The sequence below is a fragment of the Mycoplasma cottewii genome (genome assembly GCF_024918975.1).
In the GTDB taxonomy this organism is placed as follows: domain Bacteria; phylum Bacillota_I; class Bacilli_A; order Mycoplasmatales; family Mycoplasmataceae; genus Mycoplasma; species Mycoplasma cottewii.
In genome coordinates this window covers 865,072-980,414 of sequence record NZ_CP103424.1, presented here as the reverse complement: position 1 = coordinate 980,414, position 115,343 = coordinate 865,072, and the positions used below count along the sequence as shown (strand labels likewise).

113 protein-coding genes, 3 tRNA genes, 3 rRNA genes and 3 pseudogenes (2 of these 122 only partly in view) are annotated in these 115,343 nt (G+C 27.5%); 100 read left to right on the top strand and 22 right to left on the bottom strand.

From position 1 onward, the window contains the following. From ychF to NX779_RS04315, 6 genes are all read left to right on the top strand, one after another. Positions 1 to 492 carry the 3' end of a redox-regulated ATPase YchF gene (gene ychF, locus NX779_RS04340; protein WP_259430162.1) on the top strand. 603 nt of this gene lie to the left of the window's left edge, so 492 of the gene's 1,095 nt are visible here — the last part of the coding sequence; its start codon lies beyond the left edge, outside the window; the stop codon is at positions 490 to 492. Continuing rightward, on the top strand, positions 492 to 1,178 hold the full coding sequence (locus tag NX779_RS04335) for a YgjP family zinc-dependent metalloprotease (RefSeq protein ID WP_259430161.1): 687 nt from the start codon (positions 492 to 494) through the stop codon (positions 1,176 to 1,178). The genes ychF and NX779_RS04335 overlap by 1 nt, the downstream gene beginning before the upstream one ends. A 398-nt stretch (positions 1,179 to 1,576) precedes the next feature. Then, positions 1,577 to 2,752, top strand: coding sequence for a BspA family leucine-rich repeat surface protein (locus tag NX779_RS04330; protein ID WP_259430160.1), 1,176 nt, complete (start codon positions 1,577 to 1,579; stop codon positions 2,750 to 2,752). Positions 2,753 to 2,919: 167 nt separating this feature from the next. Then, complete coding sequence (locus NX779_RS04325) at positions 2,920 to 4,692, top strand: YfcC family protein (protein ID WP_310795087.1); 1,773 nt, start codon at positions 2,920 to 2,922, stop codon at positions 4,690 to 4,692. 88 nt (positions 4,693 to 4,780) lie between these two features. Further along, on the top strand, positions 4,781 to 5,521 hold the full coding sequence (locus NX779_RS04320; RefSeq protein WP_259430158.1) for a hypothetical protein: 741 nt from the start codon (positions 4,781 to 4,783) through the stop codon (positions 5,519 to 5,521). A 23-nt stretch (positions 5,522 to 5,544) separates the two neighbouring features. Beyond that, positions 5,545 to 6,561, top strand: coding sequence for a BspA family leucine-rich repeat surface protein (locus NX779_RS04315; RefSeq protein WP_259430157.1), 1,017 nt, complete (start codon positions 5,545 to 5,547; stop codon positions 6,559 to 6,561). Between the two features lie 251 nt (positions 6,562 to 6,812). On the opposite strand, the gene NX779_RS04310 is transcribed toward NX779_RS04315, so the two are convergent. Beyond that, positions 6,813 to 8,735, bottom strand: coding sequence for a type IA DNA topoisomerase (locus tag NX779_RS04310; protein WP_259430156.1), 1,923 nt, complete (start codon positions 8,733 to 8,735; stop codon positions 6,813 to 6,815). Positions 8,736 to 8,889: 154 nt separating this feature from the next. Here NX779_RS04310 and NX779_RS04305 point away from each other — a divergent pair, with 154 nt between their 5' ends. From NX779_RS04305 to NX779_RS04195, 23 genes and pseudogenes are all read left to right on the top strand, one after another. Next, positions 8,890 to 9,744, top strand: coding sequence for a hypothetical protein (locus tag NX779_RS04305; protein ID WP_259430155.1), 855 nt, complete (start codon positions 8,890 to 8,892; stop codon positions 9,742 to 9,744). A gap of 444 nt (positions 9,745 to 10,188) precedes the next feature. Then, the gene (gene gltX / locus NX779_RS04300) at positions 10,189 to 11,640 is read left to right on the top strand and encodes a glutamate--tRNA ligase (protein ID WP_259430154.1); all 1,452 of its coding nucleotides are present in this window, start codon (positions 10,189 to 10,191) and stop codon (positions 11,638 to 11,640) included. 9 nt (positions 11,641 to 11,649) lie between these two features. Further along, entirely contained in the window at positions 11,650 to 12,870 is a 1,221-nt protein-coding gene (locus tag NX779_RS04295; protein WP_259430153.1) for an HD domain-containing protein, read from the top strand. Positions 12,871 to 12,888: 18 nt separating this feature from the next. Then, the gene (gene rpoE / locus NX779_RS04290) at positions 12,889 to 13,320 is read left to right on the top strand and encodes a DNA-directed RNA polymerase subunit delta (RefSeq protein WP_259430152.1); all 432 of its coding nucleotides are present in this window, start codon (positions 12,889 to 12,891) and stop codon (positions 13,318 to 13,320) included. 83 nt (positions 13,321 to 13,403) lie between these two features. Next, positions 13,404 to 15,005, top strand: a complete 1,602-nt coding sequence (gene pyrG / locus NX779_RS04285) for a CTP synthase (protein ID WP_259430151.1) — start codon at positions 13,404 to 13,406, stop codon at positions 15,003 to 15,005. Between the two features lie 91 nt (positions 15,006 to 15,096). Beyond that, positions 15,097 to 15,954, top strand: coding sequence for an MFS transporter (locus tag NX779_RS04280; RefSeq protein WP_259430150.1), 858 nt, complete (start codon positions 15,097 to 15,099; stop codon positions 15,952 to 15,954). 107 nt (positions 15,955 to 16,061) lie between these two features. Further along, positions 16,062 to 16,952, top strand: a complete 891-nt coding sequence (gene fba / locus NX779_RS04275; RefSeq protein WP_259430149.1) for a class II fructose-1,6-bisphosphate aldolase — start codon at positions 16,062 to 16,064, stop codon at positions 16,950 to 16,952. A gap of 135 nt (positions 16,953 to 17,087) precedes the next feature. Then, positions 17,088 to 17,369 carry a 50S ribosomal protein L31 gene (gene rpmE, locus NX779_RS04270; RefSeq protein WP_310795079.1) on the top strand — a complete coding sequence of 94 codons (282 nt, stop codon included), beginning with the start codon at positions 17,088 to 17,090 and terminating at the stop codon, positions 17,367 to 17,369. Between the two features lie 99 nt (positions 17,370 to 17,468). Next, on the top strand, positions 17,469 to 19,346 hold the full coding sequence (locus NX779_RS04265; protein ID WP_259430148.1) for a regulator of G-protein signaling domain-containing protein: 1,878 nt from the start codon (positions 17,469 to 17,471) through the stop codon (positions 19,344 to 19,346). Position 19,347: 1 nt separating this feature from the next. After that, positions 19,348 to 20,292 (top strand): DHH family phosphoesterase, encoded by a 945-nt coding sequence (locus tag NX779_RS04260; RefSeq protein ID WP_259430147.1) that lies wholly within the window; start codon positions 19,348 to 19,350, stop codon positions 20,290 to 20,292. 4 nt (positions 20,293 to 20,296) lie between these two features. Further along, positions 20,297 to 20,923, top strand: a complete 627-nt coding sequence (locus NX779_RS04255) for a thymidine kinase (protein WP_259430146.1) — start codon at positions 20,297 to 20,299, stop codon at positions 20,921 to 20,923. Between the two features lie 3 nt (positions 20,924 to 20,926). Beyond that, positions 20,927 to 22,018 carry a peptide chain release factor 1 gene (gene prfA, locus NX779_RS04250; protein ID WP_259430145.1) on the top strand — a complete coding sequence of 364 codons (1,092 nt, stop codon included), beginning with the start codon at positions 20,927 to 20,929 and terminating at the stop codon, positions 22,016 to 22,018. Continuing rightward, positions 22,008 to 22,858 (top strand): annotated as a pseudogene (gene prmC, locus NX779_RS04245) (peptide chain release factor N(5)-glutamine methyltransferase). Before prfA ends, prmC begins: the two are co-directional and overlap by 11 nt. A gap of 12 nt (positions 22,859 to 22,870) precedes the next feature. After that, on the top strand, positions 22,871 to 24,400 hold the full coding sequence (locus NX779_RS04240) for a hypothetical protein (protein ID WP_259430143.1): 1,530 nt from the start codon (positions 22,871 to 22,873) through the stop codon (positions 24,398 to 24,400). Beyond that, a complete protein-coding gene (locus tag NX779_RS04235) occupies positions 24,375 to 24,875 on the top strand; it encodes an L-threonylcarbamoyladenylate synthase (RefSeq protein WP_259430142.1) in 501 nt (166 codons plus the stop codon). Before NX779_RS04240 ends, NX779_RS04235 begins: the two co-directional genes overlap by 26 nt. 163 nt (positions 24,876 to 25,038) lie before the next feature. Next, complete coding sequence (locus tag NX779_RS04230; protein ID WP_259430141.1) at positions 25,039 to 26,535, top strand: MFS transporter; 1,497 nt, start codon at positions 25,039 to 25,041, stop codon at positions 26,533 to 26,535. Between the two features lie 198 nt (positions 26,536 to 26,733). Beyond that, positions 26,734 to 27,648 (top strand): hypothetical protein, encoded by a 915-nt coding sequence (locus NX779_RS04225; protein WP_259430140.1) that lies wholly within the window; start codon positions 26,734 to 26,736, stop codon positions 27,646 to 27,648. Positions 27,649 to 27,696: 48 nt separating this feature from the next. Beyond that, positions 27,697 to 28,233: a hypothetical protein gene (locus NX779_RS04220; RefSeq protein WP_259430139.1), complete on the top strand. Its 537-nt coding sequence runs from the start codon at positions 27,697 to 27,699 to the stop codon at positions 28,231 to 28,233. Positions 28,234 to 28,276: 43 nt separating this feature from the next. Then, complete coding sequence (locus NX779_RS04215) at positions 28,277 to 28,426, top strand: hypothetical protein (protein ID WP_259430138.1); 150 nt, start codon at positions 28,277 to 28,279, stop codon at positions 28,424 to 28,426. Continuing rightward, positions 28,411 to 29,943: a cardiolipin synthase gene (cls, locus tag NX779_RS04210; protein WP_259430137.1), complete on the top strand. Its 1,533-nt coding sequence runs from the start codon at positions 28,411 to 28,413 to the stop codon at positions 29,941 to 29,943. Before NX779_RS04215 ends, cls begins: the two co-directional genes overlap by 16 nt. A 7-nt stretch (positions 29,944 to 29,950) precedes the next feature. Continuing rightward, positions 29,951 to 30,310: a hypothetical protein gene (locus NX779_RS04205; protein WP_259430136.1), complete on the top strand. Its 360-nt coding sequence runs from the start codon at positions 29,951 to 29,953 to the stop codon at positions 30,308 to 30,310. Between the two features lie 285 nt (positions 30,311 to 30,595). After that, positions 30,596 to 31,976 (top strand): annotated as a pseudogene (locus tag NX779_RS04200) (IS3 family transposase). A 246-nt stretch (positions 31,977 to 32,222) separates the two neighbouring features. Next, entirely contained in the window at positions 32,223 to 34,526 is a 2,304-nt protein-coding gene (locus NX779_RS04195) for a BspA family leucine-rich repeat surface protein (RefSeq protein WP_259430135.1), read from the top strand. Here the strand turns inward: NX779_RS04195 and NX779_RS04190 are convergent. From NX779_RS04190 to NX779_RS04140, 11 genes are read right to left on the bottom strand one after another with little or no spacing between them, the layout of a single operon-like run. Next, on the bottom strand, positions 34,504 to 34,716 hold the full coding sequence (locus NX779_RS04190) for a hypothetical protein (RefSeq protein WP_259430133.1): 213 nt from the start codon (positions 34,714 to 34,716) through the stop codon (positions 34,504 to 34,506). The genes NX779_RS04195 and NX779_RS04190 overlap by 23 nt on opposite strands. 8 nt (positions 34,717 to 34,724) lie before the next feature. Further along, the gene (locus tag NX779_RS04185; RefSeq protein ID WP_259430132.1) at positions 34,725 to 34,937 is read right to left on the bottom strand and encodes a hypothetical protein; all 213 of its coding nucleotides are present in this window, start codon (positions 34,935 to 34,937) and stop codon (positions 34,725 to 34,727) included. 8 nt (positions 34,938 to 34,945) lie between these two features. Next, positions 34,946 to 35,602, bottom strand: a complete 657-nt coding sequence (locus tag NX779_RS04180; RefSeq protein ID WP_259430134.1) for a hypothetical protein — start codon at positions 35,600 to 35,602, stop codon at positions 34,946 to 34,948. 8 nt (positions 35,603 to 35,610) lie between these two features. Next, positions 35,611 to 35,823: a hypothetical protein gene (locus NX779_RS04175; protein ID WP_259430133.1), complete on the bottom strand. Its 213-nt coding sequence runs from the start codon at positions 35,821 to 35,823 to the stop codon at positions 35,611 to 35,613. Between the two features lie 8 nt (positions 35,824 to 35,831). Next, complete coding sequence (locus NX779_RS04170; protein ID WP_259430132.1) at positions 35,832 to 36,044, bottom strand: hypothetical protein; 213 nt, start codon at positions 36,042 to 36,044, stop codon at positions 35,832 to 35,834. Between the two features lie 8 nt (positions 36,045 to 36,052). Beyond that, on the bottom strand, positions 36,053 to 36,265 hold the full coding sequence (locus NX779_RS04165; RefSeq protein ID WP_259430133.1) for a hypothetical protein: 213 nt from the start codon (positions 36,263 to 36,265) through the stop codon (positions 36,053 to 36,055). Positions 36,266 to 36,273: 8 nt separating this feature from the next. Next, the gene (locus NX779_RS04160; protein ID WP_259430133.1) at positions 36,274 to 36,486 is read right to left on the bottom strand and encodes a hypothetical protein; all 213 of its coding nucleotides are present in this window, start codon (positions 36,484 to 36,486) and stop codon (positions 36,274 to 36,276) included. Positions 36,487 to 36,494: 8 nt separating this feature from the next. Further along, complete coding sequence (locus tag NX779_RS04155) at positions 36,495 to 36,707, bottom strand: hypothetical protein (RefSeq protein WP_259430132.1); 213 nt, start codon at positions 36,705 to 36,707, stop codon at positions 36,495 to 36,497. 8 nt (positions 36,708 to 36,715) lie between these two features. Further along, complete coding sequence (locus NX779_RS04150; protein WP_259430133.1) at positions 36,716 to 36,928, bottom strand: hypothetical protein; 213 nt, start codon at positions 36,926 to 36,928, stop codon at positions 36,716 to 36,718. Positions 36,929 to 36,936: 8 nt separating this feature from the next. After that, the gene (locus NX779_RS04145) at positions 36,937 to 37,149 is read right to left on the bottom strand and encodes a hypothetical protein (RefSeq protein ID WP_259430132.1); all 213 of its coding nucleotides are present in this window, start codon (positions 37,147 to 37,149) and stop codon (positions 36,937 to 36,939) included. Between the two features lie 8 nt (positions 37,150 to 37,157). Beyond that, on the bottom strand, positions 37,158 to 38,240 hold the full coding sequence (locus NX779_RS04140) for a hypothetical protein (protein ID WP_259430131.1): 1,083 nt from the start codon (positions 38,238 to 38,240) through the stop codon (positions 37,158 to 37,160). A gap of 117 nt (positions 38,241 to 38,357) precedes the next feature. Between NX779_RS04140 and NX779_RS04135 the strand changes: the two genes are divergently transcribed. The 7 genes from NX779_RS04135 (at position 38,358) to NX779_RS04105 (ending at position 48,162) form a co-directional block, all read left to right on the top strand. Further along, a complete protein-coding gene (locus tag NX779_RS04135) occupies positions 38,358 to 41,858 on the top strand; it encodes a BspA family leucine-rich repeat surface protein (RefSeq protein ID WP_259430130.1) in 3,501 nt (1,166 codons plus the stop codon). 224 nt (positions 41,859 to 42,082) lie between these two features. Then, a complete protein-coding gene (locus NX779_RS04130) occupies positions 42,083 to 44,167 on the top strand; it encodes a PTS transporter subunit EIIC (RefSeq protein WP_445738810.1) in 2,085 nt (694 codons plus the stop codon). 111 nt (positions 44,168 to 44,278) lie between these two features. Continuing rightward, positions 44,279 to 45,403 (top strand): serine hydrolase domain-containing protein, encoded by a 1,125-nt coding sequence (locus tag NX779_RS04125; RefSeq protein WP_259430129.1) that lies wholly within the window; start codon positions 44,279 to 44,281, stop codon positions 45,401 to 45,403. Positions 45,404 to 45,428: 25 nt separating this feature from the next. Continuing rightward, positions 45,429 to 46,421, top strand: coding sequence for a hypothetical protein (locus NX779_RS04120; protein WP_259430128.1), 993 nt, complete (start codon positions 45,429 to 45,431; stop codon positions 46,419 to 46,421). 60 nt (positions 46,422 to 46,481) lie between these two features. Further along, positions 46,482 to 47,135, top strand: coding sequence for a phosphorylase family protein (locus tag NX779_RS04115; RefSeq protein WP_259430127.1), 654 nt, complete (start codon positions 46,482 to 46,484; stop codon positions 47,133 to 47,135). A gap of 110 nt (positions 47,136 to 47,245) precedes the next feature. Then, positions 47,246 to 47,815, top strand: coding sequence for a protein adenylyltransferase Fic (gene fic / locus NX779_RS04110; protein ID WP_259430126.1), 570 nt, complete (start codon positions 47,246 to 47,248; stop codon positions 47,813 to 47,815). A 110-nt stretch (positions 47,816 to 47,925) separates the two neighbouring features. Continuing rightward, complete coding sequence (locus NX779_RS04105; RefSeq protein ID WP_259430125.1) at positions 47,926 to 48,162, top strand: type II toxin-antitoxin system RelB/DinJ family antitoxin; 237 nt, start codon at positions 47,926 to 47,928, stop codon at positions 48,160 to 48,162. Between the two features lie 108 nt (positions 48,163 to 48,270). On the opposite strand, the gene NX779_RS04100 is transcribed toward NX779_RS04105, so the two are convergent. Then, positions 48,271 to 49,584, bottom strand: coding sequence for a thymidine phosphorylase (locus NX779_RS04100; RefSeq protein WP_259430124.1), 1,314 nt, complete (start codon positions 49,582 to 49,584; stop codon positions 48,271 to 48,273). Positions 49,585 to 49,841: 257 nt separating this feature from the next. Between NX779_RS04100 and NX779_RS04095 the strand changes: the two genes are divergently transcribed. Further along, positions 49,842 to 51,524, top strand: coding sequence for a phospho-sugar mutase (locus NX779_RS04095; protein WP_259430123.1), 1,683 nt, complete (start codon positions 49,842 to 49,844; stop codon positions 51,522 to 51,524). 8 nt (positions 51,525 to 51,532) lie between these two features. After that, on the top strand, positions 51,533 to 52,201 hold the full coding sequence (gene deoC, locus NX779_RS04090) for a deoxyribose-phosphate aldolase (protein WP_259430122.1): 669 nt from the start codon (positions 51,533 to 51,535) through the stop codon (positions 52,199 to 52,201). Between the two features lie 107 nt (positions 52,202 to 52,308). Here deoC and NX779_RS04085 read toward each other — a convergent pair whose 3' ends face one another. Continuing rightward, positions 52,309 to 53,229: an SAV1803-related protein gene (locus NX779_RS04085; RefSeq protein ID WP_259430121.1), complete on the bottom strand. Its 921-nt coding sequence runs from the start codon at positions 53,227 to 53,229 to the stop codon at positions 52,309 to 52,311. A 245-nt stretch (positions 53,230 to 53,474) separates the two neighbouring features. Here NX779_RS04085 and NX779_RS04080 point away from each other — a divergent pair, with 245 nt between their 5' ends. The 10 genes from NX779_RS04080 (at position 53,475) to NX779_RS04035 (ending at position 62,427) form a co-directional block, all read left to right on the top strand. Next, positions 53,475 to 53,819, top strand: coding sequence for a biotin/lipoyl attachment domain-containing protein (locus tag NX779_RS04080; protein WP_259430120.1), 345 nt, complete (start codon positions 53,475 to 53,477; stop codon positions 53,817 to 53,819). Positions 53,820 to 53,882: 63 nt separating this feature from the next. Continuing rightward, on the top strand, positions 53,883 to 54,920 hold the full coding sequence (gene lplA / locus NX779_RS04075) for a lipoate--protein ligase (protein ID WP_259430119.1): 1,038 nt from the start codon (positions 53,883 to 53,885) through the stop codon (positions 54,918 to 54,920). Between the two features lie 73 nt (positions 54,921 to 54,993). After that, complete coding sequence (locus tag NX779_RS04070; protein ID WP_259430118.1) at positions 54,994 to 55,764, top strand: alpha/beta fold hydrolase; 771 nt, start codon at positions 54,994 to 54,996, stop codon at positions 55,762 to 55,764. Positions 55,765 to 55,851: 87 nt separating this feature from the next. Then, positions 55,852 to 55,927, top strand: a tRNA-Lys gene (locus NX779_RS04065). Positions 55,928 to 55,933: 6 nt separating this feature from the next. Further along, positions 55,934 to 56,017: transfer RNA gene (locus NX779_RS04060), tRNA-Leu, on the top strand. Positions 56,018 to 56,350: 333 nt separating this feature from the next. Further along, positions 56,351 to 57,874, top strand: a 16S ribosomal RNA gene (locus tag NX779_RS04055). A 224-nt stretch (positions 57,875 to 58,098) separates the two neighbouring features. Then, a 23S ribosomal RNA gene (locus NX779_RS04050) occupies positions 58,099 to 61,006 on the top strand. Between the two features lie 67 nt (positions 61,007 to 61,073). Continuing rightward, positions 61,074 to 61,182, top strand: a 5S ribosomal RNA gene (rrf, locus tag NX779_RS04045). Together the 16S, 23S and 5S rRNA genes with 2 tRNA genes alongside form the textbook arrangement of a ribosomal RNA operon. Before the next feature lie 84 nt (positions 61,183 to 61,266). Next, positions 61,267 to 62,106 carry an HAD family hydrolase gene (locus NX779_RS04040; RefSeq protein WP_259430117.1) on the top strand — a complete coding sequence of 280 codons (840 nt, stop codon included), beginning with the start codon at positions 61,267 to 61,269 and terminating at the stop codon, positions 62,104 to 62,106. A gap of 12 nt (positions 62,107 to 62,118) precedes the next feature. Continuing rightward, on the top strand, positions 62,119 to 62,427 hold the full coding sequence (locus NX779_RS04035; RefSeq protein ID WP_259430116.1) for a thioredoxin family protein: 309 nt from the start codon (positions 62,119 to 62,121) through the stop codon (positions 62,425 to 62,427). A 30-nt stretch (positions 62,428 to 62,457) separates the two neighbouring features. Here NX779_RS04035 and NX779_RS04030 read toward each other — a convergent pair whose 3' ends face one another. Next, on the bottom strand, positions 62,458 to 62,661 hold the full coding sequence (locus NX779_RS04030; protein ID WP_259430115.1) for a cold-shock protein: 204 nt from the start codon (positions 62,659 to 62,661) through the stop codon (positions 62,458 to 62,460). A gap of 287 nt (positions 62,662 to 62,948) precedes the next feature. On the opposite strand from NX779_RS04030, the gene NX779_RS04025 reads away from it, so the two are divergent. Both NX779_RS04025 and NX779_RS04020 read left to right on the top strand, forming a co-directional pair. Beyond that, positions 62,949 to 64,118, top strand: a complete 1,170-nt coding sequence (locus NX779_RS04025) for an IS1634 family transposase (protein WP_259430114.1) — start codon at positions 62,949 to 62,951, stop codon at positions 64,116 to 64,118. Between the two features lie 272 nt (positions 64,119 to 64,390). Next, entirely contained in the window at positions 64,391 to 64,597 is a 207-nt protein-coding gene (locus NX779_RS04020) for a hypothetical protein (protein ID WP_259430113.1), read from the top strand. Positions 64,598 to 64,628: 31 nt separating this feature from the next. Here the strand turns inward: NX779_RS04020 and NX779_RS04015 are convergent, their stop codons facing one another. Both NX779_RS04015 and NX779_RS04010 read right to left on the bottom strand, forming a co-directional pair. Continuing rightward, positions 64,629 to 65,027: a RidA family protein gene (locus NX779_RS04015; protein WP_310795078.1), complete on the bottom strand. Its 399-nt coding sequence runs from the start codon at positions 65,025 to 65,027 to the stop codon at positions 64,629 to 64,631. A 12-nt stretch (positions 65,028 to 65,039) separates the two neighbouring features. Then, positions 65,040 to 66,266: a MalY/PatB family protein gene (locus NX779_RS04010; RefSeq protein WP_259430111.1), complete on the bottom strand. Its 1,227-nt coding sequence runs from the start codon at positions 66,264 to 66,266 to the stop codon at positions 65,040 to 65,042. 158 nt (positions 66,267 to 66,424) lie between these two features. On the opposite strand from NX779_RS04010, the gene NX779_RS04005 reads away from it, so the two are divergent. The 42 genes and pseudogenes from NX779_RS04005 (at position 66,425) to NX779_RS03800 (ending at position 100,004) form a co-directional block, all read left to right on the top strand. Further along, positions 66,425 to 67,273 carry a Cof-type HAD-IIB family hydrolase gene (locus NX779_RS04005; protein WP_259430110.1) on the top strand — a complete coding sequence of 283 codons (849 nt, stop codon included), beginning with the start codon at positions 66,425 to 66,427 and terminating at the stop codon, positions 67,271 to 67,273. 297 nt (positions 67,274 to 67,570) lie between these two features. Continuing rightward, a complete protein-coding gene (gene potA / locus NX779_RS04000) occupies positions 67,571 to 68,623 on the top strand; it encodes a spermidine/putrescine ABC transporter ATP-binding protein (protein ID WP_259430109.1) in 1,053 nt (350 codons plus the stop codon). A gap of 3 nt (positions 68,624 to 68,626) precedes the next feature. Beyond that, positions 68,627 to 69,622: a spermidine/putrescine ABC transporter permease gene (gene potB, locus NX779_RS03995; protein ID WP_259430108.1), complete on the top strand. Its 996-nt coding sequence runs from the start codon at positions 68,627 to 68,629 to the stop codon at positions 69,620 to 69,622. Next, positions 69,600 to 72,782, top strand: a complete 3,183-nt coding sequence (gene potCD, locus NX779_RS03990; protein ID WP_259430107.1) for a spermidine/putrescine ABC transporter permease/substrate-binding protein — start codon at positions 69,600 to 69,602, stop codon at positions 72,780 to 72,782. The genes potB and potCD overlap by 23 nt, the downstream gene beginning before the upstream one ends. Positions 72,783 to 72,981: 199 nt before the next feature. Beyond that, a pseudogene (locus tag NX779_RS03985) lies at positions 72,982 to 74,642 on the top strand (IS1634 family transposase). Between the two features lie 220 nt (positions 74,643 to 74,862). Continuing rightward, the gene (gene rpsJ, locus NX779_RS03980) at positions 74,863 to 75,171 is read left to right on the top strand and encodes a 30S ribosomal protein S10 (protein ID WP_042733529.1); all 309 of its coding nucleotides are present in this window, start codon (positions 74,863 to 74,865) and stop codon (positions 75,169 to 75,171) included. 79 nt (positions 75,172 to 75,250) lie between these two features. Then, entirely contained in the window at positions 75,251 to 75,937 is a 687-nt protein-coding gene (gene rplC, locus NX779_RS03975) for a 50S ribosomal protein L3 (RefSeq protein WP_259430106.1), read from the top strand. A 15-nt stretch (positions 75,938 to 75,952) separates the two neighbouring features. Further along, on the top strand, positions 75,953 to 76,579 hold the full coding sequence (rplD, locus tag NX779_RS03970) for a 50S ribosomal protein L4 (RefSeq protein WP_042733528.1): 627 nt from the start codon (positions 75,953 to 75,955) through the stop codon (positions 76,577 to 76,579). Then, complete coding sequence (gene rplW, locus NX779_RS03965) at positions 76,579 to 76,869, top strand: 50S ribosomal protein L23 (RefSeq protein ID WP_259430105.1); 291 nt, start codon at positions 76,579 to 76,581, stop codon at positions 76,867 to 76,869. Before rplD ends, rplW begins: the two co-directional genes overlap by 1 nt. Before the next feature lie 64 nt (positions 76,870 to 76,933). Further along, entirely contained in the window at positions 76,934 to 77,776 is an 843-nt protein-coding gene (gene rplB, locus NX779_RS03960) for a 50S ribosomal protein L2 (protein ID WP_004429021.1), read from the top strand. Positions 77,777 to 77,797: 21 nt separating this feature from the next. Next, positions 77,798 to 78,070: a 30S ribosomal protein S19 gene (rpsS, locus tag NX779_RS03955; RefSeq protein ID WP_259430104.1), complete on the top strand. Its 273-nt coding sequence runs from the start codon at positions 77,798 to 77,800 to the stop codon at positions 78,068 to 78,070. Between the two features lie 21 nt (positions 78,071 to 78,091). Then, positions 78,092 to 78,427, top strand: coding sequence for a 50S ribosomal protein L22 (gene rplV / locus NX779_RS03950; RefSeq protein WP_004429026.1), 336 nt, complete (start codon positions 78,092 to 78,094; stop codon positions 78,425 to 78,427). Positions 78,428 to 78,443: 16 nt separating this feature from the next. After that, positions 78,444 to 79,151, top strand: coding sequence for a 30S ribosomal protein S3 (rpsC, locus tag NX779_RS03945; protein ID WP_259430103.1), 708 nt, complete (start codon positions 78,444 to 78,446; stop codon positions 79,149 to 79,151). Between the two features lie 2 nt (positions 79,152 to 79,153). Then, positions 79,154 to 79,567: a 50S ribosomal protein L16 gene (gene rplP / locus NX779_RS03940; protein ID WP_050517886.1), complete on the top strand. Its 414-nt coding sequence runs from the start codon at positions 79,154 to 79,156 to the stop codon at positions 79,565 to 79,567. Next, complete coding sequence (rpmC, locus tag NX779_RS03935; protein WP_259430102.1) at positions 79,567 to 80,055, top strand: 50S ribosomal protein L29; 489 nt, start codon at positions 79,567 to 79,569, stop codon at positions 80,053 to 80,055. Before rplP ends, rpmC begins: the two co-directional genes overlap by 1 nt. Continuing rightward, positions 80,042 to 80,299, top strand: a complete 258-nt coding sequence (gene rpsQ, locus NX779_RS03930) for a 30S ribosomal protein S17 (RefSeq protein ID WP_004429033.1) — start codon at positions 80,042 to 80,044, stop codon at positions 80,297 to 80,299. Before rpmC ends, rpsQ begins: the two co-directional genes overlap by 14 nt. A 16-nt stretch (positions 80,300 to 80,315) precedes the next feature. Further along, the gene (rplN, locus tag NX779_RS03925) at positions 80,316 to 80,684 is read left to right on the top strand and encodes a 50S ribosomal protein L14 (RefSeq protein WP_004429034.1); all 369 of its coding nucleotides are present in this window, start codon (positions 80,316 to 80,318) and stop codon (positions 80,682 to 80,684) included. Between the two features lie 13 nt (positions 80,685 to 80,697). Continuing rightward, on the top strand, positions 80,698 to 81,024 hold the full coding sequence (gene rplX, locus NX779_RS03920; RefSeq protein ID WP_259430101.1) for a 50S ribosomal protein L24: 327 nt from the start codon (positions 80,698 to 80,700) through the stop codon (positions 81,022 to 81,024). Positions 81,025 to 81,045: 21 nt separating this feature from the next. Next, positions 81,046 to 81,588, top strand: a complete 543-nt coding sequence (gene rplE / locus NX779_RS03915) for a 50S ribosomal protein L5 (protein WP_259430100.1) — start codon at positions 81,046 to 81,048, stop codon at positions 81,586 to 81,588. Positions 81,589 to 81,607: 19 nt separating this feature from the next. Continuing rightward, a complete protein-coding gene (locus tag NX779_RS03910; protein WP_004429037.1) occupies positions 81,608 to 81,793 on the top strand; it encodes a type Z 30S ribosomal protein S14 in 186 nt (61 codons plus the stop codon). Positions 81,794 to 81,818: 25 nt separating this feature from the next. Beyond that, the gene (rpsH, locus tag NX779_RS03905; protein WP_004429038.1) at positions 81,819 to 82,208 is read left to right on the top strand and encodes a 30S ribosomal protein S8; all 390 of its coding nucleotides are present in this window, start codon (positions 81,819 to 81,821) and stop codon (positions 82,206 to 82,208) included. 16 nt (positions 82,209 to 82,224) lie between these two features. Beyond that, positions 82,225 to 82,767, top strand: a complete 543-nt coding sequence (gene rplF / locus NX779_RS03900) for a 50S ribosomal protein L6 (protein WP_259430099.1) — start codon at positions 82,225 to 82,227, stop codon at positions 82,765 to 82,767. 24 nt (positions 82,768 to 82,791) lie between these two features. Further along, on the top strand, positions 82,792 to 83,142 hold the full coding sequence (gene rplR, locus NX779_RS03895; protein WP_259430098.1) for a 50S ribosomal protein L18: 351 nt from the start codon (positions 82,792 to 82,794) through the stop codon (positions 83,140 to 83,142). A gap of 18 nt (positions 83,143 to 83,160) precedes the next feature. After that, on the top strand, positions 83,161 to 83,853 hold the full coding sequence (gene rpsE / locus NX779_RS03890; RefSeq protein WP_445738813.1) for a 30S ribosomal protein S5: 693 nt from the start codon (positions 83,161 to 83,163) through the stop codon (positions 83,851 to 83,853). 19 nt (positions 83,854 to 83,872) lie between these two features. Beyond that, a complete protein-coding gene (gene rplO, locus NX779_RS03885) occupies positions 83,873 to 84,310 on the top strand; it encodes a 50S ribosomal protein L15 (protein ID WP_004429053.1) in 438 nt (145 codons plus the stop codon). A gap of 2 nt (positions 84,311 to 84,312) precedes the next feature. Further along, positions 84,313 to 85,770, top strand: a complete 1,458-nt coding sequence (gene secY / locus NX779_RS03880) for a preprotein translocase subunit SecY (protein WP_259430097.1) — start codon at positions 84,313 to 84,315, stop codon at positions 85,768 to 85,770. 77 nt (positions 85,771 to 85,847) lie between these two features. Then, positions 85,848 to 86,252 (top strand): cytidine deaminase, encoded by a 405-nt coding sequence (cdd, locus tag NX779_RS03875; RefSeq protein WP_259430096.1) that lies wholly within the window; start codon positions 85,848 to 85,850, stop codon positions 86,250 to 86,252. Between the two features lie 101 nt (positions 86,253 to 86,353). Then, a complete protein-coding gene (locus NX779_RS03870) occupies positions 86,354 to 86,992 on the top strand; it encodes an adenylate kinase (protein ID WP_259430095.1) in 639 nt (212 codons plus the stop codon). A 1-nt stretch (position 86,993) separates the two neighbouring features. Continuing rightward, positions 86,994 to 87,743, top strand: a complete 750-nt coding sequence (map, locus tag NX779_RS03865; RefSeq protein ID WP_259430094.1) for a type I methionyl aminopeptidase — start codon at positions 86,994 to 86,996, stop codon at positions 87,741 to 87,743. Between the two features lie 13 nt (positions 87,744 to 87,756). Then, the gene (gene infA / locus NX779_RS03860) at positions 87,757 to 87,981 is read left to right on the top strand and encodes a translation initiation factor IF-1 (RefSeq protein ID WP_004429060.1); all 225 of its coding nucleotides are present in this window, start codon (positions 87,757 to 87,759) and stop codon (positions 87,979 to 87,981) included. An 88-nt stretch (positions 87,982 to 88,069) separates the two neighbouring features. Next, positions 88,070 to 88,183 (top strand): 50S ribosomal protein L36, encoded by a 114-nt coding sequence (rpmJ, locus tag NX779_RS03855; RefSeq protein ID WP_004429078.1) that lies wholly within the window; start codon positions 88,070 to 88,072, stop codon positions 88,181 to 88,183. A gap of 35 nt (positions 88,184 to 88,218) precedes the next feature. Further along, positions 88,219 to 88,584, top strand: a complete 366-nt coding sequence (rpsM, locus tag NX779_RS03850; RefSeq protein ID WP_259430093.1) for a 30S ribosomal protein S13 — start codon at positions 88,219 to 88,221, stop codon at positions 88,582 to 88,584. Positions 88,585 to 88,608: 24 nt separating this feature from the next. Beyond that, entirely contained in the window at positions 88,609 to 88,998 is a 390-nt protein-coding gene (gene rpsK / locus NX779_RS03845; protein ID WP_004429083.1) for a 30S ribosomal protein S11, read from the top strand. Positions 88,999 to 89,002: 4 nt separating this feature from the next. Continuing rightward, the gene (locus NX779_RS03840; RefSeq protein ID WP_259430092.1) at positions 89,003 to 89,953 is read left to right on the top strand and encodes a DNA-directed RNA polymerase subunit alpha; all 951 of its coding nucleotides are present in this window, start codon (positions 89,003 to 89,005) and stop codon (positions 89,951 to 89,953) included. A gap of 23 nt (positions 89,954 to 89,976) precedes the next feature. Beyond that, positions 89,977 to 90,336 carry a 50S ribosomal protein L17 gene (gene rplQ / locus NX779_RS03835; protein ID WP_259430091.1) on the top strand — a complete coding sequence of 120 codons (360 nt, stop codon included), beginning with the start codon at positions 89,977 to 89,979 and terminating at the stop codon, positions 90,334 to 90,336. A 232-nt stretch (positions 90,337 to 90,568) separates the two neighbouring features. Beyond that, positions 90,569 to 90,787 carry a DUF2188 domain-containing protein gene (locus tag NX779_RS03830; RefSeq protein WP_259430090.1) on the top strand — a complete coding sequence of 73 codons (219 nt, stop codon included), beginning with the start codon at positions 90,569 to 90,571 and terminating at the stop codon, positions 90,785 to 90,787. Positions 90,788 to 90,953: 166 nt separating this feature from the next. Then, positions 90,954 to 92,171 (top strand): energy-coupling factor transporter ATPase, encoded by a 1,218-nt coding sequence (locus NX779_RS03825; protein WP_259430089.1) that lies wholly within the window; start codon positions 90,954 to 90,956, stop codon positions 92,169 to 92,171. Further along, positions 92,159 to 93,082, top strand: a complete 924-nt coding sequence (locus NX779_RS03820; protein WP_259430088.1) for an energy-coupling factor transporter ATPase — start codon at positions 92,159 to 92,161, stop codon at positions 93,080 to 93,082. Before NX779_RS03825 ends, NX779_RS03820 begins: the two co-directional genes overlap by 13 nt. Before the next feature lies 1 nt (position 93,083). Further along, entirely contained in the window at positions 93,084 to 94,082 is a 999-nt protein-coding gene (locus tag NX779_RS03815; protein ID WP_259430087.1) for an energy-coupling factor transporter transmembrane component T family protein, read from the top strand. A 1-nt stretch (position 94,083) separates the two neighbouring features. Further along, positions 94,084 to 94,836, top strand: a complete 753-nt coding sequence (locus NX779_RS03810) for a tRNA pseudouridine synthase A (protein WP_259430086.1) — start codon at positions 94,084 to 94,086, stop codon at positions 94,834 to 94,836. Positions 94,837 to 95,052: 216 nt separating this feature from the next. Beyond that, positions 95,053 to 95,772 (top strand): hypothetical protein, encoded by a 720-nt coding sequence (locus NX779_RS03805; protein ID WP_259430085.1) that lies wholly within the window; start codon positions 95,053 to 95,055, stop codon positions 95,770 to 95,772. Positions 95,773 to 95,795: 23 nt separating this feature from the next. After that, a complete protein-coding gene (locus NX779_RS03800) occupies positions 95,796 to 100,004 on the top strand; it encodes an FtsX-like permease family protein (RefSeq protein WP_259430084.1) in 4,209 nt (1,402 codons plus the stop codon). 95 nt (positions 100,005 to 100,099) lie between these two features. Here the strand turns inward: NX779_RS03800 and NX779_RS03795 are convergent, their stop codons facing one another. Further along, positions 100,100 to 101,632: a hypothetical protein gene (locus tag NX779_RS03795; RefSeq protein WP_259430083.1), complete on the bottom strand. Its 1,533-nt coding sequence runs from the start codon at positions 101,630 to 101,632 to the stop codon at positions 100,100 to 100,102. 185 nt (positions 101,633 to 101,817) lie between these two features. Between NX779_RS03795 and rplM the strand changes: the two genes are divergently transcribed. The 3 genes from rplM (at position 101,818) to NX779_RS03780 (ending at position 103,029) form a co-directional block, all read left to right on the top strand. Beyond that, complete coding sequence (gene rplM / locus NX779_RS03790; RefSeq protein ID WP_004429103.1) at positions 101,818 to 102,273, top strand: 50S ribosomal protein L13; 456 nt, start codon at positions 101,818 to 101,820, stop codon at positions 102,271 to 102,273. Next, positions 102,270 to 102,668, top strand: a complete 399-nt coding sequence (gene rpsI, locus NX779_RS03785) for a 30S ribosomal protein S9 (protein WP_442412968.1) — start codon at positions 102,270 to 102,272, stop codon at positions 102,666 to 102,668. The genes rplM and rpsI overlap by 4 nt, the downstream gene beginning before the upstream one ends. 284 nt (positions 102,669 to 102,952) lie before the next feature. Beyond that, positions 102,953 to 103,029 (top strand) — tRNA-Ile (locus tag NX779_RS03780). Positions 103,030 to 103,413: 384 nt separating this feature from the next. Here NX779_RS03780 and NX779_RS03775 read toward each other — a convergent pair. The 3 genes from NX779_RS03775 to NX779_RS03765 form a co-directional block, all read right to left on the bottom strand. Continuing rightward, positions 103,414 to 103,830 (bottom strand): hypothetical protein, encoded by a 417-nt coding sequence (locus NX779_RS03775; RefSeq protein WP_259430082.1) that lies wholly within the window; start codon positions 103,828 to 103,830, stop codon positions 103,414 to 103,416. Positions 103,831 to 103,920: 90 nt separating this feature from the next. Next, entirely contained in the window at positions 103,921 to 104,217 is a 297-nt protein-coding gene (locus NX779_RS03770; protein WP_259430081.1) for a hypothetical protein, read from the bottom strand. A gap of 47 nt (positions 104,218 to 104,264) precedes the next feature. Then, entirely contained in the window at positions 104,265 to 104,723 is a 459-nt protein-coding gene (locus NX779_RS03765; protein ID WP_259430080.1) for a winged helix-turn-helix domain-containing protein, read from the bottom strand. Positions 104,724 to 104,886: 163 nt separating this feature from the next. On the opposite strand from NX779_RS03765, the gene NX779_RS03760 reads away from it, so the two are divergent. From NX779_RS03760 to pgmB, 4 genes are all read left to right on the top strand, one after another. Continuing rightward, on the top strand, positions 104,887 to 106,659 hold the full coding sequence (locus tag NX779_RS03760) for a glycoside hydrolase family 13 protein (protein WP_259430079.1): 1,773 nt from the start codon (positions 104,887 to 104,889) through the stop codon (positions 106,657 to 106,659). Positions 106,660 to 106,823: 164 nt separating this feature from the next. Further along, positions 106,824 to 108,602 carry a glycoside hydrolase family 13 protein gene (locus NX779_RS03755; RefSeq protein WP_259430078.1) on the top strand — a complete coding sequence of 593 codons (1,779 nt, stop codon included), beginning with the start codon at positions 106,824 to 106,826 and terminating at the stop codon, positions 108,600 to 108,602. Positions 108,603 to 108,736: 134 nt separating this feature from the next. Beyond that, positions 108,737 to 110,521 carry a glycoside hydrolase family 13 protein gene (locus tag NX779_RS03750; RefSeq protein ID WP_259430077.1) on the top strand — a complete coding sequence of 595 codons (1,785 nt, stop codon included), beginning with the start codon at positions 108,737 to 108,739 and terminating at the stop codon, positions 110,519 to 110,521. Continuing rightward, positions 110,511 to 111,146, top strand: a complete 636-nt coding sequence (pgmB, locus tag NX779_RS03745) for a beta-phosphoglucomutase (protein ID WP_259430076.1) — start codon at positions 110,511 to 110,513, stop codon at positions 111,144 to 111,146. The genes NX779_RS03750 and pgmB overlap by 11 nt, the downstream gene beginning before the upstream one ends. 63 nt (positions 111,147 to 111,209) lie before the next feature. On the opposite strand, the gene NX779_RS03740 is transcribed toward pgmB, so the two are convergent. Beyond that, positions 111,210 to 112,628: a transposase gene (locus NX779_RS03740; protein WP_259430075.1), complete on the bottom strand. Its 1,419-nt coding sequence runs from the start codon at positions 112,626 to 112,628 to the stop codon at positions 111,210 to 111,212. Between the two features lie 370 nt (positions 112,629 to 112,998). Here NX779_RS03740 and NX779_RS03735 point away from each other — a divergent pair, with 370 nt between their 5' ends. Beyond that, positions 112,999 to 115,343, top strand: the 5' portion of a protein-coding gene (locus NX779_RS03735; RefSeq protein WP_259430074.1) for an alpha-amylase family glycosyl hydrolase. It continues 106 nt past the right edge of the window; the window shows 2,345 of its 2,451 coding nt (coding positions 1-2,345); the start codon lies at positions 112,999 to 113,001; its stop codon lies off the right edge, out of view.

Sequence of the window (115,343 nt, the reverse complement as noted above, 5' to 3'; positions counted from 1 at the left end):
ATTATTTATGTATGTAACGTTAATGATGATGAGTTATTAGAAGATAATGACTATGTTAAACAAGTAAGAGAATTTGCCAAATCTTCTGATTCTAGAGTTGTTAAAATTTGCGCAAAAATTGAAGAAGATTTATCTGAAGCTTCAATTGAAGAAAAAGAAGAATTTTTAAAAGATTTAGGTGTAACTCAATCTGGATTAGATCAATTAATTCAAGCAGCTTATAACACTTTAGGACTACAAACTTATTTTACAGCTGGACCTCAAGAAGCAAGAAGTTGACAATTTAAAAAAGGTTGAAACGCTCCTAAATGTGCAGGAGTAATTCATACTGATTTTGAAAGAGGATTTATTAAAGCTGATATTTATTCAATAAATGATTTATTTGAATTAGGTAGTGAAAAAGCTGTTAAAGAAGCCGGAAAAATGAGACTAGAAGGAAAAACATATATCATGCAAGATGGTGATGTGTGCTTTTTCAAATTTAATGTGTAATGATAAAAGAAAAACACCAATTAAGTTATCAAAAAAACAACATAACTTATTATGTTGTTTATAAAAATCAAAAGAATATGATTTTAAAATTAACTAATAATCAAATTACAGTGAGTGCTCCTTTTAATACTCCAATTTATTTAATCGAACAATTTATCTACAAACATATTTCAAAACTAATTAAAGTACAAAATAACTATGAGTATTTAAGAGTTTATGATTTTTATAGTTCTAAACCTTGAATTAAAATATTTGAAAATCAAATTGAAATTGAACTTTTAAATGAAAATGTTCATTCTAAAATTATTAATAATAAAATCGTTATGAAAAATTATTTTGATAATCAAATACAGTTAGATAAAATCTATAATTTATTAGCTAAAGAATATAAAAATTGATTTATAAATAGAACGATTATGTGAGCTGAAAAAATGAATATTCAGTTCAATAATGTTTCAGTTAAAACTTTAAAATCAAAATGAGGTTATTGTAATACTAAATTAAAAAACATAGTTTATAACACTAAATTATTACATTTTACACCCGATATTATTGATTATGTAATTGTTCACGAATTAACTCATATTGTTCATCCGAACCATTCTAAAGATTTTTGAAGATTTCTAAGTTTATATATTCCTGATTATAAAGAATTACAACAAAAACTAAATTCTAAAGGAGTTTAATGTGTCTAAAAGACACATTTTTATTTATTAAAGTTTATATATATTGTATTGCATGATTTTAAAAAGAGAAAAAGTTTTATAATAATTGTAAACAGAGGTGAAGCACATATGAAAAAAAGAACTAAATTAATTACAATTACTAGCTTATTAGCTCTTGCGGGGGGGGTACAACTGTAGGGGCTATAGCAGTTGTTAATCAAAATAAAAACAATAAGACCAATAAAATAGATATCAGTAATATACAAAATTTAAATCTAAAACTTAAAGGACTTGAAGATAAAAACCCAGATACTATCATAGATGCTTTTTAAAAAACAATAATATTAAAGATCTTAAAAGAGGATCTTCAAGTAAACGTAAACAATGATAAAGCAACTATCAAAGTTGTTAAATCTGAGATGTATACTGGTCATGTTGAAGTAAAAGTTTTAACAATAAAAGAAAATATACAAATAGTACATTCGATTTGAAATGAAGCATTCTTTGGAAAATTACTTCGTCCTATTTATTATAAAAATTTGATTAAAGAATTAAATAAAAGATTAAGACAAAAAGATGCAGATGAAGTTTCGTTTGAGTTTACATCTTTTTTAGACACAACCATTGGAAATGAAGAGGATCTTGATGTCATATATAAAAATGAAAAAATCAATCTTCAATTTGGTGAATTTATGCCACTATCAAAAGAACCTACATATAATGAAGATGAAACTATCTGTTTAGATATGGGATGAAACACTACCATTTTAGAAGATGGATTTAAAAAAGATTATATTATTAGCCCACATCCTATGAAAGAAACTGTAAAAGAAGTTCCAAAAGAATTTGCATGATTCATTAATGGTTTAAACGAAGTTTTTAAAGGAAATAAAAATAAAGAAATTAAAGGTATCGAAAATTGAGATACTTCAAATTTCGACTATTTCCGTCTTGTTTTCCAAGATGCAACAAATTTTGATCAGGAATTAAATAATTGAGACACATCAAATGCAAAAACTTTATTTGGTATGTTTTATAATGCATCATCTTTTAATAAACCTTTAAATCACTGAAACGTTTCTAAAGTAGAAGACATTACAGCCTTGTTTTTCGGTGCTAAAAGTTTTGATCAGGATTTAGATAATTGAGATACGTCAAATGTTTCAAATATGATTGCAGCATTTCATAGTGCAGAATCATTTAATGGAAATATAATAAATTGAAATCTAAATAAAGTTATAGCACTTGATGGAATGTTTGAAAATGCTATAAACTTTAATCAAGATATTTCAACAAAAGAAATAAGAAAACCAGATGGTACTAAATATAATGCTTGAGATACTTCAAATGTAAGTCAAATGAATGCTGTATTTTCAAATGCAAAATCTTTCAATCATAACGTATCTAACTGAAATGTTGATAAAGTCAATGAAGCATATAATGAGCCTGAAGAAGGAGTCGTGACACTTCATACATTCCTTAAATTTGCAACAGGAAGTCAACTAACTGTTGATAAAATACCTACTTTTAAAAAACCGGAACTTGCATTTGCGGTTATAGATTCTAATGAAGAACCTGAAGAAAATAATAATTAAATTTAAGATATGAATTTATTCATATCTTTTTTATTTACTATATTTGTGGTTTATTTATAGTAGATTTTCTTTAATTAAGTTCATATAAATTAAAAAAATTAGTATAATTAAAAAATATAAAATGTATCAGTTCTAGAAAGGAGAAAAAGATGAATAATCAAACTGAGATGCATTGTTCTGCACAAAATGGGGATTTTAATCAAAAGAAAAATAAAAAAAGACGTCATTTAAAAATGATCTCATCTTTTAGTATTTTACTTTTAATAATGGGTATTTTAATGTTATCGTCTTGAATATTACATTGAGCTGGTGTTAAAACAGAAGTTAACAATAATATCGCTTTTAATGATTGAAAAAATCACAATGTTTTAAAACCTATATATGAATTATGAGATAAAGAACATCCTGGAGTTGTTCCAGGTAACACTCAAACTTGATTTGAATTTCTTGAAACAAATTTAGGTCAAGGATGAACAAAAGAAATAAGTGGTTGAGTTAATAAAGCTAACGGCTCTGAATACTTAATAGGATTTAATGGAGTAGCAAATTTTACAGGAAAAGCTTTAATTTCTCCAATTGGTATAGCTGATTGATTCTATGCACCAATTAAAGGATTTATAGATAAAACTGATGTTATTATTTTCGTTTTATGTATTGGAGCATTTATATTTATATTAGTTCAAACAAAAGCGTTAGAAGGTTTTTCACAAGCTATTGTTACTAAATTAAAAGGAAAAGAAGTTTGAGCGATAGTTCCTTTAATGACATTCTTTTCAATATTTGGTTCAGTTGAAGGAATGGCCGAAGAATCATTAGGATTTTACATGATATGTATTCCTTTAATGCTTATGGCTGGTTTTGATGTGTTTACTGGTGTTTTAATCATTATGATTGGAGCAGGAGTTGGAGTATTAGCTTCTACAGTTAATCCATTCTTAGTACCAGTTGTTATTGATGCTATTAATAGTCAATTACCTGAAAATGCAGACAAAATGACTGTAGGTAATGGTTTAGTATGACGTATTTTATGTTGATTTATTTTTACTTCGTTTGTAATAGTGTTTACTATGATGTATGCAATAAGAGTTAAAAATAATCCATCTAGATCAGTTACTTTTTCAACTTTACACGGTGATAAAGAATTCTTCTTAGGAAGTACAGTTGAAACAATAAAATTAGATTGAAGAAAGAAAACTTCATTAATTTTATTTGCAATAACTTTTATCATTATGATTGTTTATTTAATAGGTTGAGACAAAATATTTAATACAACAGTAATGGAAGATCAAGCTAATTGATTAAGAAGACATTTACCTTATTTAGCTTCAACAATTCCAGGATGAGGAAATGCAACTGATTTATCAGTTGCTGCGATGATTTTCTTGTTAGCTTCTATTGTTTTAGGATTTGTTAACTGAATGGGTGAAACTAAATTTATTGATACTTGATTTAAAGGAGCTTGCGATATTTTATCAGTATCATTAATTATTGGAACAGCCGCTGGAATTGGAGTTATATTATCCGAAACAAATCTTCAATCATTATTTGTTTCAGGAATTAGTAGTTCTATTGGTGGAATAGAAAATAGCATTTTAAAATCATTAGTGTTATTTATAATATTTATTCCTTTATCATTTTTAATTCCTTCAACAACAGGATTTGCTACTGCAATATTCCCATTATTAACTAAATCATTATTAGATAAACAAGGAGTTCAATTAGATCCACACGCTAGTGTTGGAGCAATTACTGCATTTCAATTTGCATCAGGATTAGTTAATTTAATTACTCCTACAAGTGGAGTTGTTATGGGTGCTGTTGCAATTTCAAGAATGAGTTATACAAGATATCTAAAAGGTATTATGCCAATAATTGGATGTCTATTTGTAATGAGTATTATATTAATATGTATTGGTGGAGTTATGCCGTTTGCTGTATAGAAAAAATGTTGTAAGATGGAGAGTTTTTATTTTTTTAGAATTAAAATCAATTCAACAATGAATATACCTTTAAAAAGGAGTGAAAATAGTGAAATTATCAAAGAAACTTATCTATATAATAGCAGGAACAACTGTTGTGTCCACTGCTGCAGTTGGTGCTGGAATTGGTATATGGCATAACAAATCTAAAAAAATTGATTTATCTACAGTAATTAAAGAACTTAACTTAGGAGAAATTGATAAATCCGATAAAATTCATGATGTTTTATTAAACTTAATAAAAGAAAAAAATCCTGATCTTGATCTTGATAAGATAGAATTAGATAATATTCAACAAGATAAAGTTACCGTTAGACCTAAAGTTGGTGATAATACTTATAAAGGACATGTCGATATTGTTTTTTCTATCATTGATCAGGAAGAAAAAATTATCAATAAAATAAAACACATTTGAGATTATGAGTTTAAAGATAGATTTATTGATGTTAAAGAGGTTTTACCTAACTTGGCTAATGAAGAAACAATAAGTGAAGAGTTAAAATTAACGAATGATATATTATTGAAATCTGTAATCAGAAGATTAAAGATGCATAATGTAAGTATTTCAATATTTAAAGGTGATGAGAATTTAGACAATGAAACTTGAAGTAAATATATAATTACACATAAAGATAAAATTTTTAAAATTAAATATAAAGATCAAATAATTGAGTTGCCTTTTGGAAAATTTAATGATTTTCAAACAAAATTTAAAGATAATTCATTTGAAGAAGTTACCGAAATTGGTTATGTTGTTTCTCCTAGAAATGGTTTATTTACCGCATTTTAGCAAATAATGAATTGTTTAAATATATGGAAGATAATGGACTGAAAACAAGACCATTGAAAAAGGTGCCAAAAAATTTACCACACAGAATAGAAAGTTTAGATGCTTCTTTTGCATTTTGCGTAGGTGATGAAATAGAAGATCTTGCTTACTGAGACACTTCAAACATTATTAGTATGGCAGCTACTTTTGCATTTTCTAAATTTAACACAGATATTTCAACAAAAGAAGTTAATGTTGGAAATAATAAATACATTGCTTGAGATGTTTCAAATGTAACTGATATGAGTTATATGTTTCATGAATCATTAAATTTTGATAAAGATATATCTAATTGAAATACTTCTAAGGTAACAGATATGAAATGGATGTTTGGTTCAATGTGAAGTGACGGTTCTCCATTTAATCAAGATATTTCAACAAAAGAAGTTGATGTCGGTAGTAAGAAATATGTTGCTTGAGATGTTTCAAAAGTAACTGATATGAGTCATATGTTTTCTAAAGCTAGCCAATTTAACCAAAATATAGGTAACTGAAACACTTCAAATGTAACTGATATGAGTCATATGTTTTATACTTCTATTTTTAGTAAAGTTGGTTCTTATTTTAATCAAGATATTTCAACAAAAGAAGTTAATGTTGGAAATAATAAATACATTGCTTGAGATACCTCTAATGTAACCAAAATGAGTAGTATGTTTTATAAATGCAATAGGTTTGATAAAAACATAGGTAACTGAAACACTTCAAAAGTAACTGATATGAGTCATATGTTTTCAGGTTCTAAAGAAGGTTTTTTATCTGTAGAACTTTCTACAATTTTTAATCAAGATATTTCAACAAAAGAAGTTAATGTTGGAAATAATAAATACATTGCTTGAGATGTTTCAAATGTTGAAAATATGAACAATATGCTTTATAAATCTGAGTTTTTTGATCAAGATATATCTAATTGAAATGTTGATAATTGCTCTAGCTTCAATGATTTTATTGAACGAGACAACGATGTAGATTGAAATAAAATTCCAAAGAAATTTTGATAATAAAAATGCTATTTTTTGTTTATATATTAAACTTCAGAATCAATAAATGATCCATCTAATAAAAAATCTCTCAACCTATGTACAATACACCTTTTTGATCATATTTAGGTATTGAATTATCAAAAGTTATAATTATTTTTTTAAATGAGTCATCTATATTATATAAAGAGCGAGCTTCTTGTTCTTTTTTCTTGTGCTAGCATTTGATATGCAGATTTCTTCTTACAACATTTTTATTTTCTTAAAAAAGATTAGTTTTCATCGTTGTTTTTATCATCTTTTGGAGCAGGAACATATTCTTTTCAAGTTCCATCAGGTTGTTCATATTCTCTATATCCACAACCTGTAGTAGTGAAATTAGAACATCCTCTTCCTCTATTAAATTTAGATTTGATATATACTAAATTAGCTTCTTTACATCTTGGACATAAAATATCAGTTTGAGCTTGAGAAACATCTTCTTTTACTTTTTTATCTAATGCATGATAAATATCTTTCAATCAACTAACATAGTTAAATGATCCTTCACTAATTTTATCTAATTTATATTCCATATCAGCAGTATAGTTTAGGTTGAAAAAGTCTTGATATTGATTGTATAAAAATTGATTTGCTTCATAACCTTTATCAGTAACTACTATAGGTTTTGATTTAGGATATTCTACGTATTGACGATCTTTTAATTTAGTTAAAATTGGGTTATATGTTGAAGGTCTTCCTATTCCTAAGTTTTTCAATTCTTTAATTAAACTTGCTTGGTTAAACATTTTAGGTGGATTAGTTTTTGAATCTTCAACTTTAATGTAATCTTTTGAAATGTTTAGTTCAAATCCTTGTTTAAATTCAAAACTTGGTTTTTGATTTGAAATTTCTTCAATTTCGTCATCTTCAGTTATTTCAACGTTTTCATCACTTGATGAGTGTTTAATTGCTTGATAACCTAGATCTAAAACCTCTTGTCATGATTGTTTGAATTCATAACCTTCATTTTTAAATGTTCATCTATGATTAAATCCGCTAGGACCTTTCATTAATGACTTAATAGAGTTTCATCAAATTAAACTATAAACTCTTTGTTGAGTTTTATCTTCAATTTCTAAAATTGCTTTTTCAGGAGTCATTGAAATATCAGTTGGTCTAATTGATTCGTGAGCTTCTTGACTGTTTAGATCTTTTTTACCTACAATATGTTCTTTAAATAAATTCTCTGAATAATTTTTAGAAATATATTCTTTAGCATCTTTGATAAATTGATCTGAATATTTTACTGAATCTGTACGAATATAAGTAATATAACCTGATTCATACAATTTTTGAGCAGCTACTGTAATTTGACCAGCACTTAATTTCAATTTACTAAATCCATCTTGTAATAATCCTGCAGTTGAGTAAGGTTTAAAACTTCTAGTTTCAAAAGCTGTAGATTTATAATCGCTACATTTATAAACTTCAGATAATTGATCGATAATTTCTTTTGATTGATTTTCACTTATATAGTAAGTTTTTTCAGTGTTTACAGTTTTATTATTTTTGTCTTTTGTTAAATTTAAATTAATATTATTTTTATTATCAATTACAAAAATCTTTTTATATAGAACTTCTTTAAATTGTTTTATGATTTCATCACGTGTAGTTAAAATGTTTAATGCTGGAGTTTGAACACGTCCTGCACTCATTAAACCAGTTGATTTTTGTAATGATTTTGAAACAAGATAACCGATAATTTTATCTAGCATTTGTCTTGCAAATTGAGCTTGAACTAGATTCATATCAATATCTCTTAAATTATTGAAAGCTTCAATAACTGCATCTTTTGTAATTTCGTTAAATGTGGCACGTTTAATTTCTTTTTTCTTATTATCAAACAAACTAGCTAAGTGTCAAGCAATAGCTTCTCCTTCTCGATCTGGATCGGAAGCTAAAACTATTAAATCAGCATTTTTACCTTCTTTTTTAATTTGACTAACTATTTTTGCTCTTGTTTTTTCAACTGTAAATTGAGGTTGCATTGTTTCTAGATCAATTCCTAATCCTCATGTTCCTTTATCAGCGATTTTTGAAATATGCCCACCACTAGCTAGAACTGTATATTCATTTTCTTTAAAACCTTCTTCTAAATAGTGCTTAATTTTTTCAATTTTTGATGGTGACTCTAGTAAAACTAATACTTTCATTTTCATACTCCTTATCATTAAAGTATTTTATAACAAATATTTTATATTTTTTCTATTAATTATGCATCATGTGCAATTTAGGTCTTTTATTTTTTTTTTTTTTTTGCAATAGAATAAAAAATGGACTATTTTATTTAGAAAGGAAAATTTATAAATGAATACAAATCAAGATAACAAAAATCTGATTTTAGGTGGAGCTATACTTTCGTTAATTACTGGATTTACAGCATTTGTTTTTTGAACTATTAATTTATTAGGATTTAGTACACTTTTCTGATGATTTTCAGATAATAGACTTAAAATTTTACTATTTCTAACTTGAACATTAAACATTTCATCATTAGTACTTTCAATTTTATGTTTAATACCATCGACAAGTTCTAAAAAAGGATTAGTTATAACAGCAGGTATCTTTAATTTAATATTCGGAACAATTATTGGTGGAATTTTATTATTAATTGGTGCAAACAGTATCAATGCTAATAACAATACGAATAAATTAGATTCAAATAATCAAGAAAATATTCAACCAGTTAATGTACAAGTTGAAAATAAACCTGTAAAAAAAGTTGAGCAAGTAAAAGAAATTCAAGTTAATAATACAAAAATAAATGAATTTAATCTTTCATTTAAGAAATGTAAAATGCTTAACTATAAAGCAATAATGATTGTTGGACTTGTGTTTTTACTTATTGGTTCAATCATTTGATCGACATTGACAGCACTTCAATTATATGGATATTTTGTTAATTCAAGACGTTTTATTCCTGATTTAATTTATTTCTTTATGGATATAGGTTTAAGAGCTGCATTATATATAGGTCAATTTGTTTTATCTATAATTGCATTATCAACTCTTAAAAAAGAACGCCTTACACCTCAGATCTTATGTAGCGCATTTGGTATGGGATTAATTCAGAATTTTGTGTCAGTAATTGGTGGAGTTATTATATTAATAGCATTAATTCTTAAAAAAATTGATAATCCAAGATCAAATTGTAATAAATAATTAATAGTCGCAAGACTATTTTTGTTTTCTATTATTAGTATTTAAATAACTTAAATCCTTATTAATAACTAAATTTCGTGATTAGGATATTTTTAATTAATAAACTGATAATAATCATGACTTCTAATAAAAAAAGAATTAATTGATGAAAAAGACTTATGCAAAAAAAAGAAAATATTAAATCATAAACTAGAATTAGCAAAAGCTGAAATTGAATATTTTAAAAAGTTAAAAACACTAATTGGATTACAGAAAAATAACTAATATTTATACTTTTATCTAAAATTTTATTTATTTTATTAAAATTAGGTAAATTTTTTTTATTTTCTTCTAATACCTATATGAAGGGTGAAAAAATGTTATTTTTATCTACTAAAAATCAAACTTTATTGTTAATTTTAAATTTGGTATTATAATCTATACGATTATAAAGGAGATTTTTATATGTCATATAGATTACGTTACGCACCATCACCAACTGGTTTTTTACATATTGGAAACACCAGAACTGCTTTAATGGACTATTTATTTGCTAAACATTACAACGGTAGTTTTATTGTAAGAATAGAAGATACTGATCTAGCTAGAAATGTTGAAAATGCAATTGAATCACAATTTGAAAATTTAAATTGATTAGGTATTATTCCTGATGAATCTATTTTTAATCCAGGAGATGCAAAATATGGAAAATATATGCAATCTGAAAAATTTGATAGATATAGAGAATTAGCTAACCAATTAATTGATAAAAAACTAGCTTATAAATGTTTCTGTACTAGTGAAGAATTAGAAAAAGATTACGAACAACAAACAGCACAAGGAATTGTAGCTACTAAATATTCTCAAAAATGTTTAAACTTATCTGATGAAGAAATCAAAAAGAATTTAGATGATAAAAAAGAATTCTCAATTCGTTTCAAAGTTCCTGAAAATAAAACTTGAACAATCAATGATATGGTAAGAGGTCAAGTTAGTTTTGAATCAAAAGATCTAGGAGATTTTGTAATTGTTAAAAGTAATGGAATAGCTACTTATAATTTTGCTGTTGTTGTTGATGATTATGATATGCAAATTACTCACGTTTTAAGAGGAGAAGAACATATTTCAAACACACCTCGTCAAATGATGATTTATGATGCATTTAATTGAGATTATCCAACATTTGGTCATTTAACATTAATTGTTGATTCAACTGGTAAAAAACTATCAAAAAGAAGCGGTAATGCTTTATTCTTTATAGAACAATACAAAAATCAAGGTTATCTACCTCAAGCGATGTTTAACTATATAGCTTTATTGGGTTGATCTCCAAAAGGTGAAAAAGAAATATTATCAAAAGAAGAATTAATAGAAATATTTGATGAGAAACGTTTTAGTAAATCTCCTTCTACTTTTGATATGGTTAAAATGAAATGAATTAATTCAGTTTATATGAAACAATTAACTGATGATCAATATTTAGATTTTGTAATTAAATTTATTGATACAACTAGATTTGATATTTCACAAAAAGATTCAAGTTGATTAAATGCAGTTTTACTATTATTTAAAAAAGAATTAGAATACGCAAGTCAGATTAACAAACATTTAGATTTATTCTTTAATGATATCGATGTAGATCAAGCTACATTAAATGAATTAAATAATTTAAATAATTATGAAAATTTAATTAATATATTTGAAGAAAAAATAATTAATTTAAATGACTGAAGTGTTGATAATATTAAATTAATTATTAAAGAATCAGGACAAATTGCTAATGTTAAAGGAAAAGATTTATTTATGCCAATAAGAATCTTTGCTTCAAAATCACAACACGGTCCTAGTTTAGCTGATGTGATATTCTTATTAGGAAAAGATAAAGTTTTAAACAATATAAATTCTTTTAAAAAATAGGTGATGAATATGTATGAAAAAGTTATAAGAGATAATGTTCATGGTGATATTTATTTCGATCATCCAATATATATAGAAATTATTAATTCTAGTGAAATGCAAAGATTAAGAAGAATACTTCAACTAGCAGGAAGTCAATTTGCTTATCCTAGTGCAACTCACACACGTTTTAGTCATTGTGTTGGTGTATATTATGTTTTACAACAATTTTTAAAAAATAGAGATTTTAAATTAATTGATCAAAAAGAACAAATGTTAGTTAAACTAGCAGGATTATTACACGATGTTGGGCATGCTGCTTTTTCTCACACATTTGAAAGAATTACAAATAAATCTCATGAAAGTTATACAACTGAAATTATTAAAAACACTGATGGAAACATTAATAAAATTCTAAAAAAATATGATATTAATCCAGATGATATTGTTGCTATTATTGATGGAACTTATAAAAATAACATTATTAATTTACTAGTAAGTTCTCAAATTGATGCTGATAGATTTGACTATTTAATTCGTGATTCATATAATTGTGGAGTTGATTATGCAACTTTAGATGTTAAATGATTAATTAGAAATGCAAAAATTAGAGATAACAAAATTGTTTTTCCACACAAAACTATTTATGCAATTGAATCATATTTACTAGGTAGATATCATATGTATCAACAAGTATACAATCATAAAACTTCAATTAGTTTTGATGTTATGTTTTCAACATGATTTAAAAGAATTAAATACTTAGCTGACAACAACTACAAATTCAAAGATAATAGAATTTATGAATTATTTAGTGCATTATTTGAAAATAAACCAATTAAATTAAAAGAATATCTTCAAATTGATGATTATTTAATGTTTAATATATTTGCTAATTGCCAAAACGAACAAGATCAAATATTAAGTGATCTTTCAAAAAGAATTAATAATAGAGAATTATTTGCTTGCAAGAGTGAACAATTAGTTGAAAAAGATAAAATATTAGACAAATTGAAAGAAAAAGGATATGATCCTGAATATTATTTACTAAAAACAGTTTCAAAGCCTGCAGTTATGTATAAAATAGAACATGAGGCAAAAAAAGACGAACACATTTACTTATTTAATGAAAAGACAAATAAAATAGATGCTTTAGAAAATGTAAGCCTTTTATCAAGTGCTATAAAAGAAAATAATAATCAAAAAAATGAAATTAAATACTTATTTCCTAAAGACTTAGAAATAAAGTAGTAGAAAGAGACTATAAAAATGAATAAAAAAACAAATTTAAATTTAGTTTATGACTATTTACTAGCAAATAAAAAACCAACAACTTTACAAGACATTTGAAATGAGATTTCTAAAGATGTTGTAAGTCAGAAAAAAGATGAAATTTCAGTTATTGCTGATTTATATGGAGATATGGTTTTAGATAATCGTTTCGCTTTAACATCTGATGGTTTATGAGCATTAAGTGCTGATCCAGAAGTTGAAGATATTAAAAAACAATTAGCTGCTAAACTAGAAGAAGTTGAGAAAAAACCAAAACACGAAATCGATGATGAAGATCTAGATGATTCAGAAATGGTAATTGATGATGAAGATCTTGAAGAAGAGTATTATGATGAAGAATACGAAGACGATGAAGAAGATGATGACGGATTCGTTACAGTTAGTGAAGACGATTACGATGATGAATAATTTTTAAAAGTTGTAAAACTTATGTTTTTATGACTTTTTTATTTTAGGTAAAATATAATTAATTGATACAAGGAGATAGACAAATGGCAAAATTTATATTCGTTACAGGTGGAGTAGTTTCAGGTTTAGGAAAAGGAATAACAGCTAGTTCATTAGGTGCTTTATTAAAAGCAAGTGGATTAAAAGTATTTATGCAAAAATTTGATCCTTATTTAAATGTTGATCCAGGGACAATGTCTCCATATCAACATGGTGAAGTTTTTGTTACTAGTGATGGTGGAGAAACTGATTTAGATCTAGGTCATTATGAACGTTTTACAGATGAAGAATTATCAAAAATTTCTTCAACAAGTGCAGGAAAAATTTATCTAGAAGTTATTGAAGGTGAAAGAAGAGGAGACTCTCAAGGAAAAACTATTCAAGTAGTTCCTCACATAACTGATGCAATTAAACATAAAGTTTATTTAGCTGCTCAAAGAAGTAAAGCAGATGTTGTTATTTCTGAAATTGGAGGAACTGTTGGAGATATTGAATCTCAACCATTTATTGAAGCTATTCGTCAAATTAGAATGGAACAAGGTAAAGAAAATGTAATGTTTATTCACGTTGTTTTATTATTATGATTAGCAGCATCAAAAGAATATAAAACAAAACCAATACAACATTCAGTTAGAGAATTACTAAGTTTAGGAATTCAACCTGATGTTATTGTTTCAAGAAGTGATAAAAGTTCACCTCAAGAAATTAAAGAAAAAGTTTCACTATTTTGTAATGTTCCAACAGAAAACATTATTGATGCAGTAGATCAAGATTCTATTTACAGAGTTCCTTTAGCAATGGCTGAACAAAACCTACATAAATTAGTAATTGATCAATTAAAACTAAATGCTAAACCAATTGATCTATCATCATGAAAAGAATTTAATAAAAAAATTGATACTTCAAAAGAATCAATTGAAGTTACATTTGTAGGTAAATATATCGAATTACAAGATGCTTATCTTTCTGTTATCGAATCATTAAAAATAGCTGGATGAGAATTTAATAAAAAAGTTAAAATTAAATGAATTCAAGCTGATAAATTAAATGAACACAACTATAAAGAAGTATTAAAAAACTCAGAAGCGATTTTAGTTCCGGGTGGTTTTGGAAACCGTGGTATTGAAGGAATGATGTTAGCAAGTAGATTTGCAAGAGAAAATGATATACCTTATTTAGGGATTTGTTTAGGAATGCAAATTGCTACAATTTCAATGGCTAGAGATTTATTAGGTTGAAAAGATGCTAACTCAACTGAATTTGATGAAACAACACCTCATCCAATCTTTGATTATATAAGAGGAATTGATCGTCACAATATTGGTGGAACATTAAGATTAGGAACAATGGCGACTAAACTAGAAAAAGACTCAATTGCTCAAAAACTATATGATTCAGATAATGCTTATGAAAGACATAGACATAGATACGAATTTAATAATGAATACAAAAAAGATTTAGAAAGTGTTGGATTAAGATTTTCGGGAATATATGAAGAACAAAATTTAGTTGAAATAATTGAAATTCCTAAATTAAAATTCTTTGTTGCAAGTCAATTCCATCCTGAATTTACATCTCGCCCTAACAAACCAAATCCACTATTTAAAGGATTTATCCAAGCAATTGTGAACAACAATAAAAAATAATAAAATATAATAAACTATCACTTTACACCTAATAAGAAATTATTAGATATAAAGTGATTTTTGTTCAATAGAAAGGTGAGTGAAAAATAATATGATTAAACAAATTTCGGATTACTCTACTTTACAATGATCAGCAATTTTTATCGGTATTATTAGTTTAATGATTGTTATATTATTGTTTCAATTAAGATGATCGTATCTAGTTTTTGTTAAATATGTAAAAATGAGTAGAAAAATATTTAATAATCAATTAAATCTAGAAAATAGTCCATTGATAAATAAAAAGATTTTATTTTCATATATAACACTTAGTGTTGGTTGTATGTTATTGATTTATTTTTCTAGTCTTTTAATATCTTATTTTTTAGAGTCAAATTTAGTTGAAAAGATAAATATATTTTCTGATTTTGATATTATAAATGTTTTTATTATTCTTTCAAAATTTGTTATCATTCCTAACACATTATGATGATCAACTGCAATTTTTGTTATATGATTGACTACAAACTTTTTATCTTTTATTATTTTAATATTTTGTTTATTTAAAGTATTTCAAAGTGTTGATTCTATTGCTGAAAAAAATCGCGATAAAGTCGAAAAACATTTTAAAGAAATAAAAGAAAAATTTATCTCAAATTCTGAATACAAAGATTTTAAACTTTTATATAAGAATAAAAATACATTTTTATCATGAAGAGTAAAAAATACTAATGCTTATTTTGTTAAAAAGATTGAAAAATTAAAGAATTCTCATCGTTATTCACCTGAATATGATTACAGACTATCTTTATTAATGCTTGATTATATTCATTCTTGAACATTTATGTTTATAGCAATTGAGAAAAAGCATAAAAATTATTCATTTTTAATTAATGATAAAGAAAGTATCGCTGATGATCAATTAGTAAAAGTATTAGTTGAAAACTTTTTTGCAGTTGCTTATAAGTAGTTTATTTATTTAAAAACTTCGATATATTTTCGCTATATTAGGTGCTAACAATATAGCTGTTTAAATGATATTATTATATAAACGCAAGGTAAGGAGATTATTATAAAATGCCAAAACTATATCACAAACGTTTAGTTAATGCTAAACAAATGGTAAAAGATGCTCATGCCAATAAATATGCAATTGGGCACTTTAATATTAACAACTTAGAATGAACAAAAGCTATTTTAGAAGCAGCTCAAGCTTCAAACACTCCAGTTATTTTAGGAACTAGTGAAGGTGCTATTAAATACATGGGTGGAGTTGAAACTGTTGTTGGAATGGTTAACGGATTATTAGACTTTTTAGATATTACTGTTCCAGTTGCTTTACACTTAGATCATGGTCAAACTGTTGAAATGGCTAAAAAATGTATTTTAGCAGGTTATTCATCAGTTATGTTTGATGGATCACACTATCCATATGAACAAAACTTAGCAATGACAAAAGAATTAATTAAATTTGCTGATGAATACGAAGTTTCAGTTGAAGCTGAAATTGGTTCAATTGGTGGAGAAGAAGACGGTGTTGTTGGACAAGGTGAATTAGCAGATCCAAAACAAGCTGAAGAAATTTCAAAAACTGGAATTTCAATGTTAGCTGCTGGAATTGGAAACATTCACGGTAAATATCCAAGTTGATGAGAATCACTATCATTCGACACATTAGAAAAATTACAACAAGCATGCAATATGCCAATGGTATTACACGGTGGATCAGGAATTCCTCAAGATCAAGTTAAAAAAGCAATCTCAATGGGAATTTCAAAAATTAACGTTAATACTGAATTACAATTAGCATTTAGAGATGCTACTAGAAAATATGTTGAATCAGGTAAAGATTTAGATGATAATACAAAAGGATTTGATCCACGTAAATTATTAAAACCTGGATATGAATCATTAAAATCAACATTCTTAGAATTAACTGAATGATTTGGATGCAAAGGAAAAGCTTAATAACTTTTCTAATTCATAGATAATTTAAAATTTTAAAGTAATCTTAACTTTAAAATTTTTATTTTTTTAAATTTTGTTATATACTATATAACGTATCAAATATCGAAATGATAACATAGCGAAAGGAGAAAGACTATGCCAAGAAATGATATTCAACCAAAATACTTTAACGAAGCTAAATTCGTTTGTACAACTTGTTCTAATGAATGAGTATGTGGTACAACTAAAGCAGAAGAAATAAGACTTGATATTTGTTCAAATTGCCACCCATTCTACACTGGGGCTCAAACATTTGTTAACAATGCTGGTCGTGTTGAACAATTCAAATCTAAATTTGCTAAAAGAGATTCTATTAAAGCAACTGCTGAAAAACACTCAGCTGATCAAAAAGCAAAAAACAAAGAAAGCCAAAATTAGTTATTTTAACAATATTTACTCACAACTACGTTGTGAGTTTTTCTTTTTTAAAGTTAAATAATTTAAAATATATTTATATAATGGATTGGAGGAAAATTAATGTCATATAAATTCAGTGAGTTAACTTTTCTAACCAAAGATCCTAAAATAGAAAGAATTAACTTTACTGCTGGTGATGGTGAAATAATTAATGTAGTTATTCGTCAACCAAAAAAATTCAATTTCTTTAAAAGAGTTTTACTAGGTAAAGAAAAAAATAAAACAGGAAGATATCAAATTGATGAAATTGATATTGTAAATAAAAGATTTGTTAAAAATAATGTTGAATACATTAAAAACAACAATTTTTTCCAACGTTTAATTCCTGCTAAATGAGTTTTAGTATTATCACTACTTTTCAATACTAGATTTTTAAGAAAAGCTTCTGTTTCTTATATTGAAGAAAAATATAATTATTTATCATTTGTTGCTTCTAAAAATGAAAACAACGATCTAAAAGTTAGAAAAAACATTGATAAAGTAATATCTCAATTTATAACTAACTCAACAACAACAGAACAAAAAGTTTTAAATGATTATTTAAAAAAATTATTAAAATACAATCAGAAAAAACCTTTAGATATTTTTAAAGACTTTCCTGTTCAAATAAAAGTTTTATCAAAATTAATTGAAAACTTAAAAGTAACTGTAAGAATTAATCAATTAATGCTAATGTTCCAACAAATTATGTGAGATAACATTTATGCATTTGATGAACTAAGAGATTCTTGTTCTTGTGAATATAATATTAAAAGATCATCAAATAGAGAATTGAAAAAGAATTGAAGAAAGTTTACTTATTCTCAAACTAAATATGCAGTAGGTAAACAACTTAAAATAATAGGTTCAAAAATTACTGAGTTAAGAATCGCAATTTATAGAGATAATAAAAAACTAAAGCAATTTCAAAAACAATTAGATTTTGAATTTAAAAAATATTTTAAACAATCTGAAATCTCTAAAGAATCATATAACAAAGTTGAATGAGCATATAAAAATTGACAAAAAACAGTTGAAGATCAACTTTCTGATATTGAATATAAACAAAAAGAAGATATGTTAGGTTTACTTCGTCAAGAATGCAAAATGATAGGAAAGCAAATCGCATATCTAATTCATAAATATCACGAACAAATTCTTTCTGGTAATGCTAAATATAATAACAAAAATGAATTTTTAGTTTTAAAAAAATACTATAAGGATCAAATTAAAAATATTTTCCAACAAGCTTCAGAATGAATGAGTGAAAACGTTGAAAAATACAATATGAAATTTCAATGATTCATTAAAAGTAGTTTTCAAATATCATCATTAAACATTATTTATATTAAAATGTTAAAAGCTATTAATTTAGGTAAAAGAAATATTGTTTTTTCAAATCTTACTCAACTTTTAAATCCTAAAGATTTTGATAAATTAACTGAAACTATTAAACGTATTAGAGAACTTAATCCTATGTTAACATTTGTATTTTTAAATGATTCATTAAGATATGTTCCGGATCTTTCAAAAAAAATTTACAGTGTTTATAACAATGAAATGCAACTTTTATCAGCTGAAGATATTTTTGATATTAGTTTAGAACAAAACATTCTACCAAACTATAACAATTTAAAATATAAGAAATTAGAAAATGAACAAGTTGAAGTAGAAAATAAAAACTGAAATTTAGAAAATAATGAAATTAGTGATAACGGAACAATTTATTTAAATCCTTTTAGAGTAAATTTAAGTTTCGGTGGAAGAGATAATTTACCAATCATTTTAAGATTAGTAAAATCTAATAGGTTTATTGATAAAAACATTTATTGTGGAGTTACTGAGTATAAAACAAAAATATTTTTCTATAACAAAACAATTCAACTAAAAAATAATGACAAAATAGTTGTTCACGTAGATAGAAAAAGTATAAGCAAAATAATTTCTGAAGAGGTGTAGAATGTTAGATAATAAAAAATGTGAAAAATTAGTTGAAAAAATTAAACAATACGACAACGTAATCATCGCAAAACATAAACTACCTGATTGAGATGCTCAAGGTAGTGCCATGGGTCTTGCTTATATAATTGAAAAGAATTTTGAAAATAAAAAGATCTTTGTTGTTGGTGAAAGATTAAACCATGATTTAGATTTTTTAAGTAATGAAATTAGTGATGAATTTGTTAAAAATTCACTATTAATTACAGTTGATACTGCAGTTAAATCACGTATTGATTTTGATAGAGTTGAACTAGTTAAAGAAATATTTAAAGTTGATCATCATATTAATGTTGAAGATTATGCAGATAATGATTTGATTTTAGATTCATCAATTGCAAATACTGAAGTAATCACTTTATGAGCAATGCAAATGAATTTAATAATTCCTAAAAAAGCTGCACATAATTTATATTTAGGTTTATTAACTGATTCTGGAAGATTTTTATATGAAAAAACAGATTCACAAACTTTTATAGTGGCTTCTAAATTATTAGAATTTGGTGCCGATTTTAAAAAAGCAAACGATTATTTATACGTTTCATCATTAAAGATGAGAAAATGAATGAATTTCACCTTTTCTAAAGTTAATATTACAAATACAGGTATCGCATATATTGTTTTAACAAAAGATGATCAAAAAGGTTGAGATTTAAATTACGAAGAAATTAAATCTTGTTTATCTACAATGGCAGGAATTGAAGAAATTAAAATTTGATTCACTGTTATTGAATATGAAGATCAATTAAAAGTGTCATTCAGAAGTCGTGATTATGAAGTTAATAAAGTTGCTGAAAAACACAACGGTGGAGGACACAAACTTGCATCAGGAGCAAGAATCGAGTCATTAAATGAAATACCAACTTTAGTGAGTGAATTAGAAGAGTTAATACAAAATGGAGGGTAAAGTTATGAATGATATAAATGAAGTTGAAATGAGTTGTTCAAACAACAAATTGGGTTGAATAGAACTGATTACAGGATGCATGTTTGCAGGTAAAACTGAAGAGTTTATAAGAAGATTAAAAATCATGTCTTATGCTAAGAAAAAAGTTGTTGTTTTCAAACCAGGACTAGATCAACGTTATTCAAAACAATGTGTAGCTTCACATAGCGGAACAATGTTAGAATCTAATATTGTTCAAAAAAGTGATGATATTAGAAAAATAGTTGAACAAGAAAATTTAATTAAAAAGGTTGAAGTTGTTGGTATAGATGAAGTACAATTTTTAGATGAAGGTGTAGTTGACTTAATCGACGAATTAGCAGATCAAGGAATCATTGTTATAGTTAATGGACTTGATAAAGATTTTAGATCTGAACCATTTAAAAATGTAGATAAACTTTTAGCAATAGCTGAGTTTGTTACAAAACTAAGAGCAAGATGTCATATATGTGGTAATTTTGCTAATAGATCTCAAAGAATTGTTAATGGAGAACCAGCCAAATGAGATTCACCGCTAATTTTAGTTGATGGAAAAGAAAGTTATGAAGCAAGATGTAGAACTTGTTATGTATTACCTAAAAAAGGAGACTAATTAATGAATCCAAAAACATATGAAGCATTAGAAACTATGCAAAAAAGACTAGATCAAATTAATGAAGATCTACAAAAAGAAGAAATTCTAAAAGATATTAAAAAATTCACTGAACTAAATAAAGAAAGATCTAATTTAGAAGAAGTTGTTGAAAAATTTGTTGAATATAAACAAACTCAACAACAAATAATTGATGCTAAAAACATTTTAGAAAATGAAAAAGATCAAGAATTAATTGAATTAGCTAAATTAGAATTAGAAGAAAACAGTGAAAAAATCGAACCTCTAGTAAAAATAATTGAAGAAATGTTATTACCAAAAGATCCAAATGATGACAAAAATGTTATTGTTGAAATTCGTGGGGCAGCTGGTGGTGATGAAGCAAATATTTTTGCTGGTGATTTATTAAGAATGTATAGACTTTATTCTGAAAGTCAAGGTTGAAAAATTAATATTATGGAAGCTTCACCTGGAGAAGCTGGAGGATATTCTCAAGTAGTATTCATGGTTAAAGGAGATCGAGTTTATTCTAAATTAAAATTCGAATCTGGTGCTCACAGAGTTCAACGTGTGCCAAAAACAGAAGCTAAAGGTAGAATTCAAACTTCAACTGCAACAGTTGCTGTTTTACCTGAAATGAGTGAAGTTGAAATTGAAATCAAACCATCAGATTTAAGAATCGATACTTACCGTTCATCAGGAGCTGGTGGACAACACGTTAACACCACTGATTCAGCTGTACGTATCACTCATATTCCAACTGGAGTTGTGGCTGCTAGTCAAGATGGTAGAAGTCAACACGATAATAAAGATATAGCAATGACTATGTTAAGAGCAAAAATCTATGAAGCTGAATTAGAAAAACAACAAGCAGAAGCTGACGCTAATAGAAAAAGTGCTGTCGGAACTGGTGCTAGATCTGAAAAAATCAGAACATACAACTACCCACAAAACCGTGTAACTGATCATAGAGTTGGATTAACTTTAAACAAATTAGATCAAGTTATGGAAGGAAATATTGAAGAATTTATAATTGCATTAATAAACGAAGAACAACGTCAAAAAGTTGCTGAACAACTAGAAAATGAAGCTTAATATTTACAAGGTTTTTAATAATATTTTAAATAATAAAAACATCAGCATTTCAAAAGCTGATGTTTATGCTATTTTAGAGTATGTATTAAAAAAAGATTATCAAGCAATTATAACTGATTTAGATTATCAATTAACAAATCAAGAAAAAGAACAAGTTAATCAAATAATAAAACTATTAGAACAAAAATATCCTTTAGCTTATATCATTAAAAGTAAATATTTTTACAACAATAAATTTTATGTTGATAATAACGTCTTAATACCAAGAGTTGAATCAGAAGAAATTATAAACTTAGTTTCTGATTATGTAAAAAACAATAACAATTTAAAGATAATTGATCTTTGTTCTGGTAGTGGTTGTTTAGGTATTAGCTTAGCTTTATTAAACAAGTTAAACAACGTTTTATTAGTTGATATTGATACTAATGCTTTAAATGTTTGCAAAACAAATATTAATAATTTCAATTTAAAAAATACTGAAATATTACAATCAGATTTTTTAGAAAATATTATTAAAAATAATATCAAATCTAATGTAATTGTATGTAATCCACCATATATTGATATTAATGATGATTCTGTTGATGATAGTGTTAAATTATATGAACCTAATATTGCATTATTTGCTAAAGACAATGGATTATATTTTTATAAACAACTAATTAATAATATTGATAAAGTTGTAGATATTAATAATAAATTTATTATTGTTTTAGAATTTGGTTGAAATCAAAAAACAGTAATTGAGAAAATAATTAATGATAATTGTTTAAAATATAATTGAGAATTTAAAAAGATAATTACAATAATTGAAGAAATCTAATAATTAAAAATTTTTAAAGGAATAAACATATGATTAAAAATAAATATCTTTCGAATCTAAAACTCAAATTGATTAATAATAAATTTTCAATGAGAATAAAAGATTCTAATCCAGAAATTCAAAAAAGAAATCTATCGATCTATTTTAGATCTATTTTAGCAATAGTAGTATTTTTACTAACTATTATGCCTTTTTATGTGTATGTTTATATTATTTTTAGTGACAAAGGATTACTTTATTATTTTGACCATTTTAAAACTATTTCTTCACATTTAATAGAATTACCAAGCAGAGCTTATATATGAGGTTATGCAATAGCTGGGATTATTTTTACTTTTATTGTTCTTGTTTTATTTATTCTTTTTAAAGGTATTGTTAGTGTTTCAAACAACCGAAGATATAAACAAGTAGTAATTGTTTCAATTGTTTTTTTAAGTGTTATTACAATTCTTTTTCAAACTTTATCACAGTATTATTATGGATTTTATGAAGACTTTTTACATTATGAAACTATTACAGGAAACTCAGATAATAAAATAGATGAAATGAAAGAAATAGCTAGATGATATTATGAGCATTATTCACCTTCAAGTGTTAGTGCAGATAAATTAAATGCATTTCATTGAATAAATGATGAAAAAATTTGATGAGTAAGTTTTGTTCAATTCTTTTTCATGTTTACTATAATTATTTCACTACAAAATGTTGTTTTTGCTGATAATTCATCAAATCAAGAAGATAAATATGTAACACACTTTGCTCAAAAAAACTCATTATTTTCAGGATCTAAATTTAAAATTTATGCAAATAAAATATTTTCATATAAAGCAAAAACATTATCTAACTGAGTTTTAGTAACTGTATTTGCAATTTCATCAAGTGTTATATTTTACATAGTAGTTATTTCAACGCGTGGACCTATTCAATCATTATTTAAATGAACTTATGAATATCCTAACTTGTTAAAAGATATGAATGGTTTTGAAGATAATGTATTTAATAAATTTAAAGACACATTAAGTTTAGAACAAACTAGTCCGTTAACTATTTTGTCTTTTCCTATATTAGTATTAGGAATTACTTTATCAACTTCATTATTTTTAGTTTCAGTATCATTACGCGGTCAAAACTTTTCTTCATTATCATTTAGATCGCAATATATCATTTTACTTATAGAATCAATTTTATTAATCATAAGTGTTTTTGTATCTCAATTAGAATTACAAAGAATTTCAGTTGCTTGAAATACTGATAATATGGGTATGGATTATTTAAAAGAAACAAAACAAATAATAACAGAAAATATCTATAATAAACTTACAGAAGAATATCCTTTAAATGGTATTGATAAAGAATTTAAATCTATATTTACTAATAATTATGTAATATTTTCTGAGTTCACTATTCTAATTACTTCAACATTAGTTTCATTTGCTATTATTGGTAAAGGAATTTACACTAAGAAAAATATTATTAAAGAAGTTGAACAAGAAATAGAAAATAAAAAATTTAAAATATTAAGAGGATATACAAATGCTAAAAAATCATGAAGAAAATAAAGCAATAGAACTTTTAAAACAAAATAAAATTATAATTTTACCCACTGATACAATTTATGGATTATCTGCAGTTTATAGTTTAGAAAATGAAAAACAAATTAATAAAATTAAAAAAGCTGATCTTAATAAAAGATTAATTATCTTAATATCAAGTTTAGATCAACTTAAAGATTTAGATGTTATTGATCAAACTGATAAAGAATTATTATTATCAGATCAACCTACAACAGTGATTTTCAAAACAAAAGATTCAAGTGTTGCTGTTAGATTAGTTAAAAGACAAGATATAAAAAATATCATTAATACTGTTGGTCCTATCATTTCAACAAGTGTTAATTTTCACAAATCTGAACCGTTAAAAACTAAAATTGATTTAGAAAATTTTAATAAAGATATTGTTGTGTTTTTTGACAAAGAATTAAATGCTTCACCATCTAGAATATATGATTCGATAAATAAAAAATATATAAGATAAAAAGATCTTTACAATGTAAGGATCTTTTTTTGATTGATTTTGATAAAAGATATTTTTTAAGTGCATAAAAGCTGTGTAAAAAACAAAAGTGCATAAAAGCTGTGTAAAAAACAAAACAAGCAAGTGATATAATAAGAAAGTGAAAAGAAAGGAAATAAAGATTGTGAAAGAAAAAGCAAAACAAAATGGTTTTAAAAGTTTCTTAGACAGAACATTTAAAACTTTAGATAAAAGAACTTTATTTGTTATTCTATTGCTTGCCGTTTCTGACACTTTAGTGTTCGTTTTCCCTTCATATCTAAGAAATGTTATGAGTTCTGAAACTATAGCATTAAACTTAGGTGTTAAGACTGAGCACCTATCTCAAGCTAGTGCGATTTATGGATATATCTCAATAGCTATTTACTTTTTTGGAAGTATTTTAGGAGATAAATTTAGTGTTAAATGATTAACAATTACTGGACTTGCTATGTTTGGTATTTCTGGTGTGTGATATGGTTCAATAGGTTTAACTGCAGGTGGAGCTTTAGTTGCTTCAGAAAACGGTCCTATTTTAAATCAAGTAGGACTTGAATCACGTTACATTCAACTATGTATAGTTTATTCTATTTGAGCATTTGCTAAGATTATTTTCTGAGCACCACTTTGAAAATTATTAGCTCAACAAGGAAAACCAGAACAAAATGGATTATTAAATGGAATTCACGGAAGTTTTAACGGATTTGCAGGAACTGTTTTAGTTTCAATAGGATATTTATTATTCTTAGTATTAACTCCAATTTTTGCTTCAAAAGGTGTGACTTCTCCAAGTGTGTGAAACTTCACTATTATGATTTACATGTTCTGTGGTTTAATTGCTCTTACAGTTTTTCTATTAATATTTTTCGTTAAAGAAGATAAACAAGCAAAACAAGACGAAGCAAGTTTTAACATTAAAGACGTATTTAAAGTTATTAAAAACTACAAAATCTGATTAGTTTCACTTGTTGTTATGGGAGTTTATATGTATCAAATGGGACTAAGTGTTCTAGTTTCATACCTACAAATCTCATTAGGAGTAACAGCTTCAGCGGTGTTCATTGGTGGACTTTTAAGAACTTATCTATTTAGATTTATATTCTCAGCTCCAGCAGGAAGAATAGCTGATAAAACTAAAAAATACATTAGATTCTTAATGATAGGAATTTTAATTGGAACATTCTTAGTAACAACAGTTTTATTCATACCAGGATTTAAAGTGGGATGAATTTTACACGAAGCTCCTAAGTGATATCTATGAACAGCAAGAGTTATTGTTTATACATTCTTCTTATGTTTAGGTGCGTTATGTTGAGGATTAGTAACTAACCGTTGAGCGACATTATTTGAAATTGGTGTTGCTAAAAAAGACTATGCAACAGCTGTTGGATTAGTTTCAGTTATTGCCTTTACTCCAGATGCTTGATTCCAACAATTACAATCATCATTAATTGCAAAATACAAAGTAGTAGATCCAGTAACTAATTTAGAAAACAACCAATTTGCTTATCAAATTTTAATGGTAACAATTATTTTAGTTGGATTATTAGGATTTGCATCAGGTGCGTTATTAATCTATTTAAACAACAAAGAAATGAAAAAGAAATTAGATCAACAATCTAAAACAGTTGAAACAAACTAGAATTAATTTATTCACTTTAAGTTTAAAAACTAAAGTGAATTTTTAATTTTTTAAAAAGATAAAAGTTAAAATAATTAAGTAAATAAAAGGTATTTTTTACTATAAACGGTTAATTATCACCACAAAAACATATCTCAAAACATCTAGTGTGGTAGTATAATCAATAATATAGAACAATACATTTAGGAGGGGTTTTCAATGAGTCAATATAGTTTAATTTTCAATTATAGAGATAACAAACATTACAACTTAGAACTTAATAGTATTATTAAAAAAAGGGGTTATCAAACATACGAAGACTGAATTCTAAAAAATCAAATAGATCTAGGTTTCACACCAATTTGTGCAGTTAATGATCGCAACGGTGTTTTAGGGGTATGTGGGTTCTTAAAAAATGGAATTACCATTAATAAAACAAGCGTTAACTCAGTATTAATAACTAATCAATTTGTAAAATCTAAAACTGGAAACGATGAAATGGTTGATCAAATGATTAAAGGGGTAATCGACAAGTATGAAAGAATAGTTGATCTATTCTACACATTTTCAAATAATGAAAATGATCAAACATTAATAAGAAATGGATTTAAAAAAGCTAAAGAATATACTTATTTCATGCAATGAGATCAAAATGTAGAATCTGAATTAGCAGTAGTTAAAAAATTATCACCAGAAAATAATGCTAAAGATTTAGAATTTATTAAAGATTATTTATTCCATTCAGCTAGAGAAAATTCACTATTTTCTGTAAAAGAAGATAAAGATCTACAAATTTATAATCTGTTAAAATACTACAAAAATAACATTTATTATTTAGCTAATTTAGACGCTATTGTAATGTTTTCAATTACAGGTCACACTTTCCAATTAATGGGTCTTTATTCAAAAAATGAAATTAATATTCAAACATTATTACAAAATATTGTTCCAAAAGGAATTTCACTAATTGAGTTCTATTTTGTACCAAATATAAAAAATAAATTTGTTGTTAAAGAATTAAGAAAAGTAATGGTTGGTGAAGATCACCACAGATCATTTGTTTATATAAGAGAAAACACAACTAATTTAGAGGCATCAAAATTTATTTTTCCATTACTAAACAGATTAAAATAGGCTTATGCCTATTTTTATATAATATAAATATAAGTGAGGTAAAAAATAATGAGTCCAAAGTTAACTAAAAAGAACGTTGCTTCTTTTTTAAAAAGACAAAAATACTTTAAAAATTTCATTAATGAAAATGATTTAATTTATACAGATTTTAAAAAGTTTTTTGCAAAAAGAAGAAGTAATTTAATAGTTAAAAATTATCTTTATATTTTAGGAATCTCAAATATGAAAATTGATACAAAACAACATTGAGATGTTTTTAACTTTATTAATCTTTGTTCTTATTATCTATATTACAATTTCACTAAAAATAAATCTAAAAACAAATTAGAAGATATGCATAAAACAATTGTTTTAAATGCAGAAAAATTAGAGTTTAATGAATTAAATATTAATTATGAAAAACAAGCTTTAGAAATATTATCTAAAGAATTTAAAATGAAATTTACCGAAAAACAAATTAAAAAATATTTTAGTTATCATGAAATATATTGTTATATTGCTAATGCATTTTCTAAGTTTTTTATGATGATAAAAACAAAATTTATATGATTACATTTATTGATTCACTTTTTATATTTTAGTTAGCAAATACTTTTTTAAAAAAAATCATATTCAGTCAAAACTATTTATGCTTCAACTTATTAGTAATCAAAAATTTACTCAAGCAATTGCAAAATTTTCACCTGAATTATTCAACTTATTAATTATTAAAAACAATAGATTTTCAAAAACAATAAAAAAACATAACAAAGGAACAGAACAATGAAAAAACCGTTAGTAGCAACTTTATCATTAATATTTATGTTTGGTTTAGCAATTGCTATTTTAGCAATAACAAGTGTTTATGCTCATTGATATAACTGAATTTCATTTTTCATTTTTCACTCTATTTGTTGTTGTTGAGCTATAGTTGTTTTAACTAATAAAAAAAGAAGATTTGAAACTAGAATCAGATGATCTTCATTCATAGCATTTGTACCTATTTTTGGAATTATTTCTTATATCTTTTTTGGTAGACCTTATAAATATAAAACAACTAAAAATTATTCAATTATTGATTTTAAACAAAAACAAACTAAACAAGAACAAAAAGAAATTGAAGGTATTTTAACAAATCAAATACCGCAATTTAAACGTTCTTTTAAAACAGGACAAAACAACTTAAATTTAAACTTATATAAAAATAGTGATGTTGAATTTTTAGATAATGGTAATAAATTATTTTTAAGTTTATTTAAAGATATCAGCAATGCTAAAAATTATATTTTATTAAACTTTTACATTATTAAAGAAGGTAGATTATTAGATCAATTAACTAATTTGCTAATTAAAAAACTTAAACAAGGTGTTAGAGTTTATATTATTTATGATTTTGTTGGATCATATGATATGTTTTCTAATTCTAAAAAGAAATTAATAGGTTATGGTGCAAATATTGTGAGTTACGCTAAAGTACATTTTCCTTTTATAAAATGAACAGCTAATTATAGAAATCACAGAAAAGATATATCAATTGATGGAAAAATTGGATATGTTGGTGGAATTAATATTGGTGATGAATATATTAATTTAAGTAAGAAATTCGGTTATTGAAATGATGCTCATATAAGAATAACCGGAAGTGCAGTACAAGGAATTGAAAAAATATTTGTAAGTGATTATGAGTTTTATAAAAATAATAAATTACCAAATATTTTAGAAGTTGAAAAAAATATAGGTAAAATACATGCTTTAAAAGAAAATAAAAACTCTTTAGTTAGAATTATTTCATCAGGTCCAAATCATAACGAACCTATTCATTTATCTGTTTTTACTAACTTAATAAATTCAGCTCAAAAACGTATTTGAATTTCTACTCCTTATTTTATTCCTCCTCAAGAAATAACTAGTGCATTAATATCAGCTGCTAATACTGGAATTGATGTAAGAATTTTAATACCTGGAATGAGTGATAAACCTTTCTTATTAGATGAAACAAAACAATGAACAAGAGATTTATATAAAGCAGGAGTTAAGATTTATTCTATGAATAATGTCTTTAATCATTCTAAAGTCTATTTAATAGATGATGAAATTAGTTTTACCGGATCAACTAATTTAGATTTTAGAGCTTTATTTGCTGATCAACAAACTATGGTATTAACTTATTCAAAAGAGTTAAATAAACAAATTAGTGATAAATTCAAATGAGATTTCGATCATAGTTTTGAATTTGATTTTACTCCTAATGATGAGATTAATTGATTTAGAAAAATTATAGTTAAAATATTAAATATTATTCAACCTTTACTATAGGAGAAGTATGTTAAAAGAAATATATTTACAAATAAATAATTTATATAACGATTTTAAAATGTGTTCTAGTTTTAGTTATCTACCTATTTACAATCATTTTATTAAACACAATCATTTAATTAAAAATATCACTCAAGCTAAAGAATTTAAAAAAGTCGTTAATTTAATTTATCAAGAAGGAAAAGAAAATAATTTCTTAAATTTAGCAATTTATGATGTTATTAAAATAATATCTTTTAAACTTGATTATTTTTTAAATTATTTATATGTTTATTATTCTGAAATTGAAAATAAATCTGATTACATTAAAGTTTCTACTCTAATTAAGTTATCTATAATTATTAAATTTGAATATAAAAATATTTAGTTGAACAAAATAAAATATTAGATCTTTTAAATGAATTTGAACATTTAGATATTAATCAACATTATGAAACTTTAAATATTAAAATTGAAGAAATTATTAAGTTAATATCTAATAATTTAGTTAAAGACATTAATGTTAAAAATGATAATAAATTAAATAGTTTATATGATTATTTAGATATTTTAAGTTTTATAAAAACACTTTAATTAATACACAAGATATTTGAGACAAGGAAGAGATTATTCTTGCATAGTACCCCCTGTCCGGACAGGGGGTACTATATTTATGGCGAAGTATTTATATGAGATCAAAAGAGAGTCATAAAAGAATTATTAAGTGGTAAGACTATTACTCAAGTGTCTAGAGAGTATGGAATAAACATTAACACGATAGTTAATTGGAAATGTCAATATGAATCTTTTGGTATTAGAGGTATTAGGAAGAGTAAGAATAAATCTATATACACTTCTGAGTTTAAAATTGCTGTTATAAAATATAAAAATGAAAATAATTTAAGTTTTTAGAAACAGCAAAACATTTTAATATAAAGAACGCATCGACAATATCTTTGTGAGAAAGCAAATATTATAGACATGGTGTTGCTGGTATTTCTAAATTAATTGGAAATGCAGGATATATTGATAACATGCCATCAGACAAAAAGAAACTATCAGAAACACAGACTGATAAACTTTTAGAAGAAAATAAGCGATTACAGCATGAACTAGAATTGGCTCGAGCTGAGAATATGTATTTAAAAAGTTGAGAGCTCTAATTCATTCAAAAACAAAGAAAAAGTAAAATCAATTTTAGAATTAGAGCAGAACTATCCGAACTTAAAAACATCTGATTGATTAGAAATTGCTAACATTAAAAAATCTACATTTTATGAATGAAAACAAAAACTAGAACAAAATATCGATAAGAACGATAAATACAGGGAAATTACTTTAAAAATTGAAGAGATTTTCTACGATAATGACCGTGATTTTGGCCATAAACGTATACACCTTCAATTGAAACTACTAGGTTACAAAATCAGTAAAAAGAAAGTTTTACAAATAATGAAAGAAAATGGCTTAGTTTCTATTTATAACGCTTCTAGACGACGAAAATACAGCTCTTACAAAGGAACGGTTGGAACTGTTGCTAATAACGTAATAAAAAGGGATTTTAAAGCAGATATACCATTCCTAAAAATATTTGGTGATTTAACTGAATTAAAGGTTGGTGAAAATAAGCTATATTTACAAATATATAAAGATGCATTCAACAATCAAATTGTTGGTTACAGTTATGGAACTAGACCAACTGTTGAGATGACAAATAGAGCACTTGACAGTTTTATAGACAAGATAATTCCTGGTAAAACTATAATACATACCGATCAAGGAATTCATTACCAACATAAATCATTTGTAGAAAAATTAGAAAAGGCAGGTGCTATTCAAAGTATGTCTAGAAAAGGAAACTGTCTAGACAATTCACCTGCAGAAAATTTCTTTAGTATATTAAAAGAGAAATGTTTTATAATAGAAAATACAAAAATATTGATCAAGTTATTGAGAAATTAAATTGATATATTTATTGATATAATAATAAAAGAATAAGCTTAAAACTAAGCGGACTAACACCTGTTCAATATACAAGACAGGTTACCGCTTAAAAAAGTCCGGATTTCGGGGTACCCAGCATTGCATAGTCTCCTGCCCTTGTTTTTTTTTTTTTTTTGATACGATGAAAAAGAAATTGAAACTCATAATAAAGCAATCACTTTACAACTTTAAATCTAAGATTTTTTAATATTATAAATACCATTATTTCAATTAGTTTATCCAGAATTTTAATTAATTTATTTAGATTTTCAGTTTTTATAGTGAGATAATTATATAGGATTGAAAGGGATGAAAGTATGAAGAATTTATTAACTATATTAAAAGCTGTAATGGCTTTTTCTGGCGCTAAAAATCATAGTCATACAGAACATAATTTAACAACACTTACAAATAAAAGTGAAATAAACGAAAATGAATCAATTAACTATAATATTCCACAAGAACAAGAACATGAATTTGATCCAGTTAATAAAAATAAAGTTACTAAAATAGGATGAATTCAAGGAAACAGAATTAGACCTTTTCCAGAAAATGTGAATGAAGTTCCAGAAGTGTTACCAAGTCATATAAGAAACTTAGATAGTGCATTTAAATTTAATACAAATGTAAAAATCCAAGGAATCGAAAAGTGAGACACTTCAAAAGTAACAATTTTTAAAGAAGTGTTTTTTAGAGCTGAAAATTTTAATCAACCAATTACTTGAGACACTTCAAGTGGAGTTAATTTCCAAAGTATGTTTCAAGGTGCTCCATCGTTTAATAGTAGTTTAGGAGACAAATTCGATACATCAAAAGGAAGAGATTTTTTTGGTATGTTTCAAGGAGCGAAAATTTTCAACCAACCACTTGGAGATAAATTTGATACAAGAAATGCTAGAAGTTTACATGCAATGTTTTCAATAGCACACGCATTCAACCAACGACTTCCAGAAAAATTTGTAATTAAAGAAGGTGTTAATGTTGTTAATATGTTTTATCACGCACATAAATTTAATCAAGACTTATCATATCTAATCGTTTCAGATGAAGACATAGGTTCAATGACAAATAACACTGTTTCATGAGAACAAAAAAATAGACCTATTCTAAAAAGTGATACAAAATCTATTGGTGTCCAAACTAGAGTTAAAGAAATCTGAGATAAAGAACTTAAAGATAAAATTGTTGTTGCAGAAGGAGAAAAGGTTCAAAAAAGTGAAATCCTTGAAAAAATTAAAGAACTTTTAAAAACACAAGCAAGCGATTTAGATATACAAGATGTTGAATTATTTGAAGATGAGAAAGATAGACTAATTAATAGAGACCCTGAAGATAAATTAAAACAAACAATCAAAATTAAAATCAATAATAGAATAGGTGCTTTATTAGATGTTGGAAAAACAGCAGAAGCGTTCACTATTTATATTGACAATGAAGGCAATGAACAAAGAACTGCAGAAAAAGATTTATATAATATACAAGCTAAAGAAATTAAACAAATTGGATACTATCATGATGGTAAAAATATAAGAGCTGTTAGAATGCCAAAAACAGTTACTAAAGTACCAACTCAGTTACCTAAACAAATAACTTCAATATCTAATATGTTTGAAGGTTGAGGAAGTAATAATCTTACAAATATCGAAGATATCAAAAATTGAAATACAACTAATATTGTAGAAATGAACGAAGTATTTAAAGGTTCATGAATATCTAAACAAGACTTGAACTGAAAAACTCAAAACGTAACTTCAATGAAATCAATGTTTGAAAACTCATGATTTGATGGTGATATATCAAGTTGAGATGTTAGAAAAGTTACTGACATGAGTAAAATGTTTCATAGAGCAGTTAGGTTTAATAATAACTCAATTTCATCATGACAAATTGACAGTTTAAAAGATATTTCTAATATGTTCAATGGTGCTACAATATTTAACCAAAACATAAGTAATTGAGATATTAAAAACGAAAGATTTATAAATGTTGAAAATATCGATATTAATACCCCGGCTTGAGAAGATAAAAATAAACCTTTCCCTAGAAATCTTCAGTTAAAAGATATTTCAGACATTATAAAAGAAGAAGATAGAAACGTTGGAAACTTTAATGTTTCTGATAATGAAGAATTAAAAACAAAAGTTCTAGAAGTTCTAAAACAAAAATATCCTAAATTAGATTTCGATAGTTTAGTATTGGAAATTAAGTCAAATACTCAAGCTACTTTAAAATCTGTTGATGGTGAAAATAGAAGATATAAAAATGAAATCACTATCAATTATTTAGCTAAATATAACATTTCAAGTTTAGGATTAACTACTAGTTCTATAATAGTTGACTCAAATGATAAAAATGAAATTATTGAAGAATTTATTAAACGTAATGAAGGTAAACTTGATGGATTAACTAAAGCTGACTTTGAAGCAGTAGGCGAACCTAAGGATAACTCAATTACTTTAAAAGTAGTAGAATCCAATAATAAATATCATGGTTCAATCGTAGTTAATTATTCAGTTAGAACTGCAATTGACACTCAAGCAACTAACACTAATGTTGGATCATTTGATGAATATAATTTCGATCAAATCATTGAAGCATTTATTGCAAAAACCCTAGTCTAAGTTCATTAACTAAAGATAATTTCGAACTTGTTGGTGATGCAACAACTAATTCAGTAACTGTTAAAGTTAAAAATAGCGATGATTTTAAAGGTCAAATTACAATTAACTTTAAACTTAAAACTGCAATTGACACTCAAGCAACTAACACTAATGTTGGATCATTTGATGAGTACAATTTCGATCAAATCATTGAAGCGTTTATTGCAAAAACCCTAGTCTAAGTTCATTAACTAAAGATAATTTCGAACTTGTTGGTGATGCAACAACTAATTCAGTAACTGTTAAAGTTAAAAATAGTGATGATTTTAAAGGTCAAATTACAATTAACTTTAAACTTAAAACTGCAATTAACACTCAAGCAACTAACACTAATGTTGGATCATTTGATGAATATAATTTCGATCAAATCATTGAAGCATTTATTGCAAAAACCCTAGTCTAAGTTCATTAACTAAAGATAATTTCGAACTTGTTGGTGATGCAACAACTAATTCAGTAACTGTTAAAGTTAAAAATAGCGATGATTTTAAAGGTCAAATTACAATTAACTTTAAACTTAAAACTGCAATTGACACTCAAGCAACTAACACTAATGTTGGATCATTTGATGAGTACAATTTCGATCAAATCATTGAAGCATTTATTGCAAACAATTCCGCACTAAGTTCATTAACTAAAGATAATTTCGAACTTGTTGGTGATGCAACAACTAATTCAGTAACTGTTAAAGTTAAAAATAGCGATGATTTTAAAGGTCAAATTACAATTAACTTTAAACTTAAAACTGCAATTGACACTCAAGCAACTAACACTAATGTTGGATCATTTGATGAGTACAATTTCGATCAAATCATTGAAGCATTTATTGCAAACAATTCCGCACTAAGTTCATTAACTAAAGATAATTTCGAACTTGTTGGTGATGCAACAACTAATTCAGTAACTGTTAAAGTTAAAAATAGTGATGATTTTAAAGGTCAAATTACAATTAACTTTAAACTTAAAACTGCAATTAACACTCAAGCAACTAACACTAATGTTGGATCATTTGATGAATATAATTTCGATCAAATCATTGAAGCATTTATTGCAAAAACCCTAGTCTAAGTTCATTAACTAAAGATAATTTCGAACTTGTTGGTGATGCAACAACTAATTCAGTAACTGTTAAAGTTAAAAATAGCGATGATTTTAAAGGTCAAATTACAATTAACTTTAAACTTAAAACTGCAATTGACACTCAAGCAACTAACACTAATGTTGGATCATTTGATGAGTACAATTTCGATCAAATCATTGAAGCATTTATTGCAAAAACCCTAGTCTAAGTTCATTAACTAAAGATAATTTCGAACTTGTTGGTGATGCAACAACTAATTCAGTAACTGTTAAAGTTAAAAATAGTGATGATTTTAAAGGTCAAATTACAATTAACTTTAAACTTAAAACTGCAATTAACACTCAAGCAACTAACACTAATGTTGGATCATTTGATGAATATAATTTCGATCAAATCATTGAAGCATTTATTGCAAAAACCCTAGTCTAAGTTCATTAACTAAAGATAATTTCGAACTTGTTGGTGATGCAACAACTAATTCAGTAACTGTTAAAGTTAAAAATAGCGATGATTTTAAAGGTCAAATTACAATTAACTTTAAACTTAAAACTGCAATTGACACTCAAGCAACTAACACTAATGTTGGATCATTTGATGAGTACAATTTCGATCAAATCATTGAAGCATTTATTGCAAAAACCCTAGTCTAAGTTCATTAACTAAAGATAATTTCGAACTTGTTGGTGATGCAACAACTAATTCAGTAACTGTTAAAGTTAAAAATAGCGATGATTTTAAAGGTCAAATTACAATTAACTTTAAACTTAAAACTGCAATTGACACTCAAGCAACTAACACTAATGTTGGATCATTTGATGAGTACAATTTCGATCAAATCATTGAAGCATTTATTGCAAAAACCCTAGTCTAAGTTCATTAACTAAAGATAATTTCGAACTTGTTGGTGATGCAACAACTAATTCAGTAACTGTTAAAGTTAAAAATAGTGATGATTTTAAAGGTCAAATTACAATTAACTTTAAACTTAAAACTGCAATTAACACTCAAGCAACTAACACTAATGTTGGATCATTTGATGAATATAATTTCGATCAAATCATTGAAGCATTTATTGCAAAAACCCTAGTCTAAGTTCATTAACTAAAGATAATTTCGAACTTGTTGGTGATGCAACAACTAATTCAGTAACTGTTAAAGTTAAAAATAGCGATGATTTTAAAGGTCAAATTACAATTAACTTTAAACTTAAAACTGCAATTGACACTCAAGCAACTAACACTAATGTTGGATCATTTGATGAGTACAATTTCGATCAAATCATTGAAGCATTTATTGCAAAAACCCTAGTCTAAGTTCATTAACTAAAGATAATTTCGAACTTGTTGGTGATGCAACAACTAATTCAGTAACTGTTAAAGTTAAAAATAGTGATGATTTTAAAGGTCAAATTACAATTAACTTTAAACTTAAAACTGCAATTAACACTCAAGCAACTAACACTAATGTTGGATCATTTGATGAATATAATTTCGATCAAATCATTGAAGCATTTATTGCAAAAACCCTAGTCTAAGTTCATTAACTAAAGATAATTTCGAACTTGTTGGTGATGCAACAACTAATTCAGTAACTGTTAAAGTTAAAAATAGCGATGATTTTAAAGGTCAAATTACAATTAACTTTAAACTTAAAACTGCAATTGACACTCAAGCAACTAACACTAATGTTGGATCATTTGATGAGTACAATTTCGATCAAATCATTGAAGCATTTATTGCAAACAATTCCGCACTAAGTTCATTAACTAAAGATAATTTTGAACTTGTTGGTGATGCAACAACTAATTCAGTAACTGTTAAAGTTAAAAATAGCGATGATTTTAAAGGTCAAATTACAATTAACTTTAAACTTAAAACTGCAATTGACACTCAAGCAACTAACACTAATGTTGGATCATTTGATGAGTATAATTTCGATCAAATCATTGAAGCATTTATTGCAAACAATTCCGCACTAAGTTCATTAACTAAAGATAATTTTGAACTTGTTGGTGATGCAACAACTAATTCAGTAACTGTTAAAGTTAAAAATAGCGATGATTTTAAAGGTCAAATTACAATTAACTTTAAACTTAAAACTGCAATTGACACTCAAGCAACTAACACTAATGTTGGATCATTTGATGAGTACAATTTCGATCAAATCATTGAAGCATTTATTGCAAACAATTCCGCACTAAGTTCATTAACTAAAGATAATTTCGAACTTGTTGGTGATGCAACAACTAATTCAGTAACTGTTAAAGTTAAAAATAGCGATGATTTTAAAGGTCAAATTACAATTAACTTTAAACTTAAAACTGCAATTGACACTCAAGCAACTAACACTAATGTTGGATCATTTGATGAATATAATTTCGATCAAATCATTGAAGCATTTATTGCAAACAATTCCGCACTAAGTTCATTAACTAAAGATAATTTTGAACTTGTTGGTGATGCAACAACTAATTCAGTAACTGTTAAAGTTAAAAATAGTGATGATTTTAAAGGTCAAATTACAATTAACTTTAAACTTAAAACTCAAGATGAAACTAATAACAAAGAACCACAAAAACTAAACAACAAAAACATTATAATCGGTGCATCAGCTGCTGTTGGTGGTGTTGGTCTACTTGCAGCGATTGTGGCATTTTTCAGAAGACGTAAAAGAAAATAACTAATATAATAAAAATATGAAAGGATGAAAGTATGAATAGTTTATTAACATTATTAAAAGCTGTAATGTCCTTATCTAGTGCTAAAAGTCACAATCACACAGAACATAACGAAAACTTAATAACACTTACAAATAAAAGTGAAACAGACACAAGTGAAAATATTAATAATGATATTCCTGAAGAACAAGAACATGAATTCGATCCTGCAAACCCAAATAAAGTTATTAAAATAGGATGAGTTAAAGCGGCTCCTAATATAGTTGGAAGTAAAATTAGACCTTTCCCACCGCATGTTAATGAAGTTCCAGAAGAACTACCAAGTCATATCACAAGCTTAACTCTTGCGTTTAATAATAATGTAAACTCTACTATAAAAGGAATTGATAAATGAGATACTTCAAGAGTATTTAGTTTTAATGGTGTATTCAATGAAGCAAAAAAATTCAACCAAGATCTAAATTGAGACACTTCAAACGGAGAATACTTTATGTCAATGTTTCAAGAAGCAGAAAGTTTCAATAGTAGTTTAGGAGATAAATTTGATACTTCAAAAGGTAAATATTTCTTTGGAATGTTTCAAGGAGCAAAAAAATTCAACCAACCTCTTGGAGATAAATTCGATACAAGAAATGCCGAAAATCTTAAAATGATGTTTAGAATAGCACACAATTTCAACCAACCTCTTGGAGATAAATTTGTTATTAACGAAGGTGTTAATGTAGAACAAATCTTTGAAGATGCACGTAGTTTTAACCAAGACTTGTCTTATCTTAATGTTAATGAAGACTTATTAAGAGGTATAACTAATCTTGCAAGTTCGTGAGATTCATCTAATAAACCCATTTCTGAAAGTGATACAAAATCTACTCAAATTCAAACTAAAGTTAAAGAAATTTGAAATAATGAATTTAAAGATAAATTAAGTATTGAAAAAGGAAAAACAATTAAAAAATCTGAAATTTTAGAACAAATTAAAGAAGCTATAAAAACGCATGCAAGCGATCTAGAAATAACAGATATTAAATTATTTGATGATCAAAAAGATAAAGAAATCACAAGAGATATTGAAAATAAATTAAATCAAATAATAAAAATTAAAATCAACAACAGAATCGGTGTTTTATTAGAAGTTGGTTATACTATACAAGAAACTATTTATATTGATAGTAATGGTCAAGAACATCGAAGTGCAGAAAAAGATTTATCTAATATACAAGCTAAAGAAATTAAACAAATCGGATACTATCATGATGGTACACATGTAAGAGCTGTCAGAATGCCAAAAACAGTTACAAAAGTTACTACTAAATTACCTCAAGAAATAACTTCGATATCTAACATGTTTCAAGATTGAGGAAAAAGAGAACTTACATCAATTGAAGGTATTGAAAATTGAAATACAACTAACGTTGTAGAAATGAACGAAGTGTTTAAAGGTTCATTCATTTGAAAACAAGACTTGAAATGAAATACTAAAAACGTAACTTCAATGAAATCAACGTTTGAACACTCATGATTTGATGGTGATATATCAAGTTGAAATGTTAGAAAAGTCACTGACATGAGTAAAATGTTTCATAGAGCAGACTGGTTTAATAATAACTCAATTTCATCATGACAAATTGACAGTTTAAAAGATATGTCTAATATGTTTAATGGTGCTATAAGATTTAACCAAGATATAAGTCATTGAGATATTAAAAATGAAAGACTTACAAATGTTGAAAACATCGATATTAATACACCAGCTTGAGAAGATAAAAACAAACCCTTCCCTAGAAATATTCAGTTAAAAGATATTTCAGACATTATAAAAGAAGAAGATAGAAACGTTGGAAACTTTAATGTTTCTGACAATGAAGAATTAAAAACAAAAATTTTAGAAGTTCTAAAACAAAAATATCCTAAATTAGATTTCAATAGTTTAGTATTAGAAATTAAGTCAAATACTCAAGCTACTTTAAAATCTGTTGATGGTGAAAATAAAAGATATAAAAATGAAATTACTATCAATTATTTAGCTAAATATAACATTTCAAGTTTAGGATTAAACTCTGATGCTGGTGCATTTAATTCAAATGACTCTCAAGCAATTATTGATGAGTTTATTAAAAATAATACAGATAAACTTGATGGATTAACTAAAGATAATTTTGAAGTTGTTGGTGATGTAACAAACAACTCATTAACTTTAAAAGTTAGAGATGATCACCAAAAATATCACGGTTCAATTCAACTTAACTTTACAGTTAAACAAAACATTTCAAGTTTAGGATTAAACATTAATGCTGGTGCATTTAATTCAGATGAACAAGAAGCGATTATCGAAAAATTCATTAAAGATAATAAACAAAAACTTGACGAGATAGGTTTAACAAGAAATAGTTTTACAGTTTTAAGTAACGAAAACAACGTTTTAACAATTAAAGTAAATGATGATAATGCTACTTTATTTGGTCAAGTTGCAATTAACTATTCAGTTAAAACTAACATCTCAACATTAGATTTAAATCCAAATGCAGGTGCATTTAATTCAAACGAACCAAATGCAATTATTGAAAAATTCATCAAAGATAACGAACAACTATTAACTGGATTCAATAAAGATACTTTTGAAGTTGTAACTAATGAAAACAACGTTTTAACAATTAAAGTGAAAGATGACAACATTAATTGATTTGGTCAAGTTGCAATTAATTATTCAATTAAAGATAATATCTCTACTCTAAATTTAAATCCTAATACTGGAGTATTTAACTCAAATGACTCTCAAGCAATTATTGATGCATTTATTAGAAATAATGCTGGTAAACTTGATGGATTAACTAAAAATGATTTTGAAGTTGTTGGTGATGTAACAAACAACTCATTAACTTTAAAAGTTAAAGATGATCACCAAAAATACCAAGGTTCAATTACACTTAGATATTCAATTAGAAGAGATATCTCAACTTTAGAATTAGATAAAAATGTTGGTGCGTTTAACTCAAACGAACCAAATGCAATTATTGAAAAATTTATTAGAGATAATGCTGATAAATTAAAAGATTTCAATAAAGATACTTTTGAAGTTGTAACTAATGAAAACAACGTTTTAACAATTAAAGTGAAAGATGACAACATTAATTGATTTGGTCAAGTTGCAATTAATTATTCAGTTAAAACAAACGTCTCAACATTAGATTTAAATCCTAATGTCAAAGTATCTAATTCTAATGACACAGATAAAATTATTGATGCATTCATCACAAATAACATTGATAAACTTGACGGTTTAAGTAAAGATGATTTTGTAATAGAAAGTAAAAATGAAAACTCAATCACTTTAAAAGTAAAAGATGATCACGAAAAATACCAAGGTTCAATTACACTTAACTTTACTGTTCAAACAAACCAAGATGAAACTAATAATAAAGAACCAGAAAAAGAAAACAATAAAACAGTTATCATAGCTTCATCAGCTGGTGCTGTTGGTGGTGTTGGTATACTTGGAGCAATTGTAGGATTCTTAAGAAGACGTAAAAGAAAATAATTAATAATTAATGGATGTAAAAACATCCATTTTTTATATTGAAAATATATACTTTATTCAAAATAATTATTTCATTAATAAGGTTATTAAAATTGTAAAACAAGATCTTATTTTATATAATAAACTTGGATTGTTTTTAAGGATTAACCATTACATGTTTCTACAAAACAAATTAAATATGTAATAAAAAAACTTAACACATTATATAGAAAGGAAATATTAAAATGCAAAATCAAACGCAAAAACCAATGCAAGGTTTTTTAGATAAATTAAAAAACTTTGGTGCAAATATTATGCCTACTTTATCAAAATTAAGTAAAGCATTCTTGTTACCAATTGCATTGTTACCAATTGCCGGTGTGTTTTTAGGTGTTGGAGCTACAATTACCGCTAACGTTGATAAAGCTTCAGGATTCTGATATGTTGGTAATGTTATGAAAACAATGGGTGATGTTTGTTTTGGTAACTTACCAGTATTCTTCTGTATTTCAGTTGCTTTAGCATATACTAAAGATTCTGGTATCGCTGCACTTACTGCTATTGTTGGATTCTTAGTTTTCAATGGAATTCAATCAGCTTTAATTCACGATGTTAATGTTACAGTAGATAAAAAAGAAATCACACGTATTCACTTATTATGATATTATGGTGATTGATCAGTTCCTGCAAAACTAATTACAGATAACTTAGGAATTAGATCATTAAACACTGGAGTTCTTGCTGGTATTTTCGTTGGAGCTATTGCTGCAAAAGTTTACAACAAATTCCACGCTATTCAATTACCATCAGCAATTAGTTTCTTTAGTGGTACTAAATTTGTACCTATTGTAACTTTCGCTGCCGTTCTGCCTTTATCATTATTATTTGCAATGGCATGACCAGTTATTGGTATTGGATTCTCATGAGTAGGAGAAAATTCAGGAAGCTTACCTTATGGTACAGATTCATTAATGTTTGAAATTGTTGAACGTTCATTAGTTCCATTTGGATTACACCATGTGTTCTATGCACCATTATGATGAACTAGTGCTGGAGGTTCTATTGCTGGAGCCTTAGACACTGTTAAAGGTGCTGGAGCAGAAACTCAAAAAGCTTTTGCAGACGCATACAACAAAATCCATGGAACAGGACTAGATTTCAATGGAATTTATACACTTATTCAATCAAATCCTGATTTATTTGGTGCACAAGGTGACCAATTCATGGCTCAACAAATCTTAGTTCACTCTAAAATATTTAACTTTACTGACGCAGAAAATTTAGGATTAAACGTTGGTAGATTCCAATCAGGTAAATTTGGATTCATGTTATTAGGATTACCTGCTGCAGCGTTAGCTATGTGACTAGCTGCACCAAAAGAAAATAGACAACAAGTATTTGGTATCTACTTCTCAGCTGCTTTAACTTGTTTCTTAACAGGTATTACTGAACCAATCGAATATACATTCTTATTCGTTGCTCCATGATTATTCTATGGTGTTCACATGCCATTAGCATCAATCGCTTTCTGAGCAACAGGAGCACTACAAACTCACGTTACTCAAACAGTTAGTGGTGGATTTATCGATTACATCGTCTTTGCGGTAATTCCATTCTTTGGACAAAAAGCAATGACAGCTAAATCAGCATTCGCTGTATTAGGAGTGGCTGCTGCATTAGCACCAGTTTACTTCTTCTCATTCTACTTCTTAATCAAGATCTTTAACGTTAAAACACCTGGTCGTGATTTAATGGTTGGAGAAGCTAGATTATTTACAAAAGCTGATTTCAAAGCTTCTAAAGGATTAAATGTTGATGGATCAAAAATGGAATCATCAGACGATAAAGAAGAAGCTAGATTAGCTAAAGCTGCTGCTATTATTGAATATCTTGGAGGAGAAGAAAACATTGTTGATGTTGACTCATGTGCTTCAAGATTACGTTTAACAGTTGTTGATTCATCTAAAGCAGATGTTGATGGAATCAAATCTTTAGGAGGATCAACTGGAGCTTTAGTTAAAGGAAACAACATCCAAGTTGTTTATGGTGGAGAACAAGAAGCTATTAAACCAAGAATGATTAAAATTCTTGCTGAACAAAGAGAAGCTAAGAAAGCAAACATGAATGTAGAAAATAAAGTTGAAGCAAAAGTTGAAGAAAACAAAGAAGTAAAAAAAGCACCTGCTAAAAAAGCCTCAACAGCTAAAAAAGCACCTGCTAAAAAAGCTGCTTCAAAATCTTCAACAGCTAAAAAAGCACCTGCTAAAAAAGCACCTGCTAAAAAAGCACCTTCTAAAAAATCTACATCATCAAAAACAACAAAAGAATAATAATTAACATCTAACTAAATAGTTAGATGTTTTTAATTTCATAAATTTAGTAATTAAAGTTTTAATATTAGTGTTGTAAAATTTTATAGAAAAACATTGTGGGGTAATATTATGCAATTTAACAACGTTGAACAAGTTATAACTTCTTTTATGGATAGAAAATTATTTAAAGGTGCTGTTATAAGAATTTGTAAAAATAAAGAAATGATTTATTCAAAATCATTTGGATATAATGATCAGAACAATACGATTTCATTAAATGGAAATGAAATTTTTAGAGCATATTCAATGACAAAACCATTAACTGCTTTTGCTGTTTTGTTATTAGTAGACAAAGGATTAATTAATTTAAATGATGATATTTCTAAATACATACCTTCATTTAAAAATAAAAATATTACTGTTTGAAACTTATTAACAATGACAAGCGGAATTACATATAGTGGTAACAAATCTAATACTCAAATTCAAATTAAAAGCATTTTAGATCAGTGAATGAAAGAGAAAAAAGATCTAGAGTGATTATGTGATCAACTTTCTCAAGTTGAACTATTATTTGAACCTGGTAAAGGTTGATATTATGGATTAAGTTTAGATATCGCTTCAAGAATAATAGAAGTTGTTACAAATAAGACATACAGAGATTTTATTAAAGAAGAAATTTTTAATAAATTTGAAATGTTTGATTCTGATTTTTATTTATTCGACACAAAAAGAGAAGCTAATGTTTTTAAATGAACTTTTGCTAACGATAAACCTAATTTACAACTAGTTAAAGATTTTAACTTTTTAATTCAAGATATTTATCAACTACCAATTTGTCCTATGGCTGGAGCTGGATTATTTACAACAGCTGATGACTATAGTAAGTTTTTAAACGTTTTAATTGATGGTAAATTTAAAGATCGACAAGTTATATCACACTCATTATTAAAAGAAATGAGATCAGATCAATTATCAAAAAATAATTTAAAGCAATTTTTCAAATGAAATTTAAATGCAGATTATAGTTATGGATTTGGAGTAAGAGTTAGAATAAAAAATGAACTTTATCCTTTAACTGAAGTTGGTGAATTTGGTTGAGATGGATTATTAGGATCATCAGGTTTAGTTGATAGTAAAAACAACATTACCTCAACAATTATGTTATCAAGTTATCCAGGACATAACTCAACAGTAGAAACTGAGTTTTTTGATGCATTATATAAAGATTTAAGAAATAATAATTTAGCTTAATTTTAAATTTATAAAAGGAGATTTTATGTTTTATTATGATCAAAATTCAGTTTTAATTGAAATAAGAAAAAAAGATAATTTATATATAATTGGAGATCAAGAATTCGATCAAATTCCTATGTATGTTTTAAATAGTATGTACACTTCAGCTAATTGAAATAGAGCATTGAAATATTTCAGTAAAGAAGTTGGAGATATTATAGGTTATTATATGTTGAAATTAGATATCTATTTAGATTTTGAAAACAAAGATTTAATTTTATTAACTAAACAAATGTTTTTTAGAAAAATAATCAATCAAAATAGATTTAAAAATGAATTTTTCCAAAAAGTTTTAGATCATAAACATAGACATAGATTAATAACAGATAAACATAAAATAATAGATGATAAATTTATTGATAAATATAGTCCAAATAATTATAGTGATATATTAAGAATCCCTTCTATTAATAGATTTATAGTTAATGAAAATATTGATTTAGATAAATATAGATTTAAAGATTTAATTATTATTTCAGATAAATTTGATTTTAAGATCACTAATAAAAACCAAAGAATTTATTATATAAATAAAAATGATTTATCTAATTATAATGAGTTTGAAAATGCTACATTTATAGATTTAATAAATTATAAAGTTTATGTGAATGCTGTTTTAAATTGAAAAAATAAAATAGTTTTAGAAATTGAATATGATGATTTAAATAATATTGATTTAGTTAAAACTGATATTATAAATATTTTTAAAAACAATTTTGATACTAATTTAAACTGACATTTATATAATTTAACTTTTGATAATAAATATTTAGTTGAAGGTATTTTAAAAGTATTTGAAAATAATGATTTTATTAAATCAATTGAGATTTTAGATAATAGTTTTAAAGAATTAAAGTTAAATTATTTTGCAATTATTTTTAAAGATGATAATTTAATTAATTTAATAAGAAACTATATTAAAACTGATCAAGACCTAAATAAGTTCAATGAGATTTTTACAAGATATAACTATTAAAATTTTGATAAAATTATATAAGATAGAACAATTATGAAAACTATCGTATAGGAGTAAAAAATGCATATTAATAAAAAAGCTGATATTGCACAAACAGTTCTAATCGCTGGAGATCCAAGAAGAACTAAATGAGCGGCAGAAAACTTATTAACAGATTACAAATTAGTAAGTGAAGTAAGAAACGCTTTTGTTTATACTGGAATGTATAAAGGACACAAAGTTTCATTTGCAACTTCAGGTATGGGTCAACCATCAATTGCGATTTATGCTACTGAACTATTTAATGATCATAATGTTCAAAAAATTGTTAGAGTAGGAACTTGTGGAACATATAATAACGATATTAAAGTTGGAACAGTTGTTGAAGCTGCTAAAGCATATTCTGAAGTAAATATTTTTGAACCATCAAAAACAGGATGACAAGTTGAAAAACCAAGCTTAAATTTAGGTGCAGGTGTACCTGTATCAGTTCACTGTGCTGATGTATTCTACAGAATTGCAGATTTAGATCCAAAAGAACAAGGACTAGATGTTGTTGATATGGAAAGTTATGCACTATTCTATTTAGCAAATCATTATAATAGACAAGCATCAACAATCTTAACAGTTACTGATAATTTATATGATCATTCTAATGACATGACTGCTGATCAAAGAGAATTAGCAACATTAGAAATGTACAAAAACGTTTTAAACAAATTATTTAATGAATAAAATAATCAAAACAACCTAAGGTTGTTTTTTTGATGCAAAATAATTATTTTTTTCTAATACTTATATGTGGATCGATAGAATTTCTAAAGATATTGTAAAAGGAGTAAATAATGAAATCAAATTTAATTGAAGAAGAACACGAAATAAAACTTTCTGTAAAACGATGTTTAGAATTATGAGATAAAGATATTCTTAATACTTTTGAAGTAGGAACTTGAAAAGGACTACAACAAATTCATAAATACATTTTTCAAGATGTATTTGATTTTGCTGGAGAAATTAGAAAAGTTAATATAGCAAAAAATGATTTTATGTTTGCTTCAGCAATGTTTTTAGAACAAAGCTTGAAATCAATTGATAAAATGCCAGAAAATACTTTTGATGAAATTATAGACAAATATATTGAAATGAATATAGCTCATCCTTTTAGAGAAGGAAATGGACGTTGTACTAGAATTTGATTAGATTTAATGTTAAAAAGAAAACTAAAACTAGTGATTAATTGAGAATTTATTGATAAAGATAGTTATTTTAAAGCAATAATTAGATCAAGTGTTGATGATTCAGATATAAAACAATTATTTAGAAAACATTTAACAGATAAAATTGATGATAGAGAAGTTTTTATTTCAGGAATTAAAAAGTCATATGAATATGAAGGATTTGATATTAAAATTTAAAATTATTATAAATGTATATACAAATTGAATACATTTACATATAAAAAACATTTAATTGTAGATTTTTTGTAAACAATGTTATCATGTTATAATGAAAAAAAGGTGATAATATGAAGACAACGAATTTAAATATAAGAATTGATAAGGAAACTAAAGAAAAAGCAGAAGCTATATTTCATGAACTAGGAATAACTACTTCATCAGCTATAAATATGTTTTTAAAAGCAACAATTAGAAAAAACACACTACCATTTAGTATAGAGTTAGATACACCAAACATTAATGGCCATAAAAGAAGCTGAAGAACTTTTGAAAGATCCCAGCACAAAATCCCACTCAAGTCTTAAAGAATTTTTAGAATCATTAGAAAAATAACGTTTTAAAAACTTGATCCTATAAAACAAAATAAAACCCCATATCCGTTCACGGTTTATGGGGTTAATTATTTTTAATTTTTATTTAACATCATCAGAAATAATTTTAATAACTACATCTTCAACTGGTTGAGTTTCAACTATTTCAAAAGTTGATTCAGCTAATTTAATTCATTCGTTATTAGTTTCTTTATTTGTAAATAATGTCATAACAACTTCATCTTCTTTAACTTTTTCACCGAAGCTTTTATCTAAATAAATTCCAGCAGCATGATCTATATTTTCTTCTTTTGTAACACGACCTGCACCTAATTGCATTGATAATAATCCTAAATTTTCAGCATCAGTAAATTTAATGTAACCTGATTTTCTAGCTTTAATTTGAATAACATTTGAACATTTGAATACTTCATCATAGTTTTCTAAAACAGATCAGTCTCCGTGTTGAGCCACAACAAAATCTTTTAAGTAATGTGCAGCTTCTCCTGATTGTAATTTTTTATAAACATCAGCTTTAGCATCATCTAAGTTATCAAATATTTTAGCTTGTAATAAAGTAATTGCTACAGCAGTTACAACTAATTCGTTGAAATCTTCTGGTCCTTTTCCGTTAAGTGTATCTCAAGCTTCTTTTACTTCAATAGCATTTCCAATTGCTTTTCCTAAAGGTTTATTCATATCAGTTATCATAACTGCAATTTTTCTGTTGTACTGTTTTCCAACTTCGATCATTCTTTTTGAAAGATCTAAAGCATCATCAACAGTTTTCATAAATGCACCATTTCCAACTTTAACATCTAAAACTAATCCATCATTTTCAATAATTAGTTTTTTACTCATAATTGAAGCTGTAATTAAAGGCATTGAGTCAACTGTTCCTGTCACATCACGTAATGCATAAATCTTTTTATCAGCAGGAACAACGTTTTTAGATTGAGAAATAATACTCATTCCAACTTTATTTACATTATCAACAAACTCATCATTACTTAGTTCACTTGTTCAACCAGGAAATGATTCTAATTTATCGATAGTTCCACCAGTTTTACCTAATCCTCTTCCAGATAATTTACATACTTTAATTCCGTAACTAGCAACTAATGGACTAAATACTAAACTAGTTTTATCTCCAACTCCACCAGTTGAATGTTTATCAACTTTAAAACCTTCAATTTTTCTAACATCATAAACATCACCAGATTCAACATAACTTTTAACTAAATTTGTTGTTTCTTTATCTGTCATATCAGTAAAGTAAGTAGCCATACAAAATGACGCCATTTGATAATCTGTAATAACTCCTTTTACATAACCATCAACTACTCATCTAATTTCTTGTTCTGTTAGTTCAATGTTTTGTTTTTTCTTTTCAATAATATTTGCAAATGTAAGCATAATAAAATTCCTATCTTTCTTGTAGATTAATTAATTTAATTATACTTTTTAGATATAACATATTCAATTTTTGCATATAATAAAGATTCTTATACTATTCATTTATTTAAAAATTATTTTTAATTGAAACATTTTTTACTTTTTTCTAATACTATATTGAGCAGATGATTAAAAATTAAATTGAATATCACATTCATTTCTTAAAATGCAATTAATTATAAAATGATACAATATATATTGATAAAGGAGTTGAACTTATGAGCTTTGATAAAACAAATAAAACTTATTTAGAATGAATTAACAACAAAAATTTAGATTCAGAATTAAAAGAATTATTAGCTAATGCAAGTGATGAAGAATTACAAGCTGCATTTAATTTAGAACTAGAATTTGGAACAGCGGGAATTAGAGGTATTCTAGGAGCAGGTCCTGGACGTTTTAATGTTTATACAATTAAAAAAGTTACCATTTCTTATGCAAAGATGCTTATATCAAAATACAAAGATAGACTAAACGATGGAGTTGTAATTGGTCATGACAACAGACACAACTCAGCTAAGTTTGCTCAATTAGTAGCTGATATTTTAACAAGTTTCAATATTAAAGCATACCTATTTAAAGATAATGCTATGAAACCTACTCCAGTTGTTTCTTTTGCAACTAAGACATTAAATTGTATTGGTGGAGTTGTTATTACAGCTTCTCACAACCCAAGTCAATATAACGGTTATAAAATCTATGATCCATATGGTTGTCAATTAATGCCAGAAGACACTGATTTTATTGCAAGTGAAATGGATAAAATTGAAGATATTTTAAATTGAGAATTTAGCCCAAACACAAGTTTATTAGAAACTGTTGATCAAAAAGTTATTGATAAATACTTTGATATGATTAGAAACTTAGAGTTCTATAAAAATGAACAAGAATCAAAATCAAAAGTAAAAATTATATTTTCAGCAGTAAATGGAACAGGAACTGAATTTACTCCAAAAGTATTAAGAGAATCAGGTTATGAAGTAATTGAAGTAGCTGAACATGCATTTGAAGATGAAACATTTAAAAATGTTGTTAACCCAAACCCAGAATTTGATCCAGCATGAAAAATACCTTTAGAATATGCGGTTAAACATGATGCTGATATTGTTATTATGAATGATCCGGATGCAGATAGATTTGGAATGGCTATTAAACACAATGGTGAATTTATTAGATTAAATGGTAATGAAACTGGACCTATTTTAATTGATTGAAAACTATCTAATTTAAAACGTTTAAATAAATTACCAAAAAACCCTGCACTATATTCAAGTTTTGTAACTTCAGATCTAGGAGATAGAATCGCTTGTGAAGGTTATGGATCAACTATTGTTAAAACATTAACTGGATTTAAATGAATGGGAGATCAAATTGCTAAAGAACCAATTACTGGATTAAACTTCGTATTTGCTTATGAAGAAAGTTTTGGTTATGTTTTAGATGATTCAACAAGAGATAAAGATGGTATTCAAGCTTCAATTATGATTGCTGAAGCATGTTGATTCTACAAACAACAAAATATGACTTTAATTGATTATTTAAATTCTTTATATGATACATATGGATACTACTTTACTGATACTGTTAACTTAAACTTTAAACCAGAAGAAAAAGACTTAAAAATTAAACCTTTAATGAAAGCTTTAAGAGAAAAAGGTATTAGTGAAATTGCTGGACTAAAAGTTATTAAATCAGAAGATTACATTAACGGTTTATACAACATGCCAGGTCAAGATCTATTAAAATTCTACTTAGAAGATAAATCATGATTTGCTGTAAGACCAAGTGGAACAGAACCTAAATTAAAAATTTATTTCATAGGTGTAGATAAATCAATTGATTCAGCTAAACAAAAAGTTCAAGCAATATATAATGAACTAAAACAAATGCTAAACATATAGGAGAAATTATGGAAATTAAATTAAATAAATATATTGATCATACATTATTAAAACCAGAAGCAACTAAACAAGACATTATTAACTTATGTAACCAAGCTAAAGAATATGATTTTGCTACAGTGTGTGTTAATACTTGTTGAACTAGTTTTTGTAAAGAATTATTAAAAGATAGTAATGTAGGTATTACAAATGTTGTTGGTTTTCCATTAGGTGCTTGTCTAACTGAAGTTAAAGCTTTTGAAGTTAAAAAAGCTATTGAAAATGGTGCTGATGAAATTGATATGGTATTAAACGTTGGTGCTTTAAAAGATAAAAACTATGATTTAGTTTTAAATGATATGAAAGAAGTTAAAAAAGCAGCTGGAGATCATGTTGTTAAAGTTATTTTAGAAAACTGTTTATTAACACGTGAAGAAATTATTAAAGCTTGCCAATTAGCTGTTGAAGCAGGATTAGAATTTGTTAAAACTTCAACTGGATTTAACAAATCAGGAGCTACTGTTGAAGATGTTAAATTAATGAGTGAAGTTGTAAAAGATAAAGCTCAAGTTAAAGCTGCTGGTGGAGTTAGAACTTATGAAGATGCAATTGAAATGATCAATGCAGGAGCTACAAGACTAGGAACTAGTGGTGGAGTTAACATCGTTAACAAAAAAGAAAACAATAGTAGTTATTAATAATTAAAAAAAGATATGTTTCTCAAACATATCTTTTTATTATCTATTAAAGAATCTAGTTATACCTTTCCCACTTTAAGCATAAAAAATGATTTGAACTTTTTCTATTAAAAAACAAACTTGACTAACTGTGAAATTATAATTATAAGTACAAAAACAAATAATAAAGATACTAAAAATTTTGTAAAAGATGAAGCTCCTTTAACAGGTTTATTTGAACGGTTTCAATCATTTGAATAACTAATATTTTGTTTACTTTTATATTGATTTGTATTAGCAAATTGTTTTTCAATATGATTATTAATCATATTTTTTCTTTTCCTTTTAACAGCATCATCTAACTCGTCTAATCTATTTAATTTTCATTGTTCGATACGATTTATTGATGCATCTGCATTCGATGGAAGAACACCTGCTTTTATGTATCTTTCTAATTCTTCATAATAAAAATCTAGTTTATCTTGATCTTTAATTTCTTCATCTAATGCTCTTAAATATCATTCTTTTCCTTTTCAAATTCTATTCTTTTCCATGTAATCTATACATTTAAAATAGTCTAATTTTAGATCTTTTATAGAATGATAAATAAGACATTTACGTTCATCATCAAATTCTTGTTCTGAAAAATAAGTGTTTAGTTTTCTAATTATTAAAAACACTCCATTCATACTTAATCTATTTTTAGTCTTTTGATAAATCTTAATGTGTAGAACTAGATGTTCAACTAAATTACAATAAACTAGTCTATCTCGTGATTGATATTCAGGATATAACCTCATATTTTCTTTTGAAGAAAGATTAGGAATTTTATCTTCATCAATATGATGAATTTCTAATCCATAAAAAGATCTTTTGGCTTCTAAATTTTCAGAGACAACATCAAAAAATCAAGTACGCTTTGCATAATCACCTTTAACCATACCATACTTACATAAAAGAAAATTAACACATTCATAATAATCATACTCTAACAATTTTTCAATATCTGTTTGAGTGTTGTCTAAAAACATTTCTTCAATTTTACCCATAATTTAATTTTATTATAGTTTATTATTTTTTAATATTTTTTTAAGATAGATCCTGGAATATTTTTTAAGATAAATACATTCTGTTTTATAGGTGAATTTTGATGATTATTTTTAAATTTAGTAGTGTTAGTTTTGCTTAAAAGTTATATCATCTAATTAAGAGTTAAAAGTTGATTATTTAACACTTTAATAATCTTAATTTAGCTTTAAAAAAATAATGATATTTTGAGTAAAGGTGGTTTATTATGAAAAAAGTTTATAAATATTTAACTATCGAAAAAATAGAAAATAAAGAAGAATATATTTTAAGACTAAGTCAGCAAGTTAAAGAAGATATTCAAACAATTGGATTTATTCAATTTAAAAATAAAGATAAAACTATTTTAGAAAAAGATGATGAATTTATGGTTATTGAAGCATCAAAAACTATTTTAAGTTTTAAAATACCATTTAAAGCTAAAGTAGTTAAGAAAAATAAAGATGCAGTTGAAGATCCATCAATTTTAAGTTCAGATGATCAAACTAAAAACTGAATTTTAATTGTAACTGATATTGATAAAGATGTATTTGAAAGTTTAGAAGATTTTTAAAATTAATAATCAAATAATTTTTATAAAACATTAAACCATAGTAGTTAATATTGGAGGAAAAAAATGATTTTAGTAGAACCAATTAGAAATGGACAGTATGTTGATGATGGAGCTTATTGATTAGCGATTCAAATTTGAGCAGCTCAAAATTTAAAATTAGATGACACAATTGTGTTTCCAGCAATTAGTGCACCACATATTCAAATGGGATATTTCCAAAACCCAGAAGTTGAAGTTAATTTTAAATATTTAAAAGAACATAATCTACAAATTGTAAGACGTAATACTGGTGGTGGAACAATTTATATTGATTCAAACGCAGTTAATGTTTGTTATTTAATTCCTTATAAAGATCATAAAAAAATTCTAGGTAACTTTGATGAGTTTTATAAACCAACTATTAAAATTTTAAAAGAAATGGGAGCAGTAAATATTACTCAATCAGGTAAGAATGATTTAACTATTGATAACCGTAAAGTTTCTGGTGCTGCTATGATGTTATTAGATGATGTTATTTATGCAGGTAATTCATTATTATATAGAGTTGATTATGATGCTATGGTTGAAGTATTGAATCCAAACCGTAAAAAAATTCAAGCAAAAGGAATTAAATCAATTAGACAAAGAGTAGCTGCATTAAGTGAGTATCTAAGTGATGAATATAATAATTTAGATATTTTCGAATTTAAAGATGAGTTTTTAAAAAAATTATTTAATGTTGATGATTTATCTAAAGTTGAACGTTACATAATTAATGAAGAAGAATGAAAACAAATTGATGAATTAGTAAATACAAAATATAAAAATTGAGATTGAAACTATGGACTAAGTCCAAGATATGAATATAACCGTGATGCTAGATTAAAAATAGGAACAATTAATTTTTCAATTGCTGTAGAAAATCAAAGAGTAGATAAACTTAAAATTAGTGGAGATTTCTTTGCTAAGAAAAATATCGAAGAATTAGAACAAGCTATTTTAGGAACTAAGATGACTTTTGAAGATCTTACTCAAGCATTTACAAAAGCAGATCTACAAAGTTATTTCTTTAATGAAATTAGTGTTGATGAAGTTGTAAAAATTATTTTAGATGAAGAATAATTAACAAAAACATATAAACTTGATAAAAAGTTAGTATGTTTTTTTATTGTAAAATAATTGAGTAGGAGTTTGTATGACTAAAGTTATTTATGATTATGATTTTATTTTTAAAGATAATAATAATGCTGAACAAAATGTTATTTTTTGTCATGGATTTAACTCATCACCTAGTTCATTTAAACAATTTCAAAACTATTGAACTAAAACTAATTATTATGCATTACAATTTCCAACATCTTTAAAAGATCATCAAATAAGTATTTATCAGTATGCTAAATTATTAATTGAGTTTGTTAAAAATAATAATTTAAAAAACATAACTTTAATCGCTCATTCTATGGGGTGTATGATTATTTCAATAGCTTATATGATTGATCCTGATTTATTTAATAAATTAATTTATATAGCTCCTACTAATGCTTTGAAAAATAGGCATTTAAAAAAATATTATTTTGCTAAAGATTTTGATTCTTATTTACAGTTTTTAGATTTACTTTATTATGATAGTAGTATTTTTACATCTAATAGTAATTGGTTAAAACAAGCTAAACAAAATTTTAATGCTAATGATTTTAATAATCCAGTATTAATTAAGTTAAGAGATTCACTAGAACAAGATCAACTTCAACAAGATATCAAAAAAGCTCATAGTTTAATTAATATTCCAACTTTAATAGTTTTAGGTGAAGATGATAAATTAGTAAATCGTGCTGAGTGTTTAGATTATTTTAATAAGCAAGTTAAAAATGTTAAAACTTGTTGAATAGCTAAAACTGGTCATATGATATTTGATGAAAACTTTGATGAATTTATTAAAGTAGTTGAAGATTTTATATTAGACTAATTTATAGAGTTAATTAATATTTTAAAAAAAATTAATTTGATAATTGAAAACTAAAAATAATAGTGTTATTATTTTATAGTCGTTCATGACTCGTTAGCTCAGCCGGTAGAGCAACTGGCTTTTAACCAGTGGGTCCGGAGTTCGAATCTCCGACGAGTCACCATTGTTTGGGGAATTGGCGGAATTGGCAGACGCACTAGACTTAGGATCTAGCGTCTTTGACGTAAGGGTTCAAGTCCCTTATTCCCCACCAACTTAGACAATAAATCGACCGGATAAAAACCGGTTTTTTATTTCAAAATTTATTAAGTATATATCAATACTTTTACAAGTTAAAATAACTTAAAAAAAATAAAAATTTTTCAAAAAAGCACTTGTATTCAATAGTTAATCGTTATATACTTAATTTTGTCACTGAGAGAACAAGAAATTAAAAAAGTCTTGTTAGTGAGTATGATCTTTGAAAACTAAATAGAACAAATTATTGTACAAATCTTGTCAAAAAGATGAATTTGAGTAATACAAAATACTTATATTAAAACAATAATAAAATAGTCAGAATCTAACTTAATTTATAAAACAATTTTAAAATGAGAGTTTGATCCTGGCTCAGGATAAACGCTGGCGGCATGCCTAATACATGCAAGTCGAACGGGGGTGCTTGCACCCCAGTGGCGAACGGGTGAGTAACACGTATCTAACCTACCTCATAGCGGGGGATAACTTTTGGAAACGAAAGATAATACCGCATGTGAATCTTATTATCGCATGAGAAAAGATTGAAAGGACCGTTTGGTTCACTATGAGATGGGGATGCGGCGTATTAGCTAGTAGGTGAGGTAATGGCTCACCTAGGCGATGATACGTAGCCGAACTGAGAGGTTGATCGGCCACATTGGGACTGAGATACGGCCCAGACTCCTACGGGAGGCAGCAGTAGGGAATTTTTCACAATGGACGAAAGTCTGATGAAGCAATGCCGCGTGAGCGATGACGGCCTTCGGGTTGTAAAGCTCTGTTGTAAGGGAAGAAAAAATAGAGTAGGAAATGCCTCTATATTGACGGTACCTTACCAGAAAGCCACGGCTAACTATGTGCCAGCAGCCGCGGTAATACATAGGTGGCAAGCGTTATCCGGATTTATTGGGCGTATAGGGTGCGTAGGCGGTTTTGCAAGTTTGAGGTTAAAGCCCGGAGCTCAACTCCGGTTCGCCTTGAAAACTGCATTACTAGAATGCAAGAGAGGTAAGCGGAATTCCATGTGTAGCGGTGAAATGCGTAGATATATGGAAGAACACCTGTGGCGAAAGCGGCTTACTGGCTTGTTATTGACGCTGAGGCACGAAAGCGTGGGGAGCAAATAGGATTAGATACCCTAGTAGTCCACGCCGTAAACGATGAGTACTAGGTGTTGGGATTATCTCAGCGCCGCAGCTAACGCATTAAGTACTCCGCCTGAGTAGTATGCTCGCAAGAGTGAAACTCAAAGGAATTGACGGGGACCCGCACAAGTGGTGGAGCATGTGGTTTAATTCGAAGCAACACGAAGAACCTTACCAGGGCTTGACATCCAGTGCAAAGCTATAGAGATATAGTGGAGGTTAACATTGAGACAGGTGGTGCATGGTTGTCGTCAGTTCGTGCCGTGAGGTGTTGGGTTAAGTCCCGCAACGAACGCAACCCTTGTCGTTAGTTACTAACATTAAGTTGAGGACTCTAACGAGACTGCTAGTGTAAGCTAGAGGAAGGTGGGGATGACGTCAAATCATCATGCCCCTTATGTCCTGGGCTACACACGTGCTACAATGGCTGGTACAAAGAGTCGCAATCTCGCGAGGGGGAGCTAATCTCAAAAAGCCAGTCTCAGTTCGGATTGAAGTCTGCAACTCGACTTCATGAAGCCGGAATCACTAGTAATCGCGAATCAGCTATGTCGCGGTGAATACGTTCTCGGGTCTTGTACACACCGCCCGTCACACCACGAGAGTTGGTAATACCAGAAGTGGGTAGCTTAACCGCAAGGAGAGCGCCTCCCAAGGTAGGACTGGCGATTGGGGTGAAGTCGTAACAAGGTATCCGTACGGGAACGTGCGGATGGATCACCTCCTTTCTATGGAGATAAAACATTTATTATTGACTATTTTAGTTCTATTTAGTTTTCAGGGATTGTATAAATCTCTGAAAATGATTGTTCTTTGAAAACTGAATATTAGATGAAATGCAATTTTCTGATTATAACAACATATAATTAGATAATTATTACGAAATTATTCGTAATGACATCAAAACAATTAACTAAAATTAATTGAGTTACAAATTGCTAGAAAGATTTTCTAAAAAAATAGTAAGGGCATATGGTGAATGCCTTGGAAAATGGAGCCGAAGAAGGACGTGATTACCTGCGAAAAGTCTGGGGGAGCTGGAAGTAAGCTGCGATCCCGGAATGTCCGAATGGGGAAACCTAACATGATTTATCTCATGTTATCTATAAGTGAATACATAGCTTATAAGAAGGGAACCTAGGGAACTGAAACATCTTAGTACCTAGAGGAAAAGAAAATAATAATGATTCTGTTAGTAGTGGCGAGCGAACGCGGAACAGGCCAAACCGCTCTACGGGGCGGGGTTGTAGGACTTTTGTTAGAGTTACAAAGTTATTGTATAGTAGAAGCTATTGGGAAGTAGCGGCATAGAGGGTGATACCCCCGTATACGAAATGCAATGACCTCGAGAAAGTATCCTGAGTACGGCGAAACACGTGAAATTTTGTCGGAATCTGCCAAGACCACTTGGTAAGCCTAAATACTACCATTTTACCGATAGTGAACCAGTACCGTGAGGGAAAGGTGAAAAGCACCCCGAGAGGGGAGTGAAAGAGATCCTGAAACCATATGCTTACAAGAAGGTAGAGCCCGTTAATGGGTGATACCGTGCTTTTTGTAGAAAGAGCCGGCGAGTTACTATTGCATGCGAGGTTAAGTCGATATAGATGGAGCCGTAGTGAAAGCGAGCCTTAATAGGGCGTTTAGTATGTAGTAGTAGACACGAAACCGGGTGATCTAGCCATGAGCAGGTTGAAGTTAGGGTAAAACCTAATGGAGGACCGAACCAGTATTCGTTGAAAAGACTTTGGATGACTTGTGGCTAGCGGTGAAATTCCAATCGAACCCGGAGATAGCTAGTTCTCCCCGATATATCTTTAAGGATAGCGTTATGTGAATTGTTGTGGAGGTAGAGCACTGAATCTATGATGGCTGCACCTAGCGGTACTGATTAGAATTAAACTCCGAATGCCATAACTTGTGCATAGCAGTCAGAACATGGGTGATAAGGTCCATGCTCGTGAGGGAAACAGCCCAGATCGTCAGCTAAGGTCCCTAAGTGTAAACTAAGTGTGTAAGGATGTGGAACTGCACAGACAGCTAGGATGTTGGCTTAGAAGCAGCCATCATTTAAAGAGTGCGTAACAGCTCACTAGTCGAGTGATTCTGCGCCGAAAATGTACCGGGGCTTAAGTTTACCACCGAAGCTACGGATTGTACGCAAGTACAGTGGTAGGGGAGCGTTCCAAGGGCGATGAAGTCAGACCGTAAGGACTGGTGGAGCGCTTGGAAGTGATTATGCCGGCATGAGTAACGTTTGGAAGTGAGAATCTTCCATGCCGTTTGACCAAGGTTTCCTGGGCAAGGTTCGTCCACCCAGGGTTAGTCAGGACCTAAGGCGAGGCCGACAGGCGTAGTCGATGGACAACAGGTTGATATTCCTGTACCAGTTAATTAGTGATGGAGTGACGGAGAAGGATAGTATATCCCGGGCGCTGGTTGTCCCGGGCTAAGCACAAAGACGGCAACATTGGCAAATCCGTGTTGTATTAACGTTGAAGTGTGATGGGGAGTGAACGGTTCGCCTAGTAACGAAGTATATGACTCCACGCTTCCAAGAAAAGCTTCTAACATTAATAATTAACTGCCTGTACCTAGAACGAACACACGTGGTCAAGGAGAAAATCCTAAGGCAAGCGAGATAACTGTAGCTAAGGAACTCTGCAAAATAACTCCGTAACTTCGGAAGAAGGAGTGCTCATCTTTGATGAGCCGCAGTGAAGAGGGAGGGGCAACTGTTTAACAAAAACACAGCTCTCTGCTAAGTCGCAAGACGATGTATAGGGGGTGACACCTGCCCAGTGCCGGAAGGTTAAGAGGAGAAGTCAGCGCAAGCGAAGCTTTGAATTGAAGCCCCGGTGAACGGCGGCCGTAACTATAACGGTCCTAAGGTAGCGAAATTCCTTGTCAGGTAAATTCTGACCCGCACGAAAGGTGTAATGATCCCTTCGCTGTCTCGGCTGCAGACTCGGTGAAATTTTAGTACCGGTGAAGATGCCGGTTACCCGCAACTAGACGGAAAGACCCCGTGGAGCTTTACTATAACTTGATATTGAAATTTGGTGTAACGTGTAGAGGATAGGTGGGAGACTATGAGACCAGGACGCCAGTACTGGTGGAGTCAACCTTGGAATACCACCCTCGTTACATTGGATTTCTAACTTCGACCCGTTATCCGGGTTAAGGACAGTGTCTGGTGGGTAGTTTGACTGGGGCGGTCGCCTCCCAAAAAGTAACGGAGGCGCTCAAAGGTATCCTCAGTATGGTTGGAAATCATACATAGAGCGCAAAGGTAGAAGGATGCTTAACTGCGAGACTTACAAGTCGAACAGATACGAAAGTAGGACTTAGTGATCCGGCGGTCCCGAGTGGAAGGGCCGTCGCTCAACGGATAAAAGTTACCCCGGGGATAACAGGCTTATCTCCCCCAAGAGTTCACATCGACGGGGAGGTTTGGCACCTCGATGTCGGCTCATCGCATCCTGGAGCTGTAGTCGGTTCCAAGGGTTGGGCTGTTCGCCCATTAAAGCGGTACGCGAGCTGGGTTCAGAACGTCGTGAGACAGTTTGGTCCCTATCTGTTGTGGGCGTAGGAAAATTGAAGAGAGCTGTTCCTAGTACGAGAGGACCGGAATGGACGCACCCCTGGTGCTCCTGTTGTCACGCCAGTGGCATAGCAGGGTAGCTATGTGCGGACAGGATAATCGCTGAAGGCATCTAAGCGAGAAGCCCCCTTTAAGATGAATTTTCCCATTCGTAAGATGTAAGATCCCATGTAGACCACATGGTTGATAGGATGGATGTGTAAGCGCTGTGAGGCGTTAAGCTAACCATTACTAATAGATCGAGTGAATTTTTAGAAAATGCAATTTATAACAATACATTTCAAGCTAGTATTCAGTTTTCAAAGAACAATCCAAAAAACTAATCTGGTGGTTATAGCATAGAGGTCACACCTGTTACCATGCCGAACACAGAAGTTAAGCTCTATTACGGTGAAAATATTGCGTTAGCGAGAAGATAGCGAGTTGCCAGTTTAAATAGAACCTTCGGGTTCTTTTTTTGTTATTTAATTAGAAATTATAATATAATTTAATACAGGTATAGAAGGCGGTGTTTAAATGAAAGATAAAAAATTTATAATATTTTCTGATTTAGACGGAACATTATTACATGATGATCATAAGTTTTCAGACAAAACAATCGAAGTTGTTAATAAACTATATGATAATGGAATTTATTTTGTTCCTTCAACAGCTAGAACTCTTAAAGACTTAAAACAAAAAGCTGCTATGTTAGGAATTGATAAAAAAGGTGGTATTATTGCAGCAAGTAACGGAGCTCAAATTTATGATTTTAAAACTGACTCTTTTATTGTTAATAAATATTTACCAAAAGAATTAATTGAAGAAATTTTTGAAAGATACTACAATAAGTTTTTCGCTAAATTAAATTTCTATTCAACTGATTCATCATATGTTTTTGCTGAAGGAAAAAACAGTAAGTTTTGAGCAGATACTATGGGATTAAGATATGTTGTTGCTACTTCTCCAGATGAAGTTGATGAACCAGTAACTCACTTATATATAGTTACAAATCACAAAGCAACTGAAGAAGAAAAATTAAATGAATACAATTATTTAAAAGAGAAATATTCTGATCGCTATAAAGTAGACAGTTATCAAAATAATAGAGTTTTTGATATTTCTACTAAAGGTCTTGATAAAGGAAACATTGTTAGAGAAGTTAAAAAATACTTAAACTTAGGTGATGATGTTCATTCTTATGGATTTGGTGATGGTCACAATGATATTCCATTATTAAAAGCTTGTGATACAGGTGTTGCTATGAAAAATGGTTTTGAAGATATAAAAGCACAAGCAGATGATATTACTGAATTTACAAATGCTCAAGATGGAGTTGCTAGATATATTATTGATAAAATTATTAAAGAAGATTAAGAGGTTATTAATATGGCAAAAATGATTAAAATTACTTCAGTAGAACAATTTAATGAAGAAATTAAACAAGGAAAAGTATTAATTGATTTTAACGCTACTTGATGTGGACCATGTAGAATGTTAATGCCACTAGTTCATGACTTAGCTTCAAAAACTGAAGGTGTTAAATTCTTAGATGTTGATGTCGATATCAACCGTGAAATTGCTAGAGAATACGGTGTTATGTCAATTCCTATGTTAGCTGTTTTAGAAGATGGAAAACTAGTTAACAAACACGTTGGATTTGCTAGTCCAGAAAAATTACAAGATTTAATCAAATAGATAAAAAAGTCAGATTAATCTGACTTTTTCTTATTTTTTAGAAACATTTAAAGCTTCAAATCCTTTTTGGCCTTTTGCTAGTTTATAACTAACTTTATCACCTGAATTAATATTTTTAATATCTTCAGAGTTGATATTTGAATAATAAACAAATACATCTGTTTTCTCAACTTCATCAACTATAAAACCAAAACCTTTTTCTCTATCAAATCATTTAATAGTACCTGAATTCATACATTTACCTCCAATCCGTTTTATTAATTTAAGATTGTAGTAAATATAAATATAACGTAAATCTTTTAATAATAACTTGATTATATATTACTTGAAAAAATATAATGCATAATTACAAAAAATAAAAAAACACCCTGAGGTGTTTGAAACCTGAACTTTTCACAATTTTGTAACTAGTTAATAATAATTATGCAAAACCCTTTTAAATAAAGGGTTTTTATTTTGAAAAACGATAGATTTTTCCTTTAAATAGTGATATAATGTAACTAGTAAAAGGGGATAAAAAAATGGCTTTTAAACCGGTTAAAATACCATCAAAAGATATTGTATTTAGTAGAAGAAAAAACTGCACTTATGTTTACTACACAACTAAGAAAATTTTTAATAAAGAAAAGGGTTATAGTGAAAACGAAAGAGCGTGTATAGGGATTGTTTCTGATGAAAAAGAAACAATGATGATACCAAATAAAAACTACGTTACCTATTTTGGAGATTTTGGTATTTCTCTTGAAGAAAATGATAGTCAATTCTCAAGAGTTTTATCATTCGGTGCAAGATTAGTTGTTGGCAAAATATTAGAAATGTTAAACATAAATTCAATACTAAATAAAGTTTTTAAAGAAAAAACTGATTTAATAAAATCTTTGATTTGCTATTTCATTGATGAACAAAGTTCTACAATTCAACATTATGAAAAATGAGCAAGAAGAAATGCTATTTTTGGAAATAAAATAGATAGCCAATCAACAATTTCAAGATTATTTAATAATGTTTTGACTGAAGATTTGATAATGGAATTCACATACATATGAAACGTTGAATTTCAGAAAAATAGTCTTTCAAGAGATATTATTTTATCTTTAGACTCAACTAACTTTAACACTTATTCAGAAAACATAAAACTTGCTGAATACGGCAAAGCAAAAGTTGATCAAGGATTAAAACAAGTCAACTTAGCTTATGTAATAGACAATGAAACTACAATGCCATTGTTTTATCAAACTTTTTTAGGATCTGTTACAGATCAAACACAATGCAAAGAATTAATTAATAAAAGCATAGAATATGGGTATAAAAATCCTACATTAGTTATGGATAGAGGATTTTTTAATACTGAAAATGTAAATTATCTTCAAAATGTTGACTACAAATACATAATTATGGCCAAATCAAGAAATAAATCTTTAGACGTTTTATTAGAAGAAAACAGAAATAAGATCAAGGATAATTTTAATTGTTATATAGAAAAATTTGGTTGTTATGGACTAAAACTTAGAACAAAAGTTATTGGTGAAAAAGAGCAATTTGTCTACATTTATTACAATGGAGAGTTAGCTGAAAATAAGAAAAAAGCATTTTTCAGAAAAATGCAAAAAGCTAAACAAACTATTTTAGATTCAAAGTTAGACGTTGAATCTTTAAAAAAGAATACAAAAATTTCTTTGATATTAGTCTAAATGAAAACAAACAAAAATCATTTCTTTAAAAGAAGATGTATTTGAAAAAGTTCATAAAAATGCAGGTTTTTCAATAATAGTTTCAAACATAGATTCTGATCTAGAATTTATACTTACTCAGTACAAAAAGAGATCTTGTTGAAAAAGCCTTTTCAACTGTTAAAACAACTTTTGATTTAAATAAATTCAACGTTCAAGACAGATTAGTTTTAGAATCAAAGATGTTTATTTCATTTTTAGCATTAATTGTTAGATCGTATTTTAGTTATTGCATGAAAGAATTTTTATCTGACAATAGACAACATACAGTGAATACACTGTTTAGTGAACTATCAAAAATGGAACTAGCAAAATTCAATAAAACATATGTTAGTTCATATGGTTTAAGTAAGACTCAAAAAATAATTTTATCTGCATTTAAAATATCTGAAAGAGATATAAATCAATGTACAAAAGAGATTAATAAAAACCTAAACTAGTCACACACTTGTGAAAAGTTCAGGTTGAAAATTACATTGAACAATTATTGTTTGAATTTTTATAAGCAATTACTTCTATTTCTATTGCTGCATCTTTTGGTAAAGCTGCAACTTGAAAAGCACTTCTTGCTGGTTTGTGATCTTCAAAGTATTCTTCATAAAGTTCGTTAACTTTTGAAAAACTATTGATATCTTTTAATAAAACTAAAGTTTTAACAACATCATTTTTTGAATATCCTGCTTCTTTTAAAATAGCATCAATATTTGCAAAAACATTTTTTGTTTGTTCAATTAAACATTCTGGTAATTCCATTGTTTTTGCATCTAATCCTAATTGTCCTGATAAGTATAATGTTCCATTACAAATTTGAATTGCTTGTGAGTATGGACCAATAGCTTTTGGTGCATTATTTGTGTTAATTACTTTCATTTTCATATCCTCCTAGTTTAATTTTAAAACTTTTTTCAATCTATTCACTAAGTCACTAAGTTCTTCTTTAGGACAAGCTATGTTAATTCTAAATCAATTTTTTTCTGCGTTATAAAAGTCTTCACTTATGTTTACAATTAAGTTTTCTTTTGAAAGATTTTGTTTAAATTCTTCAGGTGTTACTGAATTAAATTGAACTCAAACAACATATGAAGAATCCATTTCTACATATTTTAATACATCATTGTATTTATCTAATAAGTTTTGTTTTACATAATCAAAGTTTTGCATTATATATGTTTTAAATTTTTCAACTCAACTTAAAGTTTCGTCTTTTGTATAAGCAGCAATCATTGCTTGTTGAGAAAACACATTTGGTAAATTTAGTCCGCTTTTTGTATAAGCTTCATTTATTTTTGTATAAACTTCAGCATTTTTTGTAATTATAAATGAACCTTGTAAACCTGCTAAATTAAATAATTTACTTGGTGAAGTTGCTATAACAAAGAAATCATTTTTCACATCAAATCTAAGTAATGATAAGTGTTGTTTATTGTTTAAAACTAAATCACCGTGGACTTCATCAGAAAATATAAAAACATTATTTTCTTCACAAATTTTAATTATTTTTTCAATATCTTCTTTACTTCATGTGATTCCACCTGGATTATGAGGATTACAGAACATAAACATTTTTACATTATTAGTTTTGATTTTATTTTCAAAATCATCAAAATCAATTTTATATGTTTTAGCTTGTTGGTCAAAAATAAGTTTATTTTCAACCACTTTTCTATTGTTTGATAGTATGCTTTTTTCAAATGGTTTATACAATGGTGATTGAATTAAAATTGAATCATTTTCATTAGTCATAGCAATAATCGCTTGATGCATTGCATTAACTGTACCATTACCTAGTCTTATTCATTTTTCTTCTAATGAAATATTATGTAATTTTTTATATCATTCAACTATTGCTTTTATTGATTCGTCAAATATGTATGTATAACTATAACTTCTTTGATTAGCTCTAGCTATTATTTCATCTGATATAAATGTCGGTGTTCCAAAATCAGTATCAGCTATAGAACAATTTAACACTTTACTATAATCATCTAATTGATAATTAGCTTTTAAAAAAGTTTCGTCTCATCTTTTTTCTTTTGTTTGCTTTCTTAAATCAATTTTTAGTTTATCTAAACAATTAAAATTTTCCGAGCAATTTGATTGATCTTTCATTTTGATGCCTCCCATTTTTGCCTCTTATCTTTATTATAATTTTTAAAAACAGTTTTTTAAGTAAAAATTATTGAGATAAATGTTATTTAGTGTGAAAATTTACTAGATATCTTATAAAGATTAACTTGTTATAATTATTTTAAAAGGAGTGTTTTACTATGTATAAAATGATCGCAATCGATTTGGACGGAACAGTTTTATCACACAAATGCGGTATTAATAAATTAACTAAACAAGCAATAAAAAGAGCACAAGAAAAAGGTATTAAAATCGTAATCGCAACAGGAAGAAATATTAATACAACAAGAGTTGCAGCTGAACAATTAGATGTAATGAATACAGGAATTCCATTTGTTAGTTTAAATGGTGGACAAGTTTTTAGTTATGAAACTGATGGTAGTGTTAAAGTTAGATATACTAAACATTTTACTAAAAAAGAAAGTAAAGAAATATTTGAGTTAGCTATGAAACATAAAGCTCATGTTTTTGCTTACGCATTAGATGAAAATACAGCTTATAAAAGTAAAGGATTTTCAATATTTGCTTTATGAATGAAAAGAAGAGTTAAAAGAGTTGTTAAAACTTATGATCCTAAAAAAGATCCAGATGCAATAATCACTAAATATATTTGTTTTGGTAAACGTCAAAATATGAGAGCTTTAAGAAAAGAAATTGAAGAAAGAGGTTATAGTATTTATTCATTTAGTTACATTACTAATGCTAAAGAAAATGTTGAAATTAATCCTAAATCAATTAATAAAGGTTATGGATTAGAATATGTTGCTAATGAATTAAATATTAAACCTGAAGAAATTATTTTCTTTGGTGATGGAGAAAACGATATTGAAGCATTAAAATTTGCTGGAACTGGAGTTGTAATGAAAAATTACTATCGTGATAACGTTAGAAAAGCAGCAAATGATATAACTGAATTAAGTTGTGATGATGGTGGAGTTGGACACTATATCTACAAACATGTTTTAAAAGAACCAATACCTAAAAATTAATATTAAAAACAAATAAAATTATTAGAAAAAAATTTTTATTTGTATTTTTTTTAAAACAATTTACAATTAAAAGTATTGTATTTAAAAATAAAATTATTTATAGAAAAGAGATGAGAAAATGTTAAAACAAATCAATTACATAATTGTTGAATGACTAGATGTTATTTTTTCTCATTCTCAAATTAAAGAAATAACTTTAGAAACCGAAAGTCTCTCCCTTAAGTAGGAGTCTTTTTAGACTTCTGTTATTGTATTTAAATTATTAATATTCAATACAGTGAATATAGGAGGAGAACTGTGAAAAATAATATATTAGAATTAAGAAACGTTACAAAAGAATTTGATGGTAGAGTTGTTTTAAAAGGTATTAGTTTCAATATTAAAGAAGGAGAATTCATTACTTTTTTAGGACCAAGTGGATGTGGTAAAACTACAACATTAAAAATCATAGGTGGATTTGAAAAACCAAACAGTGGTGAAATTTTATTTGAAGATAAAAACTTATTACCTATTCCAATTAATAAACGTCAATTCAATACTATTTTCCAATCATATGCTTTATTTCCGCATTTAAATGTTTTTGAAAATATTGCTTTTGGATTAAGAGTTAAAAAAACTAAACAAGACATGATAGAACGTGAAGTGGCAAAACAAATTCGTCAAGTTGGTTTAGAAGGATATGAAGAGAAAAAAGTATCTGAACTATCTGGTGGACAAAAACAACGTGTTGCAATTGCTAGAGCACTTGTTATGAAACCTAAAGTTTTATTATTAGATGAACCTATGGCTGCATTAGATGTTAAATTAAGAAAAACAATGCAAGAAGAATTAAAACGTCTACAACGTGAAATTGGAATTACATTTATTATGGTAAGTCACGATCAAGAAGAAGCGTTAAGTATGAGTGATCGTGTTGTTGTTATGAATGATGGAATTATTCAACAAATTGGAACACCTGAAGAAATTTATAATGAACCAGAAAATGCATGAGTAGCTAACTTTATTGGTAGTTCAAACATCATAACTGATGGAACTTTTGTAAGAGATAATCTAGTTAAATTTGATGGTAAAGAATTTGTATGTATGGATACAAACTTTGGTGAAAAAGAAAAAAATATCGATATTGTTATAAGACCAGAAGACATAATTATCGATAAAGTAGATAAAGGATTTTTCAATGTAACAGTTATAAATACTACTTTCAAAGGAAATCTTTGAGAAATCATTGTTAAAACCTCAAAAGGTAGAGAATGAATCATCGATACAATTGATGAATATAAAGTTGGTCAAAAAGTTTCTATTAAATGAAAATATGAAAGTATTCACGTTATGTGAAAAGAAGTTGAATAGTTTATGAAAGATAAAAATCTAAAAGACGTTCAAGTTAACTTAAATGGTTTTAATCAAGAAGAACTTGAAGAAGCTATTGATGATCAAAAAGAACAAATCAAACGTGAAAATTTCAGATTAAAAATAAAAGAAATTAATAACCGACTTTCTCAAACTAAAATGTTTAATTTCGCAAAAGGAAAAGTATGACCGATATTATTACCATTTTTTGTAGTAATGTCATTTTTAGTTGTGCTTCCTTTAATTTTGATTGTTATTTATGCTGTTGTTCAACCAGCTGATGGAATTAAACTTTTTAGAGTATCTATTGAAAAATTCATTACTTTATTTACTGATAATGATCTTATGATTTCATTATTACTTTCAATTGCTTATGCATTTGCTGCAGGAGTTATGTGTGTTTTAATGGGATATCCAATTGCATTAATTATGTCTAAAATGAGATCAAAAATTCTAGCAAGAAATATGTGAGTAATCGTTACAATGCCTATGTGAATTTCTATGCTTTTAAAAGTCTTAGGACTTAGATCTTTATTTTACTTATTTGCAGCATCTTCAATTGGTACACCAATTGCGATGGTTATTGGTATGACTTATATGTTCTTACCTTTTGCAATTGCTCCAATTTATGATTCATTAGAATCAAGACCTAGAGATTTAGAGCACGCTGCTCAAGATTTAGGTTGTTCACCATTTAAAACTTTTTGAACTATAACATTACGTTCATCAATGCCAGGAGTTTTAACTGGATTTAGTTTAGTTTTAGTTCAAGCAGCAACTAGTCTGATAGTTGTTCATTATATGGGTGATGGAAAAATTAACTTAATTGCTCAAGCTATTGAATCATACTTCTTCCAAGGAAGTGATTTTGGATTTGGTGCAGCAATTTCAGTTGTTTTAGCTATCATGGTATTTGCTATTATTATAATTATGAAATTATTAAGTAATAAATTTGAAGTAAGGGGTGGTAAGAAAAATGAAAAGATTCTTAAAAAATAGTTACTTTGCAATAATTATTGCGTTTATTTATGCACCGATTGTTGCAATGGTTGTACTTTCATTTAATGGTGGAGAAACTACTTTAGGATGAGAAGGATTTTCATTTAGATGATATTCAAGAATGTTTTCTGATTCACCATTTTTAAAATCAATTTTTACTTCTATATTTGTTGCAGTTGTCTCAACAATTGTTTCAGTAATAATTGGAACACTTGCTGCTATTGGTTTAAGTAAAACAAAAAGAGCAACAAGAAATAAATGATATTCAATTGCTAATGTTCCTTTAATTAATGCTGATGTTGTTACTGCAGTTTCATTGATGATTGTATTTTTATTAAGTGGATTAAAATTCGGGATCTTAACATTGATTATGGCTCATATTTCATTTAACGTGCCTTATGTATTAATTACAGTTATGCCTAGATTAAGAAAAATTGATCCAAGCTTAATTGATGCTAGTTATGATTTAGGTGCTAAAAATCATCAAGTTATGTTTAAAGTTATTATTCCTATTTTAAAACCGGCTATTATAACTGCAAGTGCAATAGCTTTTGCAATGAGTTTTGATGACTTTATTATTTCTTATTTTACTGGTGGAGATCAAACAAACATTTCTACATTCATTTATACAGCTAAAAAAATAAAACCTTTTGTATTTGCTTTTGGTACAGGTCTAGTTGCAATAATTGCTATTTGTATTATTACTTGAAATGCAATTGTTATTTATAAACAATACAAAACTGAAACAAAACAAAAAATTCAAAACAATACTTATAAATTAAAAGAATTATCTAAATTAAACAAAGAATTAGAAAACTTAAAAGATACTTTAAATAATAAAACTATAATTAAAACTTCATTTAGATTAAGTTTATGATTTAAATACTTTACTTTAAAATTTAAATTATTTATTTTTAAAACTAATAACTATGATAAAAAGATTTCTAAACTTCAATGAAAACAATATAAACTAAAATCGAAAATAGGTAAAGAAAAACGTTATGAAGTTAGATTAAAAAAAGCTAATAAAAAATTAAGTCAATTAGATTTACAACTAATAAAAACAACTGATGTTAAAAAAGCAGCTAAACTAACTTTACAAATTCAAAACTTAGAAGAAAAGATTGAATTTTTAGAAGATAAAATTGAAGTTATCAAAGAACGTGAAAAAACTGCTAGTTTAAAAATTAAAAAAATTAAAGCTAAAATTAGAACATTACAAAAAGAATTAAAACAAGAAAAAGATCCATCTAAAAAACTTGTTGAATGATATAAAAATAAAATTAATTATCTTGAAGAATGAATCATAGAACTTGAAGAAGGAAAAGATCACTACAAATTAAGAATGGTTGTTGAAAAACTACATGACTTTCAAGATGTTAGAAAAAATAAAATTAATGAACTAACAGATAAAATCGATGAAGTGTTAACTAGAATTTATAAAAAAGTTTTAATCACAAATCAAATTGATTTAAAAATTCAAATGTGTGATGATCAAGATCGAATTCAACATTTAGAAGAAGAAAAACAAAAACTAATCTCAAACTTTGAAACTAAATATCAAAATAAAATTGATAAAAAACAAAAACAATTTAATAAACTAAGTGAACACGTAATTAATTTACAAAAGAAATTATTAATTAAAAATCAATCAAAATATCATGCTCAATCATTTATCGCTAGAACTTGAAAAACTTTTTCAGTTGTTATTTTAACAGCTGGTGCATTTTCAGGATTAACTACTGCTTATGTTTTAAACAATACATATGATTTAATTGTTGCGAACTGAGGAGAGTATATTGATGAAAAATTGATTGAACAATTTGAAAAAGATCATAAAGTAAAAATAAGTTATCAAACTTATGACTCAAATGAGAATTTATATAATAAAATTCAAACTGTTGGTTATGATGTTATGGTTCCTAGTGATTATATGATTCAACGTTTAGCTAACGAAGGAAGAATCCAAAAACTAGATTATTCTAAATTAAATGTTTGAGGAACTTTTAAAGATAGAAATGGAAATCAAATCACTTTTAATGAACCTGAAGATGGTACAGAAGAAAACAAAGATGAAACTATAACTTTAATGTCTACTGAAGAAAGCACTGACCAAGAAAATAACTCAAATTCAGAGTCAACTGAAGAACAAGAAAAACCAAAACAAATTCAAACTCCATTATTAGAGACAATGGTTAAATCAGAAGTTAGACTTATTGAACGCGAATTAGAAGAAAACAAAGATGATAAAAAAGAAGAAGATCCAGAAGCAAAATACTTAAACACTGATTCAATTATAGATTATGCAGTTCCTTATTTATGAGGAGATATGTCAATCATTGTTAATCCAACAAAAGAAAATAAACAATTTTTAAAAGAACAAGGTGTTAAGTTTATTGAAGAAACAAATGAAACTGAAATAGATAATTCAACTTTAAGTTGAGAAATTCTATGAAAAGCAGCTGAAGCTGGAAAAAATGTTGTTTTAAATAACGATCCAAAAAACATATTTATGATCGGTGCACAACGTGTTGGTCAAATTGTTAATATTGAAAGCAAAGAAGTCGTTGATGAAGCCGCAAAATATGTTCAAGAGTTAGTTAGAAATCCTAATGTTTCATTAAATGGTGATGATTTAATTGATAAAGCTACAATTGGTAACTTTGATTTTGCATTCATGTATAATGGAGATGCTGCTACTGCTAACACTCTAAGAGATGAAGAAGGTGATCCAATTGGTGGAACAAAAGGATATATCTTTGGAAGACCAAATAAAAAACACGAAGTTACTATTGAAGGTAAAACAGAAATAAGATACGAAACAACAAATATATATTCTGATAGTATGGTTATTTCAACAGAGTGCAGAAACTTAGATTTATCATACAAATTTATTAACTTTATATATGAAAATGCTCTTGCTGTTTCTGAATATGTAGGTCAAGCTTCTCCATTAGTTATTGTTGATGAAGAAATCACAAATAGTGAAGGTGAAGACAAAGGGTTCTACTGAGAATCTAAAAATCTATATCTTCCAATAACTTCTCAAGAAGATAAATTCAAACTAAACGGTAATGAAAAACTAGCTTACACATATAACGGTAAAGTTGATAATTATTTAGTTAATAAATTTACAAAAATAGTTGCAGGTAAAAGATAGTCTTTTTAGACTATTTTTTTATTTTATTTACTTTGTTTTAGATAACTTTTTACCTTTTAGAAAATAATGGAAAATAGGTATAGTATTTTCCTACGTTTCCCACTTAGCTACAAAAACAGTGCGTTTTTAGTAGCTATATTTTTTTATAAAAAAATATAAATATCTATACTTTTATGCTTAAATATGATATAATACAAATATGAAAAAGTCAAGAAAAGATACAAAAAGACAATGAAGAACATCAATAGCAAGGGTTAAAAAGGGTGAATATTTATCAATCAGGGTACCAAGAAGAGATAACAAGGGGTATGAATTCAGATTTGGTTATGGTTATTTACATGAATTGAAAGAATATCATGATGATCCACTAACTGTGATTAAAGCAGTTATTGCAAACTTCCCACTATCTTGAACAAAAGAACAAGCTAAGACAAAGTTAGATGAAATTTTCAAAGAGAAAAAATCGTTTAAAAAAGAGGTTATAGAAAGGTATAAAGGTTACGAGATTATTGAAAAACTCTTTGATTATTTCGATATTTTCGATAATTGCACTACTACAAGATCAACAACACTAAAAGATGTTATTATGCAGTTAATTTATCAAAGAATTAAAAATCCAATTAGCGTATTTAACACTTACAAAACAATAAAAAAAGAAAGAATTGACACTCACTCAAAAAATTCATTTTATAGATCATTAGATTACATTGCAAAAAACAAAGATGAGATTTTAAAAAACTTAAACAAGAAAATTTGTGATAACACAAACAGAAAAATTGATGTATTGTGATTTGATGCGACAACCGCATATTTTGAAACATTCTCAAGAGAAGGTTTTAAAAAACCTGGTTATTCAAAAGATGGAAAATTCAAAGAAGATCAAATTGTAATAGGAATGGCAACTGATGAAAATGGAATTCCATTACATTACAAAGTTTTTCCTGGAAATAGTGCTGATTCAAATACATTTATCCCTTTTATGTTAGAAATTGCCAACCTTTATGAAATAAACACAGTAACTATCATCGCTGATAAAGGTATGAGCATTAACAAAAATATTAGATTCTTAGAATCTAAAAATTGAAACTACATAATCTCTTATAGAATGAAATCTGGTAGCAAACAATTTAAAGAGTACGTTTTAGATGAAAAAGATTATATAACAGATGGAACTTTTAAATACAAAGTTCGTGATATAGCTTCTTTTTACAATAAAAAACGACCAAACGGTCATTTCAGAAAACAGATAATAACTTATAGTAAAAAACGTGCAATAAAAGACAAAAATGATAGAGATATCTTAGTTCAAAATTTTGTCAAAAAAATGAACAAAGATAATCTAGTTTCTTATGAAAATTTAGCTGGTTCAAAAAAATATAAGTTTTTCAAACCTATAAATAAAGGTGCTTTTATGAATTGGATTTAGCCAAAATACAAGAAGATGAAAAATACGATGGATATTATGTTTATGAAACAAATAGAACTGATTTAGCTGTAGTTGATATTGTGAACTTATATTCAAAACAGTGACAAATTGAATCTAATTTTAAAACATTAAAAGGTAAATTGTCACTTCGTCCGATGTATTTATCAACATGAAATCATATTGTTGGATATATATGTCTATGTTTTGTATCTTTAGTGTTTTTAAATTATGTAATTTATCTTTTAAATTCTAGATTAGAATTGCAAGGTAAAGATAGAATTACTGAACATAAAATGATTAACGTTATTAAAGATGTTAAAGAAATTGAGGTATTTGTAAACAAACAAAAAACAGAAACAATACAAGTGTTTAATGATGAGTTAAAAGAAAGTTGAGATACTTATCATACTATTTTAGAAATTTTAAAAAAATAACAGTCGGCTTATAAATTTGGGTTTATAAGTTTAAACTGTTATTTTATGCTTAAAGTGGGAAACGTAGGAGATAACTTTTTACCTTTTAGAAAATAATGGAAAATAGGTATAGTATTTTTATATAAACTAGTGTAGAATATAAATTGCATGTATATTTTGTGTGCTCTATTACAACACACTGGTAAGTGTTGTTGATAAAATGATAAAACAGGAGGTTAGCATGGCAGAACAAAAAATGAGAATTAAATTAAAAGGCTATGATCACGCTATTGTTGATCAAAGCATCGCTAAAATAATTCAAGCTGCTGAAGGTACTGGTGCTAAAGTTCGTGGACCAATCCCATTACCAACAGAAAAACAAATTATTACTATTTTAAGATCTGTTCACGTTTACAAATACTCAAGAGAACAATTTGAAATGAGAACACACAAAAGATTATTAGAAATTTTAAACCCAACACCAGCTACAATGGATGTTCTAAAAAGAGTTCAATTACCTAGCGGTGTAGATATCGAAATTAAATTATAATAATCTTCTTAAATTCATTAGAAAATACAAAATATAAAATTTGCCCGAATATACATGATTATCAATTAGGAGGAAAACAATGAAAGGAATCTTAGGACGTAAATTGGAAATGACTCAAGTATTTACTGAAGCAGGACAATTAGTACCAGTTACAGTAGTTGAAGTTCAACCAAACACAGTTTTACAAGTTAAAACACAAGAAACTGACGGATATACAGCTGTTCAATTAGGAACTGTTGATAAAAGAGTTAACTTAGTAAATAAACCTGAATTAGGACACTTCAAAAAATCTAATTCAGCTCCTAAGCGCTTCGTAAAAGAAATCAGAAACATGACTGGATATGAACTAGGTCAAGTTATTAATGCTAGTGATGTATTCGTTTCTGGTGAATACGTTGATGTTACAGGAATTACTAAAGGTAAAGGATTTGCCGGGGGAATTAAAAGACATAATTACTCACGTGGACCAATGGCACACGGATCAGGATACCACCGTGGAATAGGTTCAATGGGAGCAATCATTAACCGTATCTTTAAATCTAAAAAAATGGCAGGTCACATGGGACATGCAAAAAGAACTATCCAAAACTTAGAAATCATTGCAATTGATTCAGTAAACAACTTAATGTTAATTAAAGGATCAATTCCAGGACCTAAAAAAGGATTTGTTCAAATTAAACAAAATGTTAAAGGACTACAAAGCAAACAAGCAGCAGAATTATTAAATAGAAACGCAAAAGTTGAATCAGAATCAACAGAAGCTTAATTAGAGAGGTAACAGATGAAAATACAAGTTTTAAATATTAAAGGTAATGAAGTTAAAGAAATTACTTTAAATGATAACGTATGAGGAATCGAACCTCACCAACAAGCTATTTATGACACTGTTGTTGCTCAACAAGCTGCTTTAAGACAAGGAACTAGAAAAGTTAAAACCCGTGCTGAAGTTTCTGGAGGAGGACGTAAACCTTGAAAACAAAAAGGTACTGGACGTGCTCGTCAAGGATCTATTAGAGCACCTCAATGAAGAGGTGGGGGAGTTGTCTTTGGTCCAACACCTGATATTAATTACACAAAAAGTGTTAACAAAAAAGTTAGAGCTTTAGCATTTAGATCAGCATTATCATTAAAAGCTAAAGAAAACAATCTTGTAATCGTTGACAAATTTGAATTTGCAAAACCATCTACAAAAGGTATGGTTGAAGTAATGAAAGATTTAAAAATTGATGATCAAAAAACACTAATCGTTACTAAAGAAAAAGATGAGTTAGTATTAAAATCAGCAAACAACATTAGTAAAGTTAAAACATTAGCTGCTAACCAATTAAATGTATTCGACTTACTAAATGCAACTAAATTATTAATTACAGAAGAAGCTGTTTTAGCGGTTGAGGGGGTATACGCATAATGCACTTAACAGAAGTTATTAAAAAACCTGTGTTAACAGAAAAGTCATACATGGGACACCAAAATGGTGTGTATACATTCTTAGTAGATAAAAAAGCTAACAAAGTTCAAATTAAAAAAACTTTTGAAGAAATCTTTGAAGTTAAAGTAGCATCAGTTAGAACTATGAACTATGACGGAAAAGAAAAAAGAGTGGGAAGATTTGTTGGAAAAACAAATTCATTCAAAAAAGCAATCATCACTTTAAAAGCTGGTGAACAATTAGAAGTCTTAAACGACTTAGCGGAATAAGCGACTTATAGATAGATCTACCCGGATAAATTATTGTAAGCGCATTAAATAGAAAGGGAAAATCATGGCAATTAAGAAATATAAATCAACAACTAATGGTCGTAGAAATATGACTACAATTGATTATTCAAAAATTCTTACAACAGATACACCTGAAAAATCATTAGTTGTTTCAAAAAGTTCTAAAGCCGGAAGAAATAACCGTGGTTTAATTACTACTCGCCATAAAGGTGGGGGACACAAACAAAAATACCGTGTTATTGATTTCAAAAGAAATAAAAGAGATGTTGTTGGAACAATAGCATCAATCGAATACGATCCAAACAGAAATGCATTCATCTGTTTAGTAAACTACTTAGACGGAGAAAAACGTTACGTATTATTTGCTAAAGGAATGCAAGTAGGAATGAAAATTGTTGCATCAGAAAACGCTGATATTAAAGTTGGTAATGCAGCACCATTAAAAAACATTCCTGAAGGTACTTTAATTCACAACGTTGAATTAAAACCAGGAAAAGGTGGACAAATGGCAAGAAGTGCTGGTTCATCAGTTCAAATCTTAGGTAAAGATGATGACGGTAAATATGTAACTTTACGTTTATCATCTGGAGAAGTTAGAAAAGTTTTAGCTGAATGTTACGCAACAATCGGTGAAGTAGGAAACGAAGAATACAATTTAGTTAACTGAGGAAAAGCAGGACGTAACCGTTGAAGAGGAATTCGTCCAACTGTTCGTGGATCTGTAATGAACCCTAACGACCACCCACACGGAGGGGGAGAAGGACGTACTCCAATTGGACGTAAATCTCCAGTGACTCCATGAGGAAAACCTGCATTAGGAGTAAAAACAAGAAACACAAGAAAAGCTTCAGAAAAACTAATTGTAAGAAGACGTAATAAAAAATAATAGAAAGGGAGAATAAATAATATGGCAAGATCATTGAAAAAAGGACCATTCGTTGATGAAAGCTTATTCAAAAAAGCTGAATCATCTAAAGATGGAGAAGTAATCAAAACTTGATCACGTAGATCAACTATTTTCCCTGAATTCATCGGTAAAACATTCGGTGTTTATAACGGAAAAGAATTTATCCCAGTTTATGTTACTGAAGATATGGTTGGAAACAAATTAGGTGAATTTTCTCCAACTCGTAAATTCGGTGGACATGGTGACGATAAGAAAAAAGGTAAGAAAAAATAATAGGAAGGGATAAGAATTAATATGGAAGCAAAAGCAAAATTATCTATGATTCGTATCTCTCCTAGAAAAGTTAGATTAGTAGCAGATACAATCAGAAACAAACCTGTAGCAAATGCAATCGCAATTCTACAAAACACAAACAAAGATGCAGTTGAACCTGTATTAAAATTACTAAACTCAGCTATCGCTAATGCTGTTAACAACAATGGTATGGATGCTGACAAATTATTCGTTAAAACAATCTTTGTTAACGAAGGACCAACATTAAAACGTTTTAGACCAAGAGCTCACGGTAGAGCATATGAAATTTTAAAAAGAACTAGCCACATCGTAATCGTGGTAAGTGACGAAAGATAGAAAGGACAAGTAGAAAATGGGACAAAAAGTATCACCAAATGTTTTACGTTTAGGAATTGTTAGAGATTGAGAAAACAGATGATATGCTGAAAAAACTCAATACGTTAAATGATTAGATCAAGATATTAAAATTCGTAACGCTGTATTCAAATTATTAAAAGATGCTGCTGTATCAAAAATTGATATCGAAAGAACTACTAAAGATTTAACTTTAATCATTAAAACTGCTCGTCCAGCTATCGTTTTAGGTCAAGAAGGTAAAAATGTTGAAAATATCGCTTTAACTGTTAAAAAAACAGTTAAAAACAAAAACTTAAAAGTTAATGTTAAAGTTGTTGAAATTTCAAATCCTGATGCTGATGCAACTTTAGTTGCTAGATGAATTGGAGAACAAATCACAAACCGTGCTTCATTCAGAACAGTTCAAAAATTAGCAATCAGAAAAGCATTAAAAGCAGGAGTTAAAGGAATTAAAACTGCTGTAAGTGGACGTTTAGGTGGAGTTGAAATGGCTCGTACTGAAGGTTACTTAGAAGGTTCAGTTCCTCTATCAACTTTAAGAGCTAATGTTGATTATGCTTTATATGAAGCTCCAACTACTTATGGACAAATCGGAGTTAAAGTTTGAATCAACCACGGTGAAGTTTTAGGAAACATGAAAAATTCTAATAAACCTTCATCAGTTATGGAAAAACCAAAAGCTAACAAAGGAGGAAAAAGATAATTATGTTAATGCCAAAAAGAACTAAATATCGTAAACCTCACAGAGTTAGTTATGAAGGAAAAGCTAAAGGAGCTAAAGAAATTAACTTTGGTGAATTTGGATTAATGGCTTTAGATGGTGCTTGAATTGACAACCACCAAATCGAAGCAGCACGTATTGCTATGACTCGTTACATGAGACGTGATGGAAAAATTTGAATGAGAATTTTCCCACATATGTCAATGTCTAAAAAACCTGCAGAAGTACGTATGGGATCAGGAAAAGGGAACCCAGAAAAATGAGTAGCAGTTGTTAAAAAAGGAACAGTTATGTTCGAAGTTGCTCAAGTTAGTGAAGAAGTTGCAAGAGAAGCTTTAAGATTAGCTGCTCACAAACTTCCAATTCGTTGTAAATTTGTTAAAAGAGGTGAAAATTAATGGCTAAATCAAAAATGACAGATATTAGAAACTTATCAGTTGATGAATTAATCAAAGCTGGTGAATCTAAAAGAGCTGAACTATTTGCTTTAAAATTCCAAGCAGCAGTTGGAAGTTTAGAACAAACTCACCGTATTAAAGAAATTAAAAAAGAAATTGCAAGAATTGAATTAACTTTAGCTGAAAGACGTTTAAGCGGAGAAAACACTAATAAAGTTATCAAAGCTGACTACAACGCAGCAGTTGCTGAAGCTGAAAAAGCAGGAAAAGAAGTTAGAGCAAAACAAAGAAAAATGATCGAAGAACAATACAATCAACAATTTGGAACTGAAGTAGAAGAAAACGACATGCAACAAGCTATGGCTGAAGCTATGGCTGCAGGTCAAGAAGAAAACGCTGAAGTTAAAGCTGAAGAAAAAAAAGAAGAAAAAAAACCAAGTCCTAGAAAAAAAGTAACAAAGGAGAACGAAGACGATGCAAAGAAATAGTAGAAGAACATTAATCGGTAAAGTTGTTTCTGACAAAATGGACAAAACTATTACTGTGTTAGTTGAAACTTACAAAAACCACCCAATTTACAAAAAACGTGTTAAATATTCTAAAAAATACAAAGCACACGATGAACAACAAATCGCTCAAATGGGTGACAAAGTTGAAATCATGGAAACACGTCCTTTATCAAAAACTAAAAACTTTAGATTAGTTAAAGTTATTGAAAAAGCAACTTTATAATAGGAGATAAAATTATATGATTCAAACATTATCTAAATTAAAAGTAGCAGATAACTCAGGTGCTAAAGAAGTTCGTGTTATTCGTAACTTAGGTGGTTCAGTTAGAAAATTCTCAGGTATTGGTGACATTATTGTTTGTTCAGTTATTTCTGCAGCTCCAGGTGCAGTTGTTAAAAAAGGTCAAGTTGTTAAAGCTGTTATTGTTAGAACTACTCGTGAATTAAGAAGAGAAGATGGAACATACATCAAATTTTCTGAAAACGCAGCAGTATTAGTAAAAGATGATAAATCACCACGTGGAACTCGTATTTTCGGTCCAATCGCACGTGAAATTAAAGAAGCAGGATTTGCAAAAATTGCATCTCTAGCTCCAGAAGTATTATAGGAGGAACCAGCAAATGGCAAAATCAAAAATCTTAAAAGGTGACGTGGTTAAAGTAATCGCTGGTTCACATAAAGGTGAATTAGGACCAATCATCTCATTATCAAAAGATAAACAATGAGTATCAGTTCAAGGAATTAACGTTAAAAAACACGTTAAACCTTCAAACCAAGATACTGAAGGTGGAATCAGAGAAATTCCAGCAAAAATCCATATTTCAAACGTAGCATTACAAGATCCAAAAAACAAAGAAGCTACTACAAGAGTTGGATTTGAAATTACTGATGGTAAAAAAATTCGTGTTGCTAAAAAATCAAAAACACAAATTAAAAGTGCTAAATAATTAGAAGGGAATAGATAAGTTATGAAATCAAGATTAGAAATCAAATACAAAGAACAAATCGTTCCTGAATTATTTAAAGAATTAAACTACAAATCAGTAATGCAAGTGCCAAAAATCGAAAAAATCGTTATAAATATGGGAATCGGAGATGCTACAACTGATACTAAAAAATTAGATGCAGCAGTATCTGAATTAGAAAAATTATCTGGTCAAAAACCATTAATTACAAAAGCTAAAAAATCATTAGCGGTATTCAAATTAAGAGAAGGAATGCCAATTGGAACTAAAGTTACTTTAAGAGGTAAAAAAATGTATGATTTCTTAGACAGATTAATCAACGTTGCTTTACCACGTGTTCGTGACTTTAGAGGTGTGTCAAGAAACTCATTTGATGGATTTGGAAATTATACAACAGGTATTAAAGAACAAATCATCTTCCCAGAAATTGATTATGATAAAGTTCAAAGATTACGTGGTATGGATATCACAATTGTAACTTCTGCTAAAACTAATAAAGAAGCATTCGCATTATTAGAAAAAATGGGAATGCCATTCGAAAAATAATAAAGGGAGAACTGTATAGATGGCTAAAAAATCATTAAAAGTAAAACAACAAAAACATCAAAAATTTGCTGTTAGAAATTACACACGTTGTAATAACTGTGGTAGACCACACGCTGTGCTTAAAAAATTTGGAATTTGCCGTGTTTGCTTTAGAAAATTTGCTTATGAAGGACAAATTCCTGGTATTAGAAAAGCTTCATGATAGAAATTAAGAAAGGAATCAATTAGATATGACTACAGATGTTATTGCAGATATGTTAACTCGAATTAGAAATGCTAACCAAAGATACTTAAAAACTGTAAGTGTTCCATCAAGCAAAGTAAAATTAGAGATAGCAAGAATTTTAAAAGAAGAAGGATTCATTTCAAACTTCACTGTTGAAGGTGATGTTAAAAAAACTATCACTATCGAATTAAAATACCAAGGAAAAACTAGAGTAATTCAAGGATTAAAGAAAATTTCAAAACCTGGTTTAAGAGTTTATGCACAAGCTAACGAAATCCCACAAGTATTAAACGGATTAGGTATCTCAATCGTTTCAACATCACAAGGAATTATGACTGGTAAAAAAGCTCGCCTAGCAAACGCTGGTGGAGAAGTATTAGCATTTATTTGATAATAAGGAGATAGAAAATATGTCACGTATAGGAAACAGAATATTAGCTATCCCTAGTGGAGTTGAAATTACAGTATCAGCAGACAATACAGTTACAGTTAAAGGATCAAAAGGAACATTATCAAAACAATTTTCACCATTAATCTCAATCGAAGTAGCTGATAATAAAGTGGCTACAAAAAGAGCAAATGAACAAAAACACACAAAACAATTACATGGAACAACTAACTCATTACTTTCAGGAATGATTACTGGAGTTAATGAAGGTTTCAAAAAAGAATTATTAATTACTGGGGTTGGGTATAAAGCTGCAGTTAGTGGACAAAAATTAAACTTAAGCTTAGGATACTCACATCCAATTGAATACATGATTCCAGAAGGTGTAACTATTCAAGCACCTAAACCAACTGAATTAGTTATTACTGGAATTGACAAACAATTAGTTGGAGAAGTTGCAGCAAACATTAGAGCATATAGAAAACCTGAACCATACAAAGGAAAAGGAATTAAATACAAAGATGAAATTATTATTAGAAAAGAAGGGAAAGCAGCTGGTAAATAGAACCAGAGCTTAAGGTTATAGGACATGAAATTTACTAAATCAGAAGCAAGAAAACGTAGACACTTTAGAGTAAGACAAAAAGTTAGCGGAACAGCTGCAAGACCAAGATTAAACGTATTTAAATCAAACACAAACTTTTATGCTCAAATAATTGATGATACTAAAGGAGTTACATTAGTATCAGCTTCAACTTTAAAAATGGACTTAAAAAACAAAGCGAATAAAGAAGCAGCTCAAATGGTTGCTCAAGAAATTGCTAAAAAGGCTTTAGCTGCAAATATCAATGAAGTAGTATTCGACCGTGGTGGATACTTATACCATGGTAAAATAAAAGCTTTTGCTGAAGCAGCAAGAGAAGCAGGATTAAAATTCTAAGAAAGGGTGGAAGAAAAAATGACAGCAGAAATGAACGCAGTAGAATTAAACGAAACTAACGTTAATGTTGAAAAAGCTTCTACTCAAAAACCAGAAAACAAAAAATTTGATAGAAAAGCTAAGTCAAGTAATAAACCAGTTAGAACTGTAAAAGATGATTTCGAAGAAAAAGTTGTAACAATTAGACGTGTTACTAAAGTTACAAAAGGTGGACGTCACTTCCGTTTCGCAGCAGTTGTTGTTGTAGGAAACAAAAAAGGTCTAGTTGGAATGGGAACTGGAAAAGCTAACGAAGTTCCTGAAGCAATTAAAAAAGCAATTAAAGAAGCTAAGAAAAACTTAATAGCTGTTTCATTAAGAAATGGAACAGTTCCACATGAAGTTTTAGGTACTTTTGGAGCTGGTAAAATTTTAATTAAACCAGCTAAAGTTGGTACTGGAGTTATCGCCGGAGGACCAGCACGTGCAGTTATTGAATTAGCAGGGATTTCAGATGTTTATGCTAAATCATTAGGAAGCAACAACCCAATCAACATGATTAGAGCTACAATGCAAGGATTACAATCAATGCAAACTTTAAAAAGAGTTCATGAATTAAGATATGGTAAAGTTGCTAAAGAAGCTAATCAAGAAGTTGCAGAAAAAAAAGCAGTTAAATCATCAGCTAAAAAAGCTTCAGCTAAAAAATCAGTAGAAGAATCAGCTGAATAATAGAAAGGAGCCGTAAATTATGAAATTAAATGAATTAAAATACACTCCAGGTAGCAAAAAAGAAGCTACTAGAGTAGGTAGAGGTATGGCTTCTGGAAAAGGTAAAACTGCTACTAGAGGTCACAAAGGACAAAACTCACGTTCAGGTGGTGGAGTTCGTCCAGGATTCGAAGGAGGACAAACACCATTATTTAGAAGATTACCTAAAATTGGGTTCACTTCTCCTAACCAAAAAGAATACGTAATTTTAAATCTAAGCGATTTAGAAGCGTTAAATTTATCAGCAATTAATCATGAAACTTTAATTGATGCAAAAATCATTAAAAACAACAAAACTTTAGTTAAAATATTAGGTAAAGGATCATTAACTAAAAAAGTTGATGTTAAAGTTAATAAAGTTTCAAAATCAGCACAAGCTGAAATTGAAAAACTTGGAGGAAAAGTAGAGGTGATGTAATTATGGCAAAAAAAACTGTTAACGATAAAACTAATCAAAACAGAAATTTTGCTTTAAGATCACTCAACAAAAAAAACGATTTTGTAAAGACAAATTTCTTCATTAAAAACAAGGATTTGGTTTATAGAATCGTTTTTACATTATTAGCACTTTTAGTAATAAGAATTGGAGTATATATTACTGTTCCGGGGGTTAAATTAAATTCTAACTTTGCTAGTGAAACTGCAAAAATCCAATTCTTCCAATTACTTTCTACTCTAGGAGGAGGAAGTATTGGTAAATTCTCAATTCTTTCATTAGGGGTTTCTCCTTATATTACAGCATCAATTATTGTTCAATTACTTTCAACTGATGTGGTTCCTGTTTTAACTAGATGAAATAAATCAGGAGAAAGAGGAAGAAAAAAACTTGATAAGTTAACAAAAATTATTATGATACCGTTTGCAGTTATGCAAGCAGAAGCAACAATTTTTACGCTATCAAGTCGCGGTGATTTAATAATACCTGGTTGAGACGATCCAAACGCTTTAGCTAGTGCGGCATTTTACTACGTATTAGTTCCGTTAATTATGTTAGCAGGTTCATTCTTAATGCTATGAATATCTGATCAAATTACAATTAAAGGAATTGGAAATGGTATTTCTATAGTTATTTTCTTAGGAATCGTAGTGTCAATGCCTTCTAACTTAATAGCAACATACAACTTCTGAATTTCAGATACAGGAGAAGAAGCAAATATATTCTTTTCAGGATTCTTAAACTTCTTAATTTATATTGGAGTGTTCTTCTTAGTTATTTTTTCAGTTGTATTAATGAATGAAGCTGAAAGAAAAATCCCTATCCAACAAACTGGATCAGGGTTAACTGATTCTCAAGAACATACACCATACTTACCACTAAAAATAAATAACGCAGGAGTTATTCCGGTAATCTTTGCATCAGCAATTATCTCAACTCCAGTTACAATTTCTCAAATTATAGAAGTTGTTAATCCAGAAAGCGGTTTTGTTCACTTTACTAAAGATTATTTAGGATTTGATACTTGATACGGTATATCAATATTTGGTGTGTTAATTATATTATTCACTTTCTTATATTCTCAAGTTCAAATAAACCCTGAAAAAATATCTGAAAACTTCCAAAAATCAGGAACATTTATTCCAGGAATAAAACCAGGAGATGACACAATAAAATATCTATCATCAACAATTAATAGATTGTCTGTTGTGGGATCGATTTTCTTAGCAGTAATTTCTATTCTTCCTTATGTTATTTCAAAATTAACTAGTCTACCATCTAACTTAGCGATCGGTGGTACTGGATTAATTATTTGTATATCAGTAGCAATTCAAACTACTCAACAATTAAAAGGAAGACTTATTCAACAAAATTTCATTGAAAAGAAAAAAGAAAAATTTACTGAAGAATCTTCTTCATCTCAAACTTCTCACATTTGATAAAAGGCTTATATGCCTTTTTTTATTGCTTAATTTCTATAATTATAATAATATTAATATACTTAGATTTAGGAGTAGTTATGCAATTAGACAAAGAGATTATTTTTGAAGAATTAAAACAATTAGCTACTAGAGCTTATTGTCCATATTCAAACTTTAGAGTTTCATGTATAGTTTATTTAAAAAATGGTGAAAAAATACTTGGTGTTAATGTTGAAAATGCAGCTTATAACCCATGTATTTGCGCTGAAAGATGTGCACTACCACAAGTATATGCACAAGGTTATGGTAAAGATGATGTTGAATTACTAGCACTTTACACTGATAGTAAATCATTTGGTTCACCTTGTGGAACTTGTCGTCAAACAATGTCAGAACTTTTAAATGCAGATCAAAAAACTTATATGTTTAATCAAAATGGATTTATTGGTGAATATTTAGTTAGTGATTTTTTACCTCATGCTTTTAGTGATAAAAATCTTTAATTTAAATTCACCAACTATCATTAATAGGTTGAAACTAAGTAAACTTATTGTTTTTAGTATTATAAAATTAATTTAATAGTAATTAAGAAAGAGGAAATGTCATGAATATTATGTTATTAGGAGCTCCAGGATCAGGAAAAGGAACTCAAGCTGAAAAACTAGTTAATCAACTTGGTTTTATTCAAGTATCAACTGGAGATTTAATGAGAAAAGAAATTGCTGATAATTCAAAAATAGGTCAAGAGTGTGCAACATATATGAATGCTGGTAAATATGTACCAGATAGTATTGTTAATGCTATTGTTGAAGAATTTTTAAAAAAAACAAACGATAAATTAATTTTTGATGGTTATCCAAGAACTTTAGATCAAGCTAAAGCATTAGATGAGATGTTAACAAAACTAAACAAAAAAATTAATGTTGTATTTTATATCGATGTTAATGAAGAACTTTTAATTAAAAGAATTAGTGGAAGATTAGTATGTCCACAATGTAAAGCAAGCTTTAATACTATTTTTAGAAAACCTAAAGTAGATAATGTTTGTGATTTTGATAATACAGTTTTAGTAAGACGTGCAGATGATGAACCTGAAAAAGTTAAAGTAAGATTAGAAACTTATTCAAGTCAAACTCTACCATTAATTAGTTATTATAAAAATTCAAGTAAATTTGTTGAAATAAAAGCTGATGAATTATCAGCTGATCAAGTATTTGACACTATTAAAGGAGAATTAAAATAGAATGGTAACTATTAAAACACCAGAACAAATTCAAAAAATTAGAACAGCTTGTAAAGTTCTAGCACAAGGTTTAGATATGTTAAAAAAAATGATTAAACCTGGAATAAATTGTCTAGATTTAGATAAAGCTTTTGAAGAATTTATAATTTCTAAAGGATGTAAATCAAATTTTAAAGGATATCACGGATTTCCAAAAACAATCTGTATTTCAATTAATGATCAATTAGTACACGGGATTCCTCAAGATAGAATTTTACAAGATGGAGATATCGTAAGTGTCGATGCAGGATGTACTTTTGAAGGTTGACATGCAGATAGTGCATTTACTATGCTTTGTGGAATTGCAAAAGATAAAAAAAATGATATACTTATATCGGTCACTGAAAAATCACTAGAACTTGCTATAGAGCAAGTCAAACCAGGAACAAGACTAGGAACCATAGGTCACACTATTCAAAAATATGTTGAATCATACGGTTTTAGTCTTCCTAGAGATTACACAGGTCATGGAATAGGTCAATCATTACATGAAGATCCTTTTATTCCCAACGTTGGTGTAGAAAATACTGGAATGAGATTACAAGCAGGAATGGTTATTTGTATTGAACCAATGGTTCAAATTGGAACTCATAAAACTAAAACTGCTGCAGATAATTGAACAGTATATTCAGCTGATCGCAGTATGGCAGCACATTTCGAGCATACAATACTTGTAACTGAAGATGGTTGCGAAGTATTAACAAAATTATAAGGAGGTATAAGCAATGGCTAAAGAAACTGAAATGGAATTTGAAGGTACTGTTGTTGAAGTACTTCCTAACGCTCAATTTAGAGTGCAATTAGAAAACGGAATAGTTATTAATGCCCACGTGTCAGGTAAAATCCGCATGCATTACATCCGCATTTTACCTGGAGATAAAGTAACTATTGTGATATCACCATACGATATGACACGTGGAAGAATTACTTATAGAAAAATTGCAAAGTAATTAGTTTTTATAGACAATATTATTTAAAAATCAGTGAAAACTGATTTATTGTCTTTATTTAATATATAAAAAATACGGAGGTTTAAAGATGAAAGTTAGATCATCAGTCAAACAAATTTGCGACAAATGTCGTGTAATTAGACGTAAAGGCCGCGTAATGATTATTTGTGTAACACCAAAACACAAACAAAGACAAGGTTAGTAGTTTAATTAATTTTTTAGAAAGGATACGTTAATATGGCTCGTATTAGTGGAGTAGAAATCCCAAATGATAAAAGAGTTGTTATTTCATTAACATACATTTACGGAATTGGATTATCAACATCTCAAAGTGTTTTAAAAGCATTAAACATTTCTGAAGATATCCGTGTTAAAGATTTAACAGAAGAACAAATGAAAAATATCTCTGCAGAAATCTCAAAATACAAAACTGAAGGAGAATTACGTAGAGAAGTATCATTAAACATCAAACGTTTAATGGAAATTGGAAGTTACAGAGGTTTAAGACACCGTAAAGGATTACCTGTTAGAGGACAATCATCAAAAACTAACGCAAGAACAGTAAAAGGTCCAAGAAAAACTGTAGCTAATAAGAAAAAATAATAGGTAGAAAGAAGGAAAGTTAAAATGGCAAATCCAAAACCACAAGGTAAAAAAAGAATTAAGAAAAATATTCCTAAAGGTATTGCTCACATTCATTCTACTTTTAACAATACAATTGTTACTATTAGTGATGAAAAAGGAAATGTTCTTTCTTGATCAAGTGCTGGAGCATTAGGATTTAAAGGTTCTAAAAAATCTACACCTTATGCAGCTCAATTAATTTCTGAAGCAGCAGCTAAAGGTGCTATGGATAATGGAGTTAAATCTGTTGCAGTTGAAGTTAAAGGTCCAGGACCAGGACGTGATGCAGCTGTTAGAGCATTACAAATGGCAGGATTAGATATTAATTCAATCAAAGATACAACACCAATACCACACAACGGAGTGCGTCCAAGAAAACGCCCAAGAGGTTAATAATATGAAAAGATTTATGAGACCAGAATTCACTCTTCTAAAAGAAGGGCAAGATAAAAATTATGGAAAATTCAGTGTATCACCTTTAGAAAGAGGATTTGGTACAACTTTAGGTAATGCTATTAGAAGAACTTTATTAGCAGCAACTCCAGGAGCTAGTGTTTATGCAATTAGAATCGCTGGTGCTGCTCATGAATTTACATCAATTCCAGGAATAGTTGAAAACGTTACAAAAATCATCTTAAACATTAAACAATTAGTTTTAAAAATTGATTCAGAAATGTACAAAGATGAAGAAAGTGTTGAAATTAAAATCAAAACTAACGTTGAAGGAGAAGTTTATGCTTCTGATCTTGAAGTTCCTGCTGGTGTAGAAATTTTAAGCAAAGATTTATTAATAGCGACTGTTAGTGAAGGTGGAGTTTTAGATTTAGTATTATATGCTAAAAACTCACGTGGATACAAATCATTCAAAGATAACAAAAACGAAAGAAATATTGAACCAGGAATGATAACAATTGACTCAAATTACTCACCAATTGTTAAAGTTGCTTATGCTGTTGATTCTACAAAAATTGGTAAATCAATCGATTTAGAACAATTAGAATTAGAAGTTGAAACTGACGGTTCAATTACAGCAGTTGAAGCTGTAAGTATTGCGGCTAAAGTTTTAGTTGCTCACTTAGAGTTCTTTGTTAACTTAAATCATGAAATTAGTGATGTTGAAATTATCGGTTTAGAAAACGATGAAGAAAAAGAACTAGATAAAACTATTGAAGAGTTAGACTTAACTCAAAGAAGTTTAAACTGCTTAAAACGTGCAGGAATCGATACTTTAAGAGAATTAATTTCTAAAAATGAAGATGAAATTGGATCAATCAGAAACCTAGGTCGTAAATCATTAAAAGAAATTAAAGAAAAAGTTGCTCAATTAAGATTAACTTTTAAACAATAATAATTAATTAATAGGAGGTAAACATGTCATACATTCAAAAACGTGGTCAAAACACAGCATGAAGAACTAGCTTAATGCGTAATTTAACAACTGAATTAATCGTTAATGAAAGTTTAGAAATTACTGAAACTAGAGCAAAAGAATTAAGAAGACATTTTGACAAAATGATCACTTTAGCAAAACGTGGTGATTTACACGCAAGACGTCAAGCTGCTAGTTGATTAAGAGATACTCAAGCTAACAAAAAAGAAACAGCATTACAAAAATTATTTAATGAATTAGCAAAAAAATACGAAAATAGAAATGGTGGATACACTAGAATTCTTAAATTAGATAACCGTAAAGGTGATAATGCACCTATGGTTATTATCGAATTAGTCTAGTCTCAAACAAATAAGGTTTTACAACCTTATTTTTTTATTTTGTAACTAATAATTAAAGCAAACATGTATATAAATTCACCTACACAAACACTTAATTTTATAAAAAATCTGTTAATTTACTTACTTATTTAGGGTTTTGAGGCATTTTTGGATATGAATTCAGTTAATTTATTAGATAAACTTTTATATAATATATTTAAAATATTAATGATAGTAAAGAGAGATGAAAATTATGGCAGAGAAATTAGCTACTGTATATCATGTAACACCATATAATGGAAAATGACAAGTTAAAGGTGTTGGAAACTCAAGACCAAGTAAACTGTTTGATACTCAAAAAGATGCCATTGCTTATGCTAATGAACTAACTAAAAAACGTTTTGGATCTGTAATTATTCATAGACCAAGCGGTAGAGTAAGAGATAGTATTAGTAATAAAAATAAAAAATAATCTAGAATAAAAAATAAGAGTATCGTTGATACTTTTTTTATTATTATTTTTATAATTTTTGAAACTTGTTATAAATATTTTATGATTGTGTTTTATGTTTAATTTTTAATATGTTTAATTTATAATTAATATAAACATGTCTAAAAATAGAATTGAGGTTTTTTGGATGGAAAATAAAAAATTGTTTGATGAATTTGATGCTAGCAAAATTACTGAAAAAAACTTAAATGACTTTAAAATTTCAATAAACAAACTATATGTAAAATTGTCTGAATTAAGTCACAAATACATTAATTTAATAAGACAAAATGAAATTGACAAAAATGAAAAAAAAGTTTTAAAAGAAAAGATTAAAAAAATAAAAGTTGAAATCCGTGAATTAGCCTCAACTAAAAGTTTTAAAGATAATCTAAAAAAATCTGAAAATCTATTAAAGCAAATTAAAAAATCAAACAACCAAGAAGATATTAAAAGAGCTAAAAAAGAATATGAACACGCACAATATATGTTCAATGAATTTAAAGATGCTATTAATGAACAGGGACGTGGAATTAAATTAAAAAAAGAAAACAACATAGCTGTAGAAATTAAGAATTTATCATTTAGATATGGTGCAAATTTCCCAAAAGCTGTTGATGATGTTAGTTTTACAATTAATGAAGGTGAATATGTAACTATTATTGGTCACAATGGTAGTGGAAAATCTACTTTATCTAAAATTTTAATTGGTGTTTTAACAGCTAAAGAAGGAGAAATTAAAATATTTGGAAACAAAGTTACTGATAGTAACATTGAACAAATTAGAAAATTCTTAGGTATTGTTTTCCAAAACCCAGATAACCAATTTATTGGTTCAACAGTTGAAGCTGATATCGCTTTTGGTTTAGAAAATAAAAGAGTTGATCCAACTAAAATGCCTGAGATCATTTTAGAATCTGCTAAAAAAGTCGGAATGGAACATGCACTAAAAAAAGAACCACTAAGCTTAAGTGGAGGACAAAAACAACGTGTTGCAATTGCTTCAACTTTAGCTTTAGATCCTGATATTATGATTTTTGATGAAGCAACAAGTATGTTGGATCCAAAAGGAAAACGTGAAATTAAAGAAATCATGGTTCAGTTAAGAGGAACTAAAACTATTATTTCAATTACTCATGATATGGATGAAATTTTAAATGCTGATAAAGTTGTTGTTCTAGATCATGGTAAGTTAGTTAAAATTGGTAAACCACTAGAAATAGTTGGAGATAAAGATTTTTTAAGAAGTATTCAATTAGACATTCCTTTTGTAGCTTTAGTAAGAGAAGAGTTAGAGAAAAAAGGATTAGTTGTTCCTAATACTCAAAATATGGACGAGTTGGTGAAAGAAATATGTGAAGTTTAAAAAAGAAAAAAGTAGATGAACAAAATTTTGATTTTAGTAAAGATATTGTTTTAGAAAATGTTTCTTACACTTATGCAAAAGGAACACCATTCGAACATAAAGCTTTAGAAAATACAAATTTAACATTCAAAAAAAACAAAATAACTTGTGTTATAGGAACAACAGGTAGTGGAAAATCTACTATGATTCAGTTAACTAATGGATTAATTGTTACTGAAACTGGTCAAACATTAGTTGGAGATTATCCAATTCCTGCAAAAATTAAAAAAATAAAAGAAGTTAAAAAATTAAGAAAAGAAATTGGTTTAGTTTTCCAATTCCCTGAATATCAATTATTCCAAGAAACAGTTAAAAAAGATATCGCTTTTGGTCCTGTTCATTTAGGAGAAAGTAAAGAAGAAGTTTATAAAAGAATTCCTGATTTATTGAAATTAGTTGAATTACCAACTGAATACGCTGAACGTTCACCTTTTGAATTATCAGGAGGACAAAAACGACGTGTTGCTGTTGCTGGGATTGTTGCAATGGATGGAAGTACATTAGTTTTAGATGAACCTACTGGAGGATTAGATCCAAAAGGTGAAGAAGACTTTATGAATTTATTTGAAAGATTAAATAAAGAATTCAATAAACGTATTATTATGGTTACTCATAATATGGATCATGTTTTAAGAATTGCAGATGAAGTAATTGTTATGCATAACGGAAAAGTCATTGACATTGGAACACCTTTTGAAATCTTTTCAAATATAGAACTTTTAAAGAAAATCGAAATTGATCCACCAAAACTTTACCAATTAATGTACAAATTAAAAGATAAAAAAATTAACTTATTAAATAAAGAAATTAGAACAATTGAAGATTTCGCTATTGAATTAGCTAAATTGAAAAAAGTAGAAGGGAGTAGATAATATGAGGATATCATTTGGTAGATATATTCCAAAAAACTCTTTGATTCATAAAATGGATCCAAGACTTAAAATGTTTATGGTTATCTTTTTAATCGTATCTATTTTCTTTCCGATTAAATTTACTGGTTATTTAATCATTGCAGTAGGAATTTTAACTTTATTTTTCTTATCAAAATTAAACTTAAATTTACTAGTTAGATTATTAGCTCCTGTATCATTTATTTTTACAATCATTTTAATTATGAATTTCTTTTTCATTCATCCATCTCAAAGTGATATTGATAAAATAAGTGAGTACTATGAACAACATAAAAACAGTTTACCATCAGGAATCCTTTGATATGTAACTTCAACTTTTAAAAGTGGAAGATTATCAGCAGAGGGTGTTGCTAGTGCAGGGTTAAAAGTTGATCCTATCGGATTCTTCTTTAACTGAAAAATATTCTGATTTAGTGAAAAAGCATTATATAGTGCAATTGTTATGGCATTTAGAATTTATTTAATGATTACACTAACTTGTGTTTTAACAGGAACAACACCATCACTACAATTAACATTAGCGATTGAAGATTTATTATCACCTTTAAAAATTGTTAAATTACCAGTTTATATTTTATCTATGATTATTTCTATTGCGCTACGTATGATTCCTACTTTAATTGATGAAGCAGGAAGAATTATGAAAGCACAATCTAGTCGTGGTATTGATATTAAAAATGGTAAGTTTAAAGATAAAGTAAAAAGTTTAACATCATTAATCATTCCTTTATTAGTTTCATCATTCCAAAAAGCTGAAGATTTAGCTTATGCAATGGATGCTAGAGGTTATGATCCAAATGCAAGAAGAACTAGATTTATTCAATTTAAACTAAATTGAATTGATATTGTAATTTTTACAATAGGTATAGCATTTGCAACATTTATGATAGTTTATGCATCTAGTCCTGTAGTATTTGCAAACTGACACATCGTTCATATTGATTCATTAATAGGGCGTTAATATGTACGGAATTTTATTAACTTTATGTTATGATGGATCTAATTATCATGGTTGAATTCATCAAAACAATGCTGTTGCTATTCAAGATGTTTTAGAAAGTGCAGTAAAAAGAGTTACAAAAAATAAAAATTTCAAAACAATTGGAACAAGTAAAACTGACTCTGGAGTACATGCTTTAGATCAAAAAGTTTTACTTGTTATTCATTTTAAACCTATATTAGAAGTTTTTATTAAAGCTTTAAATAAAGCATTACCTAGTGATGTTAAAATACTTGATGCTAGTTTTGTTCAACCGTCATTTAATTTAAGAGAAGTAAAACAAAAAACTTATAGTTATTATATAAATGATTCTGAATTTGATATATTCAAACAAAGATTTGAATATTATTGAAAACATGATCAAATTGATATTAATAAACTACAGCAAATATTTGATTTATTTATTGGTGAACATGAGTTTAAATTATTTTCAGGATTAAAAGATGATGAACTAGAAAACATAAATACTAAAAGAACAATTGAATCAATAAAAGTTTTTAGAAATAAAGAAAATAGAGTTCAAATTCAATTTAAAGCATATGGTTTTATTAGATATCAAATTAGAATGATTGTAGCTAATGCTTTAAATTGTTATTTAAATAAAAAAGTAACAGTTGAACAAATAAAAGAAATGCTAAAAGGAAATGGTAATAAAAATCCTTTTATAGCTGAATCAAAAGGATTAGTGTTAGAAAAAATCGAATTTAACAAATAAATATATTAGAATAAAAGTGTAGTGATAAATATAAATTTAAAACAATGTCACTTTTAGATTGATATATTTATAAATTGGTCAACTTTTGCATATACCAAGAAGGAAGTTGGAAAGTCTATATTTAATTAATCACTTTCACTACACAATCGTGCTAATAATAAGCACGGTTTTTGTTATTTGATATAATTAATCTATTAATTGATAGGAGGTAAAACAATGAAAAGTAAAGATAACTTTTTAAACATTCTTTGTTTTGTTTTCCTATTAAGTTCTACTTCATTTTTAAAACCTTTTTTAGGCTTTTATAACTTTAGTTTATTTGAAAATATTATATTTGTTTTTATCTATATCATTTTAAGTGCAACTATATTTACTAGAACTATTAAATTAATTAAAACATTAAATTTTAAACTAGATAAAAAAACTATTTTCAAAGAAATTAAACAGTATACATTAAATATAAACTTATTGAAAATTATTAGTATTTTTATAATTTTAGCTATTAGTATTTTTCAAATTATTGATTCAGCTAAAGTATTTAAATTAGTTAATCTTTTTTACTATAAAAAACTAACATTACCTTTTAATATTGAAAATGAGTTTGCAAGAAATTTATTAATATTACAAATATCATTAAACTCTATTTTACTAGCTATTATGCTATTATTTTTAGTTTCTATTTTAATATTAATTAAAACTAAAAAAGTAATTGTTAAGTATGAAAAAAACTTATTTATAAATTTAGATTTTATTAAGATTAAAAAACAAATAGATGATGAAACTGAAGAACAATCTAGTTTAGATGACGTTAAGATATCAGATAATTTTAAAATTAAAGCTAATTTAGATATATTCTTATTAAAAATTAGTTATTTTAAATATTTAGAATTAAAACAAGTTAAAAAACAAACAACCCCACCGCTAATTTCCTTCTAATTTAAAATAGAAAGGAAAAAGGTATGAAAGAAAATAAAAATAAATATTCATCTAACAATTGATTTTTATTGATGCTTAAAAACTCTTTTAAAAACGCTTTTAAAAACAAAGCTCAATTATTTGGATTGACTATTTTAGTGTCTTTAATGGCTCTTGTTATGTCATTGATTTCTTCAATTGATAGTAATGTTTTAAATAGATATGACTTTTTAGTTAGCAAATCAAATCAACATAATATAGTTTTGAAATTAGACCCTAAAGATAGTGTTGAAAATAACAAAGAAAATATTCCTAGTAATTTAGTTGAAGCTCAACAACATTGAATAGATCAATTAAACATTAAATATAAAGAAAAGTATAATCAAAGTTTTGAATGATCTAGAACTGAAGCAAGAGAGTTTAGTCAAGTTTATTCAAATAATAATTTACAAACATTAAAAACAATAGCAAAAACTTCATCAAAAACTAATCAAGTTGATAAACTTGTAATTTCAGAAGGAAATGATATTAACTCTATTAATCAAGTTGTTTTAGATCCAATTTATGCTCAAAAACATAATATAAAAATAAAAGATATAATTAGAATTCAAAAAGATAAATTAGGTGATCAATTACTAGTTAGTTCAAATAAAAACGCTAATACAAATGCTGAACAACATAGAGATATTGAATTAATAAAACAACAAGGATTAGATGATAAAAATGGAATCTATCAATTAAAATACGCTGGAACTTATTCTTGATTTCAAGTTGTTGGATTTGGTGAATCAGCTGATTTTATTGCTCCTATAATTAATCAACACTCACCAATTTCTAACCGAGATACTCAAGGTTTAATTTATGTTGATCCATTCCAATTTGGATTAATTAAACAGAATAATAGTTTTTATAATTATGATGAAACAATCGGTAAATTAGTTGTAGGATCAGATAGTGAAATTGAATCATTTTATTCAATAAGAATAAATGATTTTATAGATAAAGAAAAACTAAACTTTTTAAATACTACTTTTAAACAATTAATTAAAAATAACACAGATAAAACATTCTTTTATGAAATTGGTGATAAAAATTATATTTTTAATAAAAGAACATCATTAATTAATAAAACAATTAGAATATATAACATTACTTCATCAATACTATTATTTTCTATATTGTGTGTTGTTTTATATACAACAAGTTTAATGACTAAAAAACAAATAGAAAATTCTCGTTCTCAAATTGGAACAATGAGAGCGTTAGGATATAAAAAACAACAAATAGTATTTAATTATGTTGTTACTCCTTTGATAACTTCATTTGTTGGTGGAATTATTGGATATATTGTTGCAGTTAGAGTTTCAATTGTAATTTTAAGTAGATTACAATCTTATTTCACATTAGCTTATGGAGTATCTTCATTTGACTGAATAGGATTTTTATTTGCATTTATTTTCATTTGAATGTTAATGTCAGTTATATCATTTTTAATTGCATATTTAATTATGAAAACTGGAGCGTTAAATTTAATTTATGCTCAACGAACTAAAAAACTATCTAAATGATCAATGATGATTAAAAGAAATGTTGAAAATAAATCATTTAATAAAAAAATGAGAACAGCTTTATTAATTGATGCTGGACCTAAAATGTTTGGTGTAGGATTTGTTGTTTTATTATCTACTATTATGTTTACAATTTCTTTTTCTGCTCCTTATTTATTAAAAAGAAATCAAGTATATACATATAATGGAATTAACTATAAACAAGTAGTTGAATATTCTGAACCAAGTTATAATAATCCATTTTCATTTTCTAGAGCATTTAATCCTGAAAATGATTATGATGAATATAAAAATATTAAAAAAAGCGATGGTAATTTTGTTTCAACTTCTCTACCTGTTAAAAATAATTCGTATGATATAGAACAAATAATAAAAGACTATTTAAATCAAACTTATGGTAGTTCATATTATAATTTAGCAATTCCAACTGTAGATGATTCAGGTAATACAGAACCAACCTTTTTAGGTGTTTCAAATATAAGAATGTTACAGGCTCAAGATACATCTATATCAACAGGTTATTTCAGACAACTAGCAAAATTATCATTATCTGAAACTGAACCATTTTTTGCTAATGCAGTTTTAAATAACTGATTTGATTATAAAAATTTAACATCAGAATTATTAGTCGATGAAAAAGATGATTTCAAAACTTTATTGAATCAATTTAAACATTTACAACGTTTTTATTCAATTTATTTAGATAGTATTTCATTATCAATTAATAGAGACTATTACTTAAATGATAATGAACAATTTGATATTAATTTAGATGAAGAAAAAAGAATTGAAAAATTTAATTCAATAAATAATAAACAACAAGCTTTATTGAAATTTGCAGATGAATCAGTAGTTAGTGCATCTATTGTAAAACAATTACAAACACAAACAAATAAAGATCATATCAATAACTTTAAATTATCTTCATCAAATTCAAAAATGGGTAAATACCATATAATAGATGGAATTTGAAATAAAGAAGATTCAGTAGAAGATAATATTTTAAAATTAAGTGAAAATGATTTTAAAGATGATTTAATCGATAAAAATAAATTATTAGATCTTGTTTCAAAACTAGGAGTTTGATGAACGGTATTATTTAAAAATAGAATGGAACAAGGAATAATTCAAGCAGCATATTCTAGAGCACCTTATTTTGTAAGACAAAATTTAAAAATTGCTTATGATAATAATCAACAATACACATTAGGATTTAACTTAATTCCATTTACAAAAGATAAAGAACAATTAGGAACTTTATTAAATGTTGAAACATTAAATAAAAAGAATCATTTCAAAATTTACGGAATAAAAAATAATAACAAATTTATTAATTTATTCGATACTAATAAAAATAATCTAATTTCAAAACTTTATAGTACTGAAAAAAACACAATAATAATAAATCAAACTATTTCAAAAAAAATAAACTTACATAAAGGTGATGAAATTGATTTAAACGTATTACAAAATGAATTACAAAAAATAGATCGTAATAATATAAAACCATATAATTTTTCTGATTGAAAAACTGAATTTAATTCACCAACAAGTGACTTTCTTCAAATAAGCGATATATCAACAGCAGCAATATCTATTAAAAATCCTTTTAACAATAAAGATGAAGCTTTAACAAATGGTATTCCTGTTCCATGAGATGAAAAAGACAAATCACTTGATCCAAATCCATTTTATAAAGAATTTTTACAAGGTAATACACGTGTAAATAAAATAAATAAACAACATAAATTCAAAGTTGTTGGAGTTCACGATGGTTATGGACAAGGTGCTGCTTGAATTAAAGAAGATGATGCTCAAGAAATTTTAAACTATAAACAAAATAAAGAAGTTTGATGAGAATTATTATTTAAAAAACAATGAAATAAAGTATTTGATAAACAAGGTTATGATGTTGATCGAATAAGTACTGGATTAAATCTAACTGGTAATGATTCATTACAAAATTATAGTTATCAAGATTTTGTAAATAAATTAATTAAAGAAAATAGAAATGAAAATCAAAAACAAGCAGCACAAAATATTTTAAAAATATTTGATAATGCTTTTCCGATATTTAACTATAAATATTCTTTAAAAGATGATATTGGTGATTTAAGTAAATCAGTTTCAACTTATTCAAAAACAGGTGATTATAATCCAGTTACATTAAATGGAGTTCATGTTAAAGATCATCAAGTATATGACGGAATTGGTCAAGGTTCAATCAATTTAATAGTTCCAGTTAAAATTTCACAAGCTATTTTAAAACAAATTTCAGCATTAATCATATTATTACTAGCACTTGGTATTGTTGCTATTTTATCAATTTCATTTGTAATTATTTTATTAACAACTTCAGTTATTATTTCAGATAATAATAGATTTATATCAACATTAAAAGTATTAGGATATTCTAATTCTTATATTGCTTTAAATATATTAGGAATGTATTTTATTGTTATAGCTTCAATGTTTGGAATTGGATTCACTAGTGGATGATTTATATTTTCAACAATTATAAAAAGTATCTATCACATAGTTGTTTTACCATTAGTATTTCCTGTTTGATTACCTTTTGCTGTAGCTTTAGGAGTTATTGGTATTTATATAATTACAATAGCTGTTGGATTTAATTCAATATCTAAAACTGATGCAACTCTAACATTAAAAGATGCAGAGATTTAATATTTTAATTGATAATTTTCGTGGGTTTTTAAACAAAATGAACCTTTAAATTTTTAAGTTATAATAATCTTATCAAAGGAAATTAGAAAATAAAACTAATCCAATAAGCCTAATTTTTCTTTGAGTTCGAATGATATGCGATAACATTCATTCTTAACACCTGAGACAAGTCCTGATAGTTCGTCAACTACCTCATTAGGCAATCCACTCGGGTGTTTTTTAATTGTGTTAAGAGTTTTATCTAATAGCATATGAATTCATCTTGTCTTATTTATTGTCCCTAGGGTTTTTAAGTCATGTTTTCTTTCTTCATCTAATTGTTTTCTTTTTGCTATATCAACCATTCCTCATTCGTGAGATCCTTTTTCTAATATTTCAGCTTTAAAACGCATAGTTTCTGTTCTAAAGTATAGACTCTCATCTGCACCTATAACAAATTCAATACTTTCGTTTTTGTTGAACTTATATCTTTTTCCATCTGCGTCAATTGCAGCATAATAATTCTTTTGATATTCTACCACTCCATTCATAATTTTTCTTTTAATAGGTATGTCAAAGAAAGCTTCAACCGCCTCATTTTCTAGTTTTCTAAAAACACTTTCTTTTTCACGTATTTTGCATATGCTGTTTAGATATTCGATTAACTCATCTTTTATCGCGTTAGCTCCTTCAATTGTTTTTATATTCTTTTGTTTGAAATAAAAAGGAACGTTCTTTTGCACTGTATCTCATTTTCTTTCTATGTGTGGCTTTGCATTAGCATTTGATGAAGAAACAACTTCTATACCCCTTTTTTCAAGCTCTATACGCGTTCTAGCGTTGTTTATTTCATCTTTTTTAAAGTTAGCCCTATTATCAGTGATTATTCTCATAGGATAACCGTATTTTTGAAAAACGTTTTCAAATATTCTTTGATATGAGTTTAGAGATTCTTCTTGTCTTTCGAAATACATATCTAACACTCTATTAGTTCCAACATCTACAACAGCAACACATGTTGCAATTATATCGTTTTCAAAGTAATAATGAGTACATCCATCAACTTCTAAAACTTGTCCGAATTTGTAGTTATTAGCTGTTGCTAATCTATGTTTTTCTACAACTTTTGGAGTGTAAAACACCAGCTCTTTGCTGTACTTAATAATCTTGTTTTCTTCGTTTTGTTTTCTTATCTTTTTAACTTCTTTTCTTGTTGTTCTTTTGCAGTATGCACTAGCAAAACCTTGTTTTATTAATCTTTTATCTAAATTTGAATATGAAATCTCATAACCAAATTTTTCTTTTAAACAACTGTGATAATTTTTCAACGTCAAAAATGAACAACTACCATTATTGTTCTCTCCTCCTGTTATTTTCATTTCACTTTGATAAATTTCACCTAAGTTGTATATTGTTTCATCATTATATTTTTGTGCATTCTTGTTATTTACATTCTTATGAGAAAGGACTATCTCCTTTCCAGTGTTTATAAAATCAAGATATTCTTTCTTATATCTTTTTATAGTAGAAACAGATTTATTAAATTGCTTTGCTATTGATAAATATGATCTTTTAGGATCTTTTGCAAAGATATCTAATATACGTTTTTTAATTTGTGCATATGACTTATTGTCTAAAATAGTAAACATTCTAACCTCCTTTACCAATTATATGTTTTGGATCCAAAACATATAATTGGTAAGGTATCATTTTGTTTAATATTCCAGAGAGATTTAATATTTTAATTGATAATTTTAAAAAGTTTTATTATAATATTTATTGCTTACTACACTTTATAGACCCCGGACAAGTCAAGTAAAGGAAAATAGCGAATATGAAACAAACTACATTAATCTCTGCAAAAGATATTAACAAAAAATGATATATCGTTGATGCAGAAGGACAAACTGTGGGTAGATTAGCAACTCAAGTTGCTCTTGTTTTAAGAGGAAAACACAAAGTTGACTTTACTCCACACATCAATAACGGAGATCACGTTATTATTATTAACGCTGAAAAAGCAATTTTTTCTGGTAAAAAAGAATCTAACAAAGTTTACTACCACCACTCAATGCACCCAGGTGGATTAAGAAGAAGAACAGTAGCAGTTCAAAGAGAATTAGATGCAACTAAAATTCTTGAAAGAGCTATCAGACTAATGTTACCTAAAAATGTTCAAGGTGCTAACCAATACAGAGCGTTACATGTATTCGAAGGTTCAGAACACCCATATGCTGCACAAAAACCTGAAGTTTTAAACATTCAAACTAAAAAAGGAGAAACTAAATAATGAACAACAAAGTTATTTATAGAGGAACTGGAAGAAGAAAATCTTCAATTGCTCAAGTTATCTTAACTCCAGGAACAGGTAATGTTATTGTTAATGGAAAACCTGCTTTAGAGTTTTTCCCATACGCAACATTAGTGCAAGACTTAGAACAACCATTAGTAGCTACTGGAACTTTAAAAGACTTTGACATTACTGTTAAAGTTATTGGTGGAGGATTCACTGGACAAGCTGGAGCAACTAGATTAGGAATTGCTAGAGCTTTATTACAAGCTAGTGAAGATTACAGAAAAGCTTTAAGAAATGAAGGGTTATTAACTCGTGATGCACGTATTAAAGAACGTAAAAAATATGGATTACGTGGAGCACGTAGAGCACCTCAATTCTCAAAACGTTAATATTATCAAAAAACAACATTTGTTGTTTTTTTATTTTGTAAAAGTAATTTTATTTTAGAGTTGATTTTATTTTTGTCTTTTGTAACAATTAAAAAGTTGAAAGGAATTACTACAACTTCCGGAGTTGGTGGAGCCGGTGCTCATGTTGGTCTTAACCGTCTAGATAAAGTTAAATATTTATTTATATTTAGAAGAAAAAAATAAATAACGAGAAACTTTTGTAAAAAACAACATAAAACATATTGATTTTAAAAATAAAAAGATATATTATTATGTTGTTGTTTCGGAATATAGCTCAGCTGGTTAGAGCACTCCGCTGATAACGGAGAGGTCGTTGGTTCAAGTCCAATTATTCCGACCATTAAGAAAACAAGTAACACCGCAAGGTGTTTTTTTATTTTTAAATATATTTTTACTATGATAAGAAATAAAATATGTCTTAATTATTGAACGTGGGTTTTTAAACAAAATGAACCTTTAAATTTTTAAGTTATAATAATCTTATCAAAGGAAATTAGAAAATAAAACTAATCCAATAAGCCTAATTTTTCTTTGAGTTCGAATGATATGCGATAACATTCATTCTTAACACCTGAGACAAGTCCTGATAGTTCGTCAACTACCTCATTAGGCAATCCACTCGGGTGTTTTTTAATTGTGTTAAGAGTTTTATCTAATAGCATATGAATTCATCTTGTCTTATTTATTGTCCCTAGGGTTTTTAAGTCATGTTTTCTTTCTTCATCTAATTGTTTTCTTTTGCTATATCAACCATTCCTCATTCGTGAGATCCTTTTTCTAATATTTCAGCTTTAAAACGCATAGTTTCTGTTCTAAAGTATAGACTCTCATCTGCACCTATAACAAATTCAATACTTTCGTTTTTGTTGAACTTATATCTTTTTCCATCTGCGTCAATTGCGACATAATAATTCTTTTGATATTCTACCACTCCATTCATAATTTTTCTTTTAATAGGTATGTCAAAGAAAGCTTCAACCGCCTCATTTTCTAGTTTTCTAAAAACACTTTCTTTTTCACGTATTTTGCATATGCTGTTTAGATATTCGATTAACTCATCTTTTATCGCGTTAGCTCCTTCAATTGTTTTTATATTCTTTTGTTTGAAATAAAAGGAACGTTCTTTTGCACTGTATCTCATTTTCTTTCTATGTGTGGCTTTGCATTAGCATTTGATGAAGAAACAACTTCTATACCCCTTTTTCAAGCTCTATACGCGTTCTAGCGTTGTTTATTTCATCTTTTTAAAGTTAGCCCTATTATCAGTGATTATTCTCATAGGATAACCGTATTTTTGAAAAACGTTTTCAAATATTCTTTGATATGAGTTTAGAGATTCTTCTTGTCTTTCGAAATACATATCTAACACTCTATTAGTTCCAACATCTACAACAGCAACACATGTTGCAATTATATCGTTTTCAAAGTAATAATGAGTACATCCATCAACTTCTAAAACTTGTCCGAATTTGTAGTTATTAGCTGTTGCTAATCTATGTTTTTCTACAACTTTTGGAGTGTAAAACACCAGCTCTTTGCTGTACTTAATAATCTTGTTTTCTTCGTTTTGTTTTCTTATCTTTTAACTTCTTTTCTTGTTGTTCTTTTGCAGTATGCACTAGCAAAACCTTGTTTTATTAATCTTTTATCTAAATTTGAATATGAAATCTCATAACCAAATTTTTCTTTTAAACAACTGTGATAATTTTTCAACGTCAAAAATGAACAACTACCATTATTGTTCTCTCCTCCTGTTATTTTCATTTCACTTTGATAAATTTCACCTAAGTTGTATATTGTTTCATCATTATATTTTTGTGCATTCTTGTTATTTACATTCTTATGAGAAAGGACTATCTCCTTTCCAGTGTTTATAAAATCAAGATATTCTTTCTTATATCTTTTTATAGTAGAAACAGATTTATTAAATTGCTTTGCTATTGATAAATATGATCTTTTAGGATCTTTTGCAAAGATATCTAATATACGTTTTTTAATTTGTGCATATGACTTATTGTCTAAAATAGTAAACATTCTAACCTCCTTTACCAATTATATGTTTTGGATCCAAAACATATAATTGGTAAGGTATCATTTTGTTTAATATTCCAGAGAAATAAAATATGTCTTAATTATTGAATAATCATAAGATAAAATAAATTTATAATCATAAAATTATCAATTAAGGAGTATTAATATGAATAAAATCGAATGATCATCAATATTACATATTCAAAAATCGAATATGGCATATTGTTATGATGAAAATACTATTCACTTACTTTTAAAGACTAAAAAAGATGACTTAGCTCATGCTAAAGTTTATTATCAAGATCCTTTTAATTGAGGAAATAATTTAAAAGAAGTAGAAATGAGAAAAGTTGGTAGTTCTGATATTCATGATTTTTGATTTGTTGAAATTTATCCTGAACACAAAAGATTAGCTTACTTTTTCGAATTAACTGGAGTTCATGGAGATAAATGTTTATTAAATCAAAACGGAGTTCATGATTTTAGTGAATTCCACTGAATTAAAAACGATTCTCAATTTAAATTCCCTTGAATGAATAAAGAAGATGTTTATAAAGCACCTGATTGAGTTAAAGATACTATTTGATATCAAATTTTTCCTGAAAGATTTGCAAATGGTAATCCAGAAATAAATCCACCTAACACATTAAAATGAGCAAGTGTTAATCCTCAATCAGATAGTTTCTTTGGTGGAGATTTACAAGGAATTATCGATCATTTAGATCACTTAGTTGAATTAGGAGTTAATGGATTATATCTATGTCCTATATTTAAAGCTAGATCAAATCATAAATATGACACACTTGATTATTTTGAAATTGATCCTAACTTTGGTGATAAAGAGACATTTAAAAAACTAGTTGATGAATGTCATAAACGCGGAATTAAAGTTATGCTAGATGCTGTGTTTAATCACGTTAGTTATTGACATCCTTTCTGACAAGATGTAGTAGAAAATCAAGAAAAATCAAAATACAAAGATTGATTCCACATTAAAAGATTTCCTGTACCAAAAATGCATTTAGAATGACAAAACGTTGATCACTTAAACTTAAGTTATCACACATTCTCATTTATTGGTGATATGCCAAAATTAAATACAGGAAATCCTGAAGTTAGAAAATATCTTTTAGATGTTGGTAAGTATTGAGTTGAAAACTTTGACATTGATGGTTGAAGATTAGACGCTCCAAACGAAGTTGATCACAGTTTCTGAAGAGAATTTAGAATCGAATTAAACAAAATTAAAAAAATCTATATTCTAGGAGAAATTTGATACGATTCAAATCCTTGATTATTTGGTGATCAATTTGACGGAGTAACTAACTATGTATTAACTGGTCCTGTAGTTGGATTTTCTGTTGGACATATGAGTCCAGAACACTTTAAAAACAGAATAGTTAAATTCTTAACTATGTATCAAGCAAATGTAATTCCTAACATGTTAAACTGTATGGATAGTCATGACACTCCAAGATTATTAAACTCTTGTGGTCATAATGTTGATAGATTTAAATTAGCATTCTCAATCCTATTTACATTAAGTGGAGCTCCAAGTATTTATTATGGTAGTGAAATCGGACTTGATGGAGAACATGATCCTGGGAACAGAAAATGTATGATTTGAGATAAATCAAAATGAAACATGAACATCTTTGATCATATGAAAAAACTATGTCAAGTTAGAAAAGAACACCCTGTATTAGGATCATATGGATTATTAGAATTTGGTGTAACTGACAACGAAAAACAATATGTTGAATACTTTAAATTTGATAAAGACAATAAATATGTTGTAATGATTAATAATTCAGATAAAGAATTAAATATTGATCATTTAGATTTAGAAAACAAAGTTGAGCTACTTACTGATGAAGTTCAAACAAGTAATGTAGTTAATTTAAAACCAATTTCTATGAAAATCTTTAAGATAAAATAAACCAATTATTTATAATTTTTAAATGCTAGTTAATCTAGCATTTTTAATTTAAAAAACATGTATATATTAAGCAATTATTTTAGTATTATTAAAGTAATTATGCACTTTAAAAATAAAAAAGTGTGATATCAAACATATAGATATTTTACATAAGGAGAAATTAAATGAGCGCAATTGAAAAATCAGCAATTTTACATATCCCAAAATCAAATATGGCATATTGTTATGATGAAAATACTATTCACTTACTTTTAAGAACTAAAAAAGATAACATAAAAGAAGTAATTGTTCATAATGGAGATATTTTTAATTGAGATGATGATCTAAAACCAAGTCATATGAGAAAAATTAGATCTAATAATATTTATGATTTTTGATTTGTTGAACTTCATCCTAAATATAAACGTGTAGCTTACTTTTTTGAACTAACTGGAGTTGATGGAGATAAATGTTTATACAATGAAAAATCAATCTATCCAATAGAGTATTATTGAAAAGTTAGAATTGAAAATCAATTTAGATTTCCTTGAATGCATCCTGAAGATATTAATAAATCTCCAGAATGAGTTAAAGATATTATTTGATATCAAATTTTTCCTGAAAGATTTGCAAACGGTGATCCTTCAATCAATCCAGAAAATACATTAGAATGAAATTCCGCTTATCCAACTGATAAGAATTTCTTTGGTGGAGATTTAAAAGGAATTATCGATCATTTAGATCACTTGGTTGAAATTGGAGTTAGTGGATTATATTTATGTCCAATTTTTACAGCAAAAACTAATCATAAATATGACACTATTGATTATTTTGAAATTGATCCAAATTTTGGAGATAAAGAAACATTTAAAAAACTAGTTGATGAATGTCATAAACGCGGAATTAAAGTGATGTTAGATGCGGTGTTTAATCACTTTGGATACTGACATCCTTTCTGACAAGATGTTTTAGAAAACCAAGAAAAATCAAAATATAAAGATTGATTCTATATTAACAAATTCCCCGTTGAAAGAATGGATGAATCTTTAACTGAAAATAAAGATCTAAACTTACCATATCACGCATTTTCATTTACTGGATTTATGCCAAAGTTAAATACAGCAAATGTTGAAGTTAGAAAATATTTATTAGATGTTGCTAAATATTGAGTTGAAGAGTTTGATATTGATGGTTGAAGATTAGATGTTGCAAATGAAATAAGTCACGATTTTTGAAGAGATTTCAGAAAAGCTGTGAATAAAGAAAAAAGAACATATATTCTAGGTGAAATTTGAAATGATTCTAATGTTTGATTACAAGGTGATCAATTTGATGGAGTTATGAATTACACATTAACTAGTTCAATTATTGATTATGTTGGTAAAAGAAATATGTCAACAGATGAATTTAAAGAACATATTAATAGCTTTTTAGTTCAATATCCAGCAAATGTATTACCTGCAATGTACAATTGCTTAGATAGTCACGATACAGCTAGATTTTTAACTACTTGTCAAAATAATGTAGATAGATATAAATTAGCATATTCTATTTTATTTACATTTATTGGATCTCCAAGTATATATTATGGAGATGAAATTGGAATTGATGGAGAACATGATCCTGGATCTAGAAAATGTATGATTTGAGATAAATCTCAATGAAACTTAGATATCTTTGATCACATCAAAAAACTAGTTAAACTTAGAAAAAATCATCCTGTGTTAGGATCATATGGAGATTTAGAATTTGGATCATGTGATATTTCACAAGATTATCTAGAATACTTTAGATCAGATAAAGACAATCAATATGTTGTAATGATTAATAATTCTGAACACGAAACATTAAATGTAGATCATTTAGATTTAGAAAACAAAATTGAACTACTTACTGATGAAATTCAACTAAATAAAGTAGTTAGTTTAAAACCACTTTCAATGAAAATATTTAAGATTAAATAGAATAAATTTTAGATAATTGTTTAAAAAATTTTTATTATCTTTAAAATAATTAATAGTTACGTATTTCTTAAAAAGCCAATGCGTTCTATAAAATATAATAATAGATATTCTGTTTATAAGGAGAAAATAGATAAATGAAACTAATTGAAAAATCAGCCATTTTACATATTCCAAAATCAAATATGGCTTACTGTTATGATGAAAACACGGTTCATTTACTTTTAAGAACCAAAAAAGATGATTTAAAAGAAGCTCTTGTTCACCATGGTGATCCTTTTAACTGAGGAAAAGACATGACAATATCAAAAATGAGAAAAGTTAGAACTACCGAAATTTATGATTTCTGATTTGTTGAACTTTTCCCTAAATTCAAAAGATTATGTTACTTTTTTGAACTAATTGGAGTTGATGGTGATAAATGTTTATATAATGAAAGAATGGTTTATCCATTTGAATTATTTGACAAAGTTAAAGATGAAAACCAATTCAGATTCCCTTGAATGAATGCTGAAGATATCACTAATGTTCCAGATTGAGTTAAAGATACTATTTGATATCAAATTTTTCCTGAAAGATTTGCAAATGGTGATCCATCAATCAATCCGGAAAATACATTAGAATGAAATTCAACTGCACCTACAAGAACTAATTTCTTTGGTGGAGATCTACAAGGAATTATTGATCATTTAGATCACTTAGTTGAACTTGGAATAAATGGATTATATTTATGTCCAATTTTTAAAGCAAAAACAAATCACAAATATGACACTATTGATTATTTTGAAATCGATCCAAACTTTGGAGATAAAGAAACATTTAAAAAACTAGTTGATGAATGTCATAAACGTGGAATTAAAGTGATGTTAGATGCGGTGTTTAATCATTTTGGATACTGACATCCTTTCTGACAAGATGTTTTAGAAAATCAAGAAAAATCAAAATATAAAGATTGATTCTATATTAACAAATTCCCTGTTGAAAGAATGGATGAATCTTTAACTGAAAATACAGATTTAAATCTTCCATATTACACATTTGCATTCACTGGATTTATGCCAAAAGTAAATACAGGAAATCCTGAAGTTAGAGATTATTTATTAAAAGTTTCTGAATACTGAGTTAAAGAATTTGGAATTGATGCATGAAGATTAGATGTTGCAAATGAAGTAGGTCACAAATTCTGAAGAGAATTTAGAAGAATTGTTAACAAAGAACAAAAAACTTTTATTCTAGGTGAAATTTGAAATGATTCAAACGCTTGATTACAAGGTGATCAGTTTGATGGAGTTATGAACTATGTTTTAACTCGTTCAATTATTGATTGTATTGGTAAAAGACATATATCAACTCAACGTTTCAAAGACCGTATAAATAATTACTTTGTTCGTTATCCAATGAATGTTCTACCTGGAATGTTCAACTGTTTAGACAGTCATGATACTGCTAGATTATTAACAGTATGTAAAGATAATGTAGATAGATTTAAATTAGCATTTTCTATTTTATTTACTTTTAATGGTGCACCAAGTATTTATTATGGTGATGAAATCGGAATTAATGGAGAAAACGATCCAGATTGTAGAAAATGTATGACTTGAGATAAATCTCAATGAAACATGGACATTTTTAATCATATGAAAAAACTATGTAAAATTAGAAAAGAACACCCTGTTTTAGGATCATATGGATATTTTGAATTTTCTGATGTTCAAGCTGATGAGCACTATTTAGAATACTTTAAAATAGGTATGTATGATAAATATTTAATTATGGTAAACAACGCTGATAGAGAATTAAAACTTGATCACGTTAAACTAAAAGGTTGTGTTGATCTGTTATCAGATGAAGTTGAAACAAGTGATGTAGTTACTCTAAAACCATTATCAATGAAAGTGTTTAGATTTAAAAATGAAGATTAAAGGTGTAATTTTTGATTTAGACGGAGTAATTACTGATACTGCACCATTACATTTCAATTCTTGAGCACAAGCTGTTAAAACAGTTGGTATTGATAATTTAGATGAAAGTTTTTTAGATAAATTAAGAGGAGTAGGACGAGCAGATTCACTTGATTTAATTTTAAAAACTTATAATGTTGAGATTAGTCAAGAAAAGTTTAATGAATTATTAGAATATAAAAATGATTTATATAAACAAGGATTAGAAAAAGTCGATCGTTCTTGAATACTACCTGGTGTATTAGAGTTTATTGAACAATTAAAATCTAATAATATTAAAATTTGTTTAGGTAGTGCTAGTCATAATGCTAAAAATATTTTAACTAAATTAGAATTGCTTAGTTATTTCGATCAATTAGTTGATCCATCTAAAATTACAAATACTAAACCAGCTCCTGATATCTTTTTAAAAGGTGCTGAACTATTAAATTTAGATGTTGATCAGTGTGTTGTAGTTGAAGATGCAAACGCAGGTTATCTTGCTTCTAAAGCAGCTCAAATTAAATGTATTGGTATTGGAATTAATGCTGATATTTCAATTAAATCTACAGAAGAATTATCAATTGATTTATTAAATTGATGTTAATAATAAAATAACCTCAAAACCAGATTGAAAAATCAGGAATTGAGGTTTTTATATTTTTAAATGTTATAGATTTAAAATGTCAACAATGTTGTCTGTGTATTTTTTTTCGCTTGTATAATGTCACTTATTATTTGTAGTGTCGAAATATTTATTAGCAGAACCTAATCTTTCCATTATTTGGTTGAATGAGAAATTATCAGTTAAACCTTTTTCTTCAAATTCTTTTTTCATTCTTGATGTTATTATTGTAGTTATTAAGTTTATAAACTCAGTTGCAACTATACTTGTATTTTTTTGCAATCTTGAGAAATCTAATTCAATTATATTTTTATAAAAATTTAAAAAATCTTCAATTTCTCATCTTGTCTTGTAAAGATCATATATTTGTTTTAGTGATAAATCTTCATCTGAAACAAAGTGTATTGTTCCAAACTGATTTTCTTTTTCTTTTAACTCTTCACTGTTGTTATTTTTATCAGTGTTATTTAGATAAATTTTTCGTTCTTGGTTATAGTCACTCATACTTTTGAATGAATATAAATATTCATTATCACTAATTTTGTTTCTTTTGCTTAATACTAAATCATGATTTGAATTAAATTTTGTATCATATTCTGATAAATTTAAGGATTTGATTCTTTTATCATTTCTTTCAATAGGAAAAAGGTTTTTAAGATTATTGTTTGATTTTTTAAGTTTATTTAATCCTTCTTGAGAAACCATTCCTTTATCTCCTAAAATCAAACAACTATTTGATGAAAAATAGCTAATAAATTTATTACAGTCCATTAAATCTACTGTATTTCCTTTTAAAACTTTACCTCCGATTAATTCTTTTTTATTTAGATCAAAAGCATATAAAAGACAAATGTTTTGAGCTCCTTTTGTTATTGTTTGTCATGATCATCTTGTAAAACTAGAATTTCTAGAATTTAAACTTTTAAACATACCATCGATAACAATTGTAGATTCAGGTGAGACATTATTCATTCTATTTTGTATGAAAGATTTCATATATTTATATTTTCGACCTAATCTATCTAAAAATTTTGAAATGTTACTTACTGAAAGAGAAACTCCCGGAAACTGTTCTGAGAAAAATGAATATTGGTATTTTCTATTAATTTCTTTGTTAGTAACGTTACCATAAGCTGCTCTAATAATTGCTATTGTATAAATTGTTTTTGCATCTGAAATATCAAACACTTTACAAAGTTCACCATAAATATCTTTAGATAATTTATAAGCAATTTCAGTTCTTCCAAATTGTTTTATATCAAACAAAGCGAAGTTAGAATTGCTTGGCTTAGTTTCTACATATTTAAAGTTTATTATTTCTCCAATTTTACCCAGTTCAACAGGAATTGCCTTTCCATTTTTTCAAATACTAGTTCTTTTAATAACATCGTATTTGTTACCGTTTTTCTTTACTCTTGTATTTTTTGGTCTTTCAACAGCCAATATTTCTTTTGGTATAGGCATAACACTTTTCTCCTTATATAGTGCTTTAGTTATTATAATTATTTATTCAATTTGTATACTTGTCTTTTTTAAATGCTTTTTGTTACCCTTTATAACTATATTTTATGAAAAAAACCATACTTTGTCTTGACTATAAAATAAATTTCTGGAATATAAAATAAATTAAATAAAATTATATAGTGCTTTATTTGAAACTTTTTTTATGGGCAATAGTATTTTTTATAAAGTTATAGAATAATATGAGTATTCACACTTATAAAGTGTTGATTCTAAATCTCAAAAATAGCAAAAATTAGCGTGGGTTTTTAAACAAAATACACTGTTTATATTAATAAGCACAGTTTGTATAATTATTATGAAAGGAGAAAAAATGAAACAAAATTATTTATTAAAACGTCTTATATCAATAATATTATTTGTTTTATTACTAATTGGTTTTAGCTCAACTGTAGTTAGTTGTACAAAACTAAATAGTAATCAACATGCAAAAATAGATGACAAGCAAGATGAATCTAATACACCAGATCCATCACCAACTCCAAATAGAGAAGAAGATTCATCTAATACACCAGATGGAAAACCGAAACCAGATGAAGATCAAACAGATCCAAATAGAGAAGAAGAAAAACAACCTGATAAGAATTTAAATTATTTAAAGACTAATTATAACCAGGATGTTATTTACCAAATCATTACTGATAGATTTTTTGATGGTGATAAGAAAAATAATCCTAAAGGAAATATGTATAATCCAAACCATAATAGATATTATCATGGTGGAGATTGACAAGGGATTATACAAAAAATAAAAGACGGTTATTTAACTGATCTTGGTGTTGGTGCTTTATGAATTTCTCCACCTGTTAAAAATATTGATGGAATTTCTCCAAATGATGAGAGAATAGGACATGCAAGTGCCAGTTATCATGGATATTGAGCTGAAGACTTTTTTAAAACTAATCCATATTTTGGAACTTTTGATGATTTTAGAGAGTTAATTAAAGTGGCTAATGAACATAGTATGAAAATCTATATAGATTTTGCCCCAAACCATACATCACCAGCAGTTGATTATGATAAAGATCTTAATACAGTGGACCATAATCTTTATCCAGAACAACATAGAGGAAGAAACGATCTAAAAACAGGTGGTGAATTATTACCAAATGATGGTGCATTATATAGAGATGGTGAACTATTAGGAAAACTTCATGATGGTAAAAATCATAATTTATTTAATAAAGAAGGTTGAACTGATTTTAGTTCTTGAGAAAATAGTGTTTATAATACAATGTTCGGTCTTGCCGATCTAAACCATTTAAACCCAGTTGTTGATAACTACTTTAAAGATGCTATTAAAAAATGATTAGATTTAGGAATAGCAGGTATTAGACTTGATGCTGTTAGACATATGCCAATTGGTTGACAAAGAAACTTTACTCAATATATTAATAGTTACAAACCATCACTATTATTTGGTGAATGATTTGCAGGAAGCAACGTTGTTGATAATGAACTTAAAACATTTGCAAATAATAGTGGTATGTCATTGTTAGATTTTAATCTTACACATGCTATACGTAATTCACTAGGTAGTTATAGTGAAGGTATGCAACACATACATCACACATTAGCAGACACATCTAACAATTTTGAACATGTACATAATCAAGTCACATTTATAGATAACCACGATATGCCTAGATTTATGGAAATATCTAATAAAAATACAAATAGAGTTGATCTTGCATTAGCAACAGTGCTTACAATGCGTGGTATACCTGCAGTTTACTATGGTACTGAACAATATATGGATGGTAGAGAAGATCCGGATAATAGAAAAAGTATGACTAGTTTTGATAGATCTACAAGAGCATATCAAATAATTAAGAAATTAAGCAAACTTAGAAAAGATAATCCAGCAATTCAATTTGGAGACTACAAAGAACGTTGATTAAACGATGATGTGTTAGTGTATGAAAGAACTTTTAATCAAAACACAGTTGTTATAATGATAAATAGAAGCGAAAGCACTGGTTATGAATTAAAAGATTTACAATTAGGTTTACCAAAAGGAACTTATCAAGACTATTTAAGTAATTTACTAAATGGTCATCCAATCACTGTTCAAGATAATGGCAAAGTTGATCACTATAGATTAAATTCAAATACTTTCCAAGTGTTTGTGTCTAATAAACAAAACGATAATGTTGTTCTTGGTAATGTAAACACATTACAAGCAATTCACAATGATCGCGTAATACTTAGTGGTGATAATTTAGATAAAATTAAACATCTATATATATCAGATAATAAAGCAAATAATCATATAGCAAAATTAGAATTAATTAATAACAATAATAAATTAGCATACATTGAAATTCCTAATATAAATTCTGGTATGTACCAAATTAAAGCACTTACAAAAGAAGATAAGTGAACTAATAGTATTAATAATTTAAAAATACTAACTAATAAACAGGTAACTGCAAGGATTATGCTTAAACTAGATAAAATGCAAACTATGCCAGGTGAAACTGTTCATATGAATGGTAATATTTTTGAATTAGATAATAATAGTGAACGTATACCTATTCATCCGTTATTTAACTCAACAAAATCTATTGCAATGTATCCTAATCATTTTATAGATGTATCACTACCAATAGATACTAAATTTAAATTAGGATTTATGATAAAAAATCAAGATGGTAG